The sequence below is a fragment of the Petrimonas sulfuriphila genome (genome assembly GCA_038561985.1).
In the GTDB taxonomy this organism is placed as follows: domain Bacteria; phylum Bacteroidota; class Bacteroidia; order Bacteroidales; family Dysgonomonadaceae; genus Petrimonas; species Petrimonas sulfuriphila.
This window is the reverse complement of record CP073276.1, coordinates 2998914-3114256: the sequence shown is the minus strand read 5'-3', so window position 1 is coordinate 3114256 and position 115343 is coordinate 2998914. Positions and strand designations below refer to the sequence as shown.

The following is a 115343-nucleotide window of genomic DNA, read 5'->3' as shown; positions in this document are numbered from 1 at the left end:
TCAAATTTAATTTTTTTGGCTGCCAACGACGGGGCAAGCCCTTTTCCGACAAGTGCACCCAACAACTGGTTTGCATAGGAAAGGCTGAAGCCCAACTCCTGGTAGCTGTATGCCCCGGCATCGTTCAGCAAGTTTCCGGTAATGGAAATACTTCTGTAGCGGGGAAGCGAAGCCGTAATTTTCACCATTTCGGCAGCATCGTCCATCCAGTTGGGCACATCCACTCCCTTTTTCAGGATCTTCCGGAACGGATCGTACTCAATGGAGCCAAAACATTTCAGAAGATCCAGGTTTTGCGATGTAACGTATGCCACCACCAACCGGGCAAGTTCGTGTGTTTTGGAGATACAGGTTCTGAAGTTCAACTCCACTTTATCGGGAGCGATGCCGTTGAGGAGAACTTTAAGGTTTTCCGCCGAAAGGTTATTCTTCGGAAGATGAAACCCAAGCGATGTGACGCCTTTATCCAACAGCGACAAGGCTTTCCTGTTGGCTTCGGCATAATCCTTCACGTCAATATCTTGACGCACATACCAAACATTATCCTTTCTTGTGCTGCGCACGTAAGGGAATTGCCCCGGCAGGTTTCTGGCCGAAAGAAATCCTTCGATATTTTCAGCCCTGTAGAAAGGATTTACATTAAAACCTTCGTTTGTTTTCCACACCAGTCTTTTTTGAAAGTCAGCCCCTTTCAGGTCCTTGTTAATAACTTCCATCCACTTTTCGGTGGATACCGGAGGGAAATCGGTAAAAAGTTTTTCTTTCTGATTACTCATAGTTTACTCATATTTATTATTTTGGGTTTTTCCAAGTTTAATGCAGAAAACAATTTTTTTCGCTTCTGGATTCTCTTAATCTCTTGTCATCAATAAGCTTGCAAAATTACTCTTTTTTGCTTAGTTAAAAAAGAGTTTTAGGGATTTGTTTTTGAGAAGTTAACAGCAAAAAAATAGTTTTCTTTCTTTTGCTTATTGTTGTTAGCGAATGTTTTGTAAATTTGGACGAAAAATCGGTTATTCTGAATCCTCGGTCCGGACGAGGTTATGGTTTAACTCGGGTTTTCGCTTTAATTTTAATCGTATGAAATATCTTTTTTCTTTTTACATTTTTATCGTCGGCTGTGCAACCGTTGCCTCTGCACAACAGACAAACATCGTATTTATCGGTAACAGCATCACGCAGGGAGTTATACTGGATAACCCGCACGAAGAAGCGCCTCCCGTGCAGGCTGTACGGTGGCTTGAGCAACGAATCCCGGGAAAAATTGAATTTCGCAATTGTGGTATAAGTGGCTCGACTACAGTGAACTTTCTACCCGCTTCCAACACTTTTTTCACAAGAGTGAAAGCTGCTGCCGACGAGTTATCGAAAGAAGGCGGGACGCTTCTCTTCTCCATTATGCTAGGAACTAACGACAGCGCGTTGCGTGGAAACCTCAAGTCTCGCATGCAGCCGGAACAATATTATACAAACATGAAGGCGATCACGGATGAGCTCCTGAGGTTATATCCTTCCAGCCGGATCGTGCTCAACCGGCCCATATGGTACAGCCCCACCACACACAACAGATCCACTTATCTGCAGGAAGGACTGGAGGTATTGCAGTCTTATTTTCCGGAGTTGAAGAAACTGGCAGCCGATTATGGCTCCATTTTCCCCGGACAGGTAATGCTGGGAGACACAGCCGCATTCGATCATTTCAAGGACAACAAACCGCTCTTTTTCAAAGAAGAAGGTAATTCAGGAACGTTTTACCTTCATCCGAACAAGACAGGTGCGCAAAAACTCGGTGAATTCTGGGGGAAGGCAATCAAACAGGCGGTTCAACCCAAAGAATGGGCAGAATACTCGTTGGGAACTGTAAAAGACACTCCGGCAATGGACAAGGAGGATTCAAGAGGCATGCTTGCTCCTTCTGTGCGCGTATACCTGCCCGATCCCGATAAAGCTACAGGAAGAGCAGTTATTGCCTTACCCGGCGGAGGGTATCAGGGGCTGGCTGTTTTTCACGAAGGGTTCGATTGGGCACCTTTTTTCCTGGAAAGGGGCATTGCTCTTGTCGTACTGAAGTACCGGATGCCGCAAGGCAATCCCTCCGTTCCGTTTATTGATGTTAAGGCAGCTTTCGATCTGGTGAAACAGCATGCTTCGGAATGGCGCATTAATTTGGAGGATATCGGTATAATGGGCTCATCGGCAGGCGGGCACCTGGCTTCAACTTACGCTACGCATACGAGCGGCGCCGACCGTCCCGCCTATCAGATACTGCTTTACCCGGTAATAACCATGGATAAAACATTTACACACGCTGGATCGAGAAAAAATCTGATCGGGGAAGATCCTTCGCCAGAACTTACCAGCAAATACTCTAACGATAAACAAGTAACCGGAGAGACGCCTCCGGCGTTTGTTATCTTCGCTGCAGACGATAAGGTTGTCCCTCCGCAAAACGGATTCCGATATGTTGAAGCATTGCAACGGAACAACGTCCCGGTAACATTTTTGTTGTATCCGGCCGGAGGTCACGGTTTCGGATACAGGGAATCCTATTCGTATCATTCTCTTTTTCTTTCCGAACTATCGAAGTGGCTGGAGGGGTTACGTGAATAGACCTTCAAAAGACAGGTAAGCGGAAAATATGTTTAACTTTTGTGTTAATTTTAACAATTAAAATTATGGCTTATTCAACTGCAAGAGCTGTCGAAACCATTGAAGTTAATGGCCACAGCTATCGTTACAGTTCATTGAAGAATCTGCCGGGGGAGGCCATTGAGCACTTACCCTTCAGTATCCGGATTCTTCTGGAAAACGTGTTGAGGAATTACGACGGCTTCAGCATCACCGATGATCATATTCAGACGTTGACCCATTGGTCGCCCAATCCCGTGGACAAAGATATCCCGTTTAAACCGGCACGTATCTTGATGCAGGATTTTACCGGCGTGCCGGCTGTAGTGGATATGGCTTCACTAAGAGCTGAATACGTCCGTCACGGAAAAAACGGACAAAAAATCAATCCGGCTATTCCGGTCGATTTGGTTATCGATCATTCGGTTCAAGTGGATTATTTCGGGACCAATTACTCCTACAGCAAGAACGTGGAGTTGGAATACGAAAGGAACAAGGAGCGTTACGAACTGCTGAAATGGGCACAAAAAGGATTGAAAAACTTTACCGTTGTGCCACCTGGAATGGGTATATGCCATCAGGTAAACCTGGAATACCTGGCTCAGGGAATCACAATACGCGACGGATGGTTGTTTCCCGACACCCTGGTGGGAACCGACTCACACACACCAATGGTAAACGGGATCGGAGTTGTCGGCTGGGGCGTAGGTGGAATTGAAGCGGAAGCTGCCATGCTGGGACAGCCTATTTTCTTCACTTGTCCCGAAGTTATCGGGCTAAAACTTGCCGGCACCATTCCGGCGGGCTGTACGGCCACAGATATGGTACTGTCCATTACAAAAGTGCTGCGTGAAAAAGGTGTGGTGGGAAAATTCGTGGAAGTTTTTGGTGACGGGCTGGACAACCTGACGGTAACCGACCGGGCTACCATTGCCAATATGTCGCCCGAATTCGGATGTACGGTAACCTATTTTCCCATTGACAACCGGACGTTGGAATACATGCACGTTACCAACCGTTCACCGGAGCAGATAAAGATTGTGGAGGAATACAGCAAGGAAAACCTGTTGTGGAGAACAGGCAACGAGAAGATCGCTTATTCATCGGTAGTGGAGTTCGACCTATCCATGCTGGAGCCGACCGTCTCCGGGCCAAAACGGCCTCAGGACAAAATTCCGGTAAAAGAGCTGGGATACAAATTTTCCGAGTTGCTTGAAAAAGAACACAACCGGAAGTACCAATCCCCTCTGCAACGTTCGGAGTCAGCATGGTTGGCCGACGGCGGTTCGGGAACAGAGTTCACCTTCGGTAAAACGCCTGTCGAAGGCGCTGCTCCACACGAAATCATTGCGGAATCCCTGCAATCCGTACGCATTAAACACAAGAACAAAGAACTTATCCTCAGCGACGGGAGCATCGTTATTGCGGCCATCACCAGCTGTACCAACACCTCTAATCCTGCCGTGATGATTGGCGCCGGGTTATTGGCCCGTAATGCGGTAGAAAAAGGATTAAGGACCAAGTCGTGGGTAAAAACTTCGCTGGCCCCCGGCTCAAAAGTGGTTACGCAGTACTTGAAACGGGCGGGACTAAATGAATATTTTGATGCGTTGCGTTTCCATACCGTAGGTTATGGATGCACCTCCTGTATCGGTAACTCCGGTCCTTTACCGCCACAAATAGCGGAAGCCGTTGAGAAAGGAGATCTGGTAGTGGCGTCAGTCTTATCGGGGAACCGAAATTTCGAGGCACGGGTCCACCCGCAGGTCAAAATGAATTTCCTGATGTCGCCCATGCTGGTAGTAGCTTATGCATTGGCCGGACGCGTCGATATTAACCTTATGGAGGAACCCCTGGATTATGATCCTAACGGAAATCCTGTCTATCTGGCAGACGTTTGGCCCGGTCGGGAAGAGATTGTGGAAACCATCAACAAATGTGTGAAACAAAACGATTTTCAAGAAGTGTATGATGTTATTTTCGAAGGTTCAAAAGATTGGCAGGAGCTGAAAGTAAATCTCGATGAAAATTTCGAATGGAACAGGCAATCCACCTATATAAAAGAAGCTCCGTTTTTTAAAGACCTCACTGTAGACCCCGACCCGATGATCAATATCCGAAACGCCCGCGTACTTCTCTACCTGGGCGACTCGGTAACCACCGATCACATTTCGCCGGCAGGTTCATTCCGGGAAGAGAGTGCCGCAGGACAGTACCTGAAAGCCCACGGAGTGGGGAAAGCGGATTTTAACTCATACGGGGCACGGCGCGGAAACCACGAAGTGATGATGCGAGGTACTTTTGCCAACGTGCGTATCAGAAACAGAATCGTTGACCGGGAAGGTGGTTTCAGCCGGTATTTTCCGACCGATGAGGTAAAAACCGTTTACGAAACAGCGATGGCGTATAAACGGGATAAAACGCCCTTAATCATCTTAGCGGGTAAAGAATACGGTTCAGGTTCTTCCCGCGACTGGGCAGCCAAAGGAACTTTCCTGTTGGGTGTAAAAGCCGTCATAGCCGAAAGCTTCGAACGCATTCACCGGAGTAATCTCGTAGGAATGGGGGTAGCACCGCTTGTATTCCTCGCAGGTGAGAATGCGGAAACCCTCGGTCTGGACGGAACCGAAACCTACAACATCACCGGGCTGGCCGACAACCTGATCCCCCATAAATTACTGGAGGTTGAAGCGGTACATCCTGACGGAAAAGTGACCGTATTCGAAGTGGAAGTACGTTTGGATTCCGCTATCGAAATTGAATACTACAGAAACAACGGAATCTTGCAGTACGTGCTGAGGGATTACCTGAAGAACAGTTGATAAAAATGTTGTGGATAAGATTTACCACGCTTTCAACTCAACCAGTAAACCGGCAATTTTCCCCACCACAGCTTCGGCATATCTTTTGCCTTTTTCGGCAGTGGATTTTGCAGGATTACCTATCCCTGTGTCTTCGGAAACCTGTTGCCAGGGTCGTGGTAACCAGCCAACTTTTTGATTGATGGACTCCATCGGTAAGGGAGATGTTTTGCCATTACCGGCTTGTTCCATCTTCACCAAATCGGGACGGTAATGGAGCAGCACCGAGGTTTCCTGCTCCCCACCGTGCTCATCGATCTTCTCTTCAAAGTAGGCACCGGTAGGCACAATGGACCACCAGTCCACGGCGATAACGGTAAAATCGGGATATTTCTTGGCTAAATCGCGAATGTAGGTTTTGAATGTATTGCCGCCGTGTCCGTTTACGATAACCAGTTTTTTTAATCCTTGCCCGTGCAGGGAATCGACTATATCGCACAATATGGCTTTTTGCGTCTCGCTGTTCGTGTGAATGCACAACGGCAAGTCCCATTGTCCGGGGTTTTGTGATCCGAAATAAACCGGCGGCAGAACAGCACACAACACGCCGGATTTCTCATAAGCGAGTAAAGCGCTCTCCAAGGCTATATGATGCGATAAGTAACAATCCGTAAGGTACGGTAAATGATAATTGTGCGGCTCAAAAGCGCCCCAGGGTAATACCACGGCATCGTAGCTGGCTTCTTTTACGTCCTTCCAGTTGGCAGACCTTAAATCAATTGAGTTCATATGTTGAAAAATTAAATGTCAATAACGAATAGCCGTTTTCTTATCTGCTTTTCCAATCAACAGGAAAATAAAAATCATCATTACAATTTCCACAAGAACCACATACGGAAAAACATTCATTCCAAACTTTTCGGTCAGTATGCCGATTGAATAATTTATAATTGTATTTCCGGTGAGCGCAATGAGCATCGCAAAACTGAAAGCAGTCCCGGAAACCTCCTTGAAGATTTCACCTACCAAACCCAGCATGACCGGAAAACCCGGGGCCAGGCCGCTACCGATAAGAAACATTCCCAGCAAGTGCACAAAGTAGGATGCCGGTAGCACCAGACAGATCAACCCGAGCGAAAACAGCAATAACGACAATTGAATCAACCGAAAATGATGCCATTTTTTCAATACGCTTCCCGTAAGAATTCTCATGCAAACCAGTCCTGAGACAGAAACCGATAATGCTATCAATGCCTGATATTGAGGCACGGCAAGTTTATCAATAAAAAACGAAACCGACCAATTGTTGATTATGGCTTCGAAGGCCGACTGAAAAAACAGGTAAAAACAAATGGCCATAAACAGCTTGTTCTTTACAAAAACAGGAATGAGCTTTAACGATATTTTTTCCTTTTGAACGGTCAACGGATAATTGATGAGAAGAAAAATTAAGGCAACAGCTAGGCTGATGCCACTCACCACATCAATAACCAAGGTGTAATGTATCTCATCTATCCGGCTCAGGATCATTGGCATGGAAAATGCACCAATACCGTAAAACAATCCTAGCCAGTTCAGGTTTATGATTTTATTTTTTCCTTCGCTTAAGTCGGAAACCAATGCGCTGGTACCGCCGTTAATGACTCCACCGCCCAATCCGAAAAAGAAAATACCGGCCCTCAACAAGTGAAGGGAACCCACGTGGACTATCCCGAAAAACCCGAGCGATAGAAACAGCGAAGCAACGGAAAGCACCCACCTGTAACCGAACTTGTCTACAACAGGCCCAAACAAAACCGAGCCGGCAAGCATACCAACGGGAAGAACGGAGAATAAACCTCCGGCAGCAATATCAGACATTCCGAAACGGGCCTTCAGCAACGGCAAAATCGAACCGATAATCACCATGGAAATTCCGAAAAGAAAGATGCCCGTAAAGTTGGCTATAAATGCAATTGTTTTATTATTCATATTCCTTTTTGCCTTTGCTAAACAACATGGTCGCCGGGAGAAACATATCCGTTGGAAATAGAGTAAAACGTAAGCCCGGAAACCGTTTTAATACCGGTCTTCGCAATAATATTTTTACGGTGCGAAAGGACTGTGTTCAGGCTTATGTTCAGCTTATCGGCAATCTCTTTGTTTAAACGTCCCTGAACTATAAGCTTCAGTACCTCTATTTCCCGGTTGGTCAACTGCTTATTCTCCTCTTGCAATTTATGTTCATCGGAAAAGGTATGGTTCAGGTGTTCGATATGTCCGGAATCCAGTTCCTTGAGTTTCGGACGCAACACTTTTTCCAGCAACCGGTTATGAATGTGCAGCTCCTTTTCGAGGGCAGTTATTGAAAAAATAACCGCGTAAGCAAGGTTTTGGTTAAAATTTCCCGAAATATGCCTGATGATAATGTTTTTTAAATCGTGCAACAATTCATTTGGGTAGTCACTGAGCTGCTCAAGGCCTTGCTGCAGATGTTCAGAAAGCTCCGATTTGAACTGATAGAATATTTTATGCAACAGTTTTAGTTCTTCATTTTCGCCACCACTCATCGCGATAAAAGGGGTGAAGTGCTTTTCCAGGTTCGGAACAGACGCCTGCATATAATTTTCGACGGTACGTTTAAGATAATCCACGATAAGTGAGACATCAAACGCATCGAGATCCTTTTCCGGATTATATTCTTCATCCAGGTAAACATTCAGGATGGCCAGAATGAAATCAATGTTCAGGTCATTTTCCAAGCAGATTTTTTCGATCGTTTTCTCTCCCACTCCCAGTTTTATGCCAAACCTGTTCACAACAGGTATAAGTTCACTGTGCTCGGTAAGCAATTCAGATAAGACCGCATTTTTTTTAATGTCTGCCATTTATTTCCGGAAAGATTTTTCAGCAACCGAAGAGAAGCGATCCCGCCTGTATTCTTTGTAGAAATGCCGGACAGCATCTATGGGATGCCAAAACAGCATTCTGGGGCCTGAAAATCGCATTACTTCTTTTATTTTCAATCGCATATCGTTTTTATAGCAATGAACAGTGCAGGATCCGCAGGTAGGTTTTTTTTCACCGAAAGGGCAATTTTCAAGCCGTTTCATTGCATAATTTTTCAGTACGGTACATTCTTCACACAGTCCCGTCACATGTTTATGATTCGCCCTACAATAGATGGCCATCATCTTGTTCACCACTTTTTTTTCACCTTCGTTCATATATCGTTTAAACAGCCAGGCGCGTTCTGTAATCAGCGTTATTGGTATAAGCTTGATTATTGCCTGAGTCCGTTTCTATAAAGAACCGTAAAAGTAACCCTTTTATTTTTTTTCTCAAAATCGGGACAAAATGATTTGATGAAAAGAAGAGTCACTCCTTTTCCGAAGCCGGAGGAAGTTGTACTGTACGCATTTGCCGGAGGATATGCGATTGCCGTTGCCTGATATATGAAGACGGTTTTTTTGAGCTAAATTTCAGCGGATTAGGCAATGTTGCGGCCACCAATGCCGACTGTGAAGCCGAAAGTTTCTCCGCCGTAGTATTGAAATGTTCATGGGCAACCGCTTCCACGCCATAAATCCCGTCACCCACCTCCATACAGTTCAGGTAGACCGTCAAAATACGTTCCTTTGTCCAGAAAAATTCAATTAAAACTGTGAAATAGGCTTCCAATCCTTTTCTCAGCCACGACGACCGGGGCCAGAGAAACACGTTTTTAGCCGTTTGCTGACTGATGGTGCTTGCTCCCCGGGGACGTTTACGGGTTTTATTCTCTTTGAGGGCTTTTTTAATTTCCACCTTGTCGAAGCCGTTGTGATTAAAGAAACGCTGGTCTTCCGAGGCGACAACAGCGCGTTTCATATTATTCGAAATACGTGTGTACGAAACCCATTTGTGCTTAACCTCAGGCTTTCTCCCCTCTGCGATCTGTTCCGTCATTCTTATTCCCATCAGTGGAGTAAAATAGACAGGGACAAACCTGTACCCTATCACGGATACTACGCTCCAGAGAAAGAAAAAAAGCACTATTTTACCGAAGATACGAGGTATTTTTTTCATGACTTCTCTACCACAATTTGAACCTTACCCGCCACCTTCCATCGCTAAAATCGTGGCTAATAATTTCAAAACGCCCGATTTCCGATGTGTTTCCAACATGTGAACCGATGCAGGCGCAAACATCATAGTCACCTACCCTGACAATACGCAATGTTTCTGATACATTATCGGGAAGTTTTGATAAATCCACTATCTCTGCTGCCGCTGAGACCGGTAGAAATTCTTCTGAAACGGGCAGATGACGGCCGATAATCTCGTTTACGCCCGCCTCAATGGCCTGTACTTGTTCAGGGGTGGGCGATTGAGACAAAAAATAATCGGCTTTGCTTTTCTTCCGTTCTATGTGTGTATTTTTCGAGCGGGCACAACCGAACATCCTTACCATTGTCTGGTTAAGAATATGTTCCGTAGTGTGCATGGGAGGGTATTCCTGTTTGTTGTGTCCGTTAAGCTCAAGTTCCATAATCCGTTTCAAAGCACAAAGATAAGAAAAATCACTCGTTTTTTTTCTTCGTCATCAAATAATTCCCCTGATTGTTTTTTTCAAGGTAATATCCTTTGTTCAGCTCAATGCGCCACCCTTCGCCGGTAATTTCATCTTCGCCGATCTCCACCGGTTCAGAAACAACCACCCATACTAGTCCGGGCGACAACAGCGCACCTCCGCCGGTCACCGTCAAGATTCCCCAGTTGTCGCTTATGCGGATGGTGGGATAAACCGTCCCTTCGTCAACATCCAGGGGAATCGGGTTAACCGGGTCGAACGACATGTTCATATCCTCCAGTTTAATTTCAAGTCGCGGCTTTTCCAGAAACTTATCCCGCAACTCATTCAGTGTTAATGTGTGTTTTTCGCTACGTAAAGTCTCTTCATCACGAATTTCCTTGCCGCGATAATCTTCCGATAATTGCCTTACGTATGAAGGTAAAACTATTCGCATATCTAACTCAAAAGCCTCTTCGAAAAATTCTGTAAGATCGGTTTCTCCGCTAATACCCTTGTTCCAGTTGTTGTTTTTCTGATAAAGAAAAAAGCCATACACCGCCACAGTTTCATAAGCAAAAGACCTGACAAACGAAGGAGTGTTGGGATAATCTTCCAGTCTCGCTATGAGGTATTCGCGCAACTGCCATTTATCGCGTCCGCTCATCATTTGTCCGGTGTAGGTTGCAAGGCCTTCAAGCAATTCCAGTTTGTTCTCCGATAGTTGCGATCCGCTGTATACCAGATGACGATACTTCCTGAATATCAATGCATTTCGCAAATGTTCTTCTGCCAGCGAAAGCCTCCTGGCCCTCAGTGCTTTTTTTAAGGCTTCAAGTTCGAGCCGAAGAAATACCCTGCCGTCTTTCTCATCCAGGTGATAATTATCTGATCCCCGTATATCGAAGCCAAGCGAAAGTTGTGCACTGTGGAACAGTTCGTGCGTAATAAGATCGAGTCGCTGGTATTTATTGGGTGAAAGCGGCAAAACGACTGTTGCCCATGTTTTTCCGTTCCAATCGAGCGAAGTGTTCTGAAAACTGATTTCTTTGGGCAGGACTCCCGTGTAATAACCCCTCCTTGCCACCAATACATTGTCTTTGTCCGGCTCATTGGCATAGATTACACGGGTACCTTCCTCTATGAGCATAATAGGGCCGTAGATGTCCTTATCCCATATTTTAACATTTTCGCGTGTTGCCTGTTTTACCTGATCAAAATAATGCGGAATACTGTCCCTGTTTATCATCGGGGTTTGTGCACCGGCCACAGGGATAAAAAAAGAAATCAATACTGCGCAAACAATACCTTTCATTCCTCTCCAACATCTTGAGGCGAAAGATACAAAAAACATTTCCTTTTAAAGAAAATTGCTCAAAATCTTTTCTTTTAATCTGTAAGTCTACTTCAAAAACTCCGAAGACTTATTTTATCGTAGAAGACTTATCTGTTAAAAAACACATGGAGGTTAAAAAGGTTAACTTTCAGGATTCACCTCCCGAATGAATGTCTATATCCTTTACCACAAGTGAAGCCAGTGTCATTCCGAAAATTGCCGGCAGGTAAGACATTGTACCGTTAATTCGTGCTTTTTTTGTATCCCATTGAGAAACAGGAGCATTACTCTCCTCTAGAAACGATTTTTCTCCTTTGTTTTCACGCGCTTCATTGCTGTAGACACAAAGGAATTTTTTTTCCAGCCCGCCAAGTTTCTTTATTCTTGTCCGGAGTGCGGCAGCCAGGGGACAACCTTTCACTTTCCAAAACTCATCTACCCTGATGTAGGAAGGGTCAATCTTCAACGCCGCACCCATCGATGAAAAGAAAACTCCAGGCATTTGCGAGGCTAAACGTATAAGATGAACTTTATTGGAAAGGCTGTCGATAGCATCAATAATGAAATCATACGATTCGAGCTTAAAGGAACCGGCGGTCTCCGGACTATACACTACTTGCATAGAAACAATTTCGGCATTGGGATTTATTTCGAGCAGTCGTTCCTTTAACACCTCCACCTTCACTTGTCCGATAGTTTTCACCGTAGCCATCAGCTGCCGGTTGATATTGGTTACGGCAACCTTGTCTGAATCCACCAGCGTAAGATGGGTAATCCCGCTTCTTATCAGCATTTCTGCGCACCAGCTCCCGACTCCTCCCACACCAAATATAATAACCCTCTTTCGCTCTGCGAGATCCAAATAACGGCTTCCCATAAGGAGCTCAGTTCGCTGAAATATCTCTTTTTCGTTTATCATAAAACAGGACATGAAAAAATTCAAAACAGTTTCTAACAATCGAGTACTTTTCTTTACCAGGAAATCACTTTTGCGGAAAGGGTTATCAGCCATTTGCGCGGAATAAACCTGACCAGGTTGGCTACGAATTTATTCAATCCTCCTTGAATAACCAGTGTTTTTCCTTTCATCATGGCACGATAACCAAACGCTACCACTTCCCCCGGCAAAGGCGTTTTCATGTCTTTCAGAAATCCGTTTGGGTGCTGCATCCGGGCAGCTATCCCAAAATTGGTTCTGACGGGTCCAGGGCACAGTGCAGTGACGGTAATGCCGTATTTTTGGAATTCGTAAGCAATGGCTTGTGAGAAGCTTGCCACGTATGCTTTGGACGCAAAATAAACCGACATCCCCGGGCCCGGTTGAAAGGCAGCTGTGGATGCTATATTCAATATCTTTCCCGATTTACGCGGGATCCAATCCTGAACAAAAAGATAACAAAAATAAGATAATGTTTTCATATTCAAATCGATCATCTGCTCATGCCTCTCCCATTCCGTATCGGAGAAATGGCCAAAATCGCCAAACCCTGCGTTGTTCACCAAGTAATCTACCTCGATTCCAGTGTCCTTTATTTCATCGTATACAAATCGTACGTTTTCCGGCTTTGTCAGGTCTTTTGCAATTATCCGTACCGATATGTTAAATGTATTTTCCAATTCATCTTTCAAATCATTCAATTCTTTTTCGCTTCGGGCAACGAGAATCAGGTTTGTGCCCTTTGAAGCGAACAGCCGGGCAAACTCAGCACCAAGCCCCCTCGACGCACCCGTAATTAATGCAGTATGGTTCATTTTTTTTGATTTTGGAACAAAATTAAACTTTTTTTCCGTAGCGCGGTCGAAGAAAATGAACCAATTAACGAAACGTTAACTGGCTACGCATAAAAAATGCCGCCAAACTGAAAAAAAAATTGGGTTCTAATTGATAGGATGCATGCCGGTTGTGAAATTAGTGTGCATCCACTTTTTATGCTCTTTTCCGTCCTTTGTCTATCCGCAGAAAAATAAACAACAAGATGGTAAATCCCCACAACGACGAACCGCCGTAACTAAAGAATGGCAACGGGATCCCAATTACGGGCATAATGCCAATCACCATTCCGATGTTTACCAGCAAATGGAACAGAAATATACTTACAACACCATAGCCATACACGCGGCCAAAGATTGTGGTCTGTCGTTCCGCCAAAGAAATAAGCCTCAGTATGAACACGGCAAAAAGCAGGAGAATAATGGTTGAACCGATAAAGCCCCACTCTTCGCCTATCGTGCAGAAAATAAAATCGGTGTCTTGCTCGGGGACATATTTCAGTTTGGTTTGTGTACCGTTTAAGAAACCCTTTCCAGACATCCCGCCCGATCCAATGGCTATTTTCGATTGCCCCACGTGATAACCCGATCCACGCAAATCCTGCTCCATTCCCAGCGTTACCTTGATGCGCATTTGCTGGTGCGGTTGCAGGACATCGTTAAAAACATACTCACTCGATTCAACAAACGCGAACGAACCCACAACAAACAACAAGATATACAAATAAACCTTTTTCCAAAACCGAAGCGACAAGTAAGCCAGGTAAACCGCGACCAATCCTAATGCCACAAGCGCCAATAAACCGGGATTGACAGGAAGATTAAAAAAATGCATAATCCATCCGGCTGCCAGGACAATCAATCCTAGTCCGATGATGATGAAAGCCGTTTCTCGGCGTTTTACGTAGTTCCAGACCATGGCGGCAGCAAAAACAATAATCAGTATAACTGCGATGAACTCGCCGACGGACAACATTCCCAGTTGAACGTCCGAAAAACGGATAGCCAGTACAAAATATAAAATTGCCGCCACACCCATGAAAAGAATTCCACCAGGTAGCCCCTCACGGTACAACACAAAAATAAGGCTCAGGTAAACCAGTGCGGTACCTGTTTCACTTTGCAGGATCACCAGCACCAACGGAAGGAAAATTAAGGAGAATACGATGATCAGGTTTTTCCTTTCCATCAGGCGGAAATTGTACACGTTGAAAATCTTTGCCAGCGTAAGTGCTATGATAAACTTCATAAATTCGGCAGGCTGCAACCGTACCGGACCTATCACCAACCACGAACGTGAACCTTTGATTTCGGGCGCGACAACAAGGGTAATGATCAACAATGCGATTCCGGCGATATAAGCTACAAAGGCATACGTTTCGTAAAATGAAGTATCGATTTTGAGAAGGGCAAACGCAAGCAGCAACGAGGTACCCATCCAAACAAGTTGCATCCCGGCCCGGCCGGAAAGGTCGAACATGCTCACCGCATTCTCCAGGTCGAAGCTGGCCGCATAAATGTTCAACCAACCCAGCACTATAAAGAGTAGGTACATAAGCGCAGTAAAGCGGTCTACCCTTCCCTTTTCCTGTATTTCCCTAGTTCCTCTGTACATTTCTAACTTGAGTTGCTGTGGTATCGATGCGTTGGGCAGAAGCATTTCTTCTGTACGCAAACGGTAAAATCACCCGGCTGGCAATAGTTTTTTCCAACACCTGGTCCTGCGGCATAATTTCTCCCATCAAGTACTTCTGCATCATTAATCTTCCAATAGGAACGGCGTTCGTGGCTCCAAAGCCTCCGTTTTCCACAATCACGGCAATGGCCACTTTCGGGTCGTCCTTCGGAGCAAACCCGATGAACAGGGAGTGATCTTCCCCGTGCGGGTTTTCGGCCGTTCCCGTCTTGCCGCAAACCGTTAAGAACGGTTCCATATTTGCCCTCCGGCAGGTTCCGTGTGTTACGGCATCGGCCATTCCCGCAACCGTCAGTTCAAAATGCTCGCGGCGGATGTTCGACTCTCTTCGTTTACTGAAGAGCGTATCTAACGGAGCACCTTTTCTGGCTTTCACCACATGCGGTTTATGATAATAACCCCTGTTGGCGATTAGCGCCGTATAATTAGCAAGCTGCAGGGGAGTGGCCAATATTTCTCCTTGTCCAATAGCAATAGAAATGATGTTATGAGCCACCCATCTATCGTTCTTAAATGCATTTGAATAATATTTGCTGTTCGGGATAAAGCCTCTTTTTTCAGAAGGTAAATCTACATCTGTTTTATAGCCGAATCCCAGATCAACCATGTGCTCTTTCCAAACCTCAAAAGCCTCAATAGTACTACTGTATTTGGTACGGTTATTAAGCATGGCGTTAAGTCCATAACAGAAAAACGAGTTGCACGAAGTGGCCAGCGCCGGCTGTAGGCTGAGCGGTGAAGCGTGTCCGTGGCAGGCAGGACGCCCTCCCAATGGCGGATAGCCTCCGAAACAGCTGTACCGGGTATCAGGAGTAATGATTCCTTCTTCCAGAAAAATCAATCCTTGTGAGGGCTTAAAAGTGGATCCGGGTGGATACAATCCCGAAACAGCCCGGTTGATCAACGGCTTGTAAGGATCCTGTTCGAGTTGAAGGTAATTCTGGCTGAAGTTTTTTCCGGTCAGGATCGACGGATCATAAGAAGGTGCAGCCACCATACAAAGGATTTCGCCTGTTTTGGGTTCAATCATAATGATGGACCCGATTTTGTTCTGCATCAGGTACTCCCCGTACGCTTGCAAATTAATGTCAATGGCCAGCGTTAAATCACGACCTGAAACGGGCGATTTGTCAAATTCTCCATCACGGTATTTTCCCTGTACGCGACCGTGTGCGTCGCGCAAAAGGACTTCCACTCCTTTTTCACCCCGCAAGTCTTCTTCGTGAGAAAGTTCGATCCCAGACTTTCCCACATAATCAGTACGGGTATAATACGGATCAGCATCCATCTTATTTTTGTCTACTATGCCCACGTACCCCAATATCAACCCCATATTAGGATATTTGTATTGACGCTCGGTCCGGTTTTGAATATAAATTCCAGGGAACTTGTACAACTTTTCCTGCAACAAGCCGTATTCTTCCACATCGAGTTGCGACATGAAAAGCTGCGGTGTATAGGAGGAATAGCCTGGATTTTTTCGCCGGTCTTTCATTTCGGCTTCCAGCTGTAGAAAAGCTGCTTTGTCGATGTTTAGCGTGTTACAAAAATCGAGCGTGTCAAATTGCTTCATTTCACGGACAACCATCATGACATCGTATGTGGGCTGATTGAAAACGACCAATTCGCCGTTTCTGTCATAAATGGCTCCACGTGCCGGATAAAGTGTTTTTCTGAAAAAAGCGTTGCTGTCGGCAAAGTTTCTATATTCCGGACTAAGAATCTGCAAATTAAATAGTTGTGCAATATACACCAATAGCGTTACCACGACAACAGACGCAATGATATACTTCCTTTTCTCGTATGACTTGTTATTGTTAACCACTTTTCTCTCTCCTGATTGATAGGGAATCCAGTGCCAGAATCAGGACAATAGTCAGTATCGAAGAAGACCCAATCCGGATAAGGGTGCTGGTTAAATTAAAGAGTGTGAAGGCTTCGATAAAAAAGAGCAACGTCTGATGCAACAATACCATCATTACTGTAAATTTCACAAAAGCCGCTGTTGACGTATGAATACCGGGAACCAGGTCTTCGTACTCATTTTTGGGATAAAACAGGTTTAACACCATGCTTCTCAGTGTAGCAGTAATGGTTGTGGCAGCAGCATTCATACCGGGTGTATTCAAAAAAATATCGATAACAATTCCCAACAGGAAACCCGAAACAATTACATAGAACCGGTTTCTTCCGTAAGGCAGTTTTATGAGAAAATAGATATACAGAATAGGCACAGCCAATCCAAAAACAGCAATACGATTAAGCAGCAATACTTGTAACAATACCAATATTACGAACAGCAAAATCTCTTTGAATATGGAAACCGCTTTCATTATGGAATTGAATTTTCTAATTCATTCTGTTCTTCAAAATGCGCATCATTTATAATAAGAATATCCCTCACAGAATAAAAATCAGTAGCTATTCGCAAATTTAACGTATTGAAATTGTCATCTTTAGATAAAATCTGCCCGGTAACGTATCCGATAACAATATCTTTTGGGAAAATGCGTGAAAAACTGGTTACTACCGTGTCTCCCGGTTGAAAAACTTCGTGTTTGGGAAGTTCTCCTATCTGCGCTGTAATCAAATCCTTGCCGTCCCACGAAATTGATCCCGTATTGTTGGAATTTTTCAGTTTGGCACTCAACCTGAATTTCGGATTTATAATGGGAATAACCACTGAAAATGATGGAGAGGTCTTCAATACTACTCCCACCACTCCATTTTGTGAAACTACACCCATATCAGGTTTGACACCGTGTATGGAACCTTTGTTTACCGTGATGAAATTGTTTGGGCCCGAGAAACTGACATTGATCACTTCAGCGGGAACAAATGAAAACCTTGAAGCTGGAATGGAATCACTCAGAAAAGCATTCGTTGTTAACGTGTCCCTTTGCGTGTCCGACAAGTAGGACTTTAACGAGTATAGTTCTTCTTCGAGCCGTGCATTCCGTTCCAGTAAAAGCTTGTTGCTCTTGTTTAAATAGATAAAAGCCGTTGCTTTGTCAGAAATCTCGTAAAACCAGCCAGTAGCCTTGTTTGCAGATGTTAGGTATACACTTCTCTGATAAGAATTAAAAGAAAATACCAGATAGAAGCTGATGACAATCAAACCGATTGCGATCAGCCACGAACTGTTTCTGATAATAAACGAGAGAAGGTTTTTCATCCTATCTCATCAGGAATGTAAACTTGTCAATGTTTCTTAAAGCAATACCTGTTCCTTTGGCTACCACGTGTAACGGATCATCTACTACTTTGAACGGAATACCGATTTTATCGGTCAGCCGTTTATCCAAACCACGAAGCAAAGCACCGCCTCCTGTCAGGTAAATTCCATTACGTACAATATCGGCATATAACTCCGGGGGAGTTTGTTCCAGTGCACTAAGCACCGCTGAATCCACTTTAGATATCGACTTTTCAAGGCAGTGTGCTATCTCCTGATAGGATACGGGCACATCCATCGGCAAAGACGTCATGCGATTAGGACCGTGAACGACAAAATCTTCTGGAGGATCCTGAAGCTCGGTCAAGACGGAGCCTACATTAATCTTGATCTGTTCGGCGGTTCTCTCTCCCACTTTCATGTTGTGCTGACGCCCCATATAATCCATAATGTCTTCGGTGAGGTCGTCACCGGCAATCTTTATCGATTTGTTCGATACTATCCCGCCCAGTGAGATCACAGCAATCTCTGTTGTTCCCCCACCTATGTCCACAATCATGTTCCCTTCGGGAATCTCCACATCCAGGCCGATACCCAGAGCAGCTGCCATAGGCTCGAAGAGCATGTAAACATCGCGTCCTCCGGCATGTTCAGCTGAGTCACGAACCGCACGGATTTCCACTTCGGTGCTTCCTGACGGAATACAGATTACTACCCGAAGTGACGGCGAAAATAATCCGCCTTTGTTTTTTGTAGCCATTTTAATCATACCGCGAATCATCTGTTCTGCGGCGTTAAAATCAGCGATTACACCATCCCTCAGGGGCCTGACCGTATGTATGTTTTCGTGTGTTTTTCCGTGCATTTGGCGGGCCTTCTCGCCCAGCGCGATCATCCTGTCGGTCTTGCGGTCCAATGCCACTATGGACGGCTCGTCCAGCAGAATTTTTCCGGCATTGTTTACAATAATGGAGTTGGCGGTTCCCAGGTCCATTGCCAACTCTTGTGTGAATGAAAATAATCCCATATTGTTATGTTTGTTACGAGTTGCAGGGTGTGTTCACACTGCGAGAACCCACCCCTGGCTTCTCAATCAATGTTTAAAATGCCTGATCCCGGTTGTAACCATGGCCAGGCCGTTTTCGTTACAGTAAGCAACCGATTCTGCATCCTTGATGGAGCCTCCCGGCTGAACTATAGCCGTTATTCCGGCTTTGTGCGCTATTTCAACGCAATCGGGGAAAGGAAAGAAAGCGTCCGATGCCATTACGGCCCCGTTAAGATCAAATTTAAACGTTCCTGCTTTCTCTATCGCCTGATTCAACGCATCCACTCGCGATGTTTGTCCGGTCCCGCTAGCAATCAATTGCTTGTTTTTCGCCAGCACTATAGCGTTCGACTTCGTATGTTTCACCAGGATATTTGCAAACAGCAGATCTTCCGTTTCTTTTTCCGTTGGAACTTTTGCGGTTACCACCGTTAAATCGCTTCTTGTCTGAATACTCGTATCTTTATCCTGCAACAGGAATCCGTTTAATGCAGAACGGACCTGTGTATTGTTCGCCTCCTTTCCGGTTATTTTTTGCTTGAGGATGATCCGGTTCTTCTTCTGGAACAGGATATTGAGCGCATCCTGCGAATAATCGGGAGCAATAATTACTTCGAAGAAAATTTCATTTATAGCTTTAGCGGCCTCTGCATCCACCTGACGGTTAGTAACCACAATTCCGCCAAAAGCAGAGATAGGATCAGCCGCTAGAGCTGCATCCCAGGCTTCTTTTACCGTACTCCGACAGGCCATGCCACAAGCATTATTGTGCTTCAGAATAGCCAAGGCTGTTTCATCAAAATCGGCAATCAACGAAACGGCGGCGTCTATGTCGAGCAGGTTGTTGTACGAAATCTCTTTGCCGTGCAACTGCTCAAATATTTCATTAAAGTTACCGTAAAAAACGCCCTTTTGATGCGGATTTTCCCCGTATCTCAACGTTTTGCCACTGTCGGCAGAAATCCGCAAAACGGGGCTTTCGCCCTTGTCGAAATAATTAAAAATAGCCGAATCGTATCCCGATGAAACGGCAAAGGCTTCCTTGGCAAACCAGCGCCGATCCTCAATGTCGGTATTTCCGCTTTTCTTTTTTAACAGATCGAGCAACGGTTTATATTGCTTCATGGAAGCCACAACAATCACATCTTTAAAGTTTTTGGCAGCCCCGCGAATAAGCGAGATTCCGCCAATATCTATTTTCTCGATAATTTCATCTTCGGGAGCTTGTGTAGCTACGGTTTCTTCAAACGGATATAAATCAACGATGACCAGGTCTATAGAGGGAATATCATAGGATTTGATGATTTTCCGGTCCTGCTCCTCGTCACGGCGGTACAGAATTCCCCCGAAAACTTTAGGATGCAGTGTCTTTACCCGTCCGCCTAGAATAGATGGATAGCCGGTAACCTCTTCCACCGATTCACACTCATAACCCAACGACTGGATAAAATCACGGGTTCCCCCCGTTGATATAAGCTTTACGTTTAAACTGTTCAGCAATTTCAATATCTCCTCCAGGCCGTCTTTGTGGTATACCGAAATGAGTGCCGAATTTATTTTCTTTGACATCAATGATTATTTTTTTAAAGAATACAAAGGTATAAAATCTATCGGTCATTTTTGTGAAATTGGAGTTTGTTTTATGAATTTTTGAGAAAAAGAAGCTGTTCGGGGTTGTGCGACCGGATGGCGACCGCTTTTATCATGCTTTTTTAAATAATTATGCAAAGTATAGCAATTAATCAGTAGAAAAAAAAGAAAATATTGTCACTTGAATTTAATCAAGGAACTATCGAAATTAAAATATATAAATTTAATAATCAGAAATATAAAAAATAAAAGCACCTATGTTGATAACTTTTCCGGAAAACTTTATTGGTTTTCTAAAAAAGTAAATTTACCTTTGTGGTAACATTTGGTTTTTATTCATAGTTGTCTTTATGAATAAAATAAAAGGGAATGCCGTGAAAATCGGCAACAGTTCCCGCTGCTGTAAGCTCTTTTTTTGCGTGCTGAACAAACACCTCCACTGCCACTGTTCCGATGAACCGGAACGGGAAGGCGTTCAGACACAAGAGTAAGTCAGAAGACCTGCCAGATGCACTTATATACTCTTTTTGATGTCTTTCGGGTAAAAAGACGGTTAAAAATTTGATATCCCTATTTGTTATTTTAAAAACTGGCAGGTTTGCAGGTTTCAAGGGCTATTTATCCAATTATCTAAATGTCTAAATATGGGCAACAAAGAAATTTTTATTGTAAAACGAGACGGGAAAAAGGTTCCCTTCTCCATCGAGAAAATCAGAAATGCCGTTGCAAAAGCATTTCTGGCAGTAGGATCTTTCGCCACCGAAGAGGACTTTATCACGCTCCTCTCCCACCTCCACATTTCTGACGGCATGACTGTGGAAGAAATTCAGAACCAGGTAGAAACGGCGCTGATGAGGGAAAAATACTTCGCCGTTGCAAAAGCATACATGCTCTACCGGCAGAAACATACCGAAACACGTGAAATCCAGAGCAAGATGAACTTCCTGATGAACTATTGCAACGCACAGAACGCAGCAACGGGAAGCAAGTTCGATGCCAATGCCAACGTAGAGAAGAAAAACATTGCCACCCTCATCGGGGAATTACCCAAAAAGAACTTCATCGACCTGAACCGAAAGATGATCACCGACCGGATAAAGGAGATGTATGGGAAAGAACTGGCCGACAAATACATCGGTATGCTGAACGAGCATTTTATCTATAAAAACGATGAGACCAGCCTGGCCAACTACTGTGCCAGCATCACGATGTACCCGTGGTTGCTGAACGGCACCCTTCCCATCGGCGGCAACTCCATGCCCCCGACCAACCTGAAATCGTTCTGCGGTGGGTTCATCAATATGGTGTTCATCGTGTCGAGCATGCTCAGCGGCGCCTGCGCCACGCCCGAGTTCCTGATGTACCTGGACTATTTTATCCGAAAAGAGTACGGCGACGACTATTTCGGGCGTTCCGGGGACGTGGTGGACCTGTCAAGGAGGCAACGAACAATAGACAAAATGATTACCGACTGCTTCGAACAGATCGTTTATTCCATCAACCAGCCTACGGGAGCACGTAATTTCCAGGCGGTTTTCTGGAATATTTCCTACTATGACAGACACTACTTCGAAAGCCTGTTCGGGGAATTCCTTTTTCCCGACGGATCACGCCCCGTATGGGAATCGCTCAACTGGTTACAGAAACGATTTATGAAATGGTTTAACAAGGAACGCACCAAAACCGTGCTTACCTTTCCGGTGGAAACGATGGCATTGCTCTCGCGGGAAGAGGATGTGATCGATACAGAATATGCCGATTTTACCGCCGAAATGTATGCCGAAGGACACTCTTTCTTTACCTATATGAGCGACAATGCCGACTCATTATCGAGCTGCTGTCGCCTGCGCAACAAGATTCAGGACAACGGGTTCAGTTATACATTGGGGGCCGGCGGAGTGTCCACCGGATCGAAAAGCGTGCTCACCATCAACCTGAACCGCTGCGTTCAGTTCGCAAAACGTACGGGACAACCCTACAGCATTTTCCTTGAAGAGGTGGTGGATCTGGCGCACAAGGTACAGATCGCCTACAACGAGAATCTGAAAATGTTTCAACAAAAAGGGATGCTGCCACTGTTCGACGCGGGATATATCAATCTCAGCCGCCAATACCTTACTATCGGTGTAAACGGGTTAGTGGAAGCGGCTGAATCGCTAGGAATAACCATCAACCACAATCCTAAATATAAGGCCTTCGTACAGGAGGTGCTCGAGATCATTGAACAGTACAACAAAAAATACCGGTCGAGAAAATTGATGTTCAATTGTGAGATGATTCCCGCGGAAAACGTGGGCGTCAAACATGCCAAATGGGACAGGGAGGACGGTTATTTTGTGCCACGTGACTGCTACAATAGCTATTTTTACCGGGTGGAAGACCCGTCGCTTAACGTGATCGATAAATTCCGCCTGCACGGACGGGATTATATTGAACACCTGACAGGCGGATCAGCGCTTCACCTGAACCTGGAAGAACACCTCACAAAAGCACAATACCGGCAGTTATTACGTATAGCAGCCCACGAAGGCTGCAACTATTTCACCTTCAACATTCCAAATACCGTATGCAACGATTGTGGCGTCATCGACAAGCGCTTTCTGAAGGAATGCCCCGGATGCAGATCCCTGAATGTGGACTACCTCACACGCATTATCGGCTACATGAAGAGGGTGAGCAATTTCTCGGCTGCCCGGCAAGCGGAAGCGGAAAGAAGACATTACGGAAAGCCGGACGCAACAGAGAAGCCTAAAGAGGAACCTATTATTTATTAAGGTTATACATTAGTCGCAAGCATACCAAAGCTATGTTTGAGAATGAGATGCCAGAAAGGTATTACAGAAAAGCGGACATTTCAACCATAAGATAATTTTTATGCTTAAATACACAGACTATGATATTGTTTTTCAAGAGATTCCCGACGAGGTGACGTTAGCCGTCAACCTGTCGGGTTGCCCGCACCGCTGCAAAGGGTGCCACAGTCCCCACCTGCAGCAAGACATAGGGGAAGAACTGAACGAAGGAGCCCTTTCGAGACTGCTGCAGCTCTATGAGCATTCAATCACCTGCATTTGTTTTATGGGGGGCGATGCTCATGCCGAAGAGGTATGCCGGCTGGCAAACCATATCCGGATAAATTGGGGAAAATGGCTCAAAACAGCATGGTATTCGGGAAACAGTAACCTGCATCCTATGGCCACCGGCTGTTTTGATTTTGTAAAAACAGGGCCCTATATAGAAGCATTGGGAGGATTAAACAAAAAAACTACCAATCAGCGCTTATATATGTTTACCAACTGCAGTTTTAAAGATATTACGGTGAAAATGCAGAAATAAAAAAACTCTCTACTTTTTATTTATTATTTTGAAAAGGCATTCCAAGTGATTGGCGTGCCTTTTAGTTAACTCTGCTCATAAAAAACAGCCTACAATCACTTGCCGGCTGCGTAGAGCGGTGAGTAGAGCCGCTTAAAATAGAGAGAATGAAAAATATTATTCGGAAAACAACTTCACTTCTACCTCATCGTTGACATTTTCATTAGCGTAAAAGTTTCCGTTGTTTATATTTTCATTAGTATTGAGTGTTAGAAAATAATTCAAGTCGTTTATAGAGTTATCCATCAGCCTTCCCTTTACGACTCCCTTTCCCGTAAGAAAAGTGTTTTCCCAAATGCTTGAGACGGCCTGTTTGGTCTTTTTAATCGTCTTGCTGCGTACAACAAGTTTCTCTATAATCCCCGACAAGATTCCAGCAGATGCTTTACACAAGTCACGCACAAAACTGTCAATGGCTAATAACAACTCCTCTTTATGCCGGTGCGCATTCTCTATATTGTTTTCGTTTCCTCCGTAATGCGCAACAAGCATTTCCACAGCCGAGGGAGACAAGTTGGACAATACCATATCCGTAAACTTCTCCGCATCGGGAATGCGGATTATCCCCTTAAGCCATCGGGGTAAATATACAGGCAAGGATGAATGATATTCACTGATAAGAGCCGATATCATCTCATTAAAGCCTACATCAACCATCTTTTTCGCATAAGCCTGGAAATTCATACCCGAAGGAATAGGAAAATCTATACTATCCGTTAATTTTGTTTGTATGTCCAGATGGTTATTCGAAAGATCAATCACCCGGTAAGGACACGGATAAGTCACAACGGAGCCTGTCTCAATATCGTAAAGATAATTGCTTTTTTCATCTTCGATTCGGGCAATATCCGATGCATGAAAGTGTCCGGTAAACACAACATTCAGGCCGGCTTCCATGAATGATTGCTGAACCCATTCGAAATTATCGACGAGGTAAGGGCTAGCAAAAAAAGACTGATGGTCGAAATGTTCCACTACTCCGTGATGCATCATGGCAATCACTTGTTTTCCCAATAACTTAGCAAGCCGGACTTCATTTTTTATCCAGTTCATGGTTTCCGGTTTTACGGTACCGTGAGTGACACACGAATCTTTTTTCGCACCCCGGGAGATAAAAGTGTTGTCGCGATATTTACAGGCATCGATACAAATTATCCTTAACCCCTCGACAGGTTCATTTACGTAACTCAACGAATGTTCATCCAGACTGAGAGCGCTGTCATAGCCGTAATCCGAGTAAATATCTTTAAATTCAGCAGGTGTAACCGATCTAACCTTACGGGTTTCGCCTCCGTGAAAGATTACGGCGTCGGGGTTGTCGATATCGTGATTTCCGGGAACCACCAATACCTTCACTCCTTTTTCCCTGAGCGGAGACAAGAGTTCCACCACTCCACGGTGACTAACCAATTCTCCGTCTTTGGTCAGGTCGCCGGGAATAAGGACTACGTTTACATCCTCGCACAACAGATTCTCAACCGATTTCCGCAACAAGGCGTCGCTTTCGAGAAGAAGTTTTCTGTCGCGCCGTAAATAATCTTCCAGCGCTTTGCCTTTCTCAACAATCAGTGCCGGATACGTGTAATGCAGATCGGATATCACACCAATTCGGGCATGTTGTGCCTCAACGGAAAAAAACGAAGTGATAACCCAAAAAAAGAAAACGGATGAAACGGTTCTTTTCATTTTGTAGAAATTGTAAATTTCGTACAGCAAAACTACGCAATGAATGTTACGATCCGCTTACTTTTTCATTAAGATATAATGAAGATTTAGCTACAGAAATGTTAAGGGTAGATCTGATAACGTCGTCATACCTGGCAGACTACACGCCATGATGTAGTTTTAAACAGTTTTCCCTTTTTTGCGATTTTAGCCGTATAAAATAATATATCTTGCGCTATTTACAATAATTACTGCGTGAATTATATAAAATAATTTAAAAAACCAATGTTAATTTGTATTATGTTTGTTCATGAATTTATCCGTAACGTTAAAAGGGACGATTGAAAAACTTATATAACTGAACACATTAGATTTATAGCATGAAACATAAACCTAAATACTGTTTATTCTATGATAATCATACGATGAAGGCTATTCCCGATGTGGGAGAAAACTTCAATGTAGAGGTGTTTACTGACAGGATCAAAGCTTGTGGAGTTGATTATCTCGTGTTTCATGCTCGTTGTAATCAAGGGCTTGCATATTACAATACCCGAATTGGGACAAGACACCCTTCCTTAAAATACGATCTTTTCGGCAAATTGTCAGAAGCTTGTCAACGAAAAGGGATTGCATTGGGAGCATACTTTAATGCGGGTATTAGTAGTGAGGAAGGATTGCAGCATCGGGAGTGGACAACCTTGTATTTCGATGGCAGGTCGTTGCGTGAGCCACGTTTTACGCCGCATGTCCGTACCATGTGTTACAACTCGGGATATAGGGATCATCTGATTGAAATGGTAAAAGAGGTACTTTACCAATATCCCGTTGGGGGGCTGATGATTGATTGCTTAATCAATTATCCCTGTGTATGTCCTGTCTGTGTACAAGAGATGAAGAAAAGAAATATGGATTGGTCGGATTTAAGCGCGGTCACTCGTTTTGCGGAAATTTCAGCAGTACGTTTAGCAAAAGATATTGCGGAGGAAGCGATGAAAATAAACCCCGATTTACTTATTTCCAATAATTATCCGAGTTACGAAGAGTTATTGGGAATAAATACCTATTTCGATGTGGTGTCTTTACCGGCATCAGATAGCGGATACGAGTTTATGCCTGTGATGGCCCACTATTTAAGGACGCTGGGCGACTATCCGGTTTTGAATATGACGGGCCGGTTTTACGATTGGGGGGATTTTGGAGGATTACGTCCCGGGGAAGCCATCAAGTCGGAGTTGCTTTACGGGTTGGCCAACGGGATGCGTCCCAATATCGGAGGCCATTTTCACCCCAGGGGGGATCTCGAGAATGCCGTCCTTGACAGGGTGGAAAGAATATACAGGGAACTCCAGACCATGGAACTCTGGTTCGACAACGCCAAGAACATAACTGAAATAGCCATCGTCTATCCAAAGAAAATTGCAAACATACGGGGCGACAGACAACTCAAAAGCGCGGTGCGCATGTTGAGCGAATTGAAGCAGCAGTTCGATGTGGTGACGCTGGCATCGGACTGGAGCAAGTACAAGGTGCTGATCTTTCCCGACGACATTCTCTTTGACGAGGAAACGGCAAGACGCGTGAAGAAACACGTCAATGAAGGAAAGGCGGTCATTTCAACGGGGTTCTCCGGCCTTGATCCGGAGAAGAGACATTTTGTGCTCGAACAGGAATGGGGCATCAAATTTTTAGGAGAAAATCCGTTTGATCCGGCTTATTTTACCGTAGGGGAAAATTGTAATGAAGGGTTGCCGGACATGCCGCTCTCTTTATACTCCAACGGCATTGAAGTGGAAGCGTCCGGTAAAACAAGAACGGAGGCACGTCTTGTAAAACCATATCATAACCGGGATTGGGATGGGGAATATGCTTTCTATTATAATCCGCCAGACAGGGTGACGGAGAAGCCGGCGCTTACAATTAACGGGCAGGTGGCCCATTTCAGCCACCGTATATTCTCCGGGTATTACGATAAGGCATCCGTGGAGTTAAGAACAGTCTTTTCCAACGTGCTCGACCGGTTTCTTGCCAAACCGTTAGTAAAGACAAAAAATTTACCGTCATTCTCCCGGGTTTTTGTCACGGAACAACCCAAAAGAAGAATGGTGCATTTGCTTTCTTATCTGCCCGAGATGAGGGGAAATACGCAAATGATCGAAGAACCCATTGAACTTGACAACATAACCCTATCCCTTCGCCACGATGATAGAAATTTCAAGAACATCTACCTGGCACCCGAAAAGGTGAGGCTGTCTTATACCCTTGAAGGTGATTATGTCCATATCAACGTACCTAAAAGCAAAGGATACTCTCTGCTGGTTATCGAAGAATAAACAAATAACAAACATATGCAGTTATGAAAAAAATTATTATTCCATTATTTGTATTGATTAACATCATTTTAATGTCATGTGTGCAAAAAAATGAAAGTGGCAACCTCGAAAATGACGTTGTAATCGAAAATGAACAATTTAAATTAGTTATCGGTAATAATGCCGCTGCTAAGAGTTTGAAACTGAAGTCTACCGGCGAGGAGTGTTTGATGCAGGGAGAAAATATGGCAATTATCTCAGTGACTCAGGAAAGGCCGTACCACAATGAAATAAAATTGGGTCACCCCAATAAGAAAACGACATACCAGGCCGATACTATTTATCGGGAGGGAGACAAACTCATTGTTGGATTTGAATTAATTCCGTACAAAGCGGTTATTCAAGTCAAGGAAACACCTGATTATATAGGTTTCAGCCTTTACGATTTTATTACGGACGGCGTTTATCCCTCGTACCTTAAAATAACTCCTCCTCCCGCTACTGAAGTATGTATTTTACAATTACCCATCCGTAACCGGGAGAATTTTGGAGAATGGCTAAATGTCAGTTGGGATAATAAGGCTGCTATTAATGTGTTAGCCACAGATGAATACGCCTATATCGATTTTGAGAAACGAAACGGGTATAAAATATTGAAGGCAAGTGCCATTAAGGATATAAAATTTAAAGGCACCGGGGCTGCATTAATTGTTTCTGAATCCGATAAATTGCTGGATAATATTGCTCAGATAGAGAATGACTTTAATCTGCCCAAAGGCGTAGAAAGCCGTAGAAATGATTTTATCAATGCTTCATACTATTGGACGGCAAACATAAATCCAACGAATGTCGATCAACACATCAAATACGCCAAGATGGGTGGTTTCAGGTTGATGAATATCTATTACCCCAGTTTTGAAGGAGGAGGAGGATACGGTATCATTGGAAGTTATGAAATTGACAAGACGTTATATCCCAATGGAAAAGAAGATCTTCAGAAAATGTTGGATAAGATTAAAGCGGAAGGTATCATTCCGGGTGTTCATTTTCTTCATTCACATATCGGCAGAAAGAGCCAGTACGTAACTCCCGTTCCCGATTACCGGCTAAATCTCGTAAAAACATTTAATCTGTCGGAAAACCTGGGAAGGGACGATACGACTGTGTATGTAGAACAAAACCCCGAAGGATCCGTCATGGCGGAGGGATGCCGGGTTTTGAAGGTAGGAACGGAACTTATTTCATATGAGAATTTTACTACTGTACCACCTTATAAATTTACGGGATGCAAAAGGGCGATCGATAACACTACGGTGAACAGCCTTCCCAAGGGATACTCCATTGGTATACTGGATGTCAGTGAATTCGGCGCTACCAGTGTTTATATAAACCAGAAAACCAGCTTACAAGATGAAATTGCTGAAAAAATTGCGGCAATTTATGATGCCGGATTTCAATTTTTCTATTTTGACGGTTCAGAGGGGGTGGATCCTCCATTCGGTATCAACGTTGCTTTAGCGCAGTACAGGGTATTTAAACGGTTAAAACCCCAGCCTTTATTTGCAGAAGGGGCTGCTAAAACACATTTTAGCTGGCATATGTTGAGTGGAGGAAATGCTTTTGATGTTTTCAGGCCGGAAGTATTGAAGGAAGAAACAAAAAAATGGCCAGCAGAAGAAGCTCCCCGGATGAGACAGGATTTTACACGAATCAACTTCGGGTGGTTGGGTTATTGGGTTCCAAGTGAGACAACCGTAGGAACACAACCGGATATGTTGGAATACGTTACCAGTGTGGCAGCGGCCTGGGATTGCCCGATTTCCATTCATTCTAATCTTGAAGCATTTGAAGCTCATCCAAGAACTCCGGACAACCTGGAAGTAGTGCGAAGATGGGAGGAGGTCAGAGCGAAGCATTGGCTCACTGAAGAGCAGAAAAATGAGCTGAAAAATACGGAACAAGAGCATCATCTATTACTGAATGAACAAAATCAATTTGAGTTGGTGCCTTATGAGCAAATCTCCGGTGTAGCAGGAGGCAGCAAAGAAATCAGGGCTTTCATATTCCAGAGAAAGGGAGAGTATTACGTTGTTTATTGGCACATATCCGGAAATAAGAAACTGGAATTACCAATAGACAATAATAATGTAAAACTATACGAGAACCTGGGACAGGAAATTAACTTAATCCCCAGTCAAGAAAACCAGACAATAATCCCGGCCGACAGCCGTAGATACCTGAAAGTGAATGGAGTAACAAAAGAACAATTAATAGATTGTTTTGTCAAGGCTAAAATTCTCAATTAAAAAACCTGTCGTAAAGTTAGATTTCTAGAGTGGTTTAAACAAAAAGAATTAACCCCTCAACAAATACATCTTTAGTAATTATTCAATTTCTTAAATAAGAATAATAAAACAAACGTCAAACATGAGATTTTCTATTGTCTTACTTATCATAGCCAGTGTTGCATTAAACATAGATGCAAGAACAAATGATAACAGGGATATCGTCATTGAAAACGATCAAATGAGATTTGTTATCGGGGAAGATGGAATTGCCAAAAGTCTACTGTATAAACCAACCAATGAAGAATGTCTTTCGCAGCAATTAAACATGCCTGTTTTCTCTGTCACTCAGGAAAGGCCATTCCACAATGAAATAAAACTGGCTTATCCAACAAACAAAATATCATTCAATGCTAAATCCGTTAAAAAAGAAGGGAACGAACTGATTGTTGATTTTGAACTGATTTTCTATAAGGCACGTATAAAATTAGATATAACACCCAATTATATAAACTTCACGGTAAAGGATTTTTTTATAGAAGGCAATGATTATGGCATTGGTGTAAATAAAGGGATTTTACCTCCCGTTTATGAAATGAATTTTATTCAATTGCCTGTGCGCGACCGAGAACACTTCGGAGAATGGCTCAATGTAAGCTGGGACAATAAAATAGCCATTAACGTACTCGCAACAAATATTCATGCGCGGATCAATTCAGAAAAGCGTGAAGGGTATCGCATAATGAAGGCGGCAGTTGAAAGGGACATTCAGCTATTAGAGGTTGGAGCCGCTTTGATAGTCTGCAAAACAGGCGATTTACTAAACAATATCGCCCGGGTGGAGGAGGATTTTAATTTGCCAAAGGGCGTTGAAAGTCGCAGACACAAACTATACAATGCATCTTATTATGCCGCTTCGGATATCACTCCCGACAACGTAGATGAACATATAAAATATGCAAAAATGGGAGGATTTCGCAGTATGAAAATTCCATATAGCGCTATTGTAGAAAGTGGCCCATCATGGAGTAAAAAGGGAGATTATGACTGGAGAAAATCAATTTACCCAAATGAAAGGGAGGATTTGGAAAATTTACTTAAAAAAATCAAGGGTAAAGGCATCTCACCCGGTTTACATTTTTTACATTCACATATAGGAAGAGACAGTAGGTATGTTACGCCTATATCCGATCATCGATTGAATTTGCTTAAATATTTTACGCTGGCAAAACCACTGGGAACTAGCGACACAGAAATATTTGTGGAACAAAATCCAGTCAGTACTACATTAGCAGATGGTATGCGCGTGCTAAAAATAGGAACCGAATTGGTTTCCTACGAGAGCTATACGACATCGTGGCCGTATAAGTTTATCGGTTGTACAAGAGGAGTTGACAAAACAACCATAAATTCATTACCGGTTGGTACCATTTTTGGATTGCTTGATGTAAGTGAGTTCGGCACCCAAAGAAGTGTTTATATTGATCAGAGAACCAGCTTACAAGATGAAATTGCGGAAAAACTGGAAAACATATATAACGCCGGATTTGAGTTTTGCTACTTCGACGGTTCAGAAGGAGTTAACCCTCCATTTTGGTTTAATGTCCCTTATGCGCAGTGGAGAGTTTATAAGAGATTTGATCCTACACCCATTTATGCAGAAGGAGCGGCAAAGTCACATTTTAGCTGGCACATGCTAAGTGGAGGAAATGCGTTTGATGTTTTCAGGCCGGATGTTCTGAAGGAAGAAATAAAAAGATGGCCAGCTCAACAAGCAAGGCGGATGAAAGCCGATTTTTCAAGGGTTAATTTCGGGTGGCTGGGCTATTTTGTTCCTAATGAAAAATCAATTGGGACACAGCCTGATATGATTGAATTTGTAACTAGCGTAGCTGCTGCTTGGGATTGTCCTGTTTCATTAAACTCAAATTTGGAGGGATTTAAAAAACATGCCCGAACAGCCGATAACCTGGAAGTTTATAGGAGATGGGAAGAGGTAAGAAGTATTGATTGGCTCACCGAAGGACAAAAAACAATGCTTCAGGATATGGAACAAGAGCATCATCTATTACTGAATGAACAAAATCAATTTGAATTGGTGCCTTATGAACAAATCTCTGGCGTAGCAGGAGGCAGCAAAGAAATCAGGGCTTTCATATTCCAGAGAAAGGGAGATTATTACGTTGTTTATTGGCACATATCCGGAAATAAAAAACTTCAACTACAGTTAAAACCATCCGATATTACTTTATACAAGAGATTGGACGAGGAAGAGCCTGTTAATGACTCGAACGGTAATATTCTTATTCCCCTAAATGACAGACGGTATATCCGAACGAATAAACTTACCAAAGAAGAAATACTAGCCGTGTTATCTAATGCTAAAATCATTGATTGAAAAAATGAAGAAAATCATTCCTTTTGTTATTTACCTTGTCCTACCCTTTCTGGTTTATCCGCAGGGCAAAATTCATACGCCTAAGTATTGTCTGTTTTACGATAATCATACTATGCCTGCTATCCCGGATGTAGGAGAAAATTTTGATGTAGAGGCATTTACTGATAGGATCAAAGCCTGTGGAGTAGATTACCTGACATTCCACGCCCGCTGTAATTTGGGAATGGCTTATTACGATACAAAGATTGGCATAAAACACCCTTCTCTAAAATATGATCTTTTCGGGCAGCTTGCAGATGCATGCAATCGGAAAGGGATTGCTCTTACGGCATATCTGAATGGGGGAATAAGTAGTGCTGAGGGATTAAAACACAGAGAGTGGACGACTCTGTATTTTGACGGCCGCGAATATCGTGAGCCACGTTTTACGCCTTACGTACGAACCATGTGCTACAATACCGCTTACAGAGATCATTTAATTGCCATGGTAGAAGAGATCGCACGAAATTATCCGGTGTCCGGCTTCTTTATTGATTGCCTTCAGAATTTCCCTTGCGTCTGCCCTGTTTGCGTAAAGGAAATGAAAGAAAAGGGAATTGATTGGAACAATCTGGACGAAGTAACAAAATTTTCGGAATTCTCCGCGCTGAGATTAGCTGAAGATATTTACAAAGCGGCAACGAAAATAAATCCTAATTTATTAATATACCACAACAATCCCGGTTACGAGGAACAGAGTAAATTCAGTACTTACTTTGAAGTAGAATGCCTTCCTGCCGGCGCATGGGGATATGAATACTTACCGGTTTTATCTCACTATTTAAGGACGCTGGGCGACTATCCGGTTTTGAATATGACGGGCCGGTTTTACGATTGGGGGGATTTTGGAGGATTACGTCCCGGGGAAGCCATCAAGTCGGAGTTGCTTTACGGGTTGGCCAACGGGATGCGTCCCAATATCGGAGGCCATTTTCACCCCAGGGGGGATCTCGAGAATGCCGTCCTTGACAGGGTGGAAAGAATATACAGGGAACTCCAGACCATGGAACCCTGGTTCGACAACGCCAAGAACATAACTGAAATAGCCATCGTCTATCCAAAGAAAATTGCAAACATACGGGGCGACAGACAACTCAAAAGCGCGGTGCGCATGTTGAGCGAATTGAAGCAGCAGTTCGATGTGGTGACGCTGGCATCGGACTGGAGCAAGTACAAGGTGCTGATCTTTCCCGACGACATTCTCTTTGACGAGGAAACGGCAAGACGCGTGAAGAAACACGTCAATGAAGGAAAGGCGGTCATTTCAACGGGGTTCTCCGGCCTTGATCCGGAGAAGAGACATTTTGTGCTCGAACAGGAATGGGGCATCAAATTTTTAGGAGAAAATCCGTTTGATCCGGCTTATTTTACCGTAGGGGAAAATTGTAATGAAGGGTTGCCGGACATGCCGCTCTCTTTATACTCCAACGGCATTGAAGTGGAAGCGTCCGGTAAAACAAGAACGGAGGCACGTCTTGTAAAACCATATCATAACCGGGATTGGGATGGGGAATATGCTTTCTATTATAATCCGCCAGACAAGGTGACGGAGAAGCCGGCGCTTACAATTAACGGGCAGGTGGCCCATTTCAGCCACCGTATATTCTCCGGGTATTACGATAAGGCATCCGTGGAGTTAAGAACAGTCTTTTCCAACGTGCTCGACCGGTTTCTTGCCAAACCGTTAGTAAAGACAAAAAATTTACCGTCATTCTCCCGGGTTTTTGTCACGGAACAACCCAAAAGAAGAATGGTGCATTTGCTTTCTTATCTGCCCGAGATGAGGGGAAATACGCAAATGATCGAAGAACCCATTGAACTTGACAACATAACCCTATCCCTTCGCCACGATGATAGAAATTTCAAGAACATCTACCTGGCACCCGAAAAGGTGAAGCTGTCTTATACCCTTGAAGGTGATTATGTCCATATCAACGTACCTAAAAGCAAAGGATACTCTCTGCTGGTTATCGAAGAATAAACAAATATTTTTATAATAAACATGCACTTCTGGTAATAAACAGATCTCTCTTTAAAGGTATTCGAATACGTATATGTAAATACAATCAAAAAAATGAGAAAAAATTTTACCCGTAGAAATTTTTTAATTACAAGCACTACCGGCCTCGTCGGAATGACTGTTTCACCCACTATGGGCTTTGCTGAAAAGAGTGATATTTCCACAGAAAACACCATAAAAAACAGAAACGTAACCCCTTTCCTTTCAGAGGTTGAACGCCTTGCTGTGGAAGAACCGTATGACTACCACAAACATCTTTCAACGGCTCCTGTGCATGTATGGAGAAGGGACAAGAGCACCTCAGCGGAAAAGGATGAGATGACCATTCTCAATCACGGGTGGAAACTGGTTTACTTGAAACAGGCAGGTATTGTCACCTTAACCGCCGTTCAAGATTTTCAGGATTATATGGTTATTTCACACGGTGTGGCAATAGAATTCGAAGAAAGGGTCACCTTGAATGACTGGAAGAAATTAAGTCAATGTATTGTTGCAGGAACGAGAGAGCAGCTTCCCGGATGCGGGTTAACCCTTAAAAACCCCAAAGATTACGAAATACAGGTAACTCCTCGTCGTATTGTTGTGTGTGGTTATGACGAACAAGGAACAATGTTCGGCCTTTATAACCTGGAAGCAAGAATGAATCTTCGTGAAGCTCCTTTTTTACCCAACAACTTAAAAACAGTTCGCCACAGTTTATACCATACGCGCATGGTTCTATCGTGGATGGGATGGATGGAATGGCCTGATGCACTTTTGTCCCATCTTGTTCATGACGGCTTTGACGGTATTTTTGCCGGTGTATATACCAACCCGAATGGAGACCGGACAACAGCCGATAATTCTACCGATTTTTATGCACGCCTGATGTACGGAGTGCGTAAACAAGATCCTGCAAAAATAAGAGATCTGATTAAACGAGCTTCCAAATACGGCTTGAAAGTTTACACGCAGATCATTTTCCAATACTTGGGAACCGAAGAAAGCGAAGCGGAATTGCGTAGACTGGTACGCGATATTGTCCGGGAATTTCCTGAAATCAACGGATACATCCTCTTAACGGAGGGATTCTGGTACAAAAAATGGGGGGGAGGCCACGGTGCAAGTAAGGAGTACCTTCAGGATTGGGCTAAAAACTGGTCGTATGCTGTGGGAATAGTCGAAGAAGAGTGTCATAAAATGAACCCGGCCATAGAAATACTTCCATGGGAATACAATATCGATTTTCGTCCCCAAAATACGGAAATAAAGCGCTATTTCATTCAACAACTCCCTGAGAACACCACCCCCATGCTCACCTGGGAAAATGGAAAAAGTTTTGAAGTAGACGGCATGCAGGGATATTTGCGTGATTATTCCTTAAATCAAATTGGCCCGGCCGAAGTGACGGAAGCACAAATAGAGGAAGCCAAAAATCGTAACATGAGGGTCTTCTCTAAAGTAGACACCTTTGCCAGTTGGCAATACGGAACAATACCTTATCTGCCCTGTCCTTATCAATGGCATGACCGTTATAAGGCGTTGGAAAGACTAGGTGTGAACGGAACGTTGGAGAGCTGGAGCAGCGGTTACAAACCCAATTTTTTAAGTAAGCTTCGTGCATGGACTTGTTGGACAGATTATCCTTCTTTTGAGACACTTTTGAATCAAACGGCTACGGTAATTTTTGGAAAAAATCAGCAGGAACAGGTATTAAAAGCATGGGAACATTTTAGCAGGGCTATCCGTCTTGTTCCCGACACCGGGCCTAATATGGGCACTAACAATGCTATTGGAAATCCTATATTTTTCCAGGTACCCCCAGTAAGAACAGCAACTTTTACCTATTCATGGTCAGATCCGGCAAAGAATGATCCAGATCTCAACCCTTACTGGCCGTTTACCGTTTCCCGTATGGTATTCTTCCCCGATTTTTCGAATCAGGTAAATAGGGCAGAACAATATGCCAGAAATGCAACAGGTATTGTCGCTACAAATGAAACAAAGATTCTGCCCCTTTTCCTTAATTATCTAAAAAAAGCCATTGATGAAATGGAAAGGGGATTGACTTTATACAGGTCTGCCGCAATTAACAGTCCTGAGGCTAAACGCAGAGAAGCGGTAAGAGAAGTAATTGTGGCTGAACAACTACAACGAATGATGCAAAGCGACTACGCTATCCTTGAATTTGAAGATCTCCGGATGAAGCTAGTAAAAGAAAAAGAAAAAGAAGCTATTCAGGAGATCCTTGATAGAATGGAAAATATTGTAAAAGACGAGATCGAACGGACTGAACTCTCCTTATTGGCCACAACTAGAGATTCCCGTATGGGTTTTCAGTTTGAGCAAGATTATGTCTATACCCCATACTCATTAAAAGAGAAACTTTTGGTTTTGAAAGACACCTTATTGTACCAGTTGCCTAAAGTCAGAAAAGAAAACATTCGATAAACTTTATAACAAAATTATTAATGAAAAAAAAACTGTATTATGAACACAACAACAATCCCAACAAGTGAATTTAAAGAAAGAATCAGGAAGTTTCAGGCAAACATCAAAAAAGAAGGCTTAGACGCCTGTTTAGTACATGCCACAGAATCAGACATGGCATTCGTCAGGTATTTGAGTGAGTACTGGCCCGTGTTTGAAACAGCTGCGGTATTTGTACCGGCACAGGGAGAAGCAATATTGTTAGTTGGCCCCGAAAGTGATTTATACGCGTCTCAGAGAAGTTTTTTCAAAAATATTGAAAAGTTGATAGAATACCGCGAATCAGCTGAGCCGGACGCGCCTGGGATGTCTTTTATTACATACAAAGATTTGTTGGAGAAATACGATTTGCAACACATTCGTAAATTAGGCATCGTGGGATGGGCTATTACTCCCCTACCCGTATATACCTCCCTAAAAGAGCAGCTTCCTAACGTAGAAATCGTAAAAGCAGACATGACCCTTTGGCCCCTTCGGTTCGTAAAAAGTGAAAATGAACTCGCATGCATGAGGAAGGCGTACCAGATATCGGAACTTGCTGTGGAAGCTATATTGAACGAGATAAAACCGGGTATGACGGAACTCCAGGTCATTGGAATTGCCCAACGTGAGATATATAAACACGGGGGAGAATATGAAGGACACTCCCTTTACTGCTTTTGCGGAGAGTCTACCAACAATGCTATCTCAAGACCAGGACACAATACAATCGTAGAAAATGAAGTAATACAACTTAATATAGGCGCAAGAGTCAGTGGCTATTCATCCAGCGTGGGTTTGCCGTTCTCCATCGGGCCGTTGCCCGAGCGAAAAAGACGTTTAATAGAATTTGGGTTAGAAGCTCACAAAAAAACCATAGGTATGATTGCTGCAGGAAAGCCTGCCGGACAAGTTGTCAATGACTACGAGAATTGGGTAAAGAATCAAGGTTTTGGCCAATATCTTCTTTACGGCCCGTGTCATGCTATCGGCATGATGGAAGTAGAGCGCCCCTGGATGGAATCGACTTCCGAATATCTATTGCAGAAAAATATGACTTTTCAAATCGATACTTTTTTCTACGATAAAGATTTTGGCTTAAGGTGGGAAAACGGAGTCATTGTTAAAGATGGCGGTGTAGAAATGATGTCCTCTAAATTTATGAAATACATTGAACTTTAAACAATAAAAAATATGCGTTACGAATATATGTTTCCGGATCAAATCCGAAAGTCTATTGATGAGAATACTCCGGTAGTTATGGCGTTAGGTGTTATAGAATATCATGCCGAACATCTTTGCACAGGTGTAGATACATTAGTTGTACAAGGTGCGTTGGAAATGTTGGAGAAAGAAATGGAGGTGATTATTTTACCGCCTTTTTGGTTCGGCGCAGGATCTTATGCCGTATCCGGGCCTGAACGCAAGGGAGGCATGCACATTGATTCAGGCGTACTCAACACCTTTGCACGGCAATTATTTTACAACCTGTTGAGAATCGGTTTCCGCAATATTAATCTGTTTTATCACCACCAAAGTGAAAACTTCGCAAGCGGTATGCCAAACGATTTGGCGTTCAGATTGGCAGCCAAGCAGGAGATTTTTGCTTTTCTCGACCGGGAAAAAGGGGATGGCTGGTGGGGAGAAGACAAGGCCTCTGCCAATTACTACGCAGAACATGATGCGGGAACGGACCCGTTCAGTTGGATTCGGGTAGAACCCTTTATGAGTGCCGAGGCACAGGCACAGTGGCCGATTGATCATGCCGGTGAACAAGAGACCTCACTTATGATGGCTTTTGCTCCCGAAGGAGTCGACATGAAGCGTTTCGACGACAAATATTGGTATGCACAACACGCACCCAAGGCTAACATGGAATATGCGAATAAGGCAAAGGCCTTTATCTTGACAGATTTAAAGAAAAGATTAAGCAAATAAAAATGACCGGAATTGAGTTAACTGAACTGCTGAACAAGTCTTATCGACGTTGGCACCTTACCGGTAATATGGAAAATGGCGTGATAGCCGCATTAGATCTGGAAGGACGGTTGTTCACGATTGTAAACGGACAAGTTTTAAACAGGGTTCAGCCCTCGGCCATTGAAAAACGTTCCAATAAAAATGCATATCAAAACCCTGGGGGCGACGCGCTTTGGCCCGCCCCCGAAGGGACAACGTTAGGTTATGAATATCCAACAGGAAACTGGCGGGTTCCACCATCTGTTACTGGAGCAGTGTGGGAAGTTATTTTATCAGAAGAGGACAAAACGGTCTTAAGGGCTGAAATTGATTTGATAAATAACCAACAAACAGGCCTTCCGTGTGAATTTGAAAGACACGTAAAGATTGAAACAGATCAGCATGTTTTCAGACAAAACGTTACCGAACTTATTCGATACGTGGGAAAAAAGACGATCAACAACGGAGAATTTATGTTAGCGCCCTGGTCGTTGTGCCAGTTCGATTCTGGTGAAAGAGGCAGAGTCGTAATACCTGTTTCTGATGAAGAAAATGTTTGGGACTTGTACAACTCCAGTAAACAGCAGCGTTTTATTGAAGATGGCCGACTGATTGTCAACACAGAAACGGATCAAAGGTTTCAGTTGGGGTTAAGTGAAAAAGTAGATTGGATAGAATACCTTCCCGGTGAAAAGTTCAGGGTAAAGCGCAGCGTGTTGAACGTTGCATCGAAACATCAATATATTGATATTGCGGATATTTCTCCCGATAAAACTCCTTCAGCCAAAGGGGTCAAATTGAGTGTTTATTGCGACCCCTCCGGATTCATGGAGATAGAAGGTTGCGGTAGATGTCCCGATACACTAACACCCGGTATAGAAATGAGTGTCGATATTTTAACAGAATACATAGTTACAGATTATTAATGATTTAGATTCCGTATGTACAGCGATAAACATACAAAAGCTCAATTAATAACATATTAAGAATGAAAGTAGATAAAAAAAACATCATTGTACCGTTACTCCTGGTGGGTTCGATGAATGCTATATTGGGTTTTGCACTGGGAGTTAATGCTTTTTTTATTCCTTTTGTAAAACAGGCATTTCATGTTACCACAGCAATGTCATACTTGATCATGCTGGCTACATTTTCGGCTTACCTGGTCTTTGGTGGCGTAGCAGGCAATATTTTAAAAAAAGCAGGTTATAAAGGCGGAATGGTCATTGCACTTATACTGATGGCTGTAGGTTTTCTCATTATTGTGCCTTCAGCTAAAACGGTAAACTTTTCCTTGTTTTTATTGGCCCTCTTCATCAATGGTTTGGGACAAGCACTGCTGACAGGTGCTTACAGCACCTATGTCTCCATTATAGGATCACCTGAAAGTGCAGCATCAAGAATTTCATTCATGGGGATTTGTGCGAAAATATTTTATGCTGCCGCATCTTTTATTTTGGCTGTTTTTATGGATTTGAGCAATGTAAGGATAACCGACATTATTACTCCGTTTTATATCATTGCAGCCGTAATGTCTGTAATGGGAATTATCTATTATTTTTCTCCTCTGCCTGAAGTAAAAGCTATAGGAGAAGAAACAGAAACAGGAGAAATACAGAACTCTTATTCTTCTACAAAAACAAGTGTATGGCAGTTTCCACATTTGCTTTTAGGAGTTGTGGCCATATTTTTTACGGTGGGAGTGGAATATCTGGCTTTAGGAACAATAAATGATTATGCCAATATATTGGGATTGTCTTCCCCACATAACTATGTGTGGTTTGTTTCGTTTGCCATGATAGTAGGATATTTGGTAGGGATGATTTTTATCCCAAAATATATAAGTCAGACGCAGGCATTGCTTGCATCTACCATATTAGGAATTATTGTGAGCATAACCATTCTTATATTGCCTTCTACTATTTCTATCTACTTAATACCTTTATTGGGGCTCGCGAACGCTTTGTTGTGGCCTGCTATATGGCCCTTAGCTATTGCCGACTTAGGAAAGTTCACCAAATCGGGTTCTGCGTTATTGGTAACCGGGATTGTGGGTGCGGGCATTATTCCGTTGATCTTTGGGTATTTTGCACAACACTTTTCTTATCAAATGGCTTATGCCATAGGATTACCGGCTTACCTATTTATTATGTATTATGCACTGTGGGGAAGTAAAATACGGACAAAACAAGCCTGATTATATGGATTGAATTACTTGTCTTGACGAAAATTTGTAAAATTGCTTACTAGGAGGAAAGTAATCACATAAATCTTTTACGGTATTCTACCGGGGTACAGCCTTTTATTTTTCTAAACAACCTGAAAACGTTCGAATAATCATTAAATCCGGATTTAAAAATTATGTCGGATATGGATAAATTTGTCGTGGTTAACAAAAAAGTAAAATGTTCTATTCTTAAATTAAGAATAAACTGGTAGAGCGAAATTCCCATTTCATTTTTGAACTTACTTTCTATACTCCTGCGGGAAAGAGGCACTAAAGAAGTTAATTTATCTATTTTTATTGCCGAATCAAAATTCTTTTGAAGGTATTTCACAATTTCCAGGATATATTTATCTTTAACATTATAGTTCTCTGTAGATTTTCGCAATTCAATTCCTAAAGGGTTAATACAAATACTGAACGGCTTTGGATTATTCTCCTGTAACGTCTCATGAATCTTTCTGCCCAGTTCATATCCTCCCTTTTCGGCGTCCAGTATAATGGAAGAGATTGGAGGATCGGATAAATTACAAATTAATCTATCGTTGTCTACTCCTAAAAGAGCAATTTCTTTAGGGATGTTTATATTGTTTAATTTACAAATTTCCGATATCTGTATGGCAAAACTATCGTCGCATGCGAAAATTGCAACCGGCTTCGGCAGAGAAATCAGCCAATCTTCCAATTGGGTGTGCGTGTGCTCCCATTGCTTATCATTCAAATCTTCACTCTCGAAGTAATAATAATTTCCTTTAATTTTTTCAATTTCACGCCTATAACCCTCGGCTCTTTCTCTTGACCAGATAAATCCTTTATTTCCGTAGAAAGCAAAATTATTATAACGCCTTTGAATAAAAAACTTCGCAGCCATCGCCCCCATCCCAGTGTAATCGCCTGTAATATTTGAAAAACATTTGCCTTCCTCTTTGTAGTTTTGTAAAAAAACCGGTATCTGTAACTTCTGAAGCGATTCCAAACTCATGTAATTCCATTGGGCTATAATAATATTGGCCTCCCACTTTTGAGCCCACGCTATTACGCCTTCTTCTCCATGGATGTTTTTATAGTAAACAGGAAGGCGATAAAAACTCCATTGTCCCATTTCCTGAGCATATTGGATTAACCCATCCAGGAAACGGCGGCTGAACTCAGTTGAGTAATCTATTAGGACCAATACTTTAATCACGTTTTTTAAATAGGGTTAATAAAAAATTTCACGTTGTTTTTAAGGATAAAATTAAACCTTCTTTTTCTTTTTTCCGAGATCGTTAGTTATACTTTCCTACATAGATCTTATGCAAATGTAAATAAATCTCGGCTCTTTCACAAAAATGATTCGTTGCAGAGCCATGAAGGATGAAAACAAAAGAAAAAAACCGCCTCATTCCTGAGACGGTTTATAATCTGTAGTCTGTATAAAATCATCTCACTTCCCAACCCAGTGCGCTGGCGCCAAGTACCGCTGCATCACTTTCCTTGAGTTCAGAGAAGATCAATTTCACTTTGTTTTTGAAAATGGGCAACAGGTTTCTTTCCATTGATTCGCGGATTGGGTTCATAATGAGATCACCGGCTTTCGCCAATCCTCCAAAAAGGATAATGGCTTCAGGGCTTGAGAACGCTACAAAATCAGCAAATGCTTCACCTAACATTTCACCGGTAAAACGGAATATTTCTTTGGCCATTTCATCGCCTGCCATAGCCGCATCAAAGACATCTTTGGAAGTGATGTCATCAATGGGGATGTTACGCAACTGAGTTTTTGCGTCGTGTTGAAGCTCCAGGTATTCACGTGCAGTACGGGCTACTCCCGTTGCTGAGGTATATGCCTCCAAGCATCCCGATCTTCCGCAACCACACACTCTTCCGTTAGTGCGCCGCATGATTACATGTCCAAGTTCACCTGCAAAGCCATCGTGGCCGTACACCATTTGTCCGTTCACCACAATCCCACTTCCTACACCGGTTCCGAGAGTGATTACAATAAAGTCTTTCATTCCGCGGGCTGCCCCGTATGTCATTTCACCGATGGCTGCCGCATTGGCATCGTTGGTAAGCGCCACGGGAATACCTACTCTGTCTTCCAGCATTTGTGCAAACGGAATAACTCCTTTCCAACGAAGGTTGGGAGCAAATTCGATACTTCCGGTGAAATAGTTGCCGTTGGGTGTTCCGGCTCCAATTCCTTTGATTTGATCTTTGGTGGCAATATCCTTGATCACATCTTCAATCACTTGGCTCAATTCATTCAAGTAGTCTTCCACTTCAGCATGCTTAGCCGTTTTCAGACTTCCGCTACGTAAAATCTGTCCCCTCTTATCAACGATACCCACAACCGTATTTGTACCGCCGACATCTATACCTATTACATAAGGTTTATCCATGAGTTTCTGTTTAAATGTTATTCAATGAGATTAATTGTACTCGCAAATATACGATTAATTTGTCATCCTTACTTGAAATCGTTAAAAAAAATACAAGCGACCCGCTTTTTTTAAATTAAACTCAAATAATGGGTAATGATTTTATAATTTGACATATCTTTGCAGATCGTTTTGCCAAAACGACAGTTTTTCACATTAGATTTTGACCGATTAGAGGAATTCAGACTTTTATCTTTACAAAACAAAATAAACAATTATTATGCAGGAAATTAAATTTTATAACGGAGAGAATATCCCGTTGGAATTGCACAAAGTGCGTGTTGTGCAGAAACTACATTTAGTACCTATTGAACGTCGACTGGAAGCATTGGAAGAAGGCGGATTTAACACTTTCAGACTAAACACGAAAGATGTATTTCTGGACATGCTTACCGACAGCGGAACCAATGCTATGAGCGACAATCAGATGGCTGCGATGATGCAGGCAGATGATGCATATGCCGGATCACAAAGTTTTTACCGGTTAAAGAAAGCTGTAGAAGACGTTCTGGGGAAAAAACATTACCTGCCGGTTCATCAAGGCCGTGCAGCCGAAAATATTTTATCAAAAGCATACATCAAGCAAGGGAGCCTGATTCCGATGAACTATCACTTCACCACTACTTTGGCCCATATAACCGAGTGTGGTGGCCGTATCGTGGAACTGCTTTACGATGAAGGGTATGTGATGAATTCTGATCATCCGTTTAAAGGCAACATGAACATCGAAAAACTGGAAGAGAACATTATCCGGCACGGTTCAAAAAACGTTCCGTTTATCCGCATGGAAGCTTCCACCAACCTGATTGGTGGGCAACCATTTTCGATTCAAAACCTACGCGATGTGAGGGCTATTGCAGATAAATACAATATCCGTTTAGTGCTGGATGCCAGCTTATTGGGTGAAAATGCTTACCTGGTAAAATTGCGGGAAGAAGAGTTTAATGAAACGTCTATGGCGGATATTCTAAAAACAATGACCGAGCTGGCAGATATTGTCTATTTTTCGGCACGGAAGCTAAGTTCTTCGCGCGGTGGAGGTATCTGCACCAACAGCGAAGTGATTTACAAGGAGCTCGAGGCACTTGTTCCCCTTTATGAAGGATTTTTGACTTACGGTGGCATATCGGTACGTGAAATTGAATCAATGGCAGTCGGATTATACGAAACGTTGGATGAAACCATGATTTGTCAAAGTCCCGACTTTATCCGTTACCTGGTGGATGAACTGGATAAAAACGGAGTACCCATGCTGAAGCCTGCCGGCGTACTCGGTGCACACGTGAATGCTATGGAACTCTGTTCCCATATTCCTCAAACGCAGTATCCTGCCGGATCGCTTGCTGCAGCCTTGTTTCTGATATCCGGAATCCGGGGAATGGAACGCGGCTCGGTTTCCAACCAACGCGACGAGTACGGAAACGAAACATACGCCGACATGGAGTTAGTCCGACTTGCCGTTCCACGTCGTGTATTCACGTTATCACAGATAAAATACGTTATCGACCGGGTTACCTGGCTGAATGACAACCGTGAACTTATCGGTGGATTAAAATTCGTTTACGAACCGCCTGTTCTTCGTTTCTTTATGGGAGGGCTGGAGCCTGTTAACGATTGGCCACAAAGGCTTATTTCCAAATTCAAGGAAGATTTTGGAGAAAGCTTGTGAAGAATTTGAGAAAAAAGAGGCCGTCATGAGACGGCCTCTTAATATTTGTCAGTTTTTATACAAAACTACTTCTGTTTTTTAACAATATGTACAGCCTCGCCTAGAACATCTGCACAAGCTTCGAAGAGAGCTTCTGAGTAAGTGGGATGTCCGTATATAGTTTTGATTACTTCGTCCACGGTGATTTCCATTTCCATAAGCAACGATGCCTGGTTAATGATTTCAGCTGCCGCGGGACCTACAATATGCACACCAAGAATCTCGCCATATTTGCTGTCGGCGATCACTTTCACAAAACCAACATTATCACCGGATGCCATAGCCCGGCCGTTGGCAGCAAAATCAAAACGGCCAATACGAACGTCGTATTTCTCGCGTGCCTGTTCTTCCGTAAGACCAACCATAGCCACTTCGGGATGGGTATAAACTACCGAAGGAGCGGAATGCAATTTAAGTTCGCGATGATTGCCTTTTACAGCATTATCAGCTGCCACTTCACCCATGCGAAATGCTACATGCGCCAGCATCTTTATAGCATTCACATCGCCGGGTGCATAAATGCCTTTCACACTGGTTTCCATATATTTGTCAACCTTGATCCGGCCGCGCTCCATTTCAAACTGAATATCTCCCATCCCTTCGGTATCCGGTAAGCGTCCGATAGAAATCAGGACCTTATCAGCAATGACCGATTCTCCTCCTTCAATTTTAACTTCCACCTTGCCTTTTTTATCGGCAAGCTCAGTAATCTTGGTAGAAGTCATTATTTTCACGTTCTTCTTTTTCAGCAACTTGGTAAGTAATGCCGACGCTTCAGCGTCCACTGACGGAATAATCCTGTCCATCATCTCGATAACGGTTATTTTTGTTCCGAGCGCCTCAAATGCCTGAGCCATCTCTATACCGATAACACCTCCGCCAATCACCGCCAGCGTTTCGGGCAGTACGTCCAGCGCCAACAAATCATCACTGGTTAATACATTCGGATTATCAATACCCGGAATGTTTATTCTGGATACTTTTGACCCTCCCGCTAGAATAATTTTGTCACCTTTTATCACCGTGGAATCATCCACTACCACATCTTTGTTTTTATTGATTCGGGCAACTCCTTTGAAAATGTCCACTTTGTTGCTTCTCAGCAATGCTTCTACACCGCTTGTCAGCTTTTTTACCACCGAGTTTTTGTGCTGAACCACCCGAGGCATATCTATTTTGTACTTAACGCTTTCAAAAATGATTCCACGTGAAGCAGCCATCTCCATACCCTCGATAATTTCACCACTTTTGAGATATGCTTTCGTCGGAATACATCCCAAGTTAAGACACGTTCCTCCAAATTCTTTTTTTTCCACAATGGCCACTTTTGCCCCCTGTTGTGCAGCACGGATAGCAGCCACGTATCCAGCAGGTCCGCCACCAATGACGATCACATTGTATGAATCTTCGAGCCTTGTCATTGATTTGTCAGCAGCCTCTTCTTCAATCGGTTTCTCCTCTTCATATGCCTGCGGAACAATTTCCTCGCCTTCTTGTCCGATATAACCGATAACTTCCGTTACCGGAACAGTATCTCCGTCGTGACGGAGAATTTTAAGGAGCACGCCTGTTGCCTCGGCTTCAAGTTCCATACTTGTTTTATCGGTCATGATTTCGAGGATAATTTCACCTTGAGTCACAGGATCTCCTTCTTTTTTTAACCACTTTACAATTTGCCCTTCGGTCATGTCGATTCCCGCTTTGGGCATTATAATTTCGTATGCCATGTTTTGAGTTATGAGTTATGAGTTTTAAGTAAACCTCAAACGTTAAATTAATAATGTTAACGGATTTTCAAGCAGTTGCTTCAGGTCCGTCATGAATTTTGCCGCTGTAAGTCCGTCAATGATGCGATGATCACTGGTAAGGCTGACTTTCATTACCGGACGGATTACGGCCTCACCGTTGCGGACCACAAGGGTATCTTTTGTCGATGAGACGCTTAAAATGGCTGCATTCGGCTGATTGATGATTGCCGTAAAATGTTCCACGCCATACATTCCCAAGTTGCTGATGGTAAATGTACTTCCCGTTTGTTCATCGGGCAGCAACTTTTTCGAAAATGTACGTTCGGTAACGTCTTTCAAAGCTACTACCAGTTCGCTGAGCAACATTTTATCGGCATTTTTCACTACCGGCACCAGCAATCCCTCGTCCAATCCAACCGCCATTCCTAAATTCACGTAGTTGTGGAAAGTGATCTCGGTAACCTCGTTATTCAAGCTCGCATTGATGTATTTGTGTTTCATCAATGTTTTCACCACAGCAAACGAAATAAGATCGGTAACAGTCAGCTTTTTATCCGTTTTCTCCTTTATCGGATCCATCAATTTTTTGCGTAACTCAAGCAGTTCAGCCATATCTATTTCCCAGGTTTGAATAAACGAAGGGATCGAGAAATAACTTTCCGACATACGTTTTGCTATTACCTTGCGCATCATGCTCAACGGCTCGGTTTCGGTACTTACGGCTGCTTCCACCTTAACAGAGACATCGGGTTTGCTATCGGCAGGTATTACCTGAAGCTGCTTACTTATTCCCGAAAGAATTTTTGGTGCTGCCGTAGCTTCAGCAAAATCATTCCGGGTAAGGCGGGCTTTCAATACAGGATCAGAGATTAGCAACAGCACATCGTCCTTCATGATTTTATCGTTGTGACCGGTGCCCCTGACACCTTTCAGATCAATGTGATGTTCTTCAGCAATTCTGCGTGCGAGCGGCGAGACGTGAATTTTACCCTGAAAATTCCATCCGGCAACATCTTCTTTATGAACGCGTCCCTTATAACCTGTACCGGTCACATTTGTAAGCGTCACGTTCATTCGTTTAGCCAGCAATCTTGCTGCAGGAGTGGCTCTAACTAATTGTCTTTCTTCCATAAACCTCCTCTATCACCTTTTATTAACCAATTTGAGGATGTATTTTTTAATCCTTTCAACACTGGGTAGCATGGCTGCTTCAAGTTTGGCGTTGTAAGGAACGGGAACGTCTTCTGCCGCCAATCGCAGAATGCGGCCGTCGAGGTAATCGAAGGCATCGCTTTCGGCAATCATGGCGGCAATTTCACCGATGAAACCACCGGTTTTGTGCGCATCGTTAACGAGCAGCACACGACCGGTTTTTTTCACCGAATTAAGAACGGCTTCTTTGTCAAGCGGTATCAATGTTCTCAAATCAACCACTTCTACGCTTACCCCATCAGCCTCCCGTACCTGGTCGGCCGCCTGTAATACGCGTTCAAGCATTCTTCCATACGTAACAACAGTTACGTCCTTGCCCTCTCGTTTAAGTTCGGCTTTGCCTAATGGAATGGTAAATTCCGGATCGAGAGGAACTTCTCCTTTCATGTTGAATTGCGCTTTATATTCAAGGAAAATAACGGTGTTATTGTCCCTGATAGCGGATTTAAGTATTCCTTTTACATCGGCAGGTGTTCCCGGGGCAACAACCTTGAGTCCCGGGATGTGAGTAAACCAGGCTTCGAGCGACTGAGAATGTTGTGCAGCGGCACCCACTCCCGATCCTGCCGCGCAGCGAAACACAACAGGTACCTGTCCTTTTCCGCCGAACATATATCGGGTTTTTGCTGCCTGATTCACTATATTGTCCATCATATAAACAATAAAGTCCATAAAAGTTACATCAACAATGGGGCGCAGGCCGGTCATGGCTGCTCCGATGGCACAACCGGAAATAGCATTTTCAGAAATTGGCGTGTCGCGAACGCGTTCCTTACCAAATTCCTGAAGCATCCCTACCGATGTTCCGAAGTCGCCACCAAAAATACCCACGTCTTCACCCATAAGAAACACGTTTTCGTCACGGCGCATTTCTTCTGACATTGCCAAAATAATGGCATCTCTTACAGACATTACTTTAGTTTCGTTTTCCATTTTTTATTATTGTTGCTGAGAGCTTGGTGCAGAGGCTTAGGGTCAATCTGTACAATGAATCACCTTTGCTGTTAGCTTTTTTGCTCTGTATCGTTTTGTTGTATTTTGAGTTACTGATTGTAAAGGAGCGGCATTCCGCATCCCTAAGTCTTAATCTGCAAAAATATCTTCGAAAGCCGATTCCAGAGTTGGTTCGGGGCTTTCCATCGCAAATTTCACAGACGCTTCAACGGCGTCCATGGATTTACGGTCTATATCATCCAACTCTTCTTCGGAAGCTAGATTATTTTCCATCATATATTTTTTGTACTTGACAATCGGGTCTTTTTTCTTCCATTCATCCACCTCCTGTTTGGTACGGTATTTTCCGGGGTCTGAAGTTGAATGTCCGTACCAGCGATACGTGAGTGACTCAACCAAGACAGGCCCGTTTCCGCTGCGGACATAATCCACCAGCTCGACAAATTTGTTGTAAACAGCCAACAAATCATTTCCATCTTCGATAAGATGTCCTGGGACGCCGTAGGCGCTAGCACGCTGGTAATTGTAATCTATGTTGATTACGCTCGAAATAGGAGTACTGATTCCGTAAAAATTATTAATGGAATAGAAAATAACCGGTAACTTCCAAATGGATGCCATATTCATTGTTTCGTGAAAAGTACCTTCATTCACCGCTCCGTCACCAAAAAAACAGACGACAATCTTTCCGGTTTTTTTCATTTGTTGTGTCAGGGCAGCTCCGATAGCCATTCCCATTCCACCCCCCACAATTCCGTTGGCACCAAGATTTCCCTTATCCAGATCGGCTATATGCATTGAGCCTCCTTTTCCTTTACAGGTTCCTGTCGCTTTTCCCATAATTTCGGCCATCATCTCGTTAAGGTCTATTTCCATAGCAATGGTCTGCCCATGGCCGCGATGGTTGGAAGTAATTAAATCACCTTCCGACAGAGCAGCAATTGCACCCACATTGGCTGCTTCTTCACCTACCGAAAAATGCGTCATCCCGGGAACCTGGCCTCTCTTCACCATGTAATTGACCTTTTCGTCGAAATTACGGATATCGCACATTAACTTATGCATGTGCAGTAATTTTTCCTTGGGTATTTCTTGTTTAGCTGTTGATTTTTTAGATTTTGCCATAATATATTTAGTTGTAATATTGGATCAAACCTATCTCGTATTACCTGAATCAGTAACAATAACATTTTTTGAATGATATTTGTTTAACACATATCATTTTTTTATCGGTGATAAAGCGGGTTGATTGAAATCCTGATTCTGTGATTTTTCTACAAAGTTATTTAGAATTGTTTTAAATTACAAAACCGTTTAGTTTATTTAACCATTGCGTTTCTATTTTTCGGTTAAAATAAGCGTTGCCAGTCAAAAGTATTATTGCTTCCCCCACAGATAAGGGTAGTGTCAAACTTGTTCGGATTGTGTTAAGACGAGTAATAATCGAATAAAATTTATTGTTGCAGTTATGCTTTGATTTTTGGAAAAGTTATGAGAAAAAGCAACCCACCCTCGGGGCGATTTTTGGCTACGATGTTACCCTTGTGTAAAAGCACTGCATTTTTAACGATAGACAAACCTAAGCCTGAACCGCCGGTATCACGAGTACGTCCTTCGTTCACCCTGTAAAACCGTTCAAAAATCTTTACGAGGTGTTTCTCCTCCACCCCAACTCCGTTATCGTGAAATTCGAAGTACACAGCATCATCAGTTTCCATGTAACACCTAAGCACAATCTGAATAGACTTGCCAGCATATGCTAAGGAGTTTTCCACAAGGTTTCGGAAAATGGAATACAGGAGTGTGCGGCTGCCATAAATAACCACACTATCCGCTACCTCGATAGTAAATGTGGTGTTTTTTTCAAGGAATATATGGGCTAAATCAGATTTCAATTCATCAAGAAGCAATTTTATAAAAACGGGTTCTTTAACAAACCGGTCCGCAGCCTCTTCTATTTTAGTCAACATGCTTATATCCTGTATTAATTCGGATAACCGAATGGTTTGAACATACGCTCGATCAATAAAAACCTGCTGACGGTCTGTATCTTTGGGGTCAAGGTTAAGTATGGTCTCCAGATAACCACGGATACTGGTAACCGGTGTCCGGAGTTCATGAGCGATATTGTTGGTCATCTCCTGCTTGAGCAAGCGTCGCTTTTCAGCCTTAGTAATGTCGCTGATATAAATTTCAAAATTTTTATCTTCGAAAATAATAACCCTGATATTGAACTGCTTACCGTTTTTTTCTATACGCGTCGAGAACACATTTTCAGTACGGTCGGCCGAAGCTAGAAAAGCAACAATCTCTTCAAAATCAGGATCGGAAAATAAATATTCATCTTCCAACACGGGTTTATCTGCTATAACATTCAAAAATTGCAGAAAATGGGAGTTGGCGTAGATTTTCTTCCGTTCTTCGGAAAAAATGGCAATCCCCTCTTCGGAAAATTGAAAATGCTGAATAAGTTTTTCTCGCTCCAAAGCCAGTTTTTTCCGGTTTTCTTTCAATAAATTGTAATTCTCCACGATCTCGGCACTAACCTCTCCTACCTCATCGTCGGGAAACTCGAACGCTGTTTTTGTAGGCCTACCATTCTTCAGGTTTACCGCAAATTCCTTTAACTCTTTAATTGATTTGGAAAATTTATTGGCAAAATAGAACATCATCAGCGCACATACAATGAAAAACAAAATGATGAAATACATGAAACTGTTTTTGGAATTAAGAAACGGCCTCACTTCCACCTCGTAGGGCAAGGCAACGCGAATAAAATATGCTCCGTCGTAATTCCTGGCATAATATAAATACCGGATATGGTTACTGTCCGACATTCGTATGTTGGAACCGCTACCTGAAACCATTGCCTTTTGAATTTCGGGACGGTCTGTATGATTAGTCATCCTCTTCTCGTCCAGCAGATTATCATACATTACTCTGCCCGTCTTATCAATAATAGTCAAACGTAGGTTATCGGATAAATACGCTGTTAATTCATCCATCCGTTGTATGCTATCCGGGAATACAATATGCCGGCCTTTTATGTAGCGGTGAATAAAACCGGCATTTCCGTCAAGCATATTTTCAAGGCTTTTCGTACGTTCGTGCCGGACTTGCTTTTGTTCAAACAAAATAATCCCCGCCGTAAAAACTGCAATGATTACGGAGAAGTACAGCAAGATTCTTTTTCGGTATGACAGCCGGAAACTCATTCTGTCGTTTTTGGCTCTGAATTCAGGTAATATCCGAATCCTGAACGATTTACAATAATTGATGAATATTCGCCTAATTTTTTCCTGAGGCGAGTTATGTGCACATCTACTGTTCTGTCGAGAACAAACTCGTTGTCACCCCAAACCTGATTCAAGATTTCGCTGCGGGTATAAACGTTCGGGGAGGTTTGCGACAACAACGAAAGAATTTCAAACTCTTTTTTCGTGAGTGTAACTTCAACATCATCTATGGTCACCCTGTTATTAAGAATATCAATGGTTAATCCCTCATGCTGCCAGAGTGTCTGCGTCTCTTTCTTATTTAAACGGACTCTTTTTAAAACCGATTTTACCCTTGCAATCAGTTCTTTTACAGAAAAAGGTTTAGACACATAATCATCACCGCCTAAGGAGAAGCCCGTCAGCATATCGTTTTCGGTGTTTTTTGCCGTCAGAAATATGATGGGGACACTCTTTCCTTCTTTTCTGAGTCTCTCGGCCATTTTAAAACCCGACATCCCCCCCATCATAACATCCAGAATAATCAGATCGTGCCTGTCGGTAAGAATTGACAATGCCTCTTCAGCCGAATTAGCCAAATCTACTTTGTACCCTTCATTTTCAAGATTAAACTGAAGAATATCGCAAATGTCTTTTTCGTCGTCTACAACCAGAATTCTTTCTTCCATAACTGATAAAATTGATGTTTATTAAGATTCCTCTTCTGTTTTAAATGGCAATGACTTTTTTAGTTCTTTATCGTGCCGGACATCTTTTCCCTCCAACAGAAAAATAGCAGATTCTGCCATATCTACTGCTTTATCGCCAATACGTTCAATGTAATAAGCAATATTGTTAAGATTTACAATATTAATAAGCATTTGATAACTAGTGACTTTTTCTTGAAAACCTTCAGCCAGTTTGCGTTCCATTTTTCGTTCCATCTTGTCTACTTTATCGTCCATCAAAATGGTATTGTAAGCCATTTGGTTGCTCGAACCCGAAACGGAAAACACCGCATTTTTAAGCATTCCATCTGTATGCACAAGCATTTTCCCCATCAATTTAATATACGTATCGAAACCATCGAGCGAGAAATCTATCTTTTTAATTGACTCGGCAACATTTTGGATAAGATCCCCCACACGTTCCAAGGAAATAGTCATGTCGTAATAAGCCATAATCTTTCTCAAATCTATGGCTACGGGATTGAAGAACATGATGCTGTTTATTACTTTTTCTTTTATGGTGATATCCAACGAATCGATAATTTTTTCGTTCTTCTTCATCAGTATAAAGAGCTCTTCATTTTTTTCTGTCAAAAGATGTTGCGTGTTTGCCAACTGTTCCAATACAATTTCAGAAAGAAGCTGGAAGTCACTGTTCAATTGGTTGAAGTATTTTTCTTTTATACTGACGCCAGACGCGCTTAACAGGTTGTCGGATTCTTTGTTATTCGTTCCCATGATTGCAGTTATTAGAAAATTGATTTCACATACAAAGATAACCAACTATCCGAATACACCGGTCAGGTATTCTTCGGTTTTTTTATTCCGGGGTTTCGTAAACATGTGGCGTGTGTTGCCGTATTCAATCAAATTCCCCAGATACATAAACATGGAATTGTCCGAAATCCGTGCAGCCTGCGACATGTTGTGAGTAACAATCAGGATAGTGTATTTCGATTTCAAATCCAACAGTAATTCTTCAATTTTGTTAGTTGATATCGGATCAAGTGCTGAGGTAGGCTCATCCATTAACAACAATTCCGGTTTCAAGGCCAGCGTGCGGGCTATACACAGTCGTTGCTGCTGTCCGCCCGAAAGGAACGAACCACGTTTGGTCATCACGTCTTTTACCTCATCCCAAAGTGCCACCGAAACAAGGCTTTGCTCCACGATACGGTCTTTCTCCTGTCTATTTAAACGTATGCCGTTAAGGGAATAACCGGCCAATACGTTATCATAAATACTCATTGTTGGAAACGGATTGGGCTGCTGAAAAACCATTCCCGCCATACGACGCACTTCCATTGGATTCATCTGCAGTACATTCTTCCCTTTCAGGAGAATTTCTCCCGTCGTCTTCACACTGGGATACAAGTCGTGCATACGGTTAATGGCACGCAGCAAGGTGCTTTTCCCGCATCCCGACGGCCCCATAATTGCCGTGATGGTATTGGGGAATACATCTGCAGATACTTCATTCACTGCTTTTTTGTCCGGTGTGTATGCTACCGACACCGATTTTAATTGTAGGATAGGCTTATTGCCGTTATAATTTATATCTTCCATTTGCGTGCTACGATTTTTGCCAGCCAGTTTAAAAGAAATATGACGATAAGGAGCAGTAATGAGGTTGACCAAATTAAATCGACCAAGTTGGGATCGTTGTAAAAATCCCAGATCAGAAGTGGAATAGCGCTTGTTGGCTCCATCAAGTCCCAGTTTACCACGGTTGCCCCCAGGGCCGTCAACATCAGGGGTGCAGTCTCGCCCATTACCCGGGAGACAGCGAGTAAGATCCCGGTAAAAATTCCACCGAATCCCGAGGGAAGCAATATCTTGAAAACCACGTTCCTGTAGGAAGAACCTAATGCCAGTCCTGCTTCCTTATAGGAACGAGGCAGCATTTTCAGTGTCTCTTCGGTTGAACGTACCACCATAGGCAGCATCATTATCGTCAGCGCCACGCTTCCGGCCAGGGCAGAATACCCGCCCAAAGGCTTCACAACCCATGCGTACGCGATAATTCCAATAACAATTGAAGGCATTCCCTGCAACAAGTCAGTCAGGTAGCTGACCAACCGGGCAAACTTTTTTTGCGGGTTCTCCGAAAGATAAATCCCAATCAGCAATCCCAGCGGAATTGTCAGAAGAATAGCTACTCCAACAATGAGCAGAGTTCCGGTTATTCCGTTCAGGATTCCTCCGGGTATGGATTCGCCGTTGATACGTGATAGCATAGCATCCATCGACGACGGTGTCACTTCAGAAAACAGCTGTAGGTTGAAATTTTTGTATCCCCTGGATATTACTTCCCACAAAATGAAGAATAACGGCAGCATCGATAAGGCCGACAATGCACAGACAAGAACAAACACCAATTTGTCCTTGCTGCTTCGATACCTTATGCTTGTTTGTTTCCTCTCCATCATACCCTCGACAAGTGTTTCATTACCAGTTTTGCTATAAAATTGATAATTGCCGTAATTAAAAAAAGCAACAACCCGATAGCGATCAACGCACTTAGTTTCAACCCGTCAGCTTCACCAAATTGATTGGCAATAATGCTCGCCATGGTGTTTCCTGTATCGGCCAACCCTTTCGGAACATGATTGGTATTCCCGATAAGCATGGTTACCGCCATAGTCTCGCCCAGTGCTCTACCGAGCGCCAAGATATATGCGGCTACAATCCCGGAGCCGGCCGTTGGCAAACTGATGTGTTGAATAACCTCCATTCTTGTCGCACCCATACTGTAAGCACCTTCTTTCAGGTTATTGGGAACCATCGACAAAAATTCTCCGCTCAGTGAAGAGGCATAAGGAATAATCATGATCGCCAGTACGACTGATGCCGTAAAAACTCCGAATCCCTGAGAATTTATCCCTAAATCTACCACAAGCGGGCGTATGGCATAAAATCCCCACAAACCATAAACAATGGAAGGAATTCCAGCAAGTAAATTGACAACCGAACTCACAAACGAGGAAATCTTAGTCCCTTTGAAATATTCTCCGGTGAACAAAGCCACAGGCAATGAGAACAGAAGACAGATCAATAATGCAAACGATGCCGTAAAAAGTGTTCCCACAACAAAAGAAAACGCTCCGTACTCTTCGGTTGCCGACCTCGGATCCCACTCGGAATTTGTAATAAAACCGAGAAAACCATATTCTCTGAAAGCTTCTGAAGCACTACCCACCAAAGCGTAAATTATTCCGGCTGTAAGTAGCAAGACGCTTGCTGCAGCCGTAAACAAAATAGCTTTAAACAAGTTATCTTTCATCTCTTAACGTTTTACCAGGGTAACGGATCCGGATTGGCAGACTGCAGGACCTTGCCTCCGTAATGGATTTCCGAAATTAACTTTTGTGTCTTTATCAACGCCTGCTCCGACAAGGGGGCGTAATTAATTTTCGCTGCGACTTCCTGCCCTTCGGGTGAGAGCACGTAGGTGAGCAAATTGACTAAATCCCGGGCATCCTTTTCGGTTCTGTTTGCATATTGCTGGTTTTTGTACACCAAAATCCATGTCAACAGACTGATTGGGTAAGCATTGGGATCGGCAGAATCGGTAAGCGTGACCCGCATATCATCGGGTAAATCCACGTTAGCAGCAGCCGAGATAGTTTCAAGTGTGGCATCTACATAATTACCGGATTTATTTTTAAGTTTTGCCGTAGACAGCTTTAATGTGAGTGCATATTCAGAACCGATGTAACCGATAGCCCCTTCGGTTTGCTGAACAATTCCCGCCACTCCAGGGTTCCCTTTCGCGGCTATTCCGGCACTCCACTTCAGGGCTTTTCCTTTTCCCATGCTGCGTTTCCATTTATCACTCACCTCGCATAAATAATCGGAGAAATTAAACGTGGTACCGCTGCCATCGGATCGGTAAACAGGTGTAATTCTCAGATCGGGTAGTTCTACATCCGGATTTTCCTGAACAATAAGCGGATCGTCCCAACGGATGATATTGCCCATAAAAATTTCAGCAACCAACTCGCCAGTCAACCGCAAGCTGTCAACGCCCGGAAGCGTGTAAGCCATCACCACACCTCCCATACAGGTGGCTATATGAACAACTTCAGCATTCATTGATTTCAATTCCTTATCGGAAAGAAAAGCGTCGCTGGCTCCAAAATCCACGGAGTTATCGCGCAAACTCCGGATACCGCCTCCACTGCCAATGGCTCCGTAGTTCACGGTCATGCCCGGATTCACACGCATATAGTCGCGAAAAACAATGTTGTAGAAAGGATATGGGAAAGTAGCTCCGGCACCCGATATAGCAGAGTTGCCTTTAATGGGTGAATTTTGATTGACACAAGAACCTAAAACAAGTACGATGGCTGGAAACAGTAGAATCTTTTTCATCAAAACCTTAAAGTCTATCTGTAAGTGACGGCAAAGTTACAATTCTTATGTTACAAAACTGTTACTTTTTTGTTACGAAATTATTAAGATTTTAAGGCGGTTAAATGATGCTTAAAGCAAGTCTTATTCCATTTACACTTATACCGTGAAATCTGGACAAGTGCAGGATACTCACAATAATAAACAACGTATTTTTTTGATAAAACTAACTAAAAACCATACCTCCCAAAATAATATAACCCATTGTATTATTACCTGATAAAAAATATTACTCATTCAGATTTTGTAAATAATTTGCTTTTATCCGTTGCGTAGGTTTTGCGCAAAAGTAACATTGCTCTATATTTGTATCCTAATTCTAAAACAACATGTTTCTAAAGAAATATTTTTCCCTTCTTTCCTGGTCTGTAATCATTATTCTTCAGGCATGCAACACTACTCATAACTATGATGAGTTAAAAGAGGGCGATTTACTGTTTATTGTCGGAAAAAGCAAATCAGAACAGACCAGTGCCATTAAAAGAAGCACATCACAAAAAGAAGAAGTTCCTTATTCCCATGTAGGCATAGTAAAATTCGATAAAAAAGACGTATACGTCATAGAAGCTACCCCCTCGGATGGAATCATCCAGACGTTGCTTTACGAATTCATACAGAAAGCCGAAAAACGAAAAGGAAGACCCCTGATTGCAGTAGGAAGGGTAAAACCTGAATTTCAATACATTGTTCCACTTGCCGTTGAAAACGCCGGAGATCTACTAGGTAGACCTTATGATTACGCCTATGAAGAAGGGAACGATGCGTATTACTGTTCCGAGCTTGTTCGCTTCTCGTATCTAGATTCCTTACGTAACCCGATTTTTCCTGCTGTTTCTATGACATTCAAAAACAAGGAGACAGGCGAAACTGAAGCTTATTGGGAAAAACACTTTGCCGGACTGCAACTGGAAATTCCCGAAGGAAAGTCAGGGACAAATCCCGTTGATATGTCGAAATCGCCCATTATTGATATAGTTCACAAGTATTATTGACAGTATGCGATACTCTTTTATGCTTTTCTTGTTGTGTTGCTTTTTTACAGGATGCGTGAAGGAAGAAACTGACAACCGGGATACCGGATTTATTGTTGCGGTAGGTGATCCGGCTCCAGATTTTCAGATACACTATCAGGACGGAAACACACAATCACTGAAATCACTTCGCGGAAAAGTAGTTTTAATCCAATTTGCCGCTAGCTGGTGCAAAGTATGTCAGGATATTATGCCGCTTATGGAAAGGGAGTTTAATCTCAGATATAAATCGCATCCCGACTTTACCCTTTTTGCCGTTTGCAGAGGACAAACTCCGGAAGAAGTTCAGCAGTTCGCTGAAAAAGTCAAGGTAACTTATCCGCTTACGCTGGATGAAGACGAATCTATTTTCAGGCTGTATGCACTTGCCAAAGCCGGAGTAACACGAAATGTACTGATAGATAAGGACGGAAAAATAGTCTATTTAACCCGCCTTTACAACGAACAGGAATTTGCTCAATTAAATAAAACAATAGATTCGTTGTTGCAACCGTGAAAAATGTCTTGTTAAGGTAAAAAAGTTTATTAAAGTCGGGGATACCTGTTTCACTTAACGAAATAGTTGTATTTTTGTTTTTTTAAACAAAACGATGGACAATAATAATTCATTCAGAGAAACAAACTCACCGAAAGCAAGACTCCACGGGCTAAACCCTGTAACCGATTGGTTTGTAAGATTTATTAAGGGAATTATAGTAGGAATAGGTTTTATCCTTCCCGGATTATCGGGCGGCGTACTGGCGGTCATTGTGGGAATGTACGATCCGCTGATAAAATTCCTCGCTAACCTGAAAGAGAAATTCCTGAAAAATGTAATGTTCTTTCTGCCTTTTGCCGTCGGTGCTGCGGTTGGAATTGTGCTTTTCGCCGTGGTAGTGGAAAAAGCTTTTGGACAATATGCTGCTCAGTTTGTTTGTTTGTTTGTGGGTTTTGTTGCCGGAACATTCCCGTCGCTATTTAAAACTGCCGGAAAACAAGGACGCAAGAACAAAGATTTTTTTATCCTTATCCTCTCTGCGCTTGGAATTTTTGCGTTGATGCTTGCGGGGGGAAAACAACTGACCGAAGTAAATCCACACGTATTATCTTGGCTTGCATCTGGATTACTGATGGGGTTAGGATTGATCATTCCCGGACTAAGCCCTTCTAATTTCCTGATTTACTTTGGGATGTATGATAAAATGGCTACCGGTATCAAAGATTTCGATTTCGCGGTAATTATTCCGTTGGTGATCGGATTTATTCTTTGTGTGATTCTATTCTCGAAAATTGCGGCATATCTTTTTAAAAAATATTATCCGGGAATGTATCATTTTATTCTTGGTTTGGTTATCGGATCTTCACTGGCAATCTTTCCGACAGTTGTCTTTCCAGCTTTCCAGCCCGCTCAATTGTCTGCAGCCGGACTTAGCTTTACCGGAGCACTGCTTTTCTGTTTGGTGCTTTTTGCGGCGGGGACCGTTGCTTCCTATTTTTTCAGTAAACTGGAAGAGAAATATCCGAGGGAGGAAATATTTTAATAACGGATGGCGTTGCCAGGTAACACAGAACAATAATTTGCTATAATCGTTGAAGATCAACTTTTCGAATAAAAATTTCAGCTCCTTCCGATTGAATCTGTATCTTGCCTTTTTGCGGTTTTACACTGCAAGCCCGATTCACGAGCTTGCCGTTCAAATAAATGAGAAGTTCACTTCCAATCGCATAACATTCTATCCGGTTCCATTGTCCTACAGGTCTTTCCACATCGTTTACACCGCGAAAATCTTTTTTATCTTCCCATTGCGGATCACGACTGTGCCAATCGATCCTCCCGCGAACAAATGTTCTGGCTTCTCCTTCAGGATCGTAAAAGCAGGATTCTTCAAGCTCGCCGGGCTTTACGGTTGTTGTGGCCGAGAAGTTGTCTGTGCCATCACCTACGATAATGATATCTCCTGTTCCGCCCTCGATAATCTGACTTTCTATAGAATACATCCAAATTCCACCCGATCCTCCGTCTTCACCAACAGAGTGCAACAATATACCGCTATCGCGTGCCCGGTCGACGCGAGGTGCAAAAGTTCTTTCACCCCATTTGAACTCAACGGTCAGTTTGTAATTTTCAAATTCCTCATCGGTAGTTATGCAACCAAACTCTTCGCCCGATATAACAATATTGCCGTTTTTTACGGTAAACACTTCGTTGGGATCACTGTTTTTCCCTTTTCCTTTCAAAAAAGTGTACCATCCCTCCAAATTCTTTCCATTAAACAACTGAATGTATTTTTGTGAAGTTTTCTTCTGTCCGGCGAATGAATTGATTTTGTTTACCGGCCGTGCGCCAACACCTTCATTTGTCATTACAACCGGCAGAATCTTGTCGTCAGCACCAAACTCCAACTTGTCAATACAGGTCATGCGGGAATTTCCGTCTTTTTCTGTCAGTGGGCGACGATGATATACAATAAACCACTCATCTGTGCCGGGCACATTGATGACCGAATTATGGCCTGCTCCATTATGAAACTTATCGATTAACGGTCTTTCCAGGTAATCACGGAAAGGACCTTCGGGACGCTCCGAAACGCCAATACCGATGCCGCCCTCGCTTTCATTACTTTGAATATCATTGGCTGCAAAAAAAAGGTAATATTTTCCGCCTTTCTCCACAATGGCAGGAGCCCACATAGCTCTCTTTGCCCATTTGACCTGTGCGGTATCGATAATGTTGCTGTGCTTTGTCCAATTCACCAGGTCGGAAGAGGAAAAGGCATCCATAAACACCTGCTGGTTGTAGGGGGCCGAGAAAGTAGGATAAATCCAGTATTTATCACCTAAAACCGTCGCTTCGGGATCGGCATACCTGCCGGGGAAAACAGGATTCCCCGATTTTTGTGCGTTAAGCGTCGCAAAAAACAGCAATAACAGGCTAAAGAGCAAGGTTGTTTTTTTCATTTGCATTGAATGTATTTAGGCAATAAAGCTAGCGGTTACTTTTAAAAAATTCAACCGTCGGATTCCGCATTGTCATCCGTTAACCTGTATGAAAACGGATAAAACAAACAAGTAACCAAAGGCTCGATAAGAAATAACAACAGGCTAATCATCCATACAAAGATAAAAATTATTTCCAAAAAAAACTAAAAACAAAATGCTTCCGAAGCCATAGACTAACCGGCTTTTTTTATCGACGAACGATGGATTATTTTGTATAAACAACCGATATTTCCATTTAAATAATTGATTAATCGACTATTATGGCAATATAATTATAGTTAAACAGTCGTTTTGAATTAAACATTTCACTACCTTTAAACGTCATAACAACGATAAATTTTTAATTTCTACCTATTATCAACATTAAAAAATTTGAAGTATGAAAAAGTATGCAATGTTCATGTTAGTTACCATGCTGACAATCGGCTTGCCGATTTCAGCACAAAACGGGCAAAGAAAACAAAGAGTCGACGACAACAGTCGTACGCGTCAGGAGATGAGAATGACGGCAAAAGAGCGTGCCGAATGGATGGCGAAACAATTGGAGCTGACTGCCGATCAAACCGCAAAAGTACAGGCCTTACTGGAAAAACAAGATGCCAAACGTGCAGAACAAATGGCAAAGTTCCGGGAACAACGCGAACAAGTGACAACAAACCGGGAAAAAAATCGTGAAGAAATGCGTACTCTACGCGAAAAAGAAATGAAGGAAAACCAAGCTGAACTGGAGCGTATTATCGGAAAAGAAAAAATGAAAAAATTAAATTCGTTACGCGAACCGCGACAGCGAAAACCGCAGGCAAATCGCTAAAAAAATGTAAACCAGCAATTTTTGGTTATCGACTTCCCTTTCTTACATCAAAAAAACGCCGCTTTACAAAAGACGGCGTTTTTTTTGATGTATCGCCGCACTACATCGCCGCAAACTTCAAACAAACCGGTTTGCTGACATAAATATCTTGTCCGGTATCGGTGAGAGAGCCGGTTTTATTGTTGATGATAAAAACTTGAATTTTATTGTCATCACGGCTAGCCACAAGCAAGAATTTTCCATTGGGAGTGATCACAAAATTCCGGGGATGTCGTCCCGTCGGCTGATAACCAGCCTTGGTAAGGGTTCCGTCGTCCGGGTCAATCGAAAATATGGCTATACCATCGGCTTGAAGCCGGTTGGAGGCATATAGAAATTTCCCATCTGGCGAAACGTGAATATCTGCACTTCCACGTGAACCTACCACTGAGTCCGTAGCAATAACTTGTTTTTCTTTTAAGTCTCCTTCATCGTAATCATACACGATTACATCCCCCGACAACTCACCCAGCAGATAAAAATATTTTCCGGTGGGATGAAAATCGAAATGACGCGGTCCTGAACCGGCGGGAGCAGGAAATTCTTTCAAGCTTTCCCGGGAAAGTACCGGCTGGCCTTCGAAAACCGAACCTATAGCGCTGTAGCGATATATTTTATCTGTTCCCAAGTCGGCGGCGAACAGGAATCTCGTATCGGGAGAAAACCGGATGCTGTGCAGGTGGGAGCTCTTCTGCCGTGTCGTATCGGGTCCCGAGCCCTCAAAATTAATCACCGCTTCAGCAGAAGACAACGTTCCGTCATCTTTTACCTTAAATACTGAAATACTTCCACCCACATAATTTGCCGTAAGAACGCTTTTGCCTGCTTTATCCATCTCTATGAAGCACGGTCCCGGACTTTCGGTATAACTCGAATTTAAAAACTGAAGCACTCCTCTTTCCTTGTCGAACGCAAATGCGACAGAGGTGCTTTTCCCATCCCCATTTTCACTTACAGCGTATACGAATTTTTCGTCAGGGCTTACCACAAGATAGGATGGATTTACGGCTTCAGCCAGACTCAGGGAGTCAGATCTACCGGTTTCTGTATCAAACTTATAAACATAAATACCCTGGCTCCCTTCTTCTGAAGTATAAGTTCCTACAAGCAAAAACAGATCATTTGGTGTTGCCGAAGCAACGACTTTATTCATTGTATCCATATCTTCTTTTTTTGTTTTTCTGTTGGTGCACGTTACGAATAAAACAGCGCAGATGAGCGCGAAAATGACTTCTCTCTTCATTTGTATTGTATTTGTTTGTTAGCTTAAATCAGCCTAATGTTGTACTTCTTTACTGAATTTACACACCTTTCACGATCACTGTCAAATCTTTAAACGGACATGCATTGTTGGCAACCGTTTACGAACTGGACAGTCACATGCGAAATTACATCTTTTTACGGATATAACCATCGTCGGGAAAAAACAATTGCCGTTTTGTGTTGTAAAATTGCCGGAGACTGTGTATTTTTGCAAACTATTTTGAACTAAAAAATTTGAGTATGCTAAAGAAGATATTGTCTGTTTCCGGAAAGCCGGGTTTATATAAACTTATCTCTACCAGTAAAAACCTTAATATCGTGGAATCGCTTCTCGACGGCAAAAGAGTTCCCGTTTATTTGACCGAAAAAGTGGTTGCCCTCAGCGATGTCTCTATCTACACAACCGAAGAAGATGTGCCGTTGCGCGAAGTTTTCCAGAAAATAAAAGAAAAGGAGAACGGAGAAAAAACGGCTCTTGGCTCAAAGTCATCCAACGGAGAAGTCTTCCGCTATTTTGGAGAGGTGTTGCCCAACTATGACACCGAAAAAGTATACGCTTCAGACATAAAGAAGATATTGAGCTGGTATAATATTCTTATCAACAGCAAAATCGATTTCGAAAAAGTGGAGGAAGCCAATGCCGAAGGACCTGCCGGTAACGAACCGGAAAACAACGAAAAATAAAATCAATTGAACCCTAAAAACTTGTTCACTCGGATAGTAGCGGGAATTATTTATATTGCCGTTATTTTAGTGGGTATTCTGGGAGGTAAATACTCCTTTATCGCTGTTTTCGGGCTATTTTTAGTTATCGGGCTTTATGAATTTTACCGGATGACTGAAAAAAACACCTCTCATGCGATCAGTAAAGCGTTCAATATTGCCTCCGGTTTCCTTATTTTTCTTTCGGCATATCTTTATTTGGAGAATATTTGCAAGATTGCGTTGCCCCTAAGCTCCATAACCTATTTGCTTATCCTGTTTGCTTCGGCGATTTTCATAAACCGGAAAGATATTCTCCACGCCATTATCTATTCCTTTTTCGGACAAATTTACGTTACGTTGCCGCTTTCCATACTGATGTTATTGTCCTATCAATATCAAACGCTCTCCAACGAGTATTACTTTGCTTTTGTGCTGGCTATTTTCGTTATTATCTGGGTAAATGATACGGCGGCTTTCGTGGTAGGTTCCCTCTTGGGGAAACACAAGTTTATCGAAAGGATTTCGCCCAAAAAAACCGTCGAGGGCTTCATCGGGGGAATTGTATTTTCTGTCTTGGCTGCTGTCGTTCTTTCCTCTTTCTTTACCGATTATTCACTGCTTTTCTGGATAGGATTCAGCATTGTTTCAGCACTTTTCGGCACCTTGGGGGATCTGTTCGAGTCACTCATTAAAAGAACTTACGAAGTAAAGGATTCCGGCAGCCTCATTCCCGGACACGGTGGTATTCTCGACCGAATCGACAGCCTGCTTATTGCCATACCGGCAGTTTATATTTATCTCGCTATTATGCTTGTTTCCTAACCTCGTTTTTCTTTAAAAATATAGGTTGTCTCCATTGAACTTTTGTAGCCTCTTGCTGTTTCAACTATAATTGTCATACACCTAAGACGTAATAAGATGAACAAGAAAGCAATTGGAACAAACGCCGGCATCATCTGGAATTTATTGAACAGCAGTGAGAAATGGGACGTTTCTCAATTGATGGAAAAATCAGGCTTGACGGAAATAGAAGTGTACACGGCTATCGGTTGGTTGGCCCGAGAAAACAAGATAGAAATTGAGGAAAGACCAAACAACAAGCACTATTACTACCTTATTGTAGACTATTATTTCTAGTAAAGCCTAAAGAAGAATCAATTTCGGTACGCCGCTATCGAAAGATAAAATTACCGAAGAGACTGCACTACTGCTTATTTTACCTTTTGCAGGCAAAATAAGCAGGATTTCAAATTATTTATACGCGGGAATGAGGAGATTCCGAAGCTATACGCTGCTGCCATCTCCACGCCGATGCCACGGTATTTTCGATAGTCTCCTTTGCTGTCCAGCCAAGAACGTTGTTTGCTTTATCGGGATTAGCCCATATTTGTTCGATATCGCCTTCTCTTCGGCCTACAATCTTGTAATTCAGCTTCTTGCCTGAAACCTTTTCAAAAACATCTATCAGTTCCAGCACCGATACTCCCTTTCCCGTACCGAGATTGAAAATTTCCACTTTTTCATCCACTTTATCCGTGAGCATTCGCTCAATGGCTGTCACGTGCGCTTTGGCCAGATCAACCACATTAATAAAATCGCGGATGCATGAGCCGTCGGGAGTATTGTAATCGTTGCCGAAAACACTTAATTGTTCACGGATTCCCATGCCGGTTTGCGTAATGTACGGCACCAGGTTTTGCGGGACACCTATAGGCAGTTCGCCGATTTCAGCTGATGGATGTGCACCAATCGGGTTAAAATAGCGCAAAATAATACTTTTTACGGGAGCACCGGAATAAATAAAATCCCGGATTATCTCTTCGTTTATCTGTTTGGTGTTTCCGTAAGGCGATTCCGCGGGCTTTATGGGCGCACTTTCATCGATGGGATTGTTATCGGGTTCACCGTAGACCGTGCAAGACGATGAAAAAACGATGCCTTTCACATGAAACTGCGGCATCAGTTCCAGCAGGTTGAGCAACGATACCAGGTTGTTGCGGTAATACAATAGCGGCTTTTGAACCGACTCACCTACCGCTTTGCTGGCTGCAAAATGAACAACACCATCAATTCCCGGATATTTTTCGAACAACGCTCTCATCGCTGGAAAATCGACACAGTCGAGTTCTTCGAAAACAGGCCGTATTCCCGTAATTTTGACAATCCCCTCGATTACCTCCGCATTTGAATTGGATAAATTATCTATAACGACCACTTCATAGCCGGCTTGTTGCAGCTCAACTACCGTGTGCGAACCTATGTATCCGGTCCCGCCTGTAACAAGAATTTTTTTTGACATAAAGAATACTTTCAACTTTTTTACTATAGGCTACAAAGTTAATAAAATAACAGGTAATTTTCAGTATTTTTGTAATTTCCGCAAGAGAACAAAGTTCGGGTAATACCTTGGTCCAAGTTGCCTCAAGAAAGAATGGCAATAGGCATTCAATCAATATTTCCGTTAACATATGTTTTTATCAAAGTTTTTTCCTATTTTTGTGTAGTTCACAGATAATGGATTATCAGGTTAAAACATATTACAACAAGGAGGATCTTCCTCTTTTGAGCGATGTGAAGTTTTTTCACTACGTCTCTTCGTTTGACTGGAACAAAAATATTTCTTTTTACAGGCCTCTGATGATAGTTGTCTTTTACGATCATAAACCTGTAGCTTCAATGTTTGCCCTTATCATGCGCATCAATCGGCTGGTGTATGGTTCGGCGTTCAAAAGGTGTTATATTTCCCAGCAGCCCAGCTTTTACGTTGAAAACGTCAACAAGATAGAAATTTTCGATTTACTTATTTCTTCCCTGGTAAAAGAAGTTGAGAACAAGGTTTTTTTTATCGAATACCGGAACTTGAACGATGCTGTTTTCGGGTATAAAGGATTCCGTGAAAATGGATTCTACTCTGCAAAGTGGATTAACGTGCGAAACTCGTTACAACGAAAAAGAAAGATATGGGACCAATTGTCTTCTACCCGGAAAAATCAGGTCAACAAAGCCCGGCGGAAAGGTGTCGTTGTTGAAGAACTCACTTCTCACGATAAATTACGGGAAATTTATAAACTGATTGACAAGTCCAGGAATTGGAAAATGTCGAACAAATTTCCACCTTACCAATACTTCGAGAATTTTTTCAACTGTTATGTTCCCCAGGGAAAAGGAAAGATGCTGATCAGCCGTTACAACGAAAAGATCATTGGCGGAATTATCCTCGGGTTTGAACAAAAAACGGTTTATGTACTTTATTTTTGGGGAAAGGAGAAAAGGTACAAAACATATTATCCTACTGTTCTCACTATCTATTCAGCAATGGAAATAGCTGAAAAAGAGGGATATGAATTTTTCGATTTTATGGATTCGGGTTACCTGAATATCAATGCTGGAAAGCCTCGTTTCTTACTTCAATTTGGGGGAAAACCCAAATCGACAAGGCGTTGGTACCGCTTCAACTGGCGTTTGCTCAATTTTTTTGCAAAAAAATTATACGATTAACTGGGAAAAAGAATTTATCCGAAACCTATAATGCAAAATTGTGTAAACAATTTCGCATGCACTCGATTGCATTAACCCCTTTAGATTAAATAAAGTTAAGGGTAGTCACTTTTTCACCCTTACATTTGGCTGTAATTAAAAAGCACGCTATATTTGCATCGTGTTTTTCATGGTATTAGATTTAAGGTTAACAATGGAGATTGGTTGTCGTGAGACAACCATTTTCTTTTTATATTGATCCACACTCCGGATTCCTTTTAGTTTTAATCTTTAAACTTCTCCCACAAAGCAGAATGAATGATTTTCCTTGATTCATCTATCAATGTAGGGATATCGCATTCATTCAAATTTTCAGTACAAATAGGCTTGTGAATAATCAATTCCAGTTTATTGGGTTTTAAACAAAGTGAGCCACGTTTCATCACATCGAAAGGGCCGTTAATTGTTAGCGGAACGATAGGTAATCTGAGGTCGTAAGCAATCTGATAAGCTCCCCTTTTAAAATGTCCCAGTTTCCCGGTACGTGACCGGGCTCCTTCAGGAAAGAGCATAATGGAAACATCATCCGTCATTTTCTTTTTGGCTTCACGAATCGTATTGGCACGAGCTGCAGGGCTGGAATTATCCACAAAAACGTGGCCGGCCATTTCCGATGCAAAGCCTACCAAAGGTATATTGCGTAAGCTGGCTTTTTGTACCCATTTTATGTTCTGGTTCAAAAAACCGTAAATTAAAAAAATGTCGAAAGCTCCTTGATGATTGGCTACAAAAACATAAGACTGTTTAGAATTGAGATTTTCGTGTCCGCTGCTCTTTATCCGGCATAAAGCCAGCCAGCAAGTCATTCTTGACCACCATCTCGGGGGCACATATCCCCAATACCGACTTCCAAAAACGGGAGCAAAGACCATTACCGTCAATGCTGTTAAAATAGTAAACAGAAGGAAAATGGGCGCAAAAATAAGCCACTGGTATAAAAATATGAAAATCCTTTTTATCAACTTCATAACACAAGAAAATTCGCACTAACAAAAATAATCATTTTTTGCTATCCCCTGATTATAAAAAAGGTTGTTTTCAACTTCATGAAGGTTTTTGATGTCATAATTGAATTTTTAGCTTAAATAATTTTATTATTTGTGGAATTTTGTGTTTATTTGTGCTACGAAATCAAAAACATAATATAATAAACACACATGAAAGAATTAGCAAGGTATTCAGGCGTAATAGTAATGATTATTGGCGTGCTGATTTTGGCGCTTCCTTTTTTTAGCGGAACGACCAACAACACAAACCTTTTAATTGGTTTACTATTGGTAATTGAGGGTTTTTTGGGGCATCTCTATGTGAATAACATGAAAAAAGGAACTATTGTGGGTAACATTGTCTGGGCAATTATTCTTCTGGTTGTTCCCTATTTTTTGTTCACAGCAATGAAAAACCTGGCATACAGTAAAGACGAGTTTGCGCTGTATAATTAATTACAAAAATTGCATAACACAAAAAAAGAGGATTAAAAAATCCTCTTTTTTTGTGTTATGGCATCCTGTATATGACGCTGTTAATATTCATTCCTGCACCTACCGATGTGAGCACCAGATTATCTCCGGACGAGATGGAGTGTCCATTCATGGCTCCTCTCATCACCATATCCAATAAAGTGGGAACTGTAGCAACAGATGAGTTTCCCAACCACGAAATCGTCATAGGCATTACCGATTCTGGAATATCGTTGATGTTATACAACTTAAACAGTCTTTTGAGAATGGCATCATCCATTTTTCCGTTTGCCTGATGGATCAGTACTTTTTTCACATCGTTTACATGCAATTTAAGCTTGTCCAGACCTGATTTTATAGCTTTGGGAACATTTTCCAATGCATACTGATATAAACGACGGCCGTTCATTTTCAGGTATAAATCCTTTTTACCGGCCAACTCTCTGTCGTACGAATATCCCATGTGAAGCAAGTTTACATAATCCATGGAATCGCTTCGCGAATTATGCCCGATAATACCCACCGGCGTTTCGCTTTCCACTGCTTCTACAATGGCAGCACCAGCTCCATCAGCATAAATCATACTATCGCGGTCATGCGGATCTGAAATCCTCGATAGTACATCGGCACCGATGACCAGTATCTTTTTTGCGTCACCCGAACGAATATAATAATCTGCCTGAATAAGGGCTTGAACCCAGCCCGGACATCCATACAAAATATCGTATGCAATAGCCTGTGGACTCCGGATACCAAGTTTAGCCTTTACGCGCGAAGCAAGCGTAGGCAATATATCAATACGGGTATCATTCGGTTGGGTTTCTCCAAAATTATGTGCCAGAATCACATAATCAAGCTCTTCCCTGTCAATCCCTGCAGATTCGATGGCTTGTTCTGCTGCAATGAGAGCCAGATCAGAGGTTAGTTGATGATCTTCGGCATACCTTCGTTCGGAAATAGTTGTTATTTCTTCAAATTTATCCACTATTTCGCGATTTTCTTTGTCGATTTTTTCACCCGTCGACTCCAGGAAGTCATAATTCAAAAAGTCATCATTCTTAACAACTTTGGAAGGAACATAACTTCCGGTTCCGGTAATCAGGCTGTATATTTTTTTCATATAATAAAGTAATAATATTTATTTTCAGATGAAGGTCGTATAATCGTTTCAGCGCAACTCAAACCGCTGGCTTCACGCTCGTTCCATCATCAATCTCCACAAACAATAACCTAATTTCTCAGCAAAGGTAGCAATTTATTATCAATACAATTAAACTTCACCGGTTTTTCAGCAGGGCATATCCCTTTTTTCTACAATACCTGAAATTAACTTAATCCCAATTCTTTTGCCAGCAATTCGTAACCCTGTCGGCGTCCTTTCATCTGCGAATACAAATCGAAAATAATGATCTCGTCCACCAGGGTTTCTTTGGCCCATTGCCAAAGCATTTCGGAAACTTTACCGGGTGAGCCGATAACGAACTTCCGCATAATGCTTTGCTTCACCGCCTCTTCCTGAAGTGAATACCTATATGAAAGCGCTTCTTCAAAAGTAGGATTAACAATCCTCTTACCAACAGTCAACATCGTCCAGTGTAGAATAGCGGGCGCTGCCTGATAATAAGCTTCTTCATCGGTTTCTGCTGTAAAAACCATAATCGAAAGAATACTTTTAGGTTCCTGAAGATATTCCGAAGGCTTAAACTGCCGGCGATACATGGTAAGCACAGGGACCGCCAAATCTGCGTTTATCTGTGCCGCAAATACAAAAGGCAATCCTTTTGTCAAGGCAAACTCAACACCACCGGTACTGGAACCAAGCATATAGATTTCGGGGATGAGAAATGGGTCTGGCGATGCGTTGATGTGGGCAAAAGGATGTTTGTCGGGCAGGTTGTGGCCCAAGAATCCCAGAAGCTCCGTTAATTGTTCGGGAAACGTATCCTGCTTAATGGCCTCCCACGACCTTCGAAGAGCCAGCGCTGTCCGTCCGTCGGTTCCTGGTGCACGTCCTATACCCAGATCTATTCTGCCGGGATACAATGCCTCAAGCATAGCAAACCGTTCGGCAACACTGAAAGCACTGTGATTGGGCAACATCACTCCTCCCGTTCCTACACGAATCCGTTGAGTCTGCGTCGCAACATGTGCCACCATAATTTCGGGAAACATGCTCATGATCATAGAGGTATTATGATGCTCTGCGAACCAGTAACGGGTGTACCCCAGTTTATCGGCAAGTTTGGCTATTTCTGTGGATTGATTCAGTACTTCTGAAGCAGTTTTGGTTTCTTCAGTAAATTTAGCTAAATCAAGTATGGATAGTTTCAATTTGCTCATTCCGGTTTTGTCAGACAATAGAGATATATAAAGTGAGAATTCCCGTAACAATAGCTATTCCAAAACTCAACAAGGTCCCGATAAGAATATACTCTGTCAGTTTCCGGTTTCGCGAATCTTTCAAATCGCCAAAACGAAATACTGATTTAGCCGCGATCAGAAACCCAATAGCTTCCCAACGCCCCAAAACGACAAACAGGAAAACCAGAAGTCTTTCCAGAATACCGATATAACGGCCGGCATTGGGTAACGACTTTTCTTTATCGAGGTATATATCTTTTGTCCAGTTTGTTAACAGCACCTGAATCCCTATACCGCACACCACAGTTAAGAAAAGAATTGCTGTCACGTAAATCCAAAATTGTAGATTTTCAGCCAGCGCGCCGAAAGATATATCCGGATTAAAAAACAGGTACCACAAAGCCACAATGCTCAACACATGCAACAACTGATCCATCAGAAACCACCCGGTTTTATTGTTTTTTTTCTGAAAAGACAATTTCACCATGTCTATCCCGACATGAACAATGGCAATTGAAAGTGCCACAGCCCAATACCGTAAATCCCATAGAACCAGCCATGCCAACACACCGTGAATGAGGCCATGCAAGTACAACTTGATGGATCTTATGCCTTGTTTTTCTTTTTCCTCAACCCAAGATTTTGACTGAAGAATAAAATCACCGGCCAGATGCATTAAGATAAGCTTGACAAGTATAATCATAAAAGCAACCTTTCTAATTTGCGCCGATACATCTGCTCCATAGACAAAATTTCATCTATATTGGCCCTTTTCCATCTTCCGCTTACAGAGTTTTGTTTTATCCCCAGCCGGCTACCAATCTCGTTTTGGGTATAATCGGGATGTTTCAATACCACCTCCACCAACTCAGCAGAAGCGACCGACCATTTATCCATAAAAACTGAGGCCAGCCTGATAAAAAGATTCATTTCCCCGTCAAAATCCGGCCAGGGGCTTTTAACAAGCAAATTGAATTTTTCTTTTTCCAGTTCTTCAAATTTTTCTCCGGCATTTATAAACGCTTCTCCGTTACTTTCCGTTATCCGTTCGCCCGTATAACTCTTTCCTCCTATGCCTATCGCCATTCTCACATCAATAAGGCTTTTATTAGTTTCATCCGAAACTATCTTCTTTATTAATGCTTTCACCCGTAACGCCTTTTTCAGGGCTTCTTCCGGGCGATCTACTTCCAGTTGAAACGAGTCGCCCCACACGACCTCCCACTGTCCGGGCGATTTTCCCCATTCATTGAACAAGCCTTTCAGCGGCAATAGCCACTTTTCGGAATTCTCTATTTTTCGAGACGAGACAATGTCTCCTTTTATTATTGCTATCATCCGACAAATATCGTGAGAAAAAATGATATATCAAAATATCGTGAGAAATAACGATATTTGAAATTATCGCTGATATAAGCGATAATTTCACACCATAAATCCTAAATTGCAACTAACTCAATCCTTCCACTTTTCCGTTCACAATATCAATCCTTTTGGCTTGTGGATCAGCGGGAAGGCCAGGCATACGCATCATTTCGCCGGCAATAGCGACAATAAACTCCGATCCCTGGTTAATTACAATATCGTTGATCTTAAAGCGAAATCCTTTGGCTACACCATACTCCTTTGGATCGGCAGAGAACGAGAATTGCGTTTTTGCTATGCAAACCGGAAATTTTGCCAGTGGAGTATCGTCTATTCTCTTCAATCGCCTTAATGCCTTTTCGTTAAAGACTACATCCCGTGCACCGTAAATATTAAGTGCAATTTTTTCGAGTTTTGTCCGGATGGAATCTTCATCGGAATAAGTAAACTGTAACGGTTGAGACGGCTCTTTTTCAATGGCTTCCACTACTGCATTAGCCAGCTCAACAGCTCCCTGCCCGCCTTCAACAAACGCATTGTTTACGGCAAAACGAACCCCACGTTGGCGACAAAACTCAGCCACAGCATCTATTTCATCCTGTGTATCAAAAGCATATTTGTTGAATGCCACCACAACAGTTTGACCAAAAGAGGCCAGATTCTCCAGGTGTTTCGACAAGTTCTCCAACCCTTTTTTCAGTCCTTCCATGTCAGGCTGTCTGATATCGGCTTCGGGAGTTCCGCCGTGCATTTTCAGTCCCTGCGCAGTAACGACAATAACCGTTAGTTTGGGTTGCAAACCACTTTTTCTACATTTAATATTAAAAAACTTTTCCGCTCCCAGATCGGCACCGAAACCGGCTTCGGTAATCACATACTCGCCATACGACATGGCCATTTTTGTAGCAGAGACCGAATTGCAACCGTGTGCGATATTTGCAAAGGGGCCTCCATGAACAAATGCTGCCGTATTCTCAGTCGTTTGTACCAAATTGGGATGAATGGCGTCTTTCATCAGTACGGTTATGGCACCTGCAACACCCAGGTCTTTTACCGTAAACGGCTTGTCTTCCCGCGTATAACCCAATAAAATATTTTCGATGCGTCGACGCAAGTCCTCTTCATCCTCCGCCAGACACAAAATAGCCATCAATTCCGATGCTGCTGTAATATCAAAACCACCTTCGAGCGGAACTCCATTTCCCGGGCCAAGTCCAGTAACGATATAGCGCAGACTGCGATCGTTAACATCCAGCACCCGCTTCCAAAGCACTTCCTTGATCTCATGGGGTGTGCCCTGAACACGAAAAATATAATTGTCCAGGAGTGCCGATATTGTGTTGTGAGCCGATGTTATCGCATGAAAATCACCGGTAAAATGCAAATTGATATTCTCCATGGGAAGTACTTGGGCATATCCGCCGCCAGCAGCTCCTCCTTTCATTCCAAATACGGGGCCCAATGAGGGTTCACGTAATGCGACAATGGCTTTTTTACCAATTTTGTTCAGTCCCAATGCCAAGCCGATGGAAACGGTCGTTTTCCCGATTCCTGCTTTGGTGGGTGTAATAGCCGTAACCAAAACCAGCTTGCTTTGGTCAATTTTTTCCTGATTTTTTAACCGCAAGGGCACTTTTGCCATGTACGGACCGTAGTTATGCACCTCATCCCGGTCGATACCTATGTTTTCTGCTACTTCCTTTACTTTTTTTAGCGGTGTCTCTCTTGCAATCTGAATGTCTGATTTCATTTATATGCGGTTTTAAGATATGTTAGACTTCTCTGCAAGTTCGTCTTCCAATTTTATCAACTGATCACGCAACCTCGCCGCTTCAAGGAATTCCAGTTTTTTGGCAGCGGACAGCATAGCCTTTCGGGTCTGTTCGATTTTTGTTTTCAGATCGTCTGCAGTAGCATATTCGGGCAACGGTTCCGAAGCCATGGAATAGTAATCGGGCTCTACGTATGCCCTGGCTCCGGCGGTAACCGTATACTCCTTGTTTAGCGCGGATGACCGGGCTTTTATTATCTGTTGTGGCGTAATGCCGTGTTGTTCGTTGTATTTTATCTGCTTCTCCCGCCGACGGTTAGTTTCACCGATAGTCGTTTGCATGCTGTCGGTTATTTTATCGGCATAGAATATGACTTTCCCATTAACGTTTCGGGCGGCACGCCCGGCGGTTTGTGTCAGGGAACGATGCGACCGTAAGAAACCTTCCTTGTCGGCATCCAGGACAGCGACAAGCGAAACTTCGGGAAGATCCAATCCTTCGCGAAGCAGGTTGACTCCGATGAGCACATCAAAAATCCCGCTTCGCAGATCATCCATAATCTTCACGCGCTCGAGTGTTTCTACGTCGGAATGGATGTAGTTGCAACGTATATCGTGCTGTGAAAGGTAATCGGTCAGTTCTTCCGCCATGCGTTTGGTGAGTGTGGTTACGAGGACACGTTCATTTTTTTCTACCCGCAGCTGAATCTCCTCCATCAAATCATCAACCTGATTCAAACTCGGGCGCACATCAATGGGCGGGTCGAGCAATCCCGTCGGGCGGATCAGCTGGTCTACGACAATCCCTTCCGATTTTTCCAATTCATAATCGGCAGGAGTAGCGCTTACAAAAATGATTTCAGGCGTATGTGCTTCAAATTCCTCAAACGTAAGCGGGCGGTTATCTATGGCTGCAGGCAGGCGAAAACCGTATTCAACCAGGTTAAGCTTCCGCGAATGGTCACCGCCGTACATCGCCCGGATTTGAGGGATAGTCACGTGGCTTTCGTCGATAACGGTAAGGTAGTCTTCGGGAAAGAAGTCGAGCAGGCAGAAAGGCCGTGTTCCGGGCAAACGCCCGTCAAAATAGCGTGAATAATTCTCAATGCCCGAGCAATACCCAATCTCCTTGATCATTTCCACATCGTACGTAACACGTTCGTACAGGCGCTTGGCTTCAAGGGGTTTTCCGATGGACTGGAAAAACTCCACCTGTTTTCCCAGATCGATTTGGATTTCATCTATGGCGCGAAAAATCCGTTCTTTGGTAGTTACAAAAAGGTTGGCCGGAAAAATCCGGTAGGAGTTCAGGCGCTCGGTGGTCACTCCCGTGAGCGGGTCGACCGTTTCGATACTTTCTATTTCATCGCCCCAGAAGATTACGCGTACGATATAATCGTGGTATGCCAAAAAAACATCAACCGTATCCCCTTTCACGCGGAAATTTCCCCGGCTGAATTCGGCGGTTTCGTCGCGCGAATACAAGCTGTTTACAAGCAACCGCAGGAAATGGTCCCGTTCCAGCAATTGTCCCTCGCTGATATCCACAGTCGTTTTGTTGAAATCCTCCGGATTTCCGATTCCGTAGAGGCAGGAGACCGACGAAACAACAATCACGTCGTTTCGTCCCGAGAGCAACGATGAAGTGGCTGCCAAACGCAATTTTTCAATTTCATCGTTAATGGACAGGTCTTTCTCAATGTAAGTGTCTGTAGTTGGAATATAAGCCTCGGGTTGGTAATAGTCGTAATAAGAGACGAAATACTCCACCGCATTATTTGGGAAAAAGCCTTTGAACTCACTGTACAGTTGTGCTGCCAGTGTCTTGTTGTGGCTCAGCACCAACGTGGGTTTGTTCAATTGTGCTATCACGTTGGCAATGGTAAATGTCTTTCCCGAACCGGTAACTCCCAACAACGTCTGATAGGGGACTTTCTGTCTGAGTCCCTCTGTCAAAGCCTTTATGGCTTCCGGCTGATCGCCGGTAGGCCTGTATTCGGATGTAAGTTGGAATTGCATAGTTGTCATAAAACAACTTAATCCTCCATTTGTTTGGAGCCGCTGTATTTCTTACCCGCTGCTTCAGCCCGGATTGCTTGTCGCATCGAGATCTTTCTTTACAATGTTTGGAAGTTCCAGCCCAAAGCCTTTTTTCTTGTCCAGTGCTTTCAGGTAGAAAGCCAGTAAAAGTGCTGCAACTCCAAATCCGGCAAAGATAAGCATCGGAACAGTATAATTATATTTTACAGCTTCACCGGATGCAATCTGTTCGGCAATACCCGGGTTACTTCTTTTTAATGCCCATCCTATCAAAACCGGAGTCAGCATTAATCCAATGTTCTGAATCCAGAATATGATGGAATAAGCAGATCCCAAAACCTTGTTTTCCACCAACTTAGGAACTGAAGGCCACAGCGATGCAGGAACCAGGGAGAACGAAACACCCAGTACAATGATAGCTCCTAACGCCACGGCAAACGTAAAGTTTTCCTCCGGTGTAAGCGCAAAAATCAAATGGCAAACAATCACTAGCAGGGACCCCAACATCAGCATGGTAGCCGCCTTCCCCTTGTTATCAATAAACCATCCCAGCAAGGGTGTTAAAATCATGGCTCCAATAGGAAAATAGGAAAACAAGCCGCTCGCTTCGGAGGTAGTCATTCCCAAACGGCTTTCGAGCATCCCGGTAGCAAACTTCTGAAACGGGAAAATCGCTGAATAAAACAGAACGCATAGCCCGGCTACAACCATAAAGGTTTTTGACGTAAATATAGCTTTTAAATCGCTGATCCTGAACTCCTCTTCCGAGGAAGATTCATTACCGGTTCTGAGAGCATCGGTTTGCGAATCGAGCTTTTTATCGAAGAAGAAGTACACACTGAAAGTCAACAATCCGATCAGGAGCAACAAAGTCCCCACACCTACCGAAAGCGAAATGCCCCCCTTTTCAGCCAGGTACGGCGACAAACGGAATACGGCAAAAACACCCAGCCGCGCAATAGCCATCTCCAGGCCCATGGCCAGTGCCAATTCTTTTCCGGCAAACCATTTCACGATCCCTTTGGAAACGGTAACTCCCGCCATCTCAACCCCACAACCAAAAATAGCAAAACCAACCGAAGCCACTTTTGCCGATGCAGGAAACCCGGTCCAGAAAGAGTTGAAGAAATCGTATCCGAAGCCTCCGGCATTAAAATAATCGCTGATGCCATACAGCTTTATGGACGCTCCGATTACCATCAGGGAACCGGAGACAAGTGCAGCTTTCCTTACACCAATCCGGTCTAAAATAATTCCGGCAAATATCAGGAAGAAAGCAAATACATTCAGGAAGTATTCCGAACCGGCGACCGCACCAAAAGTGTCGGGCGTCCATTTCAGCGAAGTTTCGAGCATGGTACTCAGGGGTGCCAAAACATCGATAAACATATAAGCCACAAACATTGTGGAAGCCAGCAGTATTAATGCGGTCCATCTTGCCACGGAAGAATCACGAAGCGTACTGTGAATTTTCTCTACCATTTAATTTTTATTTTATGTTATGAAAGTGTTTCGAATGTGCAAAGATAAAAAAAATCACCGTTCTTTTACAGCGCATCCACGTGTAACCGGTTTAAAAACGCAACGGTTTTGTGAATCTCCTTATACATGACAATGTCTTCCTCTACAAAGGGTACCTCTTTCCGGTATTCTTTGATGGTTTTTTCAATAACAGGCGACGATTTAAGCGGACGACGAAACTCCATCGCTTGCACAGCATTCATCAGTTCTATCGATAAAATCAGATCAAGGTTATCCATTACTTTCAGCAATTTTATAGCCGATGTAGCCCCCATACTCACGTGGTCCTCCTGTCCGTTTGACGATACAATGGAATCACTCGAGGCCGCATAGCAATACATCTTGTTCTGACTTACGATGGAAGCCGACACGTATTGGGGAATCATAAATCCGGAATTCAATCCCGGATTAGCCACTAAAAATTCGGGCAGACTGCGGTTCCCGAGGATCAGTTGTGCTACCCGGCGTTCTGAAATATTACCGAGTTCGGCGAGGGCGAGTGCCAAGAAATCAAAAGTAATGGCGAGTGGCTGACCGTGAAAATTTCCGCCCGATATGATTTGATCATCATCGGGAAAGATGGTAGGATTATCGGTCACGGAATTGATTTCCGTAAACAATACCGATTTCACGTATGCGATAGCATCTTTGGTGGCACCGTGAACTTGCGGAATACAACGAAACGAGTAGGGATCCTGTATATGCTTCTTTTCCCGGGATATCAATTCACTACCCTCCAGAAACCGGGTAATATTCTGTGACGTTTCCAATTGTCCCAGGTGTGGACGGATAAGGTGTAACTTCTCGTCAAAAGGCTCCAGGTGTCCGTCGTAGGCATCGAGCGAAATAGCCGCGATCAGGTCGGCACGTTTCGACAAGCGTTGTGCTTTCATAACCGCAAACACTCCGTGTGCCGACATAAACTGGGTACCGTTCAGTAATGCCAGCCCTTCCTTGCTTTTCAAAGTAAGGGGTTCCCAGCCAAATTCGTCGAGCACACTACCGATATCGCGTTTCTGCCCTTTGTAATATACATCTCCCACACCTATCAAAGGCAGAAACAGGTTGGCTAACGGTGCCAGGTCGCCTGATGCCCCCAGGGAGCCTTTATCGTAGACCACAGGCAGGATATCGTTGTTGAACAGATCGAGCATCCGTTGAACGGTTGCTACCTGCACACCGCTATAACCCAGTGAAAGTGCGTGTGCTTTGAGCAGAAACATCAGTTTTACAATCACCGGCTTAACTTCTTCCCCAACACTGCACGCGTGTGATTTCACCAGATTCTCCTGCAACATATGCAAATCGTTGTTCGAAATGGTGCGGTTGCATAGGGACCCAAAACCGGTGGAGATTCCGTAAATAGGTTCCTGCTGATTTTGCATTTTCCGATCGAGATAATCACGGCATTTTTGAATACGTTCTTTGGCTTCCTGCGATAATTCGAGTTTGATGTTTTCATTGATGATCCGTTCAAGGTCGTCGAACGTGAGTTCATCTTTTCCGATATAATAGATATTTTTCACTTTATACTTATAGTTGTGTTTTTACCCAATCCGTCAACTCTTTTTCTTTTACCTCTGTTTCTTTTTCTATGCGATTGCAAGCGTCTGTCAGCTTTTGCACGAATCCAGCATCCTTTAATCCTCCCAGGTTGATGCGCACGTTCAGCAGCGCACCCAAGACGGCAGTCCGGCAGGTCATCATTGCCACACAGCCGTCGGTAATGGCATTTTTGTTACCCTTGCGGGTAGTTTCAACAATGAGGTCAAGCATTCCGAAAGCACGCTCAGCAATTTCCATCGGAACGAGTGCGGCAATCTTGGTCGCCTCCTGAATATTTTGGTTACGATATGCTTTTTCCTCATCTGTTTCTTTCGGAAGCTTAAATGCTTCGAAAACCAGGTTATAAGCTTCACTATCACGATCGATATCGTTCAGAAAATGCATCCTGAATTCTTCAAATCTTCCGGCATTTTTTTTCATCCGTTCTTCCACATCCGTGTAATTTTTCCTGCCAATAGTCAGGTTTGCCAGCATTTGTACCAATGACGATGATATGGCTCCGTTTAATGCCGATACACTTCCGCCACCGGGTACAGGCTCATTCCCGGCGGTTTTTTCCAAGAATTGTTTTACAGTTAAATCCTGTAGTTTCATTTTATTTATTTAAAATCTGATATTTAACGATTAACAAGAACCTGTCCACGTTTGATAACTTTTTCTACGATGTTCATACCCACGTGATAGGGCAAGAATTTGTACGACGGAAATTGCAACAGCACCAGGTCAGCTTGTTTCCCCACATCGATGCTGCCGATTTTGTCGGCTCTGCCGACAGCAGCCGCACTGTTAATAGTGAAAGCGGTGACTGCTTCTTCGGGCGACATTTTCATGTAAATACACGCCAACGCAAACAGCAAGGGCACAGATGCGCTGAACGAACTGCCCGGATTAAAATCGGTTGCCAAGGAAACCATACAGTTATTGTCAATCATTGTCCGGGCACGGGCAAAATTTTCGCGTAGAGAGAAAGCCGTAAGCGGCAGCAGTGTGGAAACCACTCCTGCCTTTGCCATTGCACGAATGCCTTTGTCCGATGCTTTCAGCAAATGGTCGGCAGACAGGCAACCAAGTTCAGCAGCAAGCTCGGCTCCTCCGAACGGTACAATTTCATCGGCGTGAATTTTCAGCTTGAAGCCGAATTCTCGTGCTGCAGTCAGGTAGCGGCGCGATTGTTCTACAGTAAATACATTTTTTTCACAGAAAATATCAGCGCATTCCGCCAGTTTTTCCTGTGCTACCAAAGGGAACATTTCGTTTATGTTGAAATCGATAAACTCATCCTCCCTACCTTTCCACTCCTCAGGAGTAGCGTGCGCGCCCATGAACGTGGAAACGACATCCAGGGGATGTTCGTCGTTGAGGCGCCGCATGACACGAAGCTGTTTCAGTTCGGTTTCCCTATCGAGCCCATAACCGCTTTTACCTTCGACGGTAGTGATACCGAGCTGCATCATGGCGTCAAGCCGTTGTTTCCCGGCAATAAAAAGTTCATCTTCCGAAGCGGCGCGCGTAGCGCGTGTAGTATTTACAATACCGCCGCCGCGGTTCATGATATCCATATAACTGTCCCCGCGCATCCGCCACGCAAATTCCTCTTCCCGGTAGCCGCCAAACACAAAATGCGTGTGAGGATCTACAAATCCGGGAAGCAAGGCTTTACCCTCCGCACAAATCACTTCGTAATCCGACAGGTTTACGGAAAGACTTTCACCCTCTTTCAGCACGTGAGAGATGACACCGTCAGTAATAACGACTGTTCCATTCTCAATCACATGCAGGTCCGACATATCCCTACCTCTTTTCCCTGTGAATCCGCTACAGGTAACTACTTGCGAAGCATTTTTTACAACAAGGTTGTTCATCTTTTTTATTTACCCTTTATTTTCCTTTTCCATTCCTTCCAGCCCAGTATCGCCAAAACCAAAAAAACAGCGTATTGAGCGCTCGTAAAATACAATCCCTGTGACGCGTAGATGGGGATTGACACAATATTACCTATAATCCAGAACTGCCAGTTTTCCAGCTTTTTAAATGCCATTAAAAGGGTAGCTACCAAAAAAAATGCTGTATTAAAGGAATCGATATAGGGCAGATACGATTGAATGTAACCGGTATCGGTCCGGTTCACATACCTCAAAAGAAAAAAAAGGGCTACATAAATCACTACCACTGCGGTCCAGGAAATCATGTTCTCCCTGGAAGTATTGTGTTTGATCTGTAATTTACGGCTGTCTCCGTCGATACGGGACCATAAATACCATCCGTAAACATTCGAAGCCAGGTAAACCACGTTAATTCCGGCGTTCGCATACAATCGGGCGGCAAAACAGATGTAGATATAAATTGCTACGTTTATGATTCCGAAAGGAAAGACTAGAATATTTTCCTTCCGGGCAAACCAAACGCTCAAAACGCCAAAAGCTGCGGCAACAGGTTCTATCCAGTCCATAGGTAAATCTCGTTTTATTCCATCAGTTTTGTTTCGAGTACCTGGCTTAGTGAAAAATTCTCAAGACCAAGATAATATGCGGCAGTATCTACCAATGCTTCCAGGGGTACCAGACCTACGATTTCAGCTCCAATAATAGGCACACCGTAACGGTTAGCTTCTATACGAACCAGTTCGTGGGCCCTGTAAATGGCCGTTTTGGTATAATCGGTCAGGTTCATGGAAACCTGGGTTATGCCTCGTTCCTCCAGCGCCACGCCCATTCCTCTACAGAAACGCAATCCACCTCCGATAAAACGCACTTTTTTGGCGATTGCCTGAGCAATTTCAAGGTTGCCGGTTCCTAAGTTCACGTTGTAGGCCACCAAAGGCATACGTGCCCCCACAGCAACAGCTCCGGCCGTGGAATGACGTTCCGCGGGTCCGAAATCGGGTTTCCACTCCTCTTTTTTTATTTTTTCCGCCATTCCTTCAAACTCACCTTTCCGGATGTTCGCTAAGTTTTCACGATGGGGCGCCGAAGCCGATTTTTCATACAGGAAAACAGGCAGGTTATAGCGCTCTGCAACCGCTTGTGCGACCTCTTTTGAAAGTGCTACGGCATCCTCCGATGTTACGTTCTTGATGGGAATAAAAGGGACTACGTCAACGGCGCCCATTCGGGGGTGTTGTCCCCTGTGCTGGTTCATGTCGATAAGTTCTACCGCTTTACCTACGGCTTGGATAACGGCATTTTTCAACTCTTCGGGTTCGCCTAGAACGGTCACAACAAGCCGGTTATGGTCTTCATCCCTGCTATAATCCAACAGTTTTACATTCTCTTTAGCGCGGAAGCATTCCACGATCTTTTCAATTTTCTCTTTGTCGCACCCTTCGCTGAAATTAGGCACGCATTCCATGATTTTGTTCATATCAAGACTCCTGCTCCCCAGGAAAAGAGCTTTTTAAAATTATTGTTTGTAATTTGTGATATTCTTTATTATTTCCTCATCCACCAGGTAGGGTTCGGTAATGTGATAACCGTCGACAAACGACCGGTTAAAATCCTGAACGGTACTCATGGCATTTGGATTTCTTGCCCATGAACGGCGGGCAACACCTCCCATAACGTCCCAAATCATTGCCGAGCGGAGGATTTCGTCCACGCGTTCACTGCCGTCACACACCATTCCGAATCCACCGTTAACGGCTTTTCCTATACCTACGCCACCTCCGTTGTGCAGTGCCACCAGGCTCATCCCCCGCGCAGCATTCCCGGCGAAGCATTGTACGGCCATATCCGCCATCACGTTACTGCCGTCCTTGATGTTTGCAGTCTCGCGGAATGGGGAATCGGTGCCGCTCACATCATGGTGGTCACGCCCGAGCATCACGGGGCCGATCTCTCCGTTTCGCACCATCTCGTTGAACCTTAATGCAATATTCAAGCGTCCAAGCGCATCCTGATACAAAATACGGGCTTGAGTACCTACAACAAGTCGATTCTTTTCCGCGTCGCGAATCCAAATCCAGTTATCCATATCTTGTCCGCGGCGTGTAGGATCAATACAATCCATGGCAGCTTTATCCGTTTTGATCAGATCTTCGTGTTTTCCGCTCAGGCACACCCAACGGAAAGGGCCATAACCGTAATCGAACAACTCGGGTCCCATGATATCTTCCACGTACGAAGGGAAAATAAACCCCTCTTTATCGTCGACGCCGTTTTTCGAAATCTCAATCACGCCGGCATCGTAAACCGCTTTCATAAACGAGTTTCCATAATCAAAGAAGTAAGTGCCGTTGGCAACCAGTTTTCTGACGACATTGAAATGACGACGCAAGGATGCATCCACCAATTCATGAAACCGGGTTCGGTCTTCTTCCAGCAACCGGGTACGCTCATCGAACGGGATTCCCGCAGGGCAATATCCGCCCGTGTAGGGTTCGTGGCAGGAGGTCTGGTCACTCAACAGATCGATATGGATATTTTTTGCCTCTGCAAATTCAAGCAAATCGACAATGTTTCCGTGATATGCAATAGAAAGTGGTTTTTTGTGTGCCATCGACTCACGAGCCCAGGCGAAAGCCTGTTGCTTGTCTCCGGTTATTTTGTGTACCCACCCCTGCGAATGACGGGTTTCTATCCGCGAATAATCCACCTCTGCCACGATGGATACCGCGCCGGCAATATCGGCAGCTTTAGGTTGCGCACCGCTCATTCCACCCAATCCCGACGATACAAACAGGTGTCCCCGTAAATCTCCGTCTTGCGGTATGCCAAGCTTTAACCTTCCGGCATTGAGCAATGTGTTGAATGTTCCGTGAACAATTCCCTGAGGACCGATATACATCCAACCCCCGGCCGTCATTTGTCCGTAGTTGGCAACGCCCATCTGTGCGGCAATCTCCCAATCTGGGAGATTATCGAATTGACCAATCATCATTGAATTGGTTATAATCACACGCGGTGCATCGGGTTTGGATTTAAACAATCCGAGCGGATGTCCGCTTTCCACCACAAGCGTTTGCTCTTGTGTCAACTGTTCCAGGTACATTTTTATCAACCGGTACTGCATCCAGTTCTGACAGACCTGACCTGTTTCGCCATAGGTTACCAGTTCGTATGGATACAAGGCTATATCAAAACAGAGGTTGTTGTCAATCATCACCTGGAAAGCTTTTCCTTCCACGCAATTTCCTTTATAATCATCTATCGGCTTTGCTTTCAGATCACCTTCGGGACGATAACGGTAGCCATAAATTCTCCCCCTGGTCCATAGCTCTTCTAAAAATTCAGGAGCCAGCTTCTTATGCAATTCACACGGAATATAGCGTAAAACGTTTTTTAAGGCGATTTCGGCCTGGGCAGGTGTCAGTCGGAAGCCGCGGTCGGGCGCACGGCGAATACCCTCTTTAAAGGTAGGATAATGAGGCAATTCGCTGGATAAGGTTATTTTCACTTTATCAGACATTTAGACATTAGAGTTACAAACTTCTGGACAAATGTTCCGCTTTTGCTTACATATTGACTGTAAAATTAGAGAAAATCAGACTCAAAAACAAGATTCTGAGAGAATTTTATAAAAAGAAATCTATTATTATCTTTGCATCAGCGTAAATCGCGCATTTTGAAAAAATATTACGAAGAAATACTTTTTACTCGTTTCATATTCAACCACATAGATCAACAATCAACTCATAGAAACTTAAATTGTGAAAACGGATTATAAACTCGAAATATGCGCTAACTCTGCCGTAAGCTGTATCGAAGCACAAAAAGGCGGTGCTTACCGGGTGGAACTTTGTGCAGCAATACCGGAAGGCGGTACAACACCGTCATACGGCGATATTGCCATTGCGCGGGAACTGTTGCACATTAAGCTTAACGTAATTATCCGTCCACGCGGCGGCGATTTTCTTTATTCCGCGCTAGAGCACAAAATCATGCTCAAAGATATCGAAATATGTCGCAAACTGGGTGTTGACGGAATTGTTATCGGCTGTCTCACGGAAGAGGGCGATGTAGACACGGAACGCTGCAGGGAGTTAATGGCGGCTGCAGGGGAAATGGACGTAACCTTTCACCGGGCATTCGATCAATGCCGTGATCCGTTCGCAAGCCTTGAAGACATTGTTTCTCTGGGGTGCAGCAGAATCCTCACCTCGGGACAACAACCCAAGGCGGAACAAGGAGTGGAGTTATTGAAAAAACTGGTTCAACAAGCCGGAGAGCGCATCATCATTATGCCGGGAAGCGGGATTAACGAGAACAACATTGCAACGATTGCCCGGGAAACCGGGGCGGTAGAATTTCATCTTTCTGCCCGTGAGGCGGTGGAAAGTAAGATGAAATTCAAAAACTCAGCCGTTTCAATGGGGGGGACAAACATCACGATCAACGAATTTGAACAATTGATTACCAGTGCCCAAAAAGTAAAAGACACACGGACTGTTTTAAATATAAAATGAAATGAAAAAATTCAAGATTCTCTCTGTGCTTATTGCAGTAATCGCCCTGTTGTCCTCCTGCTCACTTAAGGAAAGAAAAAGCACAGAGTCTGCCAATTACCAGGTTATTCCGTTGCCATCGGAAATCGTGACATCCGAAGGAAATCCTTTTGTTTTGTCCTCATCAGTAAAAATCCTGTTTCCGGAGGGGAATGAAAAGATGCACCGTAACGCGGAATTCTTAGCGGAATTTCTGGATATATCCACAGGAATAAAACCGGACATAACCTCGGCGGCACCGGAAAAGAACGCCATCATTTTGGGTATCGGTCTCCAACATTCAAATAAAGAAGCCTATGAAATAGTTGTCGACGAAAACAGCATAACCATAACGGGCGCAAGTGAAGCTGCTGTCTTTTACGGGATACAGACGTTGCGCAAATCTGTTTCGGCAGACGCAAAGCGTATTGTTTTCCAACCCGTGAAAATCAAAGACGAACCCCGGTTCGCTTACCGCGGCATGATGCTGGATGTGGCACGCCATTTCCAGTCGGCAGATTTTGTAAAAAGATACATCGATATCCTGGCATTACACAACATCAATCGCTTTCACTGGCACCTGACCGATGATCAAGGATGGAGAATTGAAATAAAGGCCTATCCGAAACTAACGGTGATCGGGTCGCAGCGCGAACAAACTGTTGTGGGCAGAAACACAGGGGAATATGATGGAAAGCCTCACGGTGGTTTTTATACACAGGAAGAGATTAAAGATATCGTTAAATATGCCCAAGATCGGTACATCACCGTCATTCCCGAGATCGATCTTCCGGGACATATGTTGGCCGCCCTTGCTGCATATCCCGAACTGGGCTGCACAGGCGGTCCGTACGAAGTTGCGGGTTCATGGGGAGTTTTTGACGATGTTCTTTGTCCGGGAAAAGAGGAAACTTTCACTTTCCTGGAAAGCGTCCTTTCGGAAGTGATTGAACTTTTCCCGTCCGAATACATCCACATCGGCGGTGATGAATGTCCCAAGGTCCGATGGGAAGAGTGTTCCGATTGTCAGGCTCGTATAAAGGAATTAAAACTAAAGGACAAAGAAGGACATAAAGCAGAACATTACCTGCAAAGCTACGTGACTGCACGCATCGAAAAATTCCTGAATAATAAGGGAAAAAGCATTATCGGCTGGGACGAGATTCTGGAAGGGGAACTGGCGCCAAACGCAACGGTCATGTCTTGGCGTGGGATGGAAGGAGGTATTCAGGCTGCTCAAATGGGACACGATGTAATTATGACACCAACCGCTTATTGCTATTTCGACTATTACCAGACCCAGAACACCGACGAAGAGCCATTGGCAATCGGCGGATATGTCCCTATCGAGAAAGTGTACAGCTTTGAACCGGCACCTGAAATTTTAACAGACAAACAAAAAGCACATATACTGGGGCTACAAGCTAACTTGTGGACAGAATACATTGAAACGCCGGATTACGTGGAATACATGGTAATGCCCCGTATCGCCGCGCTATCTGAAGCACAATGGGTAAAGCCCGAAAAGAAGAATTACGAAGCATTCCTTACCCGGCTACCCGGACTGCTCAACCTGTACGGCAAGCTGGGTTACAACTATGCAACACATGTTTTCGACGTGCAGGCAAAAATGATTCCCAATTTCGAAACCAATTCGCTCGATGTGGAATTGTCAACCATTGACAATGCACCGGTATATTATACGCTCGACGGTACGGTTCCTGCCGTTTCGTCGACAAAATACGACGGCAAATTCTCCATCCGGGAGAATACAGAAATTAAAGCAATGGCTATCCGCGAAGGTGGAAACACAAGCAAAGTTCTCTCGGAAAAAATTAATGCAAGCAAAGCCAGCTACAAACCCATAACACTGCTAACTACACCGGACCCGAACTACAGGTATACCGGTGAAGGCATGCTGGTCGACGGCCTTTTCGGGAACAGTACGAATTACAAAACCGGAAAATGGATGGGTTTCAAGGGTGAAAACATAGTGGCCATAATCGATATGCTCGAACCCACGGAAATTTCAACCGCTCAAATCCGTAACTGCGTGGTAACCGGCGACTGGATCTTTGATGCATCGGAAATTATTCTCGAATCCTCCGATAACAACTCAGTATTCACTATAGTCAACAGTCAAAAACTGCTGGATGCAAACACCACACATTGGTCGGACATTGCTGTCCATACGCTGTCTTTCGATCCTGTAACCGCCCGTTATTTCAGGCTGACGGTCAAACCAACGGTTATGCCGGCATGGCATCCGGGAAAAGGGAGCAAAGGCTATGTGTTCATCGATGAAATATCGTTGAACTGACTCCGGGTTACGCCATCGCCAGGAACAGCAGAATGCCTGCAACGTACCCCAGTATTGCCAACGGCGTAAATCGTTTGAAAAAATAACCGAAGCTTATTTTTTCCAGTCCCATTACGGCTACTCCGGTAGCCGATCCGATGATGAAAATACTGCCCCCGGTCACCGCACAATACGCCAGCAAAGTCCAGAAACCGCCGTCAGCTACAAAATACTGCATGTACGGCGTTGCCGCTGCCGACGCTTCTACTACCGGATACATTCCCATGGTTGCTGCCACCAACGCCACGTTATCCACAACGGACGAGATAGCACCACTGATTATACTAATGGTGTAGGGTTCCTTTATGTTGGAGGAAAGAACATCGGCAAAAAGCGAAAGTTGTCCGCCAACATTCAACGCGGCCACCGACATCAGGATGCCGAAGAAAAAGAAAATCGTGGGCAAATCCACCGAACGGGACAACGTTGGAATACGCAACTTGTCCGATTCCCGGATATCGTTTATCCGCCCATACATTAAATCGGTATATATCCATAAAAATACCAACCCAATCAACACGCACATGAAAGCAGGCAGGTGAGTTATAGTCTGAAAAACTGGAACAAAAGCAAGGGATGAAATCCCGATCCAAAAAATGATTATTCTTGATCTGTTCGGAATACGTTCAATGTAAATGTCATCGGCCGATAAATTACTGATTTGGCGTAACTTTGTCCCTTTCTTGAATAACCAAAAATCAGCTATTATCAACGGAACCAATAAATTGACCAATGCCGGCAAAAATAGATGCGATATCTGATGCCATGCCGTGATGTTTCCGCCCGTCCACAGTAAAAGTGTTGTCACGTCGCCGATGGGTGACCAGGAACCGCCCGCATTTGCTGCCAGGATAATAATGCTGGCGTATTTCATGCGGTCGGTATGATCCGGAACTAGCTTGCGAAGAACGGCAATTAGCACGATGGCAGCTGCCAGGTTATCAAGCAAAGCAGAAAAGAAAAAAGACGACAAACCTATCATCCACAACAATTTACGCTTATTCTCGGTACGTAGCGAACGCGAGATAGCCATAAATCCTCCGTGCTTGTCCACGATATTTACGATAAGTAACGAACACATCACAAAGAACAAAGTCTGCGCTACATCACCCAAATGAGGCACAAAAGCTTTCTCTGTTAAATAACGTACAATCTGATCTTTAACGGGAAAGTTCTCCAGTTCAGTTTGCTTAACAAATTGCAGAAAGTCTGGATTCTGACGTTCTACCAGGATGTCCTGTGAACCAAACACAAGCATCAGCCAAAGGGTGATGCACACAAACAGCGCCGTTGCTGATTTATTTACCTTAATTTTATCCTCGAGCGCAATGGCTACGATTCCAAGGATAAAAACAACCGGCATTGCATAGTACATATGTTTGAATTATTAGTGATGAGTAATAAGCGAGTAAAGTTGTTCTATCTCTTCGGCCCATAACGTTTCGTCAGGGGTTTCAAGGATCAACGGGATATTATCGAAACGATTATCGTTCATGATAAGAGAAAAGACCTCCATATTCATCAATCCTTTTCCGAGGCTGTCGTGACGATCGACACGAGATGCCAGTTCCTTTTTGGAATCGTTTACGTGCATTCCTTTCAGATAGCTAAATCCAATAATCTCTTCGAATTGACGAAATGTATTTTCAAACCCATCACGGGTTCTTATTTCGTAACCCGACGCCAGTGTATGAGCTGTATCGAGACACACCCCTACCCGGCTTTTATCCTCCACTTTATCAATGATATGGGCAATTTGTTCAAAAGTATGTCCCAAATTGGTCCCTTGCCCCGCCGTATTCTCTATGACAGCTGTTACCCCGTTCGTTCTTTCTAGCGACAGGTTAATGGATTCGGCAATTCTGTCCAGGCAATCATCGACCGACAATTGGTTTAAATGACTGCCGGGATGAAAATTCAGCCGGTTCAATCCCAGTTGTTCACAACGTTTCATTTCATCGAAAAAGGCGGAACGTGATTTATTCAAGCCTTCTTCTTCGGGATGACCCAGGTTGATCAGGTAACTGTCGTGTGGAAGAATATGATCCGGAGAGTAGCCATACTCTTCGCACCGTGATTTAAACAAATCGATATTTTGTTGCGTATAGGGCGCTGCAAACCATTGACGCTGATTTTTGGTAAAAAAAGCAAAAGCCTTTGCCCCTATCAAATGTGCGTTAACCGGTGCATTTTCCACTCCCCCCGATGCGCTGATATGTGCTCCTACAAATTTCATCTTCTCGGTTTTTTTTGTTAATTAAAGTCTGTTCAGCAGCAAAGATACTCGATAAAGATTGAAAGGGTAAAAAAAGTATTGTTTTTGTGCGGAAATTCTTAACGAAAAGATAAAATTTATTATCTTTCGAAAAAATATCTGTTGAATAAAACCAAAAGTTGCTATGCTAATTACTACAACAAACAGCATTGAAGGAAAGCGCATTGTTGCATATTATGGGATCGTTAGCGGGGAGACCATCATCGGCGCCAATATTGTAAGGGACTTCTTCGCTTCTATCACCGATGTGATCGGAGGACGTTCCGGGGGTTACGAAAAAGTATTGCGAGAAGCGAAAGAAATTGCGTTGCAGGAAATGAGTGAACAAGCCCGGAAGATGGGTGCAAATGCCATCCTGGCGGTCGACATCGACTACGAAACAATAGGCAACAACGGCAGCATGCTGATGGTTTCAGCATCGGGTACAGCAGTTAAATCCGAGTAAAGAAAAACTTTATTGCGACCTCCATACAGGGGGCGTATCGTTCGAAAAGCAGCTGTCAGACACACGCATTGGAGCACCAATTCAAAAAATCAAATGCTGCTGTCTATCCGCAGCCGCTTCCGTACAAGGGTTTTCACAAACGATAAAGCCGGTCAAACGTTAAAAACAACATAACAAAACAAATGAAAACAACAGCAAAATTATTTTTTACAGTCATCATTGCCCTGAATTTCATATCGTATGGAAATGCACAGGATTGGGCAAACTTAACCCGTTTCAAAGAAGAGAATGTTAAAATGGGAATGCCGAAAACGTGTGAAGATAGGGTGGTTTTTATGGGCAACTCCATCACACAGGGATGGATAGCGAAAGCACCAAAATTCTTTGAAAACAGGCCTTACATCAACCGCGGCATAAGCGGACAAACCACACCGCAAATGCTTGTCCGTTTCCGACAGGATGTCATAAACCTTTATCCGAAAGTAGTGGTTATTCTTGCCGGAACAAACGATATTGCCGGAAATACCGGACCCTCGACACTGGAAATGATCGAAGACAACATCCATTCTATGACTGAGATCGCACAATCCAACGGAATTCAAGTAGTGCTTTGCTCGGTTCTTCCTGCATTTGAGTACAAGTGGAGACCCGGCCTTGAACCTGCCGAAAAAATTGTAGAACTGAACCGCAGGATAAAAAAATATGCAGAAACACACGGTGCTGTTTATTGCGACTTCTTTTCAGCCATGGCCGATGAGCGAAACGGATTGCCTGAAAGCTTGTCGGGCGATGGTGTTCATCCCAACGTAGAAGGATATGCCCTTATGGCTCCCATTGCCGAGACAGCAATTGCCCGTGCCCTGTTGATGTGGAAAGATAATCCGAAAAGAAAATACTGAATTAACTTACGAATTTACGAGTTGAAACCCGGGACCTGGAGTCTTGAATCATTTAAAAGAAATCCCTATTCCTAAGTCTCGGCTCTTGTGTTTACATAAATATGAAAATTCTTGCAGATGCGCATATTCCTTATCTGAGAGGTATTGCCGAACAGTTTGGCGAAGTGGAATACTTGCCTGGAAATCAATTCACGAAAGAAGCCATTGGTGATAAAGACGCACTGATCGTACGTACGGTTACCCATTTTGGAAAAGACATTCTTGAGGGAAGCAGTGTAAAGCTGATTTGCTCCGCTACGATCGGTTTTGATCATATTGACACCCGATATTGTGACGCAACAGGTATTGCCTGGCGCACAGCACCGGGTTGTAACGCTAACTCCGTGGAACAATACGTAACAGCTTCGCTTTTGTATATGGCAGATAAATACGGATTCCGTCTAGAAGAAAAATCAATAGGAATTATTGGCGTGGGCAATGTGGGTAGTAAAGTGGAAACGGCTTGCAGAAAACTGGGAATGCATGTATTACTAAATGACCCACCGCGGGAAGAGAGAGAGGTCGGAGAAAAACCCGGAGTGAAGGGAAAAACTGCTTTTGTGGATCTGGATACGATAAAGAAAGAAGCCGACATCATCACCCTGCATACACCGTTAACAAAAACCGGAAGACACAAGACCTATCATCTGGCAGACGAATATTTCTTTGATGCACTGGATAAAAAGCCGTTTATCATTAATTCTTGCCGCGGAAGTGTGGTGGACAACCCAGCCATGAAAAAGGCGCTGAAAACAGGAAAACTTGCCGGAGCGGTAATCGATTGCTGGGAAAACGAACCCGATATCGACCGGGAACTGTTAGAGATGGCCGATATCGCCACGCCACATATTGCCGGCTATTCGGCTGACGGCAAATGGACAGCAACCAAGATGTCGCTTGATAACCTGAACGAGTTTTTCGAATTAGGCATTCATCCGATACAATTCATACAACTCCCTCAACCGAATAACCCGGTTATCGACTTAAGGGAGATTGAACCGGCTCATCAATTGGCTTATTCCGTATGGCAAACCTACAACCCCATGATGGAAACAGTGAATCTGAAAAAAAATCCCGATAAATTCTACTGGTTTCGTTCCCATTATCCGCTGCGCAGGGAATACGGTGCATACAAACTAAAAAATGCAGATTCAAGTGTTGTTCCTGTCTTAAAACAACTCGGATTTAATGTATAATCACACCGGCAATTTTCCCATGGGTAGATATTTCTAAAAAATACCTAAATGTGATCGGTTTATTTTTTGATATCGCAGAAAAAAGGTATTTTTGTTGTATGTTGTTTCAAATTATCCAAGATAGAGAGTAACTGAGTTGAATGATGGATAATGCGATTATTTTCTTTGGAAAATTCAATAAACAAAAAATAAAAATCAATCAGAAAATGAGAAAAATTTCTTTTTATGCTCTGCTCGCCGGGCTTGTTTTTGCTGCTGCATCATGCAGCAATCTGAAGCCTCTTTCGCAATCGAACTTCAACGCAACCCCATCTCCCTTGGAAACGGTGGGAAACAGTGTACCCGTAACCGTTAACGGGACTTTTCCCGAGAAATGGTTCAACAAAAACGCAACCGTGAAAATCACCCCGGTATTGAAATATGCCGGAACCAAAGAATCCTACGGATCCGCCCAGACTTATCAGGGAGAAGGTGTTTCAGGGAACGCCATTGAAATTCCGTATAACCGTGGGGGAAACTTCAACATGAGTTTCAGCTTTCCTTATCAACCCGACATGCTGACTTCGGAGCTTTTTATGCGTTTCGATGCCAAAATCAAAAATAAATCCGTAAAACTTCCCGAGGTAAAAGTAGCCGACGGAATCGTTGCCACTTCGGCGCTGGCAAGTGCTCAGACAACCGCTCCATCTGTTGCTGATGACGGTTTTCAACGCATCATAAAGCAGACTCAAGACGCTAACATTCATTTCGTTATCCAACAGGCAAATATTCGTTCATCCGAAACAAACACGCAAGATATGCGTTCGTGGCAACAACGGGTTCAGGATGCATTCAACGATCCGCGCCAGAACGTAGACATTGAGATTTCTGCTTACGCATCGCCCGACGGAGGTCTTACGTTGAACGAAAGATTAGCTGCTCAACGTGAGAAGAACACGACACAATACCTGGAAGGTGAGCTGAAAAGAAGAAAGATTGATACCGATGTAAACGCCCGCTACACGGCACAAGACTGGGAAGGGTTCCGCCAATTGCTGGAAGCATCGGATCTACAAGATAAAGAGCTCGTATTAAGAGTTTTATCCATGTATCCCGATCCCGAAACACGCGAGCGTGAAATCAAAAACATCTCGTTTGTTTACAGTGATCTGGCATCAACCATCTTACCGCAGTTACGTCGTTCACGTATCACGGCAAACATCGAGATTATCGGAAAATCGGATGAAGAAATCATGGAATTCTGGCGCACCAATCCTAAAAAACTGTCGGTGGAAGAATTGCTTTACGCTTCCACACTCACCGATAACGATGCCGATAAAGAAAAAATCTATCAATACGTTACCGTAAACTTCCCGCAAGACTACCGGGGATGGAACAACATGGCTACCGCCTATTACCAGCGCGGCGAATACAATAACGCCAAACAGGCATTGGACCGCGCAGCCCTGGTTTCACCCAACGCAGCCGAAGTAAATGTAAACAAAGCATTGTTCGCTATGATGGACGGAAATACACAATCGGCAAAAGAATTACTGGGCAGGTCATCCGGGGCCAACAACCTGGAGGCAGCCATGGGATTGCTTTACCTGATGGAGGGTGATTATAACCAGGCCGTTGATGCTTTTGGAGATACGAAATCGAACAACGCCGCGTTGGCACAAATCCTGACAAGAAACTACAACGCTGCCGACATTACCCTCAAAACCATTAAAAATCCCGATGCGCTGACGTACTACCTGATGGCTGTCGTCGGGTCGAGGACAAATAAGTTCAACGATGTGATGACTAACCTGCGCTCTGCCATAACCATGGACAAGACAATGGCGGCCAAGGCATTAAACGACCTTGAATTTGCAAAGTACAGGACCAATCAGGATTTCATGACCCTTTTAAAATAACGTTCAACCGAAATATAACGACAAATGGAGTGCCCGATGCACTCCATTTTTATTTTATTGTAAAAAATAAATCCATATTTTGTAAAGAAACCGTAAAACCCGTACATTTGCTGCGAAAATTTATTATTCATGCTAAAAGGGAGTTATTATGCTTAAATCGTTGAGGGCTAAAATATTTTCCAGCTTTATGTTGCTTGTGTTGATGCTGGTAATTGCCGGAATTATGTCAATTATTGAGTTCAACAAGGTAGGGGTATCCATTAAGAATGTCATGGACGATAACTACAAATCCATTGAGCAGACCAAACAAATGCTGGACGCGTTAGAAAGGGAAGACAGCGGTTTGTTGATGTATCTGATGGGAAACCGGGAAATGGGAAGCCAAACCATTAATACGGCCTATTCAGCAATACAGGATGCCATTAAAATAGCCCGAAATAACATTACCGAAAAAGACGAGGATAAATACATCAATAATATTATAAAAGAATACGAAGAGTTTCATACTTCCGTTAAGCAAACCACCGATACCAGTGAACAATTAACATTGGAAGAAAAAAACGAAATATACCTCCAAAACCAGCAATTGTTCTTTACAGTAAAGAAAACCATCAACGAGTTGATGCGACTTAACCAGGAGGGAGTTTATAAACAAACAAACACTATGAAAGAAAATTCGAAAAGGGCGATGATGCCGGCCATTGTGTCTATTGTCGCAGCCATCGTTTTCGCTTTGTTGCTTAATTTCTTCATATCCGAATATTTTATTCGTCCAATCAATCGGCTTATCGATGGAGTAAAATCATTTTACCCGGAAAAAGGCATAATAAATTGTGATATCAAGTCAAACGACGAAATAAAACACTTGGAAACCGAAACGAATAATCTTATCGGAAGATTACTGCGTTTAAAAAATCAATCGAAATGAGAATCAGCGTTATTGCAAAATATTTAGGTTTTGTGTTGTTATTCAATGCACTGCTTATGTATATTTCTGCCGCTATTTCCATTTTTTTAAGAGAAACTTCCATAACTCCCTTACTGTATAGCGCTATCTTATGTACAATTGTAGGAGTGTTTCCACAAATCTTTGTAGAAAAAACAGAAGAACTAAAGTCCCACGAAGGAATTGCGATTAGCGTTCTGGGATGGATATTAACATGCATTGTAGGCTCAATTCCATATTTCATGTGGGGCGGTGAATTCACCTTGACAAATGCCCTTTTCGAAAGCACAGCCGGTTATACAACTACCGGATCGACCATTCTTACCAACATTGAAGTGTTGCCCAAAGGTCTTTTGTTCTGGCGATCGGCAACACATTTTATCGGAGGAATGGGAATCATCTTGTTTGTGTTATTGATTCTCCCCAATGCCAAAGCAGCGCGGACCAGCATCTACAGGTCTGAAGTATCCGGGCTCTCCATGTTGAATTTTCAGATGCGAATGCGGGAAATCGTACGCATTATCGGCATAGTCTATACAAGCCTGATACTGGTTGAAACAATGATTCTATGGGCACTGGGAATGACCTTTTTTGATGCTATTTGCCATTCATTCGGAACACTGGCAACCGGCGGTTTCTCTACTAAAAATACCAGCATTGCCTTTTACAACAATATTTGGATAGAAATCACCATTTCCTTTTTCATGTTGTTGGGAGGTATGCACTTTGGACTTATATACGCTACCATAACAGGTAAAAAACAAAATCTTTTTACTTCCGACGTTGTTAAAACTTATTTGACCATTATTTTTATAGGCATCTTGTTTATTGCATTCAAACTTGTCAACGATCACGTATACAACTGGGGAGAGGCGTTTCGGCACGCGTCGTTCCAGGTAGTTTCGTTAGTTACTACTACCGGTTTTGCTACTGTGGATACGTCAGTTTGGCCCATGTTTACCGTTGTTGTCCTTATCTATTTTTCCATTCAGTGCGCAATGATTGGTTCAACCACGGGAGGGCTAAAATTCGATCGGGTATATCTCTTTTTTCAAACATTTCTTAAACAAATTAAACAGACAAAGCACCCTAACGCCGTTTATGTGTCAAAAATGGATAAAACCCTTATCAGCAGCGATATTGAACTACAATCAATGGCTTACATCATCGTTTATCTGGTCATTCTTCTAACTTCTACCCTGGCATTATCTGCCATGGATATCGATCTTATCACATCCTTTTCAGGGTCTGTTGCCACTTTAGGTACTATTGGTCCGGGATTTGGAAAAACAATCGGATCGATGGGAAACTTCTCTACTTTGCCCGATGCTGCAAAATACATTTTTTCGACTAATATGCTGTTGGGACGTTTGGAAATTATGAACGTGATTGTATTGCTTGTTTTTCTGACAGATAAAAACAGATAAAGTGACCCGCTGGGAAGTAATTGTAAAATATTTAGGATACGTGCTGTTATTTAACGCGTTGTTTTTCTATATTTCCGCCTCAATTTCATTCTTCTTTCACGAAAACTCACTCACTCCGCTTTTATACAGTGCAGTGGTCTGTACAATCCTTGGCTCTTTTCCACTAATATTTGTGGAAAAAATTGATGAAGTTAACTTCCGCGAAGGAATGGTAATCAGCGTTTTTGGATGGATCCTTACCTGCTTTGTCGGTGCTGTACCGTATTTCATGTGGGGTGGCGAGTTCACGTTTACCAATGCCCTTTTCGAAAGTGTTTCGGGATATACTACCACGGGAGCAACCATTTTGAAAAACGTAGAAGCGTTAACCAAAGGATTGTTATTTTGGCGGGCATCCACTCATTTTATAGGCGGTGTGGGAATCATTCTGTTTGTTTTATTGATTTTACCCAGTGCTGCCGGCACAAGATCAAGCATTTACAATTCGGAACTATCCGGATTATCTAAATTAAACTTTAGAATGCGGACCCGCCAAATAGCGCGTGTCATCGTCGTTGTGTACCTTAGTCTGATCATCATAGAGATTGCGCTCCTTTGGACATTGGGCATGAATTTTTTTGATGCCACTTGTCATGCTTTTGCGACAGTGGCAACGGGTGGTTTTTCAACCAAAAACTTAAGCGTGGCATATTACGACAGTGTTTGGATTGAAGTGGTCATTATGACGTTTATGCTGCTGGGAAGCATTCATTTCGGATTATTGTACGGTACCGTAACGGGGAACAAGATGAATGTATTCACTTCGAAATCTGTCAGGACTTATGTAGGTTTAATGTTTCTGGGAATCATTGTTGTTGCTGCAAAGTTAACCAACGATGGGTTTTACTCGTGGTGGACATCCCTCCGGTACGCTTCGTTCCAGGTAATATCGCTGGGAACAACTACCGGCTTTGCTACGGTGGACACGCCAAACTGGCCGATACTTACCGTCATCATTATCATGTATTTTACGATTCAGTGTGGAATGGTCGGCTCCACGTCAGGAGGATTAAAATTCGATCGAGTATTGCTCTTTTATCAATCACTGAAACGGCAGATAAAACTTGTCTTGCATCCGAGCGGCGTATATATTACGAAACTGGAGAATGTCGTCATCAGCACCGAAATGGAGTTACAAACTGCCATTTTCTTTATTCTTTATCTGGTTACGCTGTTTGTTACGGCTCTCTTGCTCTCCAGCATGAATGTCGATGGTATGACTTCCATATCGGCTTCCATTGCTACAATTGGTAATGCAGGACCCGGTTTTGGAAAAGTAAGTTCACTTGGAAATTACTCATCCATCCCCGATGCGGGAAAATATGTTTTATCGATAAACATGCTGTTGGGACGTCTTGAAATTATTAACGTCTTTGCCTTGTTTACGGTGTTAACCTACAAAAAATAACCGTTTTCTGGGAAGAAAAATGTATCTTTGCACCCTATTCAATGGTTATTTAGCTTCGTTGAAATTCGCTACGCATTATTCAACAGTAATTAATTGCGGCAAACAAATGTTCACCGGAACAACAAATTTCCATTAAATTGAAAATTGCCCTTAGGCATATTTACTGAATTACAATCGAATTACAACTGAATGAACATGAACTTTGTAGAAGAACTTCGTTGGCGAGGCATGATCCACGATGTGATGCCCGGAACGGAAGAACAGTTATTGAAAGAACAAACGTCGGGGTACCTGGGAATTGACCCCACAGCCGACTCTCTCCATATCGGACACTTAGTGGGCGTGATGATGCTGAAACACCTGCAACGCTCGGGACATACACCAATAGCGCTTGTTGGCGGAGCCACAGGAATGATCGGTGACCCATCGATGAAATCGGCAGAACGTAACCTATTGGACGAAAACACCTTGCGGCATAACCAGGAAGCGATAAAAAAACAACTGGCCAAATTCCTCGATTTTGAAAGCGATATTCCCAACAAAGCTATTTTGGTAAACAATTACGACTGGATGAAGAATTTTTCGTTCCTTTCGTTTATTCGCGATATCGGCAAGCACATCACGGTTAATTACATGATGGCGAAAGATTCCGTAAAGAAACGTCTGAGCGGTGAAGCCAGTGAAGGCATGTCCTTCACCGAATTTTCTTACCAGTTGATGCAAGGATACGACTTCCTTCACCTGTATCGTGAGTACGGATGCCGCTTGCAAATGGGTGGAAGCGATCAATGGGGTAACATCACTACCGGGACCGAACTTATCCGCCGGATTGCAGGCGGAGAAGCTTTTGCGCTGGTTTGTCCACTCATTACTAAAGCCGACGGCGGAAAATTCGGTAAAACCGAAAGCGGAAATGTATGGCTGGACAGCCGTTATACGACACCTTACCAGTTCTATCAGTTCTGGCTGAACGTGAGCGATGCCGATGCCGAAAAATACATCAAGATTTTCACGGCATTATCGAGGGAAGAGATTGAATCTCTGGTGGCAGAGCAACAGTCTGCCCCGCATTTGCGCCCGTTGCAGAAACGTCTGGCAGAGGAAATCACCGTTATGGTTCACAGTCGTGAAGACTACGACATGGCCGTTAGTGCATCGGAAATTCTTTTCGGGAAATCCACCTCTCATGCCTTGCGTTCTATTGACGAAACCACCTTTCTTCAGGTATTCGATGGGGTTCCCCAATTCAATATTTCAAGAAATCTGCTTACCGGAGGCATAAAAGCGGTGGATTTATTAACGGAAACGGCAGCCGTTTTCCCGTCAAAGGGAGAGATGCGAAAAACCGTACAGGCCGGAGGCGTATCAATAAACAAAGACAAACTGGATGATTTTGAAGCAATTATAGACAACTCTCACCTTATTGCCGGTAAATATATCCTGGCCCAACGCGGTAAAAAAAACTATTACCTGCTGATAGCCATGTAACAATCGCTTTTCCCTGCCTGCATGGATAAAAAAAGGAAGTATCAATTCCAGGTTTCGGCCCAGCATATCGATTTTCAAAAAAAGGTATCGTTGTCATCCTTGTTTCACCTGATTTTAAAGACCGCGGGAAAGGATGCTGACCACAACGGATTTGGCCTTCTGAAACTGCAGTCGGATGACTACACGTGGGTTCTTTCGCGCTTCGTCATGGATATGGAGAGGTTTCCGCTGGAAAATGAAAACATAACCATTGAGACATGGATTCAAGACGTGGGAGCAATGTTTACCACGCGAAATTTTCGAATCGCCAACGGCGAAGATCGGATTATCGGTCACGCATCATCTTCGTGGGCGGTAATTGATATGGGAACCCGCCAGAGCGTTCTGCTGGATACGTTAGCGTCGTTGAGCGATTTTATATTGCCGGAAACCACACCCATAGGCGCCCCTACACGCATTGCCAACGTAAAAGGAGATATTGCCAACCGTTTTGAAGTAAAATACAGCCATATCGATGTAAATTGCCATGCAAGCAGTCCGTTTTACATTCAATGGATTGCCGACTGCTTTTCGCTGGATTTTTATCGGATGTACAAGTTAAAAAGATTTGAGATAAATTTCCTGAAAGAATTAACGTTTGGCGACACCGGAGTCGTTTACAGGGAAGCAAAAGCAAAAAACGATTATCTTTTTCAACTGGTTACTTCGGAAAAAGGAATTGCCTGCCGTGCGCGGATGCAATTTGAAGACGAGGAATGCCGATGATTTGAATCCGGCATCAAAAAACATCTCCCAAAAATTTGGTCATTTACAATTATTGTTATACTTTTGCACTGCTTTTCACGAAGCACATTAAGGATTGTCCTATGGTGTAATGGTAGCACTCCTGGTTTTGGTTCAGTCAGTCTAGGTTCGAATCCTGGTAGGACAACAACACTAACGGCGTATTTAGCATATTATCAGCTATTTGCGCCGTTGCTATTTCTAAAAAAGTAAGAATTTTGGTAAGAATGGTTTTTCTCGGAGCATCCCGGTGAGTGTTTTTTATCTGAATAAATTCGTTATTTTTGCATCGACTGTTTATATTAACCCAAAAGTGGTTCTTCGTCAAATTTGGTGCAGGTTATCCTGAGTTGGAAAGCACTACCTTTCGTCTTAACAGTTCAAATCCAGCCCTGCCATACATCTCTCTTTTCTTGTTTTTTAATCTGTTTACGTGACCCTCTACAACTCCATTACTCCAAGGGTATTTAATGGCGTTTTTTACTGCTTCCAAATCATGATTAATACCATTTATAAAACTTCTAATCCTCATTATTTTAGTCGATTTATACTTCTCGAGCCATTGGTCTAACCTAAGCTCATCTTTACTGTTTAAAATCTCTCTAAAAGTGTTGTATGCTTCTCTCATGTTTTTTAATAGAATAGAGGAGTTAATAATCTCTTCTGCCAGTATGTGAGACTTGCTACACTCGCCTGTTTCCTTTGAAACACCCCATTCACTATTTGTTAAATGAATGGCAAGTCTGTTGGGTGACATTCCGCTAAATCGAGTTACCTCATAAACTATCGGGGAGGAACTTGGTAATCTTTTCTTACTCTGATATTCCGGGAAGTGCCTGTTGAACCACTGATAAAAGGATGTTTGATTACCCTTGAATCCCCGTTTTTTTATAGAGACAAATATAGTTCTTACATTTAACCCCTGATTACAACACTCCTTAATCAGATCCATAAAATCTCCATAATTATTGAAATAGATGATTGCGCGTGGCAACAACTCTTCCATTTCAAAATAATATTTTACAGTTTTACGATTAATATTTAAAGCCTTTGCAATTGCTCTTTGAGAGTAGTTGCTTTTTTTAAGCTCATGAATCCTATTAAACAACTCCTGTTTTCTATGGTTAACACTATTGGTGTGTTTGTTATATTGTGAATCGCTGGTATTTTCGTTATCTCCACTATTTAAACAGCTGTTATTTTCTTTGCTTTTATAAAGACTCTTCCTGTGAGACAACCAACTGCTTTTAATGGTTTTATACTCCATTCGTATTTCATGTGCTATGTGATCTCCCAGATTTTTCACCAAATGAAACCTGTCGGCTATTTGTGACGCCTTGGATGCCCCAGACTTTATAGCATTAGAATAGCTGCTTGATCGATCCCTGGTTACATACAGTATGGAGTTGTGTTTTTTAAGCCAATCTGCAACCTCCTCTTTGTCTCTACTCTTTAGTAGTTCCACGGGACGGTGGTTAAGTGCATTTACAATAATAGTACCATATGATTTGCCTTTCCTGTATGCCCAGTCATCTATACCGATGGTAGTCAGCTCCTGATAATCGGGCATTTCTATAGACTTAACGATTCTAAGACAGGTGGAACTGCTCTGCTTTATTGAGAAGAGATCGCTTATATACTCACCTTTACGGGATGAGACCTCAATGAGCAGCCTTTGCAAATAATGACTTGTGCGATCTGTTAGTCGTGAGTACTTCTGAGTTAAGGGCAGATGTTGCTCGGAGAAAACTGTTTGAGAACAACGACTGTTACGGCATCTAAACTTTCTGACTTTCAGTATAATTTTCACAGCCCTGCCGGTTACTGAAAGATCGGTTAATTTGCGCGTATAGGATGAGTGAACGCTTTTACTCCTTTTACCGCAACAGGTACATTTTGCTGTCTTGCCTTTAAGACGGGCAGACAGTAGAATCAAATTATCACTTATAACGGAATCATAGAATACAACACCCGGGATTCCAAAAACAGCTTGGAGCGAATGTTTGTTTATAGAAAAGTTATTATCTTTGGGTTGGCTAGTGTAGTCAATCATCTTTAAAACCTTTAGTGTCAGAACCTTAAAGATAATAAAAATGATTCGATTATACTAGCTTTTTACTATTTATTTGCCTGTAAATCAGCACAATAAGTTTATTTTCTTAGGCGATTTAAGAACTATTACTTTGCACCAAATTTGACGAAGAACCCTATCAGACCGAAATACACATTTAGTCGGTTGATACTGAAAACGAATATACTCATCTTTATATATATAAAACCCAAATGCAAAGGTGTTTTTCAAGCTAACTTCTAGTATTAAACTATTAATTTCCCTATTTGAAAATTAATTATAAATGATTATCAAAAAATCTGACATCAATTTTTTGTATCTCTATCTCAATATATTATAAAAAATGAGTTATAAATGAGTTTGGAGAATTGCTTGAAAATAAGCATTCATTTATATTTGTAGATGAATTTGAGGAATTTTGAAAAAATTATAGTAAAAAGATATATAACATCTTAGTGTTTTATTCGCCGTTATAGCCCACCAAAGTTATTGAAAAGAAGTTGATTCACAAATTTTCACAAAGATTAATTTAATATGATATCAATAATGGCAAATAAAACTAGTTGAACGGAACCTATTGCTATGGGAAAAGTATTTATGGGAGGTTGGCGTTTTTGCTTGATTTGTGTTAATAAGTTCCTATAAAAGCTTTTTTTCAAGTACATGATTGTTTTTTAATCTTAGACCGTCCACGTAAATGCATAATTCTCCCTGTATGATTTTGCTCATCATCTATACGAGTTTTGTCATTAAATGGAAAGAACGCTTTTGTTAATTATCAGAATTATCCTGGTTCCATGTGTAAAACATTGCATGCCGGGCTTACCATTAATTTCCCTTTTTTGCACTTTGCGCAAATAATCGGGTCCTTACCGGATATTATTTGTAAAACTTCCATTGCAAGCAGTCCTGTAAGTCTTGAAAAACAGGTTGGGGTGGGCAACAGTGAATAGCATAAATTGAGCTTTGTTTTCCTTTTGCAGATAGCCATGAATCCGAAGTAACGTATTTTGCTAAATCCACATGGAAGGACATGCTGCATGAATCGCCGTATAAACTCCATAGTTTCCAGGGTCATTGTTTTTCTTGCACCTCCTGCCTTGTTATCCCTATAGCTGAAAGTAACCTTATCATCTTTGTAACCTACCATACGGTGGTTGCTAATTGCCACACGGTGTGTGTAGTTGCCCAGATAACGGACCAGATTATCGGGTGAAGCAAACGGTTTTTCTGCATAAACCACCCATTTTTTAGCGTAGCATTTTGCTTTTATGGTCTGAAAATCGGGTGTATCATCCGGAAGTTTGATCTCCTTCCTGAATACTGACTCCTGCAGTAGCCGACATAAAATACCCCTGAAAACGGTGCTGAGCACTTTTACCGGGACAAAAAACTTTTTAGCACTTGGTACCCATTCCATTCCATCATCGGATACTCCTCCGGCAGGAACAATGGTATGAATATGCGGGTGATAGGTCATTGTTTGACCCCAGGTGTGTAACAGGGCAACAGCTCCGGCCTCTGCGCCTAAATAATGCGTGTTTCTGGCACATTGCATCAGTGTTTGTCCGGCTGCTTTGAAGAGCAAGGAATAAGCAATCCTCTGATTGATATAAAACAGTTTGTGCAGACACGCGGGTATTGTGAAAACAATGTGAAAATGTTTTACCGGGGGGAGATCAGCCGCAAGTTTATCCACCCATTGCATCCGTTTTATGTACTGGCATTTGGGACAATTGCGATTACGACACGAGTTATAGGATTGAACCTTGTGACCGCAATGATTGCAACTCAATGTATGCCCGCCAAGTTCTGAAGTACGACAGGCAATAATATCTTCCATTGCTTTTTGCTGTACGGCACAAAGTGTGTTCTCGGTCAGGAAATCGTGTCTCTTATCCCGGAAAATGTCAGCAATCTCTATGATTTGCTTTTTATTCTCCATAATGATAGATCAGAAAAGTGTTATATCATCCAATGGAGAAGTAAACTCGCTGGTTTTGATATGGGCTACATGCAGGTAAACAGCTGTGGTCTTCAATGAAGTATGACCCATGAACTGCTGTATCTGTCTCAGGTTTACACCGGCTTCCAATAAATGGGTGGCAAAACAATGACGCAATGTATGAAACGATACCTCTTTTTTTATTCCGGCATTTTTAGCACTGTTTTTCACAATATACTCTACAGTTCTTTCCGACAAGGGTTGTCCTTTACGCCCCATCGGTTCGAATAGATAAGTGCTTGGTCGTTCCAATTTATAATACATTCGCAGCACTTCGAGTGTTTTCCACGAAAGAATGGTATATCTGTCCTTCTTCCCCTTTCCTTGCACGATACGTACTTGCATACGCTGTGAATCAATGTCGCGTGGTTTGATTTGTAATACTTCCATCCTGCGAAGTCCCGCAGAATAAGTAAGCATTAGAATGGCTCTGTGCTTTATGTTGTTTGTTACCGTGATCATGCGTTGCACTTCCTGCAATGACAAAACTATGGGGAGTTTTTTCTCCTTGCGAGGCCGTCTTACATGGAACTCTTCCCATTTGCGATGGCAGACGTCTACATGAAAAATCTTGAAAGCACTTATAAGCTGGTTTACCGTGGAAACGGAAATTCCTTTTTTGGTAATCAGGTAATGTAACCAGTTTTTAAAGTCTTCGGTGGTAACCTCATACAGCGATTTACCCAAGTCTTTTTCAAGTTTTATGAGCAGGCTGCAATACGTCTTAATTGTACGGGGACTGTAATTGCGAATTTGCATCTCCTTGATCTGCAAACTCTCGAATGTTTTGTTTAGATTCATAATGATAATTAATTGAAGTTATTACGCTTCAAAATTATCACTATTCTAATTTACCGACAGGTTTAGTTCAACACATCTGCATATGCAACCTAAAATCTCACACTACGCGATAGGACTGGTAATTGCCGTTCTTTCCGCTTGTACACCGGGGAAAAAGGATCAGCCGGAAGAGACGGTACAGCAACTACTTCCGGACCGACCGGCTGAAGTAACCACCATGACCCTGACTGCGGTCGATTTTGAACATGAACTGGTCAGTAATGGCAAGATATCGGCACAAAACGTGGCGGAACTAAAATTCCTCACCTCTGAAGTGATCGCCGCCATATATGTCAAAAACGGCTCCCGCGTAGAAAAAGGACAACGCATCGCCATACTGGATACCTACTCCCTTACCAATGCCTTGAACCAGACCAGAGATGCGCTCGACAGGAGCAAACTCGAATATCAGGACGTGCTGATCGGACAGGGATACAGGCTCGATAACCCGCAAGCCGTGCCCAAGGAAGTGGAAGAACTGGCCAGGGTAAAGAGCGGTTACAACACGGCACAAACTCAATACGACATGGCGGTGTATAACCTGGAACAGGCCACGCTGACCGCCCCCATCAGCGGGGTGATCGCCAATCTCTTTGCCAAACCCAATACTCTCTCCTCCCCTTCCGATATCTTCTGCAATATCATCGACACACGCAGCCTGGAAGCGACCTTCACCGTGCTGGAAAACGAACTGGGGATGATTCGCACAGGCGACAAGATAAAGGTGACACCCTTCTCCATGCCCGGTGTGGAAATAGAGGGGCGCGTGTCGGAGATCAACCCCTGGGTGGACAAGAACGGGATGGTACAGGTGAAAGCTTCGGTAGGATACCATGAACGCATGGTGGAAGGAATGAATGTACGGGTCAGTATCTTCCGTTCATTGGGTAAGCAATGGGTCGTACCCAAAAGCGCGGTTGTCCTGCGCACAGGCAGGCAGGTAGTCTTTACGCTGCAGGACGGAAAAGCCATCTGGAATTACGTCCAGACCGGATTGGAAAATGCCTCCTCCTATACTATTACGGGGGAAACACTCAAGGAGGACGACCGGATCATCACCAGCGGCAATATCAACCTGGCACATGAATCACCCGTCACCGTGATCGATGAGATAGAAAGGAGTGGCGATTCCCCGGATACTACAGGAGATTCAAATGCCACAGATGATTAATTTGATGATTTAAGGATGCAATGATAATAATCTGCAATACTTGTCCCGATTTATCGGGATCAGTAAATCAGCAAATCGATTAACAATGATAAAAGCTATACTGCAACGTCCTGTATCGGTATTAATGCTGTTCCTGGCATGTGTGATTCTCGGGATTATCACCTATAACACACTGCCCGTATCGCTGCTGCCCGATATTGCCATTCCGGAGATTACCGTACAGGTATCCGGTGAGAACACCTCGGCGCGTGAACTGGAAAACACGGTAGTGAAACCTATCCGAAGGCAGTTGATGCAGGTGGGCAAACTGAGGGATATCCAGAGCGAGACACGCGACGGATCGGCCATTATCCGGCTGAAATTTGATTACGGTACCGATACCGACCTGGCATTTATCGAAGTGAATGAGAAGATCGATGCCGCCATGAACAACCTGCCACGCGATTTCCGCCGCCCAAGGGTGATTAAAGCCAGTGCGACCGACCTGCCCGTATTCTACCTGAACCTTACCCTGAAAAACGATATCCCCTACGCCGGTACCGATGAACAACAATTCCTCGACCTGTCGGAATTTGCAGACAACGTGGTGAAACGGCGTATCGAGCAATTGCCCGAAGTAGCGATGGCCGACATGACGGGGCTAATGTACAAACACCTCCAGATCGTACCTGATCCCGCCTTGCTGGAATCGGCATCGATCACCCTGAGCGATATAGAAAACGTGCTCTCTGCCAATAATATCGAACCGGGAAGCATGATCGTACGCGATGGCTATTATGAATATAATATCAAATTCTCCTCACTGCTGCGTACCCCTGAAGATGTACGGAATATCTACATCGGGAAGGAAGGGCGCCTCTTCCAACTGAAAGACCTGGCCCGGATCGACGTCGTGCGGCAACCGGAGTCAGGGATGTCACTCATCAACGGGAAAAGGGCCGTCACCTTAGGCGTGATCAAGCAGGCGGACGAGACCATGAAGAACCTGCGCAAATCGCTGGACGAAACGCTGGACAACCTCCAACGAAGCTACTCCGACGTGGAATTTACCGTGAACCGGAATCAGACGGAACTGCTCGACTACACGATCTCTAATCTCCAGGAGAACCTCATACTCGGCTTTATACTGGTATTCATCGTCGCCTTGCTGTTCCTTGGCGACGGAAAGTCACCGCTGATCATCGGTATCAGTATGACTACGGCGCTGATTACTACTTTTATCTTTTTCTTCCTCTTCGGACAGTCGATGAATATCATCACCCTTTCGGGACTGATCCTCGCATTGGGGAACATGATAGACAGCTCCATCGTGGTGACCGATGTTATCACTCAATACAGGAAACAGGGATACGCCCTGGAAGATGCCTGCGAGAAAGGAACCAGGGAAGTGATTATGCCCATCTTCAGCTCCACACTGACCACCATCTCCGTTTTCGTACCGCTTGTCTTTATGAGCGGAATTGCCGGTGCTCTTTTTACAGCTGAAGCTTTTGCAGTAACCATAGGCATGCTGGTATCCTACCTCACCGGGATCATCATGCTACCGGTACTCTATAAAATTGCTTACGGCAAAAAATTCACCAATAAGAATATTGAAAAATTCTTTATTTCCGCACAAGAAAAGATCGACGCGGTGCTTTTCCCCGCTTATGATAAAGGTATCCGTTATGTATTCAATCACAAGGTCTTCTTCATCGTTTTGCTGGCAATTGCCATCCCGCTCTGCGTGTTCCTTTTCCGGGTAATGCCCAAGACGAGCATGCCCGATATAAGCTATGTGGAAAGTATCGTCACAGTGGAATGGAACGAAAATATCCATGTGGATGAGAATGCGCGCCGTATATCGGAACTGCTTCAAACAACAGAAGAACACGCGGTGGAGAATGCAGCCTACATAGGACAACGGCAGTACTTGTTGGACAAGGACAACGACCTGACTGCTACCGAGGCCCAGTTATATCTGAAGACCGACAAACCCTCCGGAATTGCATCACTCGAAACCCATATATCGGATTGGGTGCGCCATCATTACCCTGATGCGGTAATCACTTTTTCCCCTCCGGAGAATATATTCGAGAAGATATTCGATACCGGTGAAGCCGAAATGATCGTACAACTCTATCCCAGGAACAGGGAAGACATACCCGAGCCGTCTTCTATCCGGCAGATGGAAGCAAGTCTGGCTGCATCCACAGGTGAGCAGGCTGAAAACGTACCGTTCGAGCACCAGTTCGTGATCACCACCGACCGGGAGAAACTCCTGCTCTACGGTGTTACACAACAGGAGGTATCGCAAACATTAAAAACAGCATTCAGGGACAATCAGGTGGCGGTACTACGCTCCTTCCAGCAGTACCTCCCCATCTCCATTACAGGCAAACAACAATCCATTCAGGATGTCCTGCAACAAACACTGTTATATGGTTATCCGGCCGACAGGTCACAACCCATCCGTGTACCACTGGCTGCATTAGTCAGCCTGACACCCGGAGAGGATATAAAGACCATCATTGCCGGAAAGAACGGCGAATATATCCCGCTTTATCATTACCATACCGATCAGCCCGAGAAGCTGATGGAAAAAGCCGCAGAAACCGTCCGACAGGAGGGTTCGTGGGATGTGGCATTCTCCGGGAATTTCTTTTCCAACCGGCAAATGCTCAAAGAACTGGTAATCATCCTGCTGATATCTATCCTGTTGATGTATTTCATTCTGGCTTCCCAGTTCGAAAATTTCCTGCAACCGCTGATTGTATTGGCCGAAATTCCTATCGATATCGCTTTCGCTTTGGTTGTGCTCTGGCTGACGGGACATACACTGAACCTGATGAGCGCCATCGGTATCGTGGTGACAATCGGGGTTATCCTTACCGACTCCATCCTGAAAATCGACCTGATCAATGAGTTGCGGAAAGGGGGGATGCCATTAATGGAAGCGATCCATACCGGCGGTGTAAGGAGGTTGAGGGCAATCATCATGACAGCGCTCACATCCCTCTTCTCCATGATCCCTATACTGTTCACTTTCGATATCGGTTCGGAATTACAGAAACCCCTTGCCATAGCGATGATCAGCGCAATGACCATCGGGACTGTTGTAAGCATATTCCTGATCCCCTTGCTGTATTGGGCGATCTACCGTAAAAAAATTGAAAATTGAAAATTGAAAATTGAAAATTGAAAGTTAAAAATGATAGATGCTTCGCATGATAAATATGATAGTGAACTTTACTTTTAATTTCCATATAATTGGTAATTAGTAATTTGTAATTAAAAAAGATGAGACACTCTATTTTGATATTCATACTGTACTGCGTAGTTTTACACTCCCCACGCATTCTCGCCCAACAGACACATATTGAGTTAGACCTGCAGACGACGGTGCAACTGGCAAACGACAGTTCGCTGTCGGCATTCCGGGCGAAGAACAGCTACATGGCCAGCCACTGGGAATACCGTTCATTCAAGGCAGACCGGCTGCCATCGCTCTCCCTCTACCTGACTCCCGTCAGCTATAACAGAGACTATACACGCCGGTACGACTCCGAACAGAATATCGATATTTACCGCCGCCAGCAATCACTCTACAGCTATGGCAACCTGGCAGCACAGCAAAACCTGGACATTACCGGCGGTACCTTCTTCATCGATTCGGAGCTGGGATATATCCGTAACCTGGGCGAGCAGACCTACAGCCAGTTCTCCAGCGTTCCCATCCGTGTCGGCTACCGGCAGGACCTGATCGGATACAACCCTTTCAAATGGGAAAAGAGGATCGCTCCCGTGAAATACGAGAAAGCACAGAAAGAATTGATCCATCAACTGGAGCAGACAGCCGAAACAGCCACGGGTTATTTTTTCGACCTGGCCATGGCACAAGCCGAGTACGAACTGGCCGTGGAAAACCTCGCCAGTTCCGACACACTCTACCGCATCGGTGAGCAAAAGCATAAGATTGCTTCAATCGGACAGGCCGACCTGCTCACCCTGAAATTAGACAGGGTGAATGCACAGAACAGCCTGCAAAATGCGGAGATCAACCTCAAAAGAACAATGTTCGCCCTGGCGGCATACCTCAACCTGGAGAAAGACACGCGCATCACCCTCAAACTGCCCGGATACCCCAGGGAGGTAATCATCACCGAAGAAGAGGCGTTGATGCTGGCCAAAGAGAACAACCCGCAATACCTGGATTCTGAACAGCAGATCCTGCAATCGGAACAGACCGTGGAAAGGGCAAAAATAGAGTCGTGGTTCAACGCAGGGCTGTCCGCGAGCGTGGGATTCAACCAGGTGGCGGAGTCCTTCAGGGAAGCATACCGCAACCCGTTGCAACAGGATATCGTCTCCCTCACACTATCCATCCCGTTGGTGGACTGGGGTGTGAGGAAAGGGCGCTACAACATGGCGAAAAGCAACCTCAACATCACCCGCCTCACCGCCCAGGAGAATGAGATACGGCTCGAGGAAGATGTGATCATGACCGTGGGCGACTTTACCATACAGCAGCATCTTATCCGCAGCGCCGAGGAGGCGATGGAACTGGCCAAGCTCGCTTATGAGCAGACACGTGAACGGTTCATTATCGGGAAAGCCGACATCAACAGCCTTACCCTTTCCACCAACCGGCGCCAGGAAGCGCAGCGGAACTATATCTCCGCCCTAAAGAATTACTGGCAGAGCTATTTCAAGATACGCAAACTCACACTGTTCGACTTTGAGAAACGGACGCCTATCGCGGATACATTCAATTGGAGCATAACGGGAAAATAGAGACGGGTAAATAAAAAACATCGCTTTGGCTGAGAAAAAACATATATCCTCCTTTACGGTCATCATCGCGTTTGTCTGCCTGGCAATCGTGGGGATGGCGCTTGTCCCGCTGCTGCCCGTAAAACTGGCGCCGTCGCGTACCCTGCCGAGCATTACGGTACATTTCAACATGCCCCGGAACTCCGCCCGTGTGGTGGAGATGGAGGCCACCTCCCGGCTGGAGTCGATGCTGGCCAGGATCAAGGGGATCAGGAATATGTATTCCACGTCGGGAAACGGATGGGGAAACATCACGATCGAACTGGACAAACATACGCCCATCGACGTGGCCCGTTTCGAGGTATCTACCACCATCCGCCAGACATGGCCGGAACTCCCGCGGGAAGTGACCTATCCTTATATCTCCGTAAACCGTCCCGATGACAATGCTGCCCGTCCCTTCATGACCTACACTATTAATTCGGCAGCTACCCCCATCGTTATTCAGCGCTATACAGAGAACGTGATCAAGACGGCACTGAGTGATATCAAGGGATTGTACAAGATCGACGTGACCGGTGCCAGTCCCATGGAATGGCAACTGGAATATGACTACCTGCAACTGGAATCTGCCGGCGTGACCGTGACGGATATCATGCAAGCCGTATCTCAGTATTACTCCACCGATTTCCTGGGGATGGCGGAGACAAAAACAGAGGGCAGTGCCCCGTCATGGATCCGCGTCACACTGGCATCCACAGCCGAGGAGAACCGGTTCGACCCCACCGTCATCCACGTGGCGAACAGGGATGGCGCCCTTATCCGCCTGGACCAGTTGGTCAGGGTCCACCATGCGGAAAGGGAACCGTCGGGCTATTACCGGATCAACGGGCTCAACTCCATCTACCTCAACCTCACGGCGGAAGAGTCGGCCAACCAGCTGCGTTTGAACGAACAGGTGAAAAGGACGATGCGGGAGGTGGAAGCATCGCTCCCGGCCGGTTACGAGATACACGCCAGTTACGATGCTACCGACTATATCCAGGCCGAACTAGACAAGATCTATATCCGTATCGGGCTCACCGTGTTGATTCTCACCCTTTTCGTGCTGCTGATCACCCGCAACGGGCGTTACCTCTTCCTGATCACCGCCAGCCTTTTTGTCGACCTGGCTATCGCCGTCATTTTCTATTACCTGTTCAAACTGGAGATACAGTTATATTCACTGGCCGGGATCACCATCTCGCTGAGTCTGATCATCGACAATGCCATCATCATGACGGACCATATCATGCATAAGGGGGACAGGAATGCCTTTATGCCTATCCTGACCGCTACGGTCACCACCATCGGAGCATTGTCCATGATCTTCCTGCTGGACGAGCGGATACGGCTGAACCTGCAGGACTTCGCGGCGGTGGTGATGATCAACCTGATGGTATCGCTGTTCGTGGCACTATTGTTCGTTCCGGCCTTAGTCGAACGCATAGGGTTGACAAAACGGCGACGTAATAGGAAGAGGAAGCGGAAATACTTCCGTTTTCTCCATTTCTCCCGCGAACGGATGATCGTCCGGCTCACCCGATTCTATGAAAAAATGATCCTGTTCTTATCCCGCAGGAAATGGATCGCTTTCACATGTATCGTCCTGTTATTCGGGTTGCCGGTTTTTATGATCCCGGACAAGATTGGGAAAGAGACTCCTTTCGCCTTGAAATACAATAAAATATTTGGCAGTTCTACCTACAAGGAAAAAATAAAGCCGATTACCGATAAGGCATTGGGAGGCACTCTTCGGTTGTTCGTGGAGAAGGTCTATCAGGGAAGTTACTTCAGCCGCAGTGAAGAACTGGTGCTCACCATCACCGCGTCGATGCCCAACGGTACCACACTCTCGCAGATGAACGACCTTGTCGTCAAGATGGAGCGTTACCTGAGCGGTTTTCCCGAGATACGGCAGTTCCAGACCAGTATCCCCAATGCCCGGCGTGCATCGATCAATGTCTTTTTTAGGAAGGAAGCTGAGCAGAGCGGCTTTCCCTACCAGTTGAAAAGCAATGTGATCAGCAAGGCCCTTGAGTTGGGTGGCGGCAGCTGGGGCGTGTACGGGTTGCAGGACCAGGGGTTCAGCAATGATGTCCGGGATATGGCCGGAGAATACAGGGTAAAGCTCTATGGCTACAACTATGATGAACTGTCGGCCTGGACGGACACCCTGAAACAACGGCTGCTTACCAACCGCCGCATCAGGGAAGTGATCGTCAACTCCAATTTTTCGTGGTACAAGGACGATTACCAGGAGTTTTCGTTTGACCTGAAAAAGGAACAGCTTGCGGTGCGGGGTATTTTTCCCGGCGAACTGTTCACTTCATTGCAACCGGTTTTTACAAGAAATATGTGGGCAGGCTCCGTGGTGATGGACGGGGAAAACGAAGATATCATCCTCTCCGGCAGGCAGGCAAGGGAATATGATATCTGGGCATTGCAGCATCTGGGGCGTCACGTGGGCGATCGCTACTATAAACTGGACGAAGTGGCCGGTATCGCCAGGGAGCAGGCACCCCAAGAGGTGGGAAAGGAAAACCAGCAATACCGTCTGGTACTGCAATACGATTATATCGGCTCCTACACGCAGGGACGGAAAATACTGGAAAGGGAGATCGAGGAGTTCAACAAGCGGCTCCCGATGGGTTATACAGCCGAAAAGGAAGACAGCTACTGGGGTTGGGGCCGT

General features: G+C 43.7%; 90 protein-coding genes, 1 tRNA gene, 1 pseudogene and 1 riboswitch (2 of these 93 cut by a window edge). Of the genes and pseudogenes, 40 read left to right on the top strand and 52 right to left on the bottom strand.

All coding sequences use genetic code 11. The features are described 5' to 3' along the window. On the bottom strand, positions 1–776 hold the start of the coding sequence (locus KCV26_13210; GenBank protein ID WZX36250.1) for a methylmalonyl-CoA mutase small subunit. It extends 1123 nt beyond the left edge of the window; the window shows 776 of its 1899 coding nt (coding positions 1–776); its start codon is at positions 774–776; the stop codon falls past the left edge of the window. Positions 777–1080: 304 nt separating this feature from the next. Between KCV26_13210 and KCV26_13205 the strand changes: the two are divergent. From KCV26_13205 to acnA, 3 genes and pseudogenes are all read left to right on the top strand, one after another. Next, positions 1081–1824: pseudogene (locus KCV26_13205) on the top strand (lipolytic protein G-D-S-L family). 54 nt (positions 1825–1878) lie between these two features. After that, positions 1879–2610 carry an alpha/beta hydrolase gene (locus tag KCV26_13200; GenBank protein WZX38392.1) on the top strand — a complete coding sequence of 244 codons (732 nt, stop codon included), beginning with the start codon at positions 1879–1881 and terminating at the stop codon, positions 2608–2610. A gap of 65 nt (positions 2611–2675) precedes the next feature. After that, positions 2676–5450 carry an aconitate hydratase AcnA gene (gene acnA / locus KCV26_13195; GenBank protein ID WZX36249.1) on the top strand — a complete coding sequence of 925 codons (2775 nt, stop codon included), beginning with the start codon at positions 2676–2678 and terminating at the stop codon, positions 5448–5450. 21 nt (positions 5451–5471) lie between these two features. Here the strand turns inward: acnA and KCV26_13190 are convergent, their stop codons facing one another. The 15 genes from KCV26_13190 to purH all read right to left on the bottom strand — a co-directional run bounded on the left by KCV26_13190 (position 5472) and on the right by purH (position 20554). Continuing rightward, positions 5472–6218 carry a creatininase family protein gene (locus tag KCV26_13190; GenBank protein WZX36248.1) on the bottom strand — a complete coding sequence of 249 codons (747 nt, stop codon included), beginning with the start codon at positions 6216–6218 and terminating at the stop codon, positions 5472–5474. Between the two features lie 18 nt (positions 6219–6236). Continuing rightward, the gene (locus KCV26_13185; protein ID WZX36247.1) at positions 6237–7400 is read right to left on the bottom strand and encodes an MFS transporter; all 1164 of its coding nucleotides are present in this window, start codon (positions 7398–7400) and stop codon (positions 6237–6239) included. 17 nt (positions 7401–7417) lie between these two features. Continuing rightward, positions 7418–8296: a LuxR family transcriptional regulator gene (locus KCV26_13180; GenBank protein WZX36246.1), complete on the bottom strand. Its 879-nt coding sequence runs from the start codon at positions 8294–8296 to the stop codon at positions 7418–7420. Beyond that, complete coding sequence (locus KCV26_13175) at positions 8297–8635, bottom strand: nitrous oxide-stimulated promoter family protein (protein ID WZX36245.1); 339 nt, start codon at positions 8633–8635, stop codon at positions 8297–8299. It lies immediately after the preceding gene. Positions 8636–8786: 151 nt separating this feature from the next. After that, entirely contained in the window at positions 8787–9476 is a 690-nt protein-coding gene (mtgA, locus tag KCV26_13170) for a monofunctional biosynthetic peptidoglycan transglycosylase (GenBank protein ID WZX36244.1), read from the bottom strand. A 7-nt stretch (positions 9477–9483) separates the two neighbouring features. Then, complete coding sequence (locus tag KCV26_13165) at positions 9484–9939, bottom strand: hypothetical protein (protein WZX36243.1); 456 nt, start codon at positions 9937–9939, stop codon at positions 9484–9486. 31 nt (positions 9940–9970) lie between these two features. Continuing rightward, the gene (locus tag KCV26_13160) at positions 9971–11275 is read right to left on the bottom strand and encodes a hypothetical protein (GenBank protein ID WZX36242.1); all 1305 of its coding nucleotides are present in this window, start codon (positions 11273–11275) and stop codon (positions 9971–9973) included. A 169-nt stretch (positions 11276–11444) separates the two neighbouring features. Beyond that, positions 11445–12215 carry a tRNA threonylcarbamoyladenosine dehydratase gene (locus KCV26_13155; protein ID WZX36241.1) on the bottom strand — a complete coding sequence of 257 codons (771 nt, stop codon included), beginning with the start codon at positions 12213–12215 and terminating at the stop codon, positions 11445–11447. Between the two features lie 53 nt (positions 12216–12268). Next, complete coding sequence (locus tag KCV26_13150; protein ID WZX36240.1) at positions 12269–13048, bottom strand: SDR family oxidoreductase; 780 nt, start codon at positions 13046–13048, stop codon at positions 12269–12271. Positions 13049–13223: 175 nt separating this feature from the next. Then, positions 13224–14681, bottom strand: coding sequence for a rod shape-determining protein RodA (locus KCV26_13145; GenBank protein WZX36239.1), 1458 nt, complete (start codon positions 14679–14681; stop codon positions 13224–13226). Then, positions 14665–16587 carry a penicillin-binding protein 2 gene (mrdA, locus tag KCV26_13140; protein ID WZX36238.1) on the bottom strand — a complete coding sequence of 641 codons (1923 nt, stop codon included), beginning with the start codon at positions 16585–16587 and terminating at the stop codon, positions 14665–14667. Before mrdA ends, KCV26_13145 begins: the two co-directional genes overlap by 17 nt. Next, the gene (gene mreD / locus KCV26_13135; protein ID WZX36237.1) at positions 16580–17095 is read right to left on the bottom strand and encodes a rod shape-determining protein MreD; all 516 of its coding nucleotides are present in this window, start codon (positions 17093–17095) and stop codon (positions 16580–16582) included. Before mreD ends, mrdA begins: the two co-directional genes overlap by 8 nt. Continuing rightward, positions 17095–17937 (bottom strand): rod shape-determining protein MreC, encoded by an 843-nt coding sequence (gene mreC / locus KCV26_13130; protein ID WZX36236.1) that lies wholly within the window; start codon positions 17935–17937, stop codon positions 17095–17097. Before mreC ends, mreD begins: the two co-directional genes overlap by 1 nt. Position 17938: 1 nt before the next feature. Further along, positions 17939–18964 (bottom strand): rod shape-determining protein, encoded by a 1026-nt coding sequence (locus KCV26_13125; protein ID WZX36235.1) that lies wholly within the window; start codon positions 18962–18964, stop codon positions 17939–17941. A gap of 66 nt (positions 18965–19030) precedes the next feature. Next, positions 19031–20554, bottom strand: coding sequence for a bifunctional phosphoribosylaminoimidazolecarboxamide formyltransferase/IMP cyclohydrolase (gene purH / locus KCV26_13120; protein WZX36234.1), 1524 nt, complete (start codon positions 20552–20554; stop codon positions 19031–19033). 330 nt (positions 20555–20884) lie between these two features. After that, positions 20885–21099, top strand: a riboswitch (cobalamin riboswitch). A gap of 120 nt (positions 21100–21219) precedes the next feature. Between purH and nrdD the strand changes: the two genes are divergently transcribed. Next, positions 21220–23349, top strand: a complete 2130-nt coding sequence (nrdD, locus tag KCV26_13115; protein ID WZX36233.1) for an anaerobic ribonucleoside-triphosphate reductase — start codon at positions 21220–21222, stop codon at positions 23347–23349. Positions 23350–23449: 100 nt separating this feature from the next. After that, the gene (locus tag KCV26_13110) at positions 23450–23911 is read left to right on the top strand and encodes a 4Fe-4S cluster-binding domain-containing protein (protein ID WZX36232.1); all 462 of its coding nucleotides are present in this window, start codon (positions 23450–23452) and stop codon (positions 23909–23911) included. A gap of 156 nt (positions 23912–24067) precedes the next feature. Here the strand turns inward: KCV26_13110 and KCV26_13105 are convergent, their stop codons facing one another. Beyond that, the gene (locus KCV26_13105; protein ID WZX36231.1) at positions 24068–25636 is read right to left on the bottom strand and encodes a metallophosphoesterase; all 1569 of its coding nucleotides are present in this window, start codon (positions 25634–25636) and stop codon (positions 24068–24070) included. Between the two features lie 359 nt (positions 25637–25995). On the opposite strand from KCV26_13105, the gene KCV26_13100 reads away from it, so the two are divergent. From KCV26_13100 to KCV26_13060, 9 genes are all read left to right on the top strand, one after another. Beyond that, positions 25996–27948, top strand: a complete 1953-nt coding sequence (locus tag KCV26_13100) for a beta-galactosidase trimerization domain-containing protein (GenBank protein WZX36230.1) — start codon at positions 25996–25998, stop codon at positions 27946–27948. Between the two features lie 23 nt (positions 27949–27971). Further along, positions 27972–30233, top strand: a complete 2262-nt coding sequence (locus tag KCV26_13095; GenBank protein WZX36229.1) for a hypothetical protein — start codon at positions 27972–27974, stop codon at positions 30231–30233. A gap of 121 nt (positions 30234–30354) precedes the next feature. Then, positions 30355–32610, top strand: coding sequence for a hypothetical protein (locus KCV26_13090; protein ID WZX36228.1), 2256 nt, complete (start codon positions 30355–30357; stop codon positions 32608–32610). A gap of 4 nt (positions 32611–32614) precedes the next feature. Next, the gene (locus KCV26_13085; GenBank protein ID WZX36227.1) at positions 32615–34630 is read left to right on the top strand and encodes a beta-galactosidase trimerization domain-containing protein; all 2016 of its coding nucleotides are present in this window, start codon (positions 32615–32617) and stop codon (positions 34628–34630) included. 93 nt (positions 34631–34723) lie between these two features. Beyond that, positions 34724–37099, top strand: a complete 2376-nt coding sequence (locus KCV26_13080; GenBank protein ID WZX36226.1) for a hypothetical protein — start codon at positions 34724–34726, stop codon at positions 37097–37099. Between the two features lie 39 nt (positions 37100–37138). After that, on the top strand, positions 37139–38299 hold the full coding sequence (locus tag KCV26_13075) for an aminopeptidase P family protein (GenBank protein ID WZX36225.1): 1161 nt from the start codon (positions 37139–37141) through the stop codon (positions 38297–38299). A 12-nt stretch (positions 38300–38311) separates the two neighbouring features. After that, complete coding sequence (locus KCV26_13070) at positions 38312–39055, top strand: creatininase family protein (GenBank protein ID WZX36224.1); 744 nt, start codon at positions 38312–38314, stop codon at positions 39053–39055. Between the two features lie 2 nt (positions 39056–39057). Beyond that, positions 39058–40002 (top strand): hypothetical protein, encoded by a 945-nt coding sequence (locus tag KCV26_13065; GenBank protein WZX36223.1) that lies wholly within the window; start codon positions 39058–39060, stop codon positions 40000–40002. A 62-nt stretch (positions 40003–40064) separates the two neighbouring features. Beyond that, positions 40065–41273, top strand: coding sequence for an MFS transporter (locus KCV26_13060; GenBank protein WZX36222.1), 1209 nt, complete (start codon positions 40065–40067; stop codon positions 41271–41273). A gap of 64 nt (positions 41274–41337) precedes the next feature. On the opposite strand, the gene KCV26_13055 is transcribed toward KCV26_13060, so the two are convergent. Both KCV26_13055 and KCV26_13050 read right to left on the bottom strand, forming a co-directional pair. Further along, positions 41338–42486 (bottom strand): DNA-binding transcriptional regulator, encoded by a 1149-nt coding sequence (locus KCV26_13055; GenBank protein ID WZX36221.1) that lies wholly within the window; start codon positions 42484–42486, stop codon positions 41338–41340. 235 nt (positions 42487–42721) lie between these two features. Then, on the bottom strand, positions 42722–43684 hold the full coding sequence (locus KCV26_13050; GenBank protein ID WZX36220.1) for an ROK family protein: 963 nt from the start codon (positions 43682–43684) through the stop codon (positions 42722–42724). 259 nt (positions 43685–43943) lie between these two features. Between KCV26_13050 and KCV26_13045 the strand changes: the two genes are divergently transcribed. Beyond that, a complete protein-coding gene (locus tag KCV26_13045) occupies positions 43944–45392 on the top strand; it encodes a tryptophanase (protein WZX36219.1) in 1449 nt (482 codons plus the stop codon). Between the two features lie 65 nt (positions 45393–45457). Here the strand turns inward: KCV26_13045 and lpdA are convergent, their stop codons facing one another. The 11 genes from lpdA to pstS form a co-directional block, all read right to left on the bottom strand. Then, on the bottom strand, positions 45458–47158 hold the full coding sequence (gene lpdA, locus KCV26_13040; GenBank protein ID WZX36218.1) for a dihydrolipoyl dehydrogenase: 1701 nt from the start codon (positions 47156–47158) through the stop codon (positions 45458–45460). Positions 47159–47200: 42 nt separating this feature from the next. Next, on the bottom strand, positions 47201–48310 hold the full coding sequence (locus tag KCV26_13035; GenBank protein ID WZX36217.1) for a dihydrolipoamide acetyltransferase: 1110 nt from the start codon (positions 48308–48310) through the stop codon (positions 47201–47203). Positions 48311–48322: 12 nt separating this feature from the next. Next, positions 48323–49324, bottom strand: coding sequence for an alpha-ketoacid dehydrogenase subunit beta (locus KCV26_13030; GenBank protein WZX36216.1), 1002 nt, complete (start codon positions 49322–49324; stop codon positions 48323–48325). Positions 49325–49474: 150 nt separating this feature from the next. After that, a complete protein-coding gene (locus tag KCV26_13025; GenBank protein WZX36215.1) occupies positions 49475–50470 on the bottom strand; it encodes a thiamine pyrophosphate-dependent dehydrogenase E1 component subunit alpha in 996 nt (331 codons plus the stop codon). Positions 50471–50811: 341 nt separating this feature from the next. Further along, entirely contained in the window at positions 50812–52560 is a 1749-nt protein-coding gene (locus tag KCV26_13020; protein WZX36214.1) for a two-component sensor histidine kinase, read from the bottom strand. Continuing rightward, positions 52557–53249 (bottom strand): response regulator transcription factor, encoded by a 693-nt coding sequence (locus KCV26_13015; protein WZX36213.1) that lies wholly within the window; start codon positions 53247–53249, stop codon positions 52557–52559. The genes KCV26_13020 and KCV26_13015 overlap by 4 nt, the downstream gene beginning before the upstream one ends. 21 nt (positions 53250–53270) lie before the next feature. After that, complete coding sequence (locus KCV26_13010; GenBank protein ID WZX36212.1) at positions 53271–54026, bottom strand: hypothetical protein; 756 nt, start codon at positions 54024–54026, stop codon at positions 53271–53273. Between the two features lie 45 nt (positions 54027–54071). Next, the gene (gene pstB / locus KCV26_13005; protein ID WZX36211.1) at positions 54072–54854 is read right to left on the bottom strand and encodes a phosphate ABC transporter ATP-binding protein; all 783 of its coding nucleotides are present in this window, start codon (positions 54852–54854) and stop codon (positions 54072–54074) included. Continuing rightward, positions 54842–55717 (bottom strand): phosphate ABC transporter permease PstA, encoded by an 876-nt coding sequence (pstA, locus tag KCV26_13000; GenBank protein WZX36210.1) that lies wholly within the window; start codon positions 55715–55717, stop codon positions 54842–54844. The genes pstB and pstA overlap by 13 nt, the downstream gene beginning before the upstream one ends. After that, complete coding sequence (pstC, locus tag KCV26_12995) at positions 55714–56571, bottom strand: phosphate ABC transporter permease subunit PstC (GenBank protein WZX36209.1); 858 nt, start codon at positions 56569–56571, stop codon at positions 55714–55716. Before pstC ends, pstA begins: the two co-directional genes overlap by 4 nt. An 11-nt stretch (positions 56572–56582) precedes the next feature. After that, on the bottom strand, positions 56583–57662 hold the full coding sequence (pstS, locus tag KCV26_12990) for a phosphate ABC transporter substrate-binding protein PstS (GenBank protein ID WZX36208.1): 1080 nt from the start codon (positions 57660–57662) through the stop codon (positions 56583–56585). Between the two features lie 368 nt (positions 57663–58030). Between pstS and KCV26_12985 the strand changes: the two genes are divergently transcribed. The 3 genes from KCV26_12985 (at position 58031) to KCV26_12975 (ending at position 60252) form a co-directional block, all read left to right on the top strand. Continuing rightward, positions 58031–58693 (top strand): hypothetical protein, encoded by a 663-nt coding sequence (locus KCV26_12985; protein WZX36207.1) that lies wholly within the window; start codon positions 58031–58033, stop codon positions 58691–58693. A 4-nt stretch (positions 58694–58697) separates the two neighbouring features. After that, a complete protein-coding gene (locus tag KCV26_12980) occupies positions 58698–59228 on the top strand; it encodes a TlpA family protein disulfide reductase (GenBank protein ID WZX36206.1) in 531 nt (176 codons plus the stop codon). 94 nt (positions 59229–59322) lie between these two features. Continuing rightward, complete coding sequence (locus KCV26_12975; GenBank protein ID WZX36205.1) at positions 59323–60252, top strand: DUF368 domain-containing protein; 930 nt, start codon at positions 59323–59325, stop codon at positions 60250–60252. 40 nt (positions 60253–60292) lie between these two features. On the opposite strand, the gene KCV26_12970 is transcribed toward KCV26_12975, so the two are convergent. Beyond that, complete coding sequence (locus KCV26_12970) at positions 60293–61669, bottom strand: DUF1080 domain-containing protein (GenBank protein WZX36204.1); 1377 nt, start codon at positions 61667–61669, stop codon at positions 60293–60295. 421 nt (positions 61670–62090) lie between these two features. On the opposite strand from KCV26_12970, the gene KCV26_12965 reads away from it, so the two are divergent. Then, positions 62091–62522: a hypothetical protein gene (locus tag KCV26_12965; protein ID WZX36203.1), complete on the top strand. Its 432-nt coding sequence runs from the start codon at positions 62091–62093 to the stop codon at positions 62520–62522. 100 nt (positions 62523–62622) lie between these two features. On the opposite strand, the gene KCV26_12960 is transcribed toward KCV26_12965, so the two are convergent. After that, positions 62623–63804: a lactonase family protein gene (locus KCV26_12960; protein ID WZX36202.1), complete on the bottom strand. Its 1182-nt coding sequence runs from the start codon at positions 63802–63804 to the stop codon at positions 62623–62625. Between the two features lie 260 nt (positions 63805–64064). Between KCV26_12960 and KCV26_12955 the strand changes: the two genes are divergently transcribed. From KCV26_12955 to KCV26_12945, 3 genes are all read left to right on the top strand, one after another. Next, positions 64065–64508, top strand: a complete 444-nt coding sequence (locus KCV26_12955) for a DUF5606 domain-containing protein (GenBank protein WZX36201.1) — start codon at positions 64065–64067, stop codon at positions 64506–64508. A gap of 6 nt (positions 64509–64514) precedes the next feature. Continuing rightward, positions 64515–65351 carry a phosphatidate cytidylyltransferase gene (locus tag KCV26_12950; protein ID WZX36200.1) on the top strand — a complete coding sequence of 279 codons (837 nt, stop codon included), beginning with the start codon at positions 64515–64517 and terminating at the stop codon, positions 65349–65351. Between the two features lie 96 nt (positions 65352–65447). Further along, complete coding sequence (locus tag KCV26_12945) at positions 65448–65666, top strand: winged helix-turn-helix domain-containing protein (protein ID WZX36199.1); 219 nt, start codon at positions 65448–65450, stop codon at positions 65664–65666. A 118-nt stretch (positions 65667–65784) separates the two neighbouring features. On the opposite strand, the gene galE is transcribed toward KCV26_12945, so the two are convergent. Next, a complete protein-coding gene (gene galE / locus KCV26_12940; GenBank protein WZX36198.1) occupies positions 65785–66828 on the bottom strand; it encodes a UDP-glucose 4-epimerase GalE in 1044 nt (347 codons plus the stop codon). Between the two features lie 215 nt (positions 66829–67043). Between galE and KCV26_12935 the strand changes: the two genes are divergently transcribed. After that, positions 67044–68027 carry a peptidoglycan bridge formation glycyltransferase FemA/FemB family protein gene (locus tag KCV26_12935; GenBank protein WZX36197.1) on the top strand — a complete coding sequence of 328 codons (984 nt, stop codon included), beginning with the start codon at positions 67044–67046 and terminating at the stop codon, positions 68025–68027. A gap of 263 nt (positions 68028–68290) precedes the next feature. On the opposite strand, the gene KCV26_12930 is transcribed toward KCV26_12935, so the two are convergent. Then, positions 68291–69034, bottom strand: a complete 744-nt coding sequence (locus tag KCV26_12930) for a 1-acyl-sn-glycerol-3-phosphate acyltransferase (protein ID WZX36196.1) — start codon at positions 69032–69034, stop codon at positions 68291–68293. 189 nt (positions 69035–69223) lie between these two features. Between KCV26_12930 and KCV26_12925 the strand changes: the two genes are divergently transcribed. After that, positions 69224–69508, top strand: a complete 285-nt coding sequence (locus KCV26_12925) for a hypothetical protein (GenBank protein ID WZX36195.1) — start codon at positions 69224–69226, stop codon at positions 69506–69508. Between the two features lie 55 nt (positions 69509–69563). On the opposite strand, the gene KCV26_12920 is transcribed toward KCV26_12925, so the two are convergent. The 13 genes from KCV26_12920 to KCV26_12860 all read right to left on the bottom strand — a co-directional run bounded on the left by KCV26_12920 (position 69564) and on the right by KCV26_12860 (position 85541). Then, entirely contained in the window at positions 69564–70646 is a 1083-nt protein-coding gene (locus KCV26_12920; GenBank protein ID WZX36194.1) for a ketoacyl-ACP synthase III, read from the bottom strand. Between the two features lie 206 nt (positions 70647–70852). Continuing rightward, positions 70853–71866, bottom strand: coding sequence for an LLM class flavin-dependent oxidoreductase (locus KCV26_12915; protein ID WZX36193.1), 1014 nt, complete (start codon positions 71864–71866; stop codon positions 70853–70855). A 10-nt stretch (positions 71867–71876) separates the two neighbouring features. Continuing rightward, positions 71877–72590 carry a DUF3307 domain-containing protein gene (locus tag KCV26_12910; GenBank protein WZX36192.1) on the bottom strand — a complete coding sequence of 238 codons (714 nt, stop codon included), beginning with the start codon at positions 72588–72590 and terminating at the stop codon, positions 71877–71879. Further along, complete coding sequence (locus KCV26_12905) at positions 72587–73225, bottom strand: hypothetical protein (protein ID WZX36191.1); 639 nt, start codon at positions 73223–73225, stop codon at positions 72587–72589. The genes KCV26_12910 and KCV26_12905 overlap by 4 nt, the downstream gene beginning before the upstream one ends. A gap of 112 nt (positions 73226–73337) precedes the next feature. Beyond that, positions 73338–75002 (bottom strand): formate--tetrahydrofolate ligase, encoded by a 1665-nt coding sequence (locus tag KCV26_12900; protein ID WZX36190.1) that lies wholly within the window; start codon positions 75000–75002, stop codon positions 73338–73340. A 12-nt stretch (positions 75003–75014) separates the two neighbouring features. Then, positions 75015–77042, bottom strand: a complete 2028-nt coding sequence (gene uvrB / locus KCV26_12895; GenBank protein WZX36189.1) for an excinuclease ABC subunit UvrB — start codon at positions 77040–77042, stop codon at positions 75015–75017. A gap of 63 nt (positions 77043–77105) precedes the next feature. Next, entirely contained in the window at positions 77106–78545 is a 1440-nt protein-coding gene (locus KCV26_12890) for an MFS transporter (protein WZX36188.1), read from the bottom strand. A 65-nt stretch (positions 78546–78610) separates the two neighbouring features. After that, positions 78611–80110 (bottom strand): histidine ammonia-lyase, encoded by a 1500-nt coding sequence (gene hutH / locus KCV26_12885; protein WZX36187.1) that lies wholly within the window; start codon positions 80108–80110, stop codon positions 78611–78613. 7 nt (positions 80111–80117) lie between these two features. Next, a complete protein-coding gene (locus KCV26_12880) occupies positions 80118–80744 on the bottom strand; it encodes a cyclodeaminase/cyclohydrolase family protein (protein ID WZX36186.1) in 627 nt (208 codons plus the stop codon). A gap of 23 nt (positions 80745–80767) precedes the next feature. Continuing rightward, complete coding sequence (locus KCV26_12875) at positions 80768–82012, bottom strand: imidazolonepropionase (GenBank protein ID WZX36185.1); 1245 nt, start codon at positions 82010–82012, stop codon at positions 80768–80770. A 5-nt stretch (positions 82013–82017) separates the two neighbouring features. Further along, complete coding sequence (locus tag KCV26_12870) at positions 82018–82599, bottom strand: nicotinamide mononucleotide transporter (protein WZX36184.1); 582 nt, start codon at positions 82597–82599, stop codon at positions 82018–82020. A 14-nt stretch (positions 82600–82613) separates the two neighbouring features. Beyond that, complete coding sequence (ftcD, locus tag KCV26_12865) at positions 82614–83510, bottom strand: glutamate formimidoyltransferase (GenBank protein WZX36183.1); 897 nt, start codon at positions 83508–83510, stop codon at positions 82614–82616. Positions 83511–83549: 39 nt separating this feature from the next. Continuing rightward, positions 83550–85541, bottom strand: coding sequence for a urocanate hydratase (locus KCV26_12860; protein ID WZX36182.1), 1992 nt, complete (start codon positions 85539–85541; stop codon positions 83550–83552). Positions 85542–85794: 253 nt separating this feature from the next. Between KCV26_12860 and KCV26_12855 the strand changes: the two genes are divergently transcribed. Beyond that, positions 85795–86550, top strand: a complete 756-nt coding sequence (locus KCV26_12855; protein WZX36181.1) for a copper homeostasis protein CutC — start codon at positions 85795–85797, stop codon at positions 86548–86550. Position 86551: 1 nt separating this feature from the next. Beyond that, a complete protein-coding gene (locus tag KCV26_12850; protein ID WZX36180.1) occupies positions 86552–88888 on the top strand; it encodes a family 20 glycosylhydrolase in 2337 nt (778 codons plus the stop codon). 7 nt (positions 88889–88895) lie between these two features. Here KCV26_12850 and nhaD read toward each other — a convergent pair whose 3' ends face one another. Continuing rightward, positions 88896–90302: a sodium:proton antiporter NhaD gene (gene nhaD, locus KCV26_12845; GenBank protein WZX36179.1), complete on the bottom strand. Its 1407-nt coding sequence runs from the start codon at positions 90300–90302 to the stop codon at positions 88896–88898. A 12-nt stretch (positions 90303–90314) separates the two neighbouring features. Continuing rightward, positions 90315–91163: a deoxyribonuclease IV gene (nfo, locus tag KCV26_12840; GenBank protein ID WZX36178.1), complete on the bottom strand. Its 849-nt coding sequence runs from the start codon at positions 91161–91163 to the stop codon at positions 90315–90317. A 163-nt stretch (positions 91164–91326) separates the two neighbouring features. Between nfo and KCV26_12835 the strand changes: the two genes are divergently transcribed. The 10 genes from KCV26_12835 (at position 91327) to KCV26_12790 (ending at position 101918) form a co-directional block, all read left to right on the top strand. Next, entirely contained in the window at positions 91327–91647 is a 321-nt protein-coding gene (locus KCV26_12835; GenBank protein WZX36177.1) for a YbjQ family protein, read from the top strand. Positions 91648–91829: 182 nt separating this feature from the next. Beyond that, positions 91830–92546 carry an SGNH/GDSL hydrolase family protein gene (locus KCV26_12830; GenBank protein WZX36176.1) on the top strand — a complete coding sequence of 239 codons (717 nt, stop codon included), beginning with the start codon at positions 91830–91832 and terminating at the stop codon, positions 92544–92546. A gap of 101 nt (positions 92547–92647) precedes the next feature. Continuing rightward, a complete protein-coding gene (gene pdxB / locus KCV26_12825; protein ID WZX36175.1) occupies positions 92648–93781 on the top strand; it encodes a 4-phosphoerythronate dehydrogenase PdxB in 1134 nt (377 codons plus the stop codon). 206 nt (positions 93782–93987) lie between these two features. Continuing rightward, positions 93988–95679, top strand: a complete 1692-nt coding sequence (locus KCV26_12820) for a hypothetical protein (GenBank protein ID WZX36174.1) — start codon at positions 93988–93990, stop codon at positions 95677–95679. A gap of 148 nt (positions 95680–95827) precedes the next feature. Then, the gene (locus KCV26_12815; protein ID WZX36173.1) at positions 95828–96607 is read left to right on the top strand and encodes an MCP four helix bundle domain-containing protein; all 780 of its coding nucleotides are present in this window, start codon (positions 95828–95830) and stop codon (positions 96605–96607) included. Continuing rightward, positions 96604–98052, top strand: coding sequence for a TrkH family potassium uptake protein (locus KCV26_12810; GenBank protein WZX36172.1), 1449 nt, complete (start codon positions 96604–96606; stop codon positions 98050–98052). The genes KCV26_12815 and KCV26_12810 overlap by 4 nt, the downstream gene beginning before the upstream one ends. Position 98053: 1 nt before the next feature. Continuing rightward, positions 98054–99499, top strand: coding sequence for a TrkH family potassium uptake protein (locus tag KCV26_12805; protein WZX36171.1), 1446 nt, complete (start codon positions 98054–98056; stop codon positions 99497–99499). Between the two features lie 195 nt (positions 99500–99694). Beyond that, positions 99695–100987, top strand: a complete 1293-nt coding sequence (locus KCV26_12800) for a tyrosine--tRNA ligase (GenBank protein WZX36170.1) — start codon at positions 99695–99697, stop codon at positions 100985–100987. A 21-nt stretch (positions 100988–101008) separates the two neighbouring features. Next, on the top strand, positions 101009–101752 hold the full coding sequence (locus tag KCV26_12795; GenBank protein WZX36169.1) for a hypothetical protein: 744 nt from the start codon (positions 101009–101011) through the stop codon (positions 101750–101752). A 95-nt stretch (positions 101753–101847) separates the two neighbouring features. Beyond that, positions 101848–101918: transfer RNA gene (locus KCV26_12790), tRNA-Gln, on the top strand. 192 nt (positions 101919–102110) lie between these two features. On the opposite strand, the gene KCV26_12785 is transcribed toward KCV26_12790, so the two are convergent. The 3 genes from KCV26_12785 to KCV26_12775 form a co-directional block, all read right to left on the bottom strand. Continuing rightward, positions 102111–103823, bottom strand: coding sequence for an ISL3 family transposase (locus KCV26_12785; protein WZX36168.1), 1713 nt, complete (start codon positions 103821–103823; stop codon positions 102111–102113). Between the two features lie 802 nt (positions 103824–104625). Further along, positions 104626–105786: an IS91 family transposase gene (locus KCV26_12780; GenBank protein ID WZX36167.1), complete on the bottom strand. Its 1161-nt coding sequence runs from the start codon at positions 105784–105786 to the stop codon at positions 104626–104628. Positions 105787–105795: 9 nt separating this feature from the next. Beyond that, positions 105796–106647, bottom strand: coding sequence for a tyrosine-type recombinase/integrase (locus KCV26_12775; GenBank protein ID WZX36166.1), 852 nt, complete (start codon positions 106645–106647; stop codon positions 105796–105798). Between the two features lie 82 nt (positions 106648–106729). Between KCV26_12775 and KCV26_12770 the strand changes: the two genes are divergently transcribed. From KCV26_12770 to KCV26_12755, 4 genes are all read left to right on the top strand, one after another. Then, entirely contained in the window at positions 106730–107857 is a 1128-nt protein-coding gene (locus KCV26_12770) for an efflux RND transporter periplasmic adaptor subunit (protein ID WZX36165.1), read from the top strand. A gap of 85 nt (positions 107858–107942) precedes the next feature. Next, a complete protein-coding gene (locus KCV26_12765) occupies positions 107943–111017 on the top strand; it encodes an efflux RND transporter permease subunit (GenBank protein ID WZX36164.1) in 3075 nt (1024 codons plus the stop codon). 119 nt (positions 111018–111136) lie between these two features. Next, positions 111137–112630 carry a TolC family protein gene (locus KCV26_12760; GenBank protein WZX36163.1) on the top strand — a complete coding sequence of 498 codons (1494 nt, stop codon included), beginning with the start codon at positions 111137–111139 and terminating at the stop codon, positions 112628–112630. 25 nt (positions 112631–112655) lie between these two features. Further along, positions 112656–115343: the 5' portion of an efflux RND transporter permease subunit gene (locus KCV26_12755; GenBank protein WZX36162.1), read on the top strand. 498 nt of this gene lie beyond the right edge of the window; the window shows 2688 of its 3186 coding nt (coding positions 1–2688); it begins with the start codon at positions 112656–112658; its stop codon lies off the right edge, out of view.

Bases quoted from the DNA above. Each gene is read 5' to 3' on its own strand.
- galE (WZX36198.1), bottom strand. From the start codon at position 66,828: ATGTCAAAAAAAATTCTTGTTACAGGCGGGACCGGATACATAGGTTCG.
- pstS (WZX36208.1), bottom strand. From the start codon at position 57,662: ATGAAAAAGATTCTACTGTTTCCAGCCATCGTACTTGTTTTAGGTTCT.
- KCV26_12815 (WZX36173.1), top strand. From the start codon at position 95,828: ATGCTTAAATCGTTGAGGGCTAAAATATTTTCCAGCTTTATGTTGCTT.
- KCV26_12920 (WZX36194.1), bottom strand. From the start codon at position 70,646: ATGAAAAAAATATACAGCCTGATTACCGGAACCGGAAGTTATGTTCCT.
- KCV26_12880 (WZX36186.1), bottom strand. From the start codon at position 80,744: ATGAAACTACAGGATTTAACTGTAAAACAATTCTTGGAAAAAACCGCC.
- mtgA (WZX36244.1), bottom strand. From the start codon at position 9,476: ATGAAAAAAATACCTCGTATCTTCGGTAAAATAGTGCTTTTTTTCTTT.
- KCV26_13105 (WZX36231.1), bottom strand. From the start codon at position 25,636: ATGAAAAGAACCGTTTCATCCGTTTTCTTTTTTTGGGTTATCACTTCG.
- KCV26_13165 (WZX36243.1), bottom strand. From the start codon at position 9,939: ATGGAACTTGAGCTTAACGGACACAACAAACAGGAATACCCTCCCATG.
- mreD (WZX36237.1), bottom strand. From the start codon at position 17,095: ATGAAAGCGGTTTCCATATTCAAAGAGATTTTGCTGTTCGTAATATTG.
- KCV26_12820 (WZX36174.1), top strand. From the start codon at position 93,988: ATGAGAAAAATTTCTTTTTATGCTCTGCTCGCCGGGCTTGTTTTTGCT.
- KCV26_13020 (WZX36214.1), bottom strand. From the start codon at position 52,560: ATGAGTTTCCGGCTGTCATACCGAAAAAGAATCTTGCTGTACTTCTCC.
- KCV26_13085 (WZX36227.1), top strand. From the start codon at position 32,615: ATGAAGAAAATCATTCCTTTTGTTATTTACCTTGTCCTACCCTTTCTG.
- KCV26_12875 (WZX36185.1), bottom strand. From the start codon at position 82,012: ATGAACAACCTTGTTGTAAAAAATGCTTCGCAAGTAGTTACCTGTAGC.
- KCV26_13200 (WZX38392.1), top strand. From the start codon at position 1,879: ATGGACAAGGAGGATTCAAGAGGCATGCTTGCTCCTTCTGTGCGCGTA.
- KCV26_13010 (WZX36212.1), bottom strand. From the start codon at position 54,026: ATGGGAACGAATAACAAAGAATCCGACAACCTGTTAAGCGCGTCTGGC.
- KCV26_13075 (WZX36225.1), top strand. From the start codon at position 37,139: ATGAACACAACAACAATCCCAACAAGTGAATTTAAAGAAAGAATCAGG.
- pstC (WZX36209.1), bottom strand. From the start codon at position 56,571: ATGAAAGATAACTTGTTTAAAGCTATTTTGTTTACGGCTGCAGCAAGC.
- KCV26_12900 (WZX36190.1), bottom strand. From the start codon at position 75,002: ATGAAATCAGACATTCAGATTGCAAGAGAGACACCGCTAAAAAAAGTA.
- KCV26_12980 (WZX36206.1), top strand. From the start codon at position 58,698: ATGCGATACTCTTTTATGCTTTTCTTGTTGTGTTGCTTTTTTACAGGA.
- KCV26_13070 (WZX36224.1), top strand. From the start codon at position 38,312: ATGCGTTACGAATATATGTTTCCGGATCAAATCCGAAAGTCTATTGAT.
- KCV26_13145 (WZX36239.1), bottom strand. From the start codon at position 14,681: ATGTACAGAGGAACTAGGGAAATACAGGAAAAGGGAAGGGTAGACCGC.
- KCV26_12830 (WZX36176.1), top strand. From the start codon at position 91,830: ATGAAAACAACAGCAAAATTATTTTTTACAGTCATCATTGCCCTGAAT.
- mreC (WZX36236.1), bottom strand. From the start codon at position 17,937: ATGAAAAACCTTCTCTCGTTTATTATCAGAAACAGTTCGTGGCTGATC.
- KCV26_12770 (WZX36165.1), top strand. From the start codon at position 106,730: ATGCAACCTAAAATCTCACACTACGCGATAGGACTGGTAATTGCCGTT.
- KCV26_12960 (WZX36202.1), bottom strand. From the start codon at position 63,804: ATGAAGAGAGAAGTCATTTTCGCGCTCATCTGCGCTGTTTTATTCGTA.
- KCV26_13125 (WZX36235.1), bottom strand. From the start codon at position 18,964: ATGGGATTATTTTCATTCACACAAGAGTTGGCAATGGACCTGGGAACC.
- KCV26_13045 (WZX36219.1), top strand. From the start codon at position 43,944: ATGCAGGAAATTAAATTTTATAACGGAGAGAATATCCCGTTGGAATTG.
- KCV26_13180 (WZX36246.1), bottom strand. From the start codon at position 8,296: ATGGCAGACATTAAAAAAAATGCGGTCTTATCTGAATTGCTTACCGAG.
- KCV26_12795 (WZX36169.1), top strand. From the start codon at position 101,009: ATGGATAAAAAAAGGAAGTATCAATTCCAGGTTTCGGCCCAGCATATC.
- lpdA (WZX36218.1), bottom strand. From the start codon at position 47,158: ATGGCATACGAAATTATAATGCCCAAAGCGGGAATCGACATGACCGAA.
- KCV26_12890 (WZX36188.1), bottom strand. From the start codon at position 78,545: ATGGTAGAGAAAATTCACAGTACGCTTCGTGATTCTTCCGTGGCAAGA.
- pdxB (WZX36175.1), top strand. From the start codon at position 92,648: ATGAAAATTCTTGCAGATGCGCATATTCCTTATCTGAGAGGTATTGCC.
- KCV26_12910 (WZX36192.1), bottom strand. From the start codon at position 72,590: ATGATTATACTTGTCAAGCTTATCTTAATGCATCTGGCCGGTGATTTT.
- KCV26_13155 (WZX36241.1), bottom strand. From the start codon at position 12,215: ATGATAAACGAAAAAGAGATATTTCAGCGAACTGAGCTCCTTATGGGA.
- KCV26_12965 (WZX36203.1), top strand. From the start codon at position 62,091: ATGAAAAAGTATGCAATGTTCATGTTAGTTACCATGCTGACAATCGGC.
- KCV26_13025 (WZX36215.1), bottom strand. From the start codon at position 50,470: ATGGCAAAATCTAAAAAATCAACAGCTAAACAAGAAATACCCAAGGAA.
- KCV26_12975 (WZX36205.1), top strand. From the start codon at position 59,323: ATGGACAATAATAATTCATTCAGAGAAACAAACTCACCGAAAGCAAGA.
- pstA (WZX36210.1), bottom strand. From the start codon at position 55,717: ATGATGGAGAGGAAACAAACAAGCATAAGGTATCGAAGCAGCAAGGAC.
- KCV26_13090 (WZX36228.1), top strand. From the start codon at position 30,355: ATGAGATTTTCTATTGTCTTACTTATCATAGCCAGTGTTGCATTAAAC.
- KCV26_12760 (WZX36163.1), top strand. From the start codon at position 111,137: ATGAGACACTCTATTTTGATATTCATACTGTACTGCGTAGTTTTACAC.
- KCV26_12935 (WZX36197.1), top strand. From the start codon at position 67,044: ATGGATTATCAGGTTAAAACATATTACAACAAGGAGGATCTTCCTCTT.
- nhaD (WZX36179.1), bottom strand. From the start codon at position 90,302: ATGTACTATGCAATGCCGGTTGTTTTTATCCTTGGAATCGTAGCCATT.
- KCV26_12870 (WZX36184.1), bottom strand. From the start codon at position 82,599: ATGGACTGGATAGAACCTGTTGCCGCAGCTTTTGGCGTTTTGAGCGTT.
- KCV26_13110 (WZX36232.1), top strand. From the start codon at position 23,450: ATGCTTAAATACACAGACTATGATATTGTTTTTCAAGAGATTCCCGAC.
- uvrB (WZX36189.1), bottom strand. From the start codon at position 77,042: ATGCAATTCCAACTTACATCCGAATACAGGCCTACCGGCGATCAGCCG.
- acnA (WZX36249.1), top strand. From the start codon at position 2,676: ATGGCTTATTCAACTGCAAGAGCTGTCGAAACCATTGAAGTTAATGGC.
- nfo (WZX36178.1), bottom strand. From the start codon at position 91,163: ATGAAATTTGTAGGAGCACATATCAGCGCATCGGGGGGAGTGGAAAAT.
- KCV26_13065 (WZX36223.1), top strand. From the start codon at position 39,058: ATGACCGGAATTGAGTTAACTGAACTGCTGAACAAGTCTTATCGACGT.
- KCV26_12765 (WZX36164.1), top strand. From the start codon at position 107,943: ATGATAAAAGCTATACTGCAACGTCCTGTATCGGTATTAATGCTGTTC.
- ftcD (WZX36183.1), bottom strand. From the start codon at position 83,510: ATGAACAAAATCATGGAATGCGTGCCTAATTTCAGCGAAGGGTGCGAC.
- KCV26_13080 (WZX36226.1), top strand. From the start codon at position 34,724: ATGAGAAAAAATTTTACCCGTAGAAATTTTTTAATTACAAGCACTACC.
- KCV26_12785 (WZX36168.1), bottom strand. From the start codon at position 103,823: ATGATTGACTACACTAGCCAACCCAAAGATAATAACTTTTCTATAAAC.
- KCV26_12945 (WZX36199.1), top strand. From the start codon at position 65,448: ATGAACAAGAAAGCAATTGGAACAAACGCCGGCATCATCTGGAATTTA.
- KCV26_13060 (WZX36222.1), top strand. From the start codon at position 40,065: ATGAAAGTAGATAAAAAAAACATCATTGTACCGTTACTCCTGGTGGGT.
- KCV26_13095 (WZX36229.1), top strand. From the start codon at position 27,972: ATGAAAAAAATTATTATTCCATTATTTGTATTGATTAACATCATTTTA.
- KCV26_12930 (WZX36196.1), bottom strand. From the start codon at position 69,034: ATGAAGTTGATAAAAAGGATTTTCATATTTTTATACCAGTGGCTTATT.
- KCV26_12850 (WZX36180.1), top strand. From the start codon at position 86,552: ATGAAAAAATTCAAGATTCTCTCTGTGCTTATTGCAGTAATCGCCCTG.
- KCV26_12810 (WZX36172.1), top strand. From the start codon at position 96,604: ATGAGAATCAGCGTTATTGCAAAATATTTAGGTTTTGTGTTGTTATTC.
- pstB (WZX36211.1), bottom strand. From the start codon at position 54,854: ATGGAAGATATAAATTATAACGGCAATAAGCCTATCCTACAATTAAAA.
- KCV26_12915 (WZX36193.1), bottom strand. From the start codon at position 71,866: ATGAGCAAATTGAAACTATCCATACTTGATTTAGCTAAATTTACTGAA.
- KCV26_12780 (WZX36167.1), bottom strand. From the start codon at position 105,786: ATGGAGAATAAAAAGCAAATCATAGAGATTGCTGACATTTTCCGGGAT.
- KCV26_13050 (WZX36220.1), bottom strand. From the start codon at position 43,684: ATGGATAAACCTTATGTAATAGGTATAGATGTCGGCGGTACAAATACG.
- KCV26_13175 (WZX36245.1), bottom strand. From the start codon at position 8,635: ATGAACGAAGGTGAAAAAAAAGTGGTGAACAAGATGATGGCCATCTAT.
- KCV26_12985 (WZX36207.1), top strand. From the start codon at position 58,031: ATGTTTCTAAAGAAATATTTTTCCCTTCTTTCCTGGTCTGTAATCATT.
- KCV26_12800 (WZX36170.1), top strand. From the start codon at position 99,695: ATGAACTTTGTAGAAGAACTTCGTTGGCGAGGCATGATCCACGATGTG.
- KCV26_12970 (WZX36204.1), bottom strand. From the start codon at position 61,669: ATGAAAAAAACAACCTTGCTCTTTAGCCTGTTATTGCTGTTTTTTGCG.
- nrdD (WZX36233.1), top strand. From the start codon at position 21,220: ATGGGCAACAAAGAAATTTTTATTGTAAAACGAGACGGGAAAAAGGTT.
- KCV26_13030 (WZX36216.1), bottom strand. From the start codon at position 49,324: ATGGAAAACGAAACTAAAGTAATGTCTGTAAGAGATGCCATTATTTTG.
- KCV26_13160 (WZX36242.1), bottom strand. From the start codon at position 11,275: ATGAAAGGTATTGTTTGCGCAGTATTGATTTCTTTTTTTATCCCTGTG.
- KCV26_13035 (WZX36217.1), bottom strand. From the start codon at position 48,310: ATGGAAGAAAGACAATTAGTTAGAGCCACTCCTGCAGCAAGATTGCTG.
- KCV26_13100 (WZX36230.1), top strand. From the start codon at position 25,996: ATGAAACATAAACCTAAATACTGTTTATTCTATGATAATCATACGATG.
- purH (WZX36234.1), bottom strand. From the start codon at position 20,554: ATGTCAAAGAAAATAAATTCGGCACTCATTTCGGTATACCACAAAGAC.
- KCV26_13015 (WZX36213.1), bottom strand. From the start codon at position 53,249: ATGGAAGAAAGAATTCTGGTTGTAGACGACGAAAAAGACATTTGCGAT.
- KCV26_13150 (WZX36240.1), bottom strand. From the start codon at position 13,048: ATGAACCATACTGCATTAATTACGGGTGCGTCGAGGGGGCTTGGTGCT.
- KCV26_12905 (WZX36191.1), bottom strand. From the start codon at position 73,225: ATGATAGCAATAATAAAAGGAGACATTGTCTCGTCTCGAAAAATAGAG.
- KCV26_12775 (WZX36166.1), bottom strand. From the start codon at position 106,647: ATGAATCTAAACAAAACATTCGAGAGTTTGCAGATCAAGGAGATGCAA.
- KCV26_13190 (WZX36248.1), bottom strand. From the start codon at position 6,218: ATGAACTCAATTGATTTAAGGTCTGCCAACTGGAAGGACGTAAAAGAA.
- KCV26_12835 (WZX36177.1), top strand. From the start codon at position 91,327: ATGCTAATTACTACAACAAACAGCATTGAAGGAAAGCGCATTGTTGCA.
- KCV26_13185 (WZX36247.1), bottom strand. From the start codon at position 7,400: ATGAATAATAAAACAATTGCATTTATAGCCAACTTTACGGGCATCTTT.
- KCV26_12925 (WZX36195.1), top strand. From the start codon at position 69,224: ATGAAAGAATTAGCAAGGTATTCAGGCGTAATAGTAATGATTATTGGC.
- KCV26_12955 (WZX36201.1), top strand. From the start codon at position 64,065: ATGCTAAAGAAGATATTGTCTGTTTCCGGAAAGCCGGGTTTATATAAA.